Source organism: Alteromonas sp. McT4-15 (assembly GCF_020515205.1).
Taxonomy (GTDB): Bacteria; Pseudomonadota; Gammaproteobacteria; order Enterobacterales; family Alteromonadaceae; genus Alteromonas.
Window position 1 is genome coordinate 1 of the sequence record NZ_JAJALG010000009.1, and the last position, 115,343, is coordinate 115,343.

The following is a 115,343-nucleotide window of genomic DNA, read 5'->3' on the forward strand; positions in this document are numbered from 1 at the left end:
CATAAAAAAATCCGATGGCAAATGCTCATCGGATTTTTACATCTATAAAAGATCGGTCAACCGATCGCTAAAACTTTTCTTAACTGATCGGCATTAGGCCTTCGCCTCCTTTTCTAGTCGTTAACTAGAGCGTGTCAGTCCCACACTCCATCTTCAGACTTGCCCTGTATTTCACAGTCACCCGCTTTGTATTCCACTTTCTCGCCACTGTCTTTTTTCTTGAAGTAGTCTTTACTGATAGAAACAATTGTCGGCGTCATCCACACGATAGCGATAATGTTAATCACCGTCATTAAGCCTAACGCCATATCTGCCATTGCCCACACTTGTGGCAGTGCTGCCTGCGCACCCCAGTAAATCATTCCTAGATACCCAATGGTATAAGCCGCGCGCCCAGCACGGTTATCTAGCTTAAACATGTGCAGGTTACTTTCGCCATAGGCGTAGTTTGCTACCACAGAAGTAAAGGCGAATAAGCTGATAGCGGCGGCAACAAAGTCTGTTCCCCCTTCACCCAAATGGCTGCTCATAGCATCTTGCGTTAGGCGAATACCTTCCATTTGCTCTGAGCTAGAACCGCCAGCAAGTAAAATAATGAATGCGGTGGCAGTACACAGCACCATGGTGTCCAAAAATACACCTAGCATTTGAATATAACCCTGTGAAACGGGGTGGTTAGGGTTGGGTACTGCACTGGCTGCTGCATGAGGTACAGAGCCGCTTCCGGCTTCATTTGAGTACAAACCGCGCTGAATACCGTTTTTAATCGCAGCGCCAAGTGCACCTGCGCCGGCTTCTTGTAAACCAAAAGCTGATTTTACGATATCGAGAAGCATAGCGGGCAGCTCTGAAATATTGATAAACGTAATAGCAAGTGCCACTAATACGTAACCTATACCCATGAACGGCACAACGTATTCAGCAAAGCGCGCGATACCGCGTAAACCACCTACAACGATAAGTGCTGCCAAGGCAATAATAGCAACACCTACGTATTCACTGGGAAATGCATAGGCATTGTTAAGTGCATCTGTAATGGTATTGGCCTGTACAGCGCTAAATACAAATCCATAGCCGAAGAAAAGACACAAAGAAAATGCGACAGCAAGCCAGGTTTTGTTTAAGCCTTGCTTGATGTAATAAGCAGGGCCGCCACGAAATTCGCCGTTTTCATCGCGCACTTTGTAAAGCTGGCCTAGCACGCTCTCGGCAAAGCCTGTTGCCATACCCAAAAGTGCGATCATCCACATCCAGAATATGGCGCCAGAGCCACCTAAAGAAATGGCAACAGCAACACCCGCTAAGTTACCGGTTCCAACCCGAGCGGATAAACTTGTACAGAGTGCCTGAAACGAGCTTATGCCGTCTTTCGTTGCGGTATTACTGCCTTTTAGCAGGGAAAACATATGGCCAAAGTGTCGCAGCTGTACGCCGCCAAGCTTTACCGTAAACCAAATACCACATGCCAGAAGCATGATAATAAGTACTTGGCCATCTCCCCACAACACGTTGTTTACAATAGAAACGAGTTCGTTGATCACGCACTTTCCTTCGTTATTGTTATTAGGACTCAGATACTATTCGATGGCGCTTTCGTAACACTTTTCCTTTACGAAGAATGTATTTAGAAAGTGTTTACCATAGACTTAGTATGGAAAAGAGAAGGTCCATTAGTCATAAAAACTCAATACTAGCATGACAAAATGCAAAATGGGGGAAGAAAAAAGCGAGTGGCTATTAAGTTTTGAACTTGTTTATAGCAAAAAATAAAAAACCGCTCAAAAGAGCGGCTTTTCAAGAATATGGCTGGGGTAACAGGACTCGAACCTATGAATGGCGGGATCAAAACCCGCTGCCTTACCAACTTGGCTATACCCCAATATTGGTGCGGAAGGAGAGACTTGAACTCTCACGCCGTGAAGCACTGGAACCTAAATCCAGCGTGTCTACCAATTCCACCACTTCCGCGTATGTAGACTTTCCAATTAAGGAAGTATAAAAGTTGGTGGCTACGGCGAGATTCGAACTTGCGACCCCATCATTATGAGTGATGTGCTCTAACCAACTGAGCTACGTAGCCTAAAACTTTTATTTTCAATAAAAAGCCGCTCACAGAGCGGCTTCTCAAGAATTTGGCTGGGGTAACAGGACTCGAACCTATGAATGGCGGGATCAAAACCCGCTGCCTTACCAACTTGGCTATACCCCAATTGGTGCGGAAGGAGAGACTTGAACTCTCACGCCGTGAAGCACTGGAACCTAAATCCAGCGTGTCTACCAATTCCACCACTTCCGCGTAGACGTTAGCTGTAATATTCTTTTAAAAAAGAATGGCTGGGGTAACAGGACTCGAACCTATGAATGGCGGGATCAAAACCCGCTGCCTTACCAACTTGGCTATACCCCAGTTGTGGTGCGGAAGGAGAGACTTGAACTCTCACGCCGTGAAGCACTGGAACCTAAATCCAGCGTGTCTACCAATTCCACCACTTCCGCGCAGCTAAACTTTCCTAAGAAATAATAGAGAAGTGGTGGCTACGGCGAGATTCGAACTTGCGACCCCATCATTATGAGTGATGTGCTCTAACCAACTGAGCTACGTAGCCTCTTTACTTCTCTTCCCTCTCAGGAAGTGGCGCGTATTATGCGTATATGACTGGCAACCGTCAACCCCTTTTTTACTAACTTTTTCTAAATGCTTATTAAGTGTTCGTTGGGGTATGAATATCACTCAAAAAGTGGCGAATTTGAACAACTTGAGAGATTCGTACTGCAAAATATTACAGTTCGTGAAGTGCCAAAAGCGCAGTGGCTGGCATAACCAATGAAGCATCTTGGCTGAGTTTTATACAGTATTTACGTGCTAAACCGCTACGCAAAATGCGACCTCGTATTATTGAAGCCGTATTTTTAATCTCATGCTAGTCAAAATAATTGAATTTATGGTGTCGTCGTCGCTTTGGTTTGGTGATAGCACACGTCAATTGGCCGAGGGCCGTAACTGTTATCGTGAAAAAACGGGTTGTCGAGCGTTTTACCTACGTGAATGCGCTGTTTAAACTCTTCATTGTTTGTGGTCTGTAAAAAGTAAGGCTTATCCTGTGGCCTATGTACTTTTGCGCTAAGGATAGTGCTGTCTTCGACTAATGTATCGAGTACACCGCCGTTTGCAAGATTTCCTCTCGGCAGTTTTTGTAATACATCCATGCCTTTCACAACGCGTCCCACCACAGACATATTTCGGTCTAAATGTCGTGGCGCTTGACCAATCACAATATAAAACTCAGTACTCGCGGTATCCTTTTCGCTGTTACGCGCAAATGCAACAACTCCAGGACAGTGTAGCCCCCACATTTGTTGCTTGTCTTTGTCGATGCCAACAGCAAACCCGTCTAAAAATCCGGTTTCAGGGGCAAACATATCTTTGTTTTCAATCGATACTACATTCCCAGAAAGGGGCTGCGTAAATTCAGCGTCTATATTGGACAAAAGTGCAGGCTCGAATTTGTTAGCATCATGGCTGTCATTGCTTCCTGCTTGTGCGACAAAGCCATCAACAACGCGGTAAAAATGTTGATTGTCGTAAAACTTTGCGTTAATCAGTGCTTTAAACCTAGCGACATGTTTAGGAGCAAGGGCAGGGTGTAGCGCGATAACCACATCACCTAATGGTGTAGTAAACGTGACAGTTTGTTGTTGAGCTACTTCAAACCACTTACCGGTGTTACTGTTCACAGTGGATTGGCTTGTTTTTGCCAACTTCTCGCTAGGTTCAGAAGCAAGCGCTGGTAGCGTTGCTATTGACACGCCCAACGACATCAGAATAAGTGTTTTTAGCGTAAAACGCTTAATAGTGGCTGCGTTTTTGTCAGTTACGGTGTTTCTACTCATTTTGCTTCCGTTGATGAGACGTGAAAACACTTTTATATCAGGGTGTTTAGCTTTGCTCAAACTTAAAACAAAAAAGCCACCTAAACAGGTGGCTTTAAAAATAGTGCTTTATTGATGTTCACACATCAAGATAACGCTTTTATACATTAAAGCGGAAGTGAATTACATCGCCGTCTTTAACAATATAATCTTTACCTTCTAGACGCCATTTACCCGCGTCTTTGGCTCCTTGCTCACCGTTAAATTCTACGAAGTGGTCGTAGCTTACGATTTCCGCACGAATAAAGCCTTTTTCGAAATCGGTGTGAATTTTACCTGCTGCCTGTGGTGCAGTTGAGCCTTCAGGGAAGGTCCATGCGCGCACTTCTTTTACACCAGCAGTAAAGTAAGTTTGTAGCGTAAGTAGGCTGTAACCTGCGCGAATAACACGGTTAAGACCTGGCTCTTCTAGGCCCATGTCCTGCATGAATTCTTCGCGCTCGTCATCTTCAAGCTCGGCAATATCCGATTCGATAGCGGCACAAACCGCCACTACAGTTGCGTTTTCACCTGCCGCAATTTCACGAACTTGATCAAGATATGGGTTGTTTTCAAAACCGTCTTCGTTCACGTTAGCAACATACATGGTAGGCTTAAGTGTCAGCATGTTCATGTAGCTAATAGCGGCAAGCTCTTCTTTTGAAAGCTCAAGTGAACGAAGCAATAAGCCTTCGTCAAGATGCGGCTTAATCTTCTCAAGTACTTTCATTTCGTACTTGGCGTCTGCGTCACCACCTTTAGCACGTTTTGCTACACGGTGAAGCGCTTTTTCAGTTGTTTCAAGGTCAGCAAGTGCTAACTCGGTATTGATAACGTCAATGTCGTCCTTCGGACTAACGCGACCAGCAACGTGCACGATGTTTTCATCGTCAAAGCAGCGAACTACATGGCCAATGGCGTCAGTTTCACGAATGTTAGCCAAGAACTTGTTACCAAGACCTTCACCTTTAGACGCGCCTTCAACTAACCCTGCAATGTCTACGAATTCCATCGTGGTAGGAATAACGCGCTGAGGATTTACAATTTCAGCTAGCTTGTCCAAACGAAGGTCTGGTACAGGTACTACACCAGTGTTCGGTTCGATGGTACAGAAGGGAAAGTTAGCCGCTTCAATACCCGCTTTAGTTAATGCATTGAAAAGTGTTGATTTACCTACGTTCGGTAGGCCAACAATACCGCATTTAAAACCCATGGTATGGATCCTTGTCTGGAAAAGTAATCACTGTTAATCGGTTACGCTTTATGCGAGTGTAACCTGTTCTGCGCTTGCTTTAGGTCTTCTTTAAGCAGAATTTCGGTGCAGCGAACCGCTTCATCAATGGCGCTGTCAATGGCTGCTTTCTCATCTGCTGGCGGCTTACCTAGCACGTGGCCTGTAACTCGGCTTTTATGTCCTGGGTGACCAATACCAATACGCAAGCGTAAAAAATTCTTGTTGTTACCCATTTTAGCCACAATGTCACGCACGCCATTTTGACTAGAGCTACCACCTACTTTGTACTTTGCTACACCGGGTGGTAAATCGAGTTCGTCAAACGCTACTAGTATTTGTTCTGGTTCTATTCGGTAAAAGTTTGCAAGTGCTGCAACCGCCTGTCCACTTTTATTCATAAAGGTAGTGGGGTAGAGCAAACGAATATCTTTGCCAGCAATCGTAATACGAGCTGTTTTACCGAAGAATTTTGTTTCTGGTTTTAGCGGGGCGTTATAGGTGTCGGCAAGTTGGTTTAGAAACCATTCACCGGCATTGTGTCGGGTATTGTCGTATTCGGGGCCTGGATTACCCAGACCCACGATAAGGCGAATATCAGCCAAGAGGATTATTCCTCAGTAGCTTCTTCTTCGCTGTCTTCAGCTGCTGCGCCTTTAGCAGGCTTAACAGTTACAACCGCTAGGTCGTGAGCTTCGTCGTTCTTAGCAAGTTCAACAGAAGATACGCCAGCTGGAAGTGTAAGGTCAGACAAGTGTAGTGTTTGACCCATTTCAACGCCTGCCATGTCTACTTCGATGAACTCTGGTAGATCTTTAGGCTGACAAGTCACTTCGATTTCTGTTAGGTGATGCTCAGCAACACCGCCAGCTTTAACCGCTGCAGATTTCTCTTCGTTGATGAAGTGAACTGGAACGTTAGTGTGTACAGCTTGACCAGCGATTACACGTTGGAAATCGATGTGAGTGATCTTAGGCTTGTACGGGTGGCGTTGCATATCTTTAACAAGAACTTCAACTGCTTTACCGTCTACATTCAAAGTAAGAACGTGTGAGTAAAACGCTTCAAATTCAGAAGCTTGAAATACTTTGTTGTGTGCAAGCGTGATAGAAACTGGCGCTTCTTCACCACCGTAAATGATACCTGGAAGCTTATCTTCGCGACGTAGGCGGCGGCTCGCACCTTTCCCTAGGTCTGTACGAACAGATGCGTCTAGGTTAAAAATTGCTTCAGACATTGTCTGTCTCCAATTATAAAGTCTAATGGTGTAGGTTTTTGCGACCAAAACCTACTGTTAAATTGTGTTTATCCGTACTCAAAAAGCACGTCATTACACCACCTCGAATTTCAAGGGCGGCGAATTCTAACACCACAACTACAAACATACAATTGCTAGCAAACAAAAAGCGCCCGCTAAGGCGCTTGTAATCACACTATTTATGCGGATGCAACTTATATAGTGTGTTTATTGTGTTTGAATGTTATCAATCACCTTACTGGTATCAAGTACCTTGATAGTGTTTACTTGCAATACGGTACCGAATTGAGTGAATGTCATTACATCGGGTTTTGTAACACCATTAACTTCGACAATTAACCCATTCTTTTGATAGGTTTCGTCTAGCCCATGTAGGGTATAGCGGTCGCCATTTTCGGCAATAAAGGCATAAAAACCGCCTTCCAGCTCTTTATATATAATAGAGCCTGTGAGTGTGACAGATTGCGTTTTTGACGACTCTATTGCCGCACTTTGCTTGACGGGTTCTGCTTCTAGCGCTTTAGGTTTGGCGCTTTCGGCATTACTCTGCATCTCTTTTTTATCAGCCACAGTAGCGTCTCCATTCTCTTCTTTATTATTGCAACCAGACAGTAGCAGAGTTGATGTCGCTACAGTAATTAGACATAGCGAGGATATTTTCATTTCTCTTCCTTTTGTAAATAGAATTACGGCTGTACACATTAACAACCGAGCTGGTAGGTGTTTACCTACTATTTGGCTATAGTGTTAGCAGAAAGTGAAGGTGGAGGCAAAATATGTTTAGCGCGATAAGCATTGAGTAAAACGCCATTCCTTCTTTTTCAGCTTGAGTAATTTCTACATTTATTAACACCATATTATACAGTTGTTACCTTAACCATTTCTTAACAGCCGGTTTAAATCACTTCAAATCACACCTGTATTATCTTGTCACTAGCCTCTATTTGCCTGATACATGTCACAAAATAAAGTCTGCATTATTGTGTCTTTTGTAACGTTGATGTCGTCACTATCTAATTGAAGGGGAAAGGGTTTAAACAAAATTTAATCAGTGGGTTAGCGTTTTGATACACGCGAATAACACATAGCAAAAGGATCCTTCTTTATCACTTTTTTCAATGCAAATTTTTTAGCAGGCGAGATTCGTTTGAATCTTATAAGAATCGAGACGAAATTCACTTTGGTATAATGACTGCAACAATCGCTTTGTCAAAGAAAGGTAGGGTGTCTTTAAGGTCGCACAAGCGTGGTAAACCCAAAATATGTTTTTGGGTTCAAGGGCTATTTAGCACAATACCTTATTTTCTGTGCATGGATGTATAAGCGCAGCGAAACAATACGTTAAGGAGAAAATGATGAAACATTTAGGTAAAATTCTAGCAATCTCAAGTTTTGCGCTTACTCTGGGCGCGTGCGATGTAAATAAAACGAAAGATGGTGAGATGCCAGATGTTGACGTTGATGCAGGCGAAATTCCTGAGTATGAAGTCGTTAAAACAGAGGACGGAGAAATGCCAACGGTCGATGTCGATGGTGGTGAACTTCCCGAGTACGAAGTAGAAACAGCGGATGTTGAAGTGCGTACTGTTACTAAAGAAGTGGAAGTTCCGGTAGTTGATGTTGAAATGCCCGAAGAAGATGACGATACCGACGATAACTAATGGGCTGCAATCTCGGGAATGTAATTAAAAAAGGCGAGCCATGCTCGCCTTTTTGCTGTTTGCTTACATCAAGTGCAATTAGTACTCAAACATCGCAGAAATAGATTCTTCGTTGCTGATACGTCGAATCGTTTCTGCAAGCATCTCAGACAATGTAAGTTGCTTAACTTTACCCATTTTCTGCATTTCTGCACTTAGTGGGATAGAGTCAGTCACAATAATTTCGTCGATCACAGACTCTTTAAGATTGTTTACTGCATTTCCAGAGAAGATCGCGTGAGTAGCATAAGCATATACTTTTCGAGCACCATGCGCTTTCAACGCTTCTGCTGCTTTTGCCAGCGTACCGCCTGTGTCAATCATGTCGTCGACAATAATACAGTCGCGGTCTTTCACATCACCAATGATGTTCATTACCTGAGCGACGTTCGCTTTAGGACGACGCTTATCAATAATGGCAAGATCAGTATCGTTAAGCAGCTTAGCCGTTGCACGAGCGCGCACAACACCACCAATGTCAGGTGATACAACAACCGGGTCTACAAAATCTCTTCTTACCATATCAGCAAGAAGGATAGGTGTACCGAACGCATTATCTACAGGAACGTCAAAGAACCCTTGAATCTGCTCGGCGTGGAGGTCGATAGTAAGAACGCGGTCAACACCAACATTAGACAGGAAGTCAGCCACTACTTTCGCAGTGATTGGTACCCTAGCTGAACGAACACGACGGTCTTGGCGTGCATAACCAAAATAAGGGATCACTGCCGTGATACGACCAGCTGATGCGCGACGCAATGCGTCGATCATCACGATCAATTCCATCAGGTTATCGTTAGTAGGCGCACAGGTAGACTGAATAATAAAAACGTCCGAGCCACGGACGTTTTCATGAATTTCTACGCTGATTTCACCGTCACTGAAACGGCCAACTTTGGCATTTCCAAGTTTGGTATAGAGGCGATCGGCAACTTTCTGGGCAAGTTCTGGTACGGCATTACCTGCAAAGAGCTTCATATCTGGCACAAGTGGTTCCTCAGTGCGTTGATAAAAGAGGTTTGGCTGGGGTAGCAGGACTCGAACCTACGAATGGCGGGATCAAAACCCGCTGCCTTACCAACTTGGCTATACCCCAATTTTTAAGTTCTTGTCCGATGTGGCGTACACGCTATTTTTGTTGTTCTAATTTATCTAATAGTGGTGAGCGGTTCACACCTTTTGCGACAAAGCTCTGCCAATTATCAGGCATTTCTGCTTGAACTTGCTCGGCTAAAGCGCGGTCAGAAAAAGTGGCAAACACGCAGGCACCTGTGCCCGTCATTCGCGACGGTGCGTAGTGTACCAACCACTGTAATAATTTTGCAACTTCAGGATAGCGATTCTCGACTAATTGCTGACAATCATTGTGAGTTTTTTCGAATTTATAATCTTGCCATTGTATTGCAGGGGTATTTCTTGGCAATTCAGGTGCTGTGAACACTTGTGCCGTACTCACATGCACATTAGGGTTGGCAACTAAATAATACATCTCAGGTTGTGGTGCAGGTGTAATATGCTCTCCAACACCGCCAGCAAATGCTGTTAACCCTCTTACAAAAATAGGTACATCGGCACCAAGTGATAATCCCAGAGCTGCCAGCTCATCTTCACTTAAACCCGTGTTCCACAAGTGGTTAAGTGCAACTAAGGTGGTCGCCGCATTTGATGAACCACCTCCAATGCCACCGCCCATTGGGAGACATTTATCAAGTGTTATTGTTGCGCCCAGCTTGCATTGAGTTGTTTCTGCCAATAAACGCGCTGCTTTTATAATAAGGTTTTCGTCATCTGCAACGCCTTGTAACGGCGTGGCCATTTTTATGGTTGAATTTTGAGCGATAGTAAAGGCCAGCTTGTCACCGTAGTCGAGCATTTGAAATAAGCTTTGTAGCTGATGATAGCCATTTTCGTAGCGACCAAGAATATGAAGAAAAAGATTGAGCTTGGCAGGTGAAGGCCACCAGTCTTTTGTGTTTACTTGTGTTTTCAATTGAGCGTCCACTCGTAAATTTTTATTTTAAGTTGTGTTTTCGGTATGTTTTCCGTTTGTTCTTGTGTAAGTGTAATACTATGTGGAAGCCAAACGTTGTCACTGACTGCTGTTTTAACGCTTCCATAGTTGCCATAACTTACTTTCCAGTTTCGGCATAAGGTGCACGTGCTTTCTAAAGTATCAACTAAACCTTTTTCAGTAAGCGTGTAAGAATCGTTTTCAAGAGGAAGGCCTTTGACCCAAGAGAGAAGAGATTCTACAGGAATGATCATGCCAGTAATATTATATATAAGCGGCTCTGGCTTAGCGTCTATATAAGTTTCACCATCGGCCTCTAAAACGGATTTATTATTGGTAACATTAAGGTCGACCATGGTGACGCCAAGAAAATTGGCTAATCGAAATTCGAAATTACCAGAATCGTTTTTCCAAACTAGATTTAAACTCGCCGCTTCTTTACCCTGACGAAATGCAATTTTGCCACGCATTTGCCATTTGTTAACGTCGGCAACTTTTTGTAGTTGTGCAGTAAGGTTTACCGTGTTCTGTGGCCCTTTTGGTGCAGTGGTACACGCACTTAGCATAATAACCGTGCTGATACATAAAAATAAAATGCGAATCATTTCAGTAAATGCGCCTGATTAATATTAATACAAATAGTAGTAACAATATGGGAACACAGTTTCACCAACACTTTCAATCATTTTGGCTTTTTCGTACAATGCCGCTCCGACGTTGCCAGCACAGATTTTAATGACTTTACTCGCCCTCGGTATTAACCACAAAACAGCCCCAGTCGCATTACGTGAAAAAGTGGCCTTTACACCTGACTCATTGGTGGAAGCACTTGCGAGCTTAAAAAAGCTTGAAGGTGTAGACGAGTCAGTGATTGTGTCTACGTGTAATCGCACAGAACTGTATGTGAATACCCAAGATGAAAGTGGCCAGAAACTGCTGCAATGGCTCAGTGATTTTCATCATTTAGATGTACAGGAAATTTCAAACAACAGTTATGTGTTAGCGCAGGATGAAGCGGTAAAGCATATCATGCGTGTGGCAAGCGGCTTAGATTCACTAATACTGGGTGAGCCGCAAATTCTTGGACAAGTAAAACAAGCTTTCGGTGACGCAAAACACTCAGGAATGATCAACAGCGAGTTTGATAAGTTATTTCAACATACATTCTCTGTTGCAAAACGCGTGAGAAGCGAAACCGATATTGGTGCTAACGCAGTAAGCGTTGCCTATGCAGCTGTTCAGCTGGCCAAGCATATATTCGCCGAGCTACCCAAGCGTTCAGTGCTGCTGGTAGGGGCCGGCGAGACGATTGAATTGGTCGCGCAGCATTTAAAAGAGCAGGGTGTAAGCAAGATAGCGGTTGCGAATAGAACCGTAGCGCGCGCCGAAGCATTGGCTGAAACCCTCGGAGCTAGTGTTTATACCCTTTCTCAGGTGCCAGAACACTTAAAAGATTTCGATATAGTGATCAGTTCTACGGCCAGTCAACTACCTTTAATAGGTAAAGGCATGGTCGAAAAAGCTTTAAAGCAGCGAAAGAACATGCCTATGTTTCTTGTAGACCTCGCAGTTCCAAGAGATATAGAGTCAGAAGTTAATGACTTAGGTGATGCTTACCTTTATACGGTTGACGATTTACAGCATATTGTTCAAAAGAATTTAGAAAACCGAGAACAGGCAGCAATCGAAGCTGAAAAGCTTATAGATAAGCAAGCTGGCGACTACATGACATGGAAACAGTCGCAGCAATCAATCGATTTAGTGAGACAGTATCGCCAAAAAGGCATGGCGCAGCGTGACGATATTGTTGAAAAAGCCAAAGCACAATTGGCAGAAGGAAAAGAAGCTGAAGCGGTATTAGAAGAAATGGCGTATAAGTTAACCAATGCGCTATTGCATCCTACCACATTGGCGTTACGCGAAGCCGCCATGCACGATGATCCAGCGTTAAGTCGTTGGCTAGGGCAAGCATTAGCATTGTCTGACTATACGTCAGAAGAGAATAAATAAGGTAATAAGAAGCATATGAAAGAGTCGGTAGTTAGGAAGCTCGAGCATCTTGTTGAGCGTTTCGAAGAAGTTCAGGCCCTGTTAGGTGACCCTGATGTTATCGGCGATCAAGAGAAGTTTCGCAATCTATCAAAAGAGTTTAGCCAGCTTGAAGACGTTGTTGCTGGCTTTAATGCCTATCAGCAAGCCCAAGAAAATCTTGCGTCTGCGTTAGAAATGCTAAACGAAGATGATGCAGAAATGCGTGAAATGGCGCAAGAAGAGATGAAAGAAGCGAAAGCGGACATTGAACGCTTAGAAACAGAGCTTCAAGTGCTGTTACTGCCTAAAGATCCTAACGACGACAATAACTGTTTCTTAGAGATTCGAGCAGGCGCTGGTGGTGATGAAGCTGCCATTTTCGCTGGCGACTTATTCCGTATGTACAGTCGTTATGCAGAGAGCAGAGGCTGGCGTGTTGAATTGGTCAATGCCAATGAAGGCGAACATGGTGGTTATAAAGAAGTTATTGCTAATATTAGCGGTGACGGGGTTTATGGCGTTATGAAATTCGAGTCAGGCGGTCACCGCGTTCAGCGAGTGCCTGAAACGGAATCGCAAGGACGTATCCACACTTCTGCATGTACTGTTGCGGTATTACCGGAAATTCCTGAGTCAGAAGCCATTGAGATTAATCCAGCTGAACTTCGAATTGATACGTTCCGCGCATCAGGTGCGGGTGGTCAGCACGTTAACAAAACTGATTCTGCTATTCGTATAACGCACTTGCCATCAGGCTTAGTGGTTGAATGTCAGGACGAGCGCTCACAGCATAAAAACAGAGCGAAAGCGATGTCTGTATTGCAAGCGCGTTTGAATCAGATCGAAGAAGAAAAACGTGCCGCCGAAGAGGCCTCAACCCGTAAAAGCTTGGTGGGTAGTGGCGATCGCTCAGAGCGTATTCGCACATACAACTTCCCGCAAGGTCGCGTTACTGATCACCGTATCAACCTGACAATCTATCGACTCGATGAAGTTGTAGAGGGTGATTTAAAGCAGCTAATTGACCCTATATTGCAAGAGCACCAAGCTGACTTATTGGCGTCGCTTTCTGACGAATAACGATGCGAATTGACACCGCCCTCAATTGGGCAATAAAACAACTTGAGGGCGGTGAATCGCCCTCGGTTGATGCCAAAGTATTATTGGCTCATGTGTTAAATAAAACACAAACCTACTTATTCACTTGGCCGGATAAAACAATAAGTCCAATTGAGCAATCGCAGTACGAGGTTGCAGTGAAAAGAAGGCTCTCTGGTGAGCCTGTCGCTTACATTATTGGGCAGCGAGACTTTTGGACGCTTTCGCTTAAAACGTCACCGCACACGTTAATACCTCGCCCTGATACCGAAATACTGGTAGAGCAAGTACTGCACTGGGCTCATCAACGCCTAAAGACCGCGCCCGACATTCCGCTTGATATTTGTGACCTTGGTACGGGGACCGGCGCAATTGCGTTGGCTGTCGCTTCAGAGCTCAAAGATAGCCAGGTTATTGGTGTCGACTTTCTTTTAGAAGCGGTGACCTTGGCTACGTCGAATGCCAAGTCAAATGCCATTTCAAATGCGACCTTCAAACAAAGCGACTGGTTTAGCGACCTTGGCGACATGAGGTTTGACGTTATTGTGTCAAACCCACCCTATATCGAAGATACCAGCCCTTATTTAGCTCAAGGTGATGTGCGTTTTGAACCTAAGTCAGCCCTTATTTCAGGTCAAGACGGTCTAGATGATATCAAGTATATCATCAAACATGCACCTCATTACTTAAAGGCACAGGGACTATTGGCCTTTGAACACGGGTTTGATCAAGCTTCTCGTATACAAGCATTGCTGCTTGAAGCTGGATTTAGCGATGTTAAATCGGTTAAAGATTACGGAGGAAACGACAGAGTGACATTTGGTGTAATTAGTGGTTGAAAAACGTGCAAGTTTGCTTATATTCTGTTTTGCATTAGTATCTTTGTGACGCACTATAAAAATAAAAAGTGTAAAGCTTAACAATCTTTTACCTTACAGGATGTACCAGATGAATGACGACTTTCTATTCGCAGAAGACGATGACGAAAATGAATATGACGATCTGGGTAGTTGGAAAGTACTTATTGTTGACGATGAACCTGAAGTACATGCCGTTACCAAACTTGCACTGAACGACTTTAGCTTAAATGGTAAAACCCTTGAATTTGTCAGTGCTTACAGCGGTGAGGAAGCCAAAAATTGCTTTAGAGACCACGACGATATTGCAGTAGTTTTACTTGATGTCGTAATGGAAACGGATGACGCTGGGTTAAAAGTGGCCGAGTATATTCGCAACGAACTCGATAACCACTTCACCCGCATTATTCTGCGCACAGGGCAGCCCGGTCAAGCCCCAGAGAAAGACGTTATTATCAATTACGATATAAACGACTATAAATCGAAAACCGAATTAACCGCTCAAAAACTGTTTACCGTTATCATCGCTGCGTTACGCTCCTACAGAGACATTATCGTTATCGAAGAAAACCGACGCGGTTTAGAAAAGATAATTGACGCCTCGGTCGACTTGTTTTCGTCTCGTTCCCTTGAAAAATTTATGCAGGGTATCATCCAGCAGTTAGCCTCAATATTAGGGTGCTCTAAAGATGCAGCCTACATAACGACCGCGGTAGCGACAACGTCACGAACGTTAAACACGGTTAATTCACCAAGCAATGTCAAATCCTCAATGGGTAAAGACGAGCTCTATGTTTTTGCTGGCAACGGCGAGTATGCAAGTAAGGAAGGTGTAGCGCTAAAAGAAGCAATTAGCCCCCAAGAATACGCTTTGTGCGCCAAAGCTATGCGCGAAAAACAAATAGTTTACGCTGAAGACCATGTCGTAGCCTATTGTAATAGCAAGTCGCATAAAGGGGCGTTGTTATATCTTTCTGGTTTACCTAGAAGAATTGGCGAGAGCGATAGACACCTTGTAAAGCGCTTTTCTGATAGTGTGCAACTCGCGTTTGATAATGTACTTAAAACGGTAGATGTCGAAGCAACTCAGCGTGAAATTATTGAGCGACTTGGTAAGGTGCTTGAGCACGAAAACGAGTCATCAAATCACATCAAGCGCATGATTGAGATGTCAGTACTGCTTGCGCAAAAAGCAGGGCTAAAAGAAAAAGATGTTAACGCGCTTAAACTCGCCATTCCTCTTCATGATATCGGTACCTCTTTTGTGCCAAAATCGATTTTGCACAAATCTACGCCACTCACTGAAGATGAGATTTTTGAAATTCGCAAACACGCCGAGTTCGGTTACCAAATACTGAAGAATTCAAGTCGACCCACTATTCAGTTAGCTGCAACATTGGCCAAAGAGCATCATGAGCGCTGGGATGGACGCGGTTATCCTGATGGTAAAGCGCAAGATGGCATTCAAATCGAAAGCCGCATAGCAACGCTTGTCGACGTGTTTGATGCATTGATTAACGAACGTCCGTACAAGCCAGCATGGACTATCGATAAAGTGGAAGCGGTGATCCGCGAAGAAAGTGGGAAGCATTTCGACCCTGAGTTAGTGTCTTTGCTTTTAAGCGACTTACCTGCATTTTTAGCGATTCAGGCGCAATACCCTGATGAGACAAAATAATTCAGCGAAGCTGTTGTGATTGATATTTGGGCATTTAGTATGAATATCACATAAAAGCGTAACACTTTTCGAATTAAATCAACGATAATTACAGGTGCTTTTGCACCTGTATTTTTTTACAACCATAACAACAATAAGCGAGACATTGACCATGTACATGATGGCAAAACATCTTCATTTGACGGCTATTGCACTAAGTATCCTTTTTTTCGTTTTTAGATTTATTTGGTCACAGTTTGATGCAAATGCGCTCACCAAAAAATGGGTGAAAATTCTGCCCCACATTATCGATACAGTATTACTTGCAAGTGCAATTTGGCTTTGTGTTATTCTATCTCAATACCCCTTGGTTAATGCATGGCTAACATTCAAAGTCATAGGCGTTGTTCTTTATATTGTGTTCGGCCTATTTGCGCTAAAGAAAGCCAAGACCTCTGTCGCACGTTGGGGCTTTTTTGTTGCTGCGTTAGCTGTGCTTATGGCGACAGCGATGGTGGCAGTTACCAAGCAACCACTCTTTTAGTTAATATTGGATATAAACATGTCTGAATCTCAACAGATTATTCGCGTTGGTGACGTTGAAGTCGCGAACCATCTTCCTTTTGTATTGTTTGGCGGAATGAATGTTTTAGAGTCGAGAGACTTAGCAATGCGTATTGCAGAACATTATGTTGAAGTTACGCAGAAGCTTAATATTCCTTATGTATTTAAAGCGTCTTTCGACAAAGCGAATCGTTCTTCGGTAACTTCTTATCGCGGACCAGGAATGGAAGAAGGCTTGCGCATTTTCGAAGAAATTAAGTCGACGTTTAACGTCCCGTTAATTACTGACGTTCATGAGCCCCATCAAGCAGCCCCTGTGGCAGAAGTGGTAGACGTTATTCAGCTTCCGGCTTTCTTAGCACGTCAAACAGACTTGGTGGTAGCTATGGCGAAAACCGGTAATGTAATTAATGTTAAGAAACCTCAGTTTTTAGCCCCTCATGAGATGCGACATATAATGGGCAAGCTAAGCGAAGCGGGTAACGACAATGTTATTTTATGCGAGCGCGGTAGTTGCTTTGGGTATAACAACCTTGTGGTAGACATGCTGGGCATGGACGCGATGAAGGAATATGCGCCAGTTATATTTGATGCAACTCACGCATTACAAATGCCTGGTGGGCGTGCAACATCAGCTGACGGACGTCGAGCACAGGCTGCGCAATTAGCTAGAAGTGGCATGGCACTTGGCCTTGCAGGTTTGTTTATTGAAGCACATCCAAATCCAGACGAGGCAAAATGCGATGGACCGTGTGCATTGCCGTTGGCTAAGCTAGAGCCTTATTTACAGCAAATGAAAGCGTTAGATGAACTTGTAAAAGGCTTTGATGCGTTAGATACCAGTAATACCTAAGCGATAAGTGACGTTAGTTATCTTGTAAGGTTGATGGCGTATGCCGGTGTGTGCACCGGCATGCGTATCAGGTGTGAGAGTGGCTTATTCGCTTTCTGCGACGGTCACGCGCTCTTCACGTTTGCTCATAGCAATTAGATTTTCATGCAGTTTTATCTGCACAGCTTCTGCCAAAATTGCTTTTGACTGCTTTCTTACAAGAATGTGTGCGTCATTTTCAGGCAGTACATCTGCCATTTTAACGCTGGTCATTGCAGTGTTAATTAATGATTGAAGATTGATCTTTTCTGGTTGTGCGTTAGCATTTGCAGCGGCACTTGCGAATGCCATTACAGACACGCTAGCTAGTAGTAGTTTTTTCATTTTCACACCTAATAAAAATAATTAAAAATATGTTGCCTTTTGTTAAAATGATTAACAAATAGGCTGTATAAAACGCTGAAATTCAAAGTTCTTTTTAAATTTCGGGTAAATAGTAGTCAGTATTGGGTTAAAAATAAAACGAGTTAAAGTATGGGTGGTCATTAGAAAAACTAATGCTTTTGTCATGCTTTGGTCACACTGGGTTGAAAAGTTTATATGCATCGACGTTTACCCCCCTTAAATGCGCTCAAGGCCTTTGAGGCAGCAGCGAGACACTTGAGTTTTACAAAAGCCGCCGATGAGCTTTTTGTGACTCAAGCTGCGGTGAGTCACCAGATAAAAGCGTTAGAAGATTTTTTATCGATGAAGTTGTTTCTTCGTCGAAATCGAACTTTGCTGCTGACTGAAGAAGGACAGGCGTATTTTTTGGAGCTTAAAGATATATTTAAGCATCTCCAAGAAGCGACAGAGCGGTTATTAGCAAAGGGGAGCAAAGGCGCAATTACCGTGGCGATGCCACCGAGCTTTGCAAGCCAATGGCTGGTACCTCGTATTCATAAATTTAGTCTTGCGCACCCAGATATCGATGTTCGAATTAAAGCGGTCGATTTTGACGAAGGCTTTTTAGAAGACGACGTGGATGTTGCCATTTATTACGGAAAAGGGCGATGGGCGGGGTTGCAAGCCGACCAGTTACATCGAGAGTTTCTTACGCCTTTGTGCTCGCCTTTGTTGTTCCAAGGACCAAAACCGCTAAATGATTTATCTGATTTACGTCATCATGTATTGCTTCACGATCTTAGTCGGGCAGCGTGGAAAAACTGGCTTAAAACGGTCGGCGTTGTGGGCGTGAATGTAAATCAGGGGCCGGTATTTAGTCACTCAATGTTAGTGCTTCAAGCTGCCGCACTGGGGCAGGGTATTGCCTTGGGCAACACTGTGCTTGCGCGTCCTGAGATTGAAGCAGGGCGACTCGTGATGCCATTTGAGGAGCGTGTAGAAAGTAGAGATGCTTTCTATTTAGTGTGCGAGGAATCACAAGCAGAGTTAGGTAAAATTGCTGCCTTTAGAGATTGGATATTAGCGTTAGTCGAGGAAGAGCAAGACGATGTTTGATATTGAAGTGCACAGTGGCTCCAACCCAGTGGCTAGGCTTATATTGGCTCATGGTGCAGGTGCGGGCAAAGAGCATGAGTTTATGCAAACAGTGGTACAAGCGTTAAATGCACTTAGTATCGAGGTTGTTTTGTTTAACTTCCCCTATATGCAAGTTATTAAAGAAACAGGGAAACGCCGCCCGCCGGACAAAGCTGAAAAGCTGCTCGCGCATTTTTCAGAAGTTATTGATCACGTTTCTCAGTCGCGTCAATCACTGCCTACTTTTATCGGTGGCAAGTCGATGGGTGGGAGAATGGCGACAATGTTGATAGACAACATAGAGAGCGTAAAAGGTGCGACAATTCTTGGTTATCCTTTTCATCCGCCAGGAAAACCTGAAAAGACAAGAACAGAGCACCTCGAAACAATCACCAAACCCATACTGATTGTGCAAGGAGAGCGCGACACATTTGGTACACAAAACGAAGTAGAAGCGTATACGCTTTCATCATCGATTCATTGTGAGTTTCTTGTTGACGGCGACCATAGTCTAAAACCGCGAAAGGCCAGTGGAAAAACACATCAAGAACACATTGAGCGTGCTTCAACGCTGATAGAAGCCTTTATCAAAAATACGATTTAACATTAACGCTGTCATCGCCTTACAACATTAATCGCTACCGAGTAAACGTTAGCATTTAGCGCTAAAAGAGTGTCAAATGAGTTCAACAAATTACAATACATCGTCCATGGCTCCCATGCTGCTTGCAGCTGGCGCTATATTTGCCGGAACAAGTGTTATGCTTGGCGCATTTGGGGCTCACGGACTAAAAAGCCTTTTATCTGCTCAGATGCTAAATACTTTTGAGATTGGCGTTCGTTATCAAATGTATCATGGCCTTGCTATCCTAATACTGCCAGTTTTATCCACGTATGCAGAAGTTAAATGGCTTAACCGCGCAGCGATGTGTTTCGTGGTGGGCTGCATTTTGTTTTCGGGAAGTTTATATGCGTTGGCACTCACTGGCATAAAATGGTTTGGGCCGGTAACACCTTTGGGCGGCCTGTTCTTCATTGTTGGGTGGGCAGTGCTTGCTTTTTCTCTAATACGTGGCCAGCGCGCCATTAAGGTAAGTAATGACAACTAGTATTTTAGCGTATTGTAGGCCGGGTTATGAAAATGACACCGCCAACGAATTAACAACGCGTTATGGTGAAGCTGGATGCTTTGGATACCCAGTATCGAAAAAAAATAGTGGCTTTGTTCATTATCATTTATACGATGCCGCCCAGCTAGAGGACACAGTGAGTCAGTTCGCGGTTAGCGAAAGCATTTTTCCCCGACAACTTGTTGCAGTGTTTGCCAGTATGGCAGACATTGAAAAAGAAGACCGTGTAGGGCAGGTATTAGAGACGCTAAACAATATAGAAAAACCGTTTCCACTGTTTGGCGCAGTCGATGTTGAATATCCTGATACCGAAGAAGGTAAGACCCTGGCAAAGTTCTGTCGAAAGTTTACCGTTCCATTGCGACAGGCGCTTAGAAAAGCTAATTGGCTTAGCGCGAAAGAAAACGCAGGAAAGCCCAAACTACATATTTTCTTTGAGTCATTTGAAATTTGCCATATTGGCTATACATTGCCCAATTACGCAAGTGCCGATCATTTGGGGATTTGTCGTCTAAAATTCCCAAGCGATGCGCCAAGTCGTTCGACGCTAAAACTCGAAGACGCATTAGTGAATATGCTAAGCGCAAAACAGCAGGAGCAAGTGCTTCGAACGGGCGGTCGAGCGGTTGATTTAGGAGCATGCCCGGGCGGGTGGACATATCAACTCGTTAAGCGTGGAATGTATGTAGAGGCCATTGATAATGGCCTTGTAGCAGACAGTTTAATGAGTACAGGGTTAGTTGAGCATCATGCCGCAGACGGATTTACATATCGACCACAATTTGGTCGTGTAGATTTGCTTGTATGTGATATGATAGAGCAACCCGATAGGGTAGCAAAGTTGATGGGTGACTGGCTGGTTAAACACTGGGCAACGCATGCGATTTTCAACTTAAAGCTACCTATGAAACAACGTTATGAAACTGTGGTTGAAGCCATGACGTTGCTAAAAAGCCGTTTAAATGCGTTAGAAGATGCATTTGCGGTAAAGGTGAGGCATCTCTACCACGACAGAGATGAAGTTACAGTAACAATTGTTCGCACTTCAAAAGATGAGGTGTGATTTTGTTATTTTTCAAAAAGTGTCATAATATTTTTAAGTTATTGATACTTATAGAAAAGAATTGATGGTGGTGCGGATTTTGGCAAACGAATTTGAGGTTTATGCTAAAAAAGGTGTAAATCTGGTACAAAAATCCTTTATAATCCGGCCGTTTTTTTACTCTGAACCAATGAAAGTGAACTAATGTCAGACTTATCTCATTACAGAAACATTGGTATTTTCGCCCACGTAGACGCGGGTAAAACTACCACAACAGAACGTATCTTGAAGCTTACTGGTAAAATCCATAAAACTGGTGAGGTTCACGATGGTGAATCAACTACTGACTTCATGGAGCAGGAAGCTGAGCGTGGTATTACTATCCAGTCAGCGGCTACTACCTGTTTCTGGAAAGATCATCGCATGAACATCATCGATACTCCGGGACACGTTGACTTTACAGTTGAAGTATATCGTTCACTGAAAGTACTAGACGGCGGTATCGGTGTATTCTGTGGTTCTGGCGGTGTTGAACCTCAGTCAGAAACTAACTGGCGTTATGCTAACGAATCAGAAGTTGCACGTGTAATCTTCGTAAACAAACTAGACCGTATGGGTGCAGACTTCTACCGTGTTGTTGGCCAAGTTAAGAAAGTACTTGCTGCTAACCCACTAGTAATGACACTTCCAATCGGTATCGAAGACGACTTCAAAGGTGTTGTTAACCTTCTAGACATGAAAGCGTACATTTGGGACGATTCAGGTCTTCCTGAGAACTACGAAGTTGTAGATATTCCAGCAGATATGGTTGAAAAGGCTAACGAGTACCGTGAGCAACTAATCGAAACTGCTGTTGAGCAAGACGACGACCTAATGATGGCTTACATGGATGGTGAAGAGCCGTCTCTAGAAGACATCAAGCGTTGTATCCGTAAAGGTACTCGCGATATGTCTTTCTTCCCAACATACTGTGGTTCTGCATTTAAGAACAAAGGTATTCAGCTAGTACTTGATGCGGTTGTAGATTTCCTACCTTCTCCAACAGAAGTTGACCCACAAGAGTTAACTGACGAAGAAACTGGTGAGCCTACAGGTGAAGTTGCAACAGTATCTGTTGACGAGCCGTTCCGTGCACTTGCGTTCAAAATCATGGACGACCGTTTCGGTGCCCTAACGTTTATCCGTATTTACTCTGGTAAACTTAACAAAGGCGACACTATTCTTAACAGTGCAACTGGTAAGACTGAGCGTATCGGCCGTATGGTTGAGATGCACGCTGACGAACGTACTGAACTTACTTCAGCACAAGCAGGTGACATCCTAGCTGTTGTTGGTATGAAGAACGTTCAAACTGGTCACACACTATGTGATCCTAAGCACCCTTGTACACTAGAGCCAATGATCTTCCCTGAGCCAGTAATCTCGATTGCTGTTAAGCCAAAAGACAAAGGCGCTAACGAAAAGATGTCTATCGCTATCGGTAAACTAGTAGCAGAAGATCCATCTTTCCAAGTTGAAACTGACGAAGATTCAGGCGAAACCATCCTTAAAGGTATGGGTGAGCTTCACCTAGACATCAAAGTTGATATCTTGAAGCGTACATACGGCGTTGAGCTAGAAGTTGGTCAGCCTCAGGTTGCTTACCGTGAAACTATCACGCAGGCGGTTGAAGACAGCTACACGCACAAGAAGCAGTCTGGTGGTTCTGGTCAGTTCGGTAAGATTGACTACCGCATCCGTCCGGGCGAAACTAACTCTGGCTTCAAGTTCACATCTACTGTTGTGGGCGGTAACGTACCTAAAGAATTCTTCCCTGCAATCGAAAAAGGTTTCGCAGGTATGATGGAAGTAGGTCCTCTAGCTGGTTACCCAGTACTAGACGTTGAAGTTGAACTATTCGACGGTGGTTTCCACGCAGTGGACTCATCAGCAATCGCGTTCGAAATTGCAGCGAAAGGTGCATTCCGTCAGTCAATGCCAAAAGCGGGCCCTCAAATTCTTGAGCCTGTAATGAAAGTTGACGTGTTCAGCCCAGAAGACAACGTTGGTGACGTAATCGGTGACCTTAACCGTCGTCGTGGTATGATCAAAGACCAAGAAGCTGGCGCTACTGGCGTTCGCATCAAGGCTGACGTACCTCTATCTGAGATGTTTGGTTACATCGGTCACTTACGTACTATTACATCTGGTCGTGGTCAGTTCTCTATGGAATTCAGCCACTACTCAGCATGTCCTCAGAACGTAGCTGACAAAGTAATTGAAGAAGCAAAAGCACGTAAAGCAGCTAAGTAATTGACGCTTGCGTGACTGTTAGTTAACTAACAGCTTCGAAATTTAAAAGCCGGTCTTAATGACCGGCTTTTTTGTGCCTGTCACAACAATACGTTGTGCCATTAAGAGCAAATGCTCAGGTGTTAATCGTTTTAGTCTACAATGAAAGAGTATTGGCGAACGTTAAACAGAGGAAGCACATCGATGCCTAAGAAAGTTTTGTTGATTGGACTGCGGTCTGACAGTGTGAACTATGAAAAATGGCCTCAGTTATCCAAGGAAAAACTCGACGTGGCTTTCGAGCAAGTGGTGAGCGAACTGAATAATAATGGCTATGACTCATTGTGGTGTTTAACCGACCAAGGTGAGACCGCTGTGCAGCAGGTGGAAGAGGCATTAGCAAAGGAAAAGCCTGATATCGTTTTAATTGGCGCAGGTGTTAGGACGGACCCAGACCATTTCCTATTGTTTGAACAGGTAATAAACATTGTGCATGCCAAGGCGCCTGACGCTAAAATTGCCTTTAATTCCCTACCTTATGATTCACTTGATGCAATCAAGCGTTGGGGTTAAAGCGCCACTTTATGAAGATGGTACACAAAGCGGCGATATAGCAGACATTACTTAGTTAAGCAAATGCGTCGCGGCAGTTTCGATACCTAAATCAACACCTTGTTCGCGCTGTTCACGCGTAAAGAATGGGACCTCGATATCAACCGGAATGCCCGTTCCTTCGTACCATACGCCGTCAGCTGTAAGGTAAAACTCATTTGACATACCGATACTGAAACCGTTGGGAAGCGTCCACTCCAATACGTTTGAAAATGCACCATGTGTCGCTTCACCAATAAGTGTAACGTTTGGCATTTCGTCCATAATCATCGTAAACGTTTCTGCTGCCGATACCGTACTAGCACTGGTTAAAACAACAATAGGTCCAAGGTAACTAATCTCTGAGCGGGGCGCTATATTGATGTCCAATAGTTCAGTCCTATTATTGCCATCACGAGCTTGTTTGCTAAATGCGTGAAACTCTTCTTGAGCAAAACGACTGGCGATAGCCATGCTAACATAATCGAATCCACCGTCATTGGTTCTCACATCAATGATTAGACCTTCAACATCTTTGAGATCGGTTAGGGCTTCATCTAATGCCGCATCTACAGCTGCAAGTGTATTGCGATTAAAGGTGAGCTCGTCATCGGTACTTTCAGAAAATCCGTGCATAGAGCCAATAAAAAGATACCCTAATCCTTCGTTTTGAAACCATCGGATGGCATCGTTTTCAGTAGACTTAACATCACTTGAGTCTTGTGCGTAGTTAGCCACAATTTGCCACTGCAGTGTTAAATTATTCAAAATGTAGCTTTCAAGCTGTGCCAATAGTGCAGTGGTAACGTCATCGCCAGAAATGGGATAGCTTAAGCTATTGTCATTTGCGAACTCTTCAACAAGACGTTCAAGCATAGTTTGCTTGGTGGTAACTTTGTATTCTAACCCTTGTGGCGAAATCACATAGTTATGACCGTCGGCTAGTGGTTCAAGGGCGTAAGCCATTGCCGCGAACAGCGCTTCACTATTTGAATTTGTTGTTAACTCAGCACCTGTCGTTTGAACAACATCGGACCAATTAACACCCATACGTTCGAAATCTACGTAATATTCTTCAAAGATCTGGGTGTACATAGCAAATAGCTCTACGCTATCGAAACTACTTTCGTAATTCTCATCAATGGTGATTGGGCCTGTTTCACATGCTTGCGGCAATGCGTCGGCTTTATTAAACCGATAGCCAGGAGGGCCAAAAGTATCCGTCCCGGTACCTGAATACCATTCAAGTGTATTTGCACTGTCCGTTTTTCTCAAAAGTCGCTCAAGAGACAGGGTGTCAACTTCAGTTTCTATGCCCATAACAAAACAGTAGTCGCTGGTATATTGATAAATTGCCGTTGAATCGTTACCTATTGCAATGCTAAGACCATAGCCAGGTGCAATCCAATTCCCCTGATATTCCTCAGAAATGGGATCTTCGAGCGATGCTGTAGGATTGGTGTTAATTGGATCGTTGCTTGAACCACAACCTGTAATGACTGATGCGGCTAATAGTGACAATCCAAGTCGCGATAATATTGTCTTGTTCATATATCCCTCTCTTACGTAAAGTTAAAAAACGAACTGTGTATGCGAGAAAGGGTAAAGTGGGTAAGGTGAATGGAAGGTGAAGGTTTATCATTAGTGGTCGGTAAGTTATTTACCGACCATCTGAAATACGATTAATACATTTTGTAGGGCAAAAACTTACCTGACATAACAACGCTAACTCTGTCGCCTTTAGGGTCGTTTTCACGTTGTAAGTCCATAGAAAAGTCGATGGCGCTCATAATGCCATCACCAAATTCCTCATGGATGAGTTCTTTAAGTGTTGTACCGTACACACTTACCAACTCATACCAACGGTAAATAAGTGGGTCGGTTGGTACTTCAGTCGGGAGTGAGCCTTTGTAGGGGACAATTTGCAACCATGCAATGGCTTCATCACTGAGTTCGAGTAGTGAACCGACGTTTTCAGCTTGTTGTTTGGTCATGGCCATTTGGCCCAAACATGCTGCGGTACTCCACTCTTTAGATTGGCCAATAACTTCAGCGATTTGTCGCCATGAAATACCTTTTAAAATTTTTGACGACTGGATCATGTCTGTAACTTGAGTGCGAGATGTAATCATGTTGATTCCTCTGTTAAGTTGAATAAATAAGAACAAGCGTAATTAAGTTGCTTATTACAAGTGCAAGTGAAAGGGCCTGATAAAACGCTAATGGGCTACGCCTTACTAATGGCACAGGTTGAGACTGTTGATTAACGGTGGGGTAGCGAAGGGCATGAACAAATTCTGATAGTGCAGCAAAGCGTTTCGTAGGGTTGATGTGCAACGCGCGGCGAAGTGTCATATCGACCCAATTAGGAATAGGGCGCTGTGCGTCTAGCACACTTTGGTACTTCAATTTGTATTGGGCTGCATAGGTATTGCCATGGGCAACCTTGTTATTGTACGGATAGCGGCCACAAAGCATTACGTAGCAAAGCACCGCGAGTGAATATTGATCAGACTGTACTGAGCCCGCTTCACCCAAAAAATACTCGGGAGCAGCATAGAGTGCTGTGCCAGGAATGCCTTGCCTATGATAAAGAGACGGGGCTTGTAATAGGCAGGCTGCACCGAGGTCGATAAGTGTGCAATGGCCTTCTGGGTTGATAATAATATTCTCTGGACGAATATCACGGTGCACAATGCCTTGTCGATGCATGGACTGAAGGCCTGTAGCAACTTGCTCGATTATACTTCTCACCTGTTCAAGGCTTGGCGCCTCATTATCCATCATCCATTGCGCAAGCGTTTGGCCTTCTACGTACTGACTTAGACAATATTGCTTAGATGGAGGATTAGAAAAGCCCAGTTCAACATACAGCGGATGCTTAATGATATGAGGGCAATCTATCCGTCTGGCAAACCAACTTTCGATATTAGGAAGTAGTGTACAGTCTAACGTTGTGGGTTTGTCAGTAGTAATGAAGTCTGTCGCAAGTGTTTTTAGCACGAGCTGGTGGCGACCAGAGGTTTCATTTTCCTTATTACCTAGCGCTGATGTCGCCAGATAAACGTGGCTGCGAGCCGATGTATAAAGCTGCCTTTTTACTATAAGCCCGTCAACGCTATCGCCAATAGTGAGGTGTAAGGCTTGGTCACTTTGAGGCGCGAATAAAGTGTCCGGCGTAGATACAAAATTGGGAGTGACGGTAATTACCAATAACGTTGCATTGTCATCACTACCACTATCAAGCGCGCGATTTACATGTTGCTTGGCGAATTCGTCGGGCAATGATTGAAAGGTTTGCGCCTCTCTTAACGCATCTGAAATACTTGTAAATTCAAAGACACCATCACTACTTAGTGCAATGCTACTGCGTTCCGATAACGTCAACTTACTATAGTCAATCGCAATCTGCGAAGAAATGCCCAGCGCGTTTGCTAGATAACTATGGTCAGGCGACTCTGTACTAGGCTGTCGATGCCCTCGAGTAAGGGTTTTGCAGACTAACGATGTAGCGATTTGCACTTCACAATCACCAACGTGAAAAATGTGAAGCGTATTGTCAACAATGACTACAGCAGAAAAAGTGCACACATAACCTTTTTCCGGGGTGTAACAAAACGCACTTTGTTGGTTTCTCGCCCAGAGCAATGCGTTTATTTCGATAATGAGTGCTTTTGCTGTTTGTTCAATGTCCCAAACTTCAGGGGCAAGATTGAACATTTTGGTGAAATGTGAAGTGGCGAAGTCACTGGCAACTTGACTCACTGTACTACTGCTTATGCCATCGGCAATGAGAAAAAAACTGGCTCGCTCATGACGAAAATTAGATGAACGGCTATGCGGTTTTGCTATGCAGTAACTGAATGCATCTTGATTAACGCGCTTTATTCCTTTGGTAGAATATGCGCTTAGCTCAATGTGCGTCGATGCTCTTGAATGACTAGGTTGATTCAGTGGTGCATTCATATCGCTAAGCTCTCACAGTAAAACAATAACCCCAATTGCTTTAAGCTGCGCGACTTCTGTTGAATTAAATCATTCATAAAAGCCGCGCATGCGCATTGTTAAATGGGCAGTGTTTCAGATGCAGCTGCGCTATTTACAGGAATTTTGCGTTTGGGCAACGTTTTTACGTGAGTGGTATACAGTGTTAGACCCGTGAAGGCTAAACCACCTACTAGGTTACCTAGCGCCGTTGGGATTTCGTTCCAGATGAAATAATCCATAATAGAGAAATCACCACCCATAATGAGGCCAAAGGGGAATAAGAACATATTAACCACTGAGTGTTCGAACCCCATGAAAAAGAACAGCATGATTGGCATCCACATTGCCAACACTTTGCCACTTACATGGGTTGAAATCATCGCGCCGACCACGCCAAGAGACACCATCCAATTACACAGCATGCCGCGGATGAAAATGGTGATCCAACCTGCGGCGCCGTGTTCTGCGTAACCGAGAGTTCTCGCTTCTCCAATGCTCGCTACCTTTGTTGCAATGGCACCTCCATCAACGTTGTATCCCATAGTAAAGATAAACGACATCATAAAGGCTACGGTAAGCGCACCACCAAAATTACCTAAAAATACTAATCCCCAGTTACGCAAGATCTGCTTTGGCGTAACGCCTGGTCTGTTAGCCAGCCATGCTAAAGGTGTCAGCACAAAAACACCGGTTAACAGGTCAAAACCCATTAGGTATAGCATGCAAAAGCCAACAGGGAAGAGTACGGCGCCTAGCAGGAAAACACCAGTTTGCACTGCGATAGTGACTGCAAAGACCGCCGCCAACGCCAATATAGCACCCGCCATATAGGCACGAATTAATGTGTCACGAGTGGACATATATATTTTAGCTTCGCCGGCATCTACCATCTTGGTAGCAAATTCAGCAGGTAATAGATAAGCCATGGGTTCACCTTTTGTTTAAGTAATTAAATTAAGAGGCCAAAGGGTTTAAATGATCAAAAAAAGGCGTCCGCAATTCTCTTTCGCAAAAGAATTGGGGACGCCTTTGTCCAAATCATTTAAATTGTTATGGCACGTTCGATAGCATCTTAGAGCTTAAAAAGTACCGCGCTATCACTGTGTAACTGTAAATCTAATCCGCTCGATAACGTTATCGCAAGAAGTGTAAAGCGAGAAGAGTGCCAGTCTGAAATGACTTTCCGTATCGCTCTGAATATTCAGCAATATTTCTGTTTTTATGTTACTTCTGAATGCGCAGAAATGAGAAATAGTTTGGTTCAGATGCACCAAAATTGGATAGTGCCGCACTATTTATGTGAGAACTTTATCTATGTGAAAACCTTAGTTGAGTGAGCGCTTTAGTCGTTTATATCCTTGCTTCATTTTAATGCTGGTCATTTTTTCATCGGCCTGCTCTTGATAGCACAGTTGGGTATACAACCTATGTAAGTCATTAATAATACTGTTTGCGGTTGTATTAAGCTGAGCGGCTACTTTTTGTGTGTAGTGGCTTGGACTATCGTTGCCTCGTTTGGTGTTGGTGTGCTTTTCAATTAATGCTAATGACTTAACGTAATAGCGCTGGTATGGCGCAAGTGAGGGCACAAGGGTAACAGGGAAAAAATACACCAGTAAAATGACGCCAATTATGCCAATCAGGCTTAAAAATACTATGGTCATTTTCTTTGTACTAAGCTCCCCGAGCAGCCTTTCTAACATATCGCTTTGTGAAGTGGCATCAAAGCCCAAAATCCATTTGCTCCACGTGTAGTCTAACTGCCGCAACCACCCTTGGATCTGGGAAAATAATTCAGCCTGCCCCAAATTACCTAGCAGCCCTTTCTCACGCTGCTCACCAAAATCGAGTAAAGCTTGTTCTAGTCCATAAGCTAAACGAGACGGTGCCACCATACTGGTAGGATCGAAGCGAACCCATTGTTCACCCACCAAAGCTTCAACCCACGCATGGGCGTCATATTGGCGAATTTGGAGTACGTTGTCATTAAGTGCCTCGCCGCCGTGGTAACCTGTAACCATGCGTGCTGGAATGCCGGCTGCGCGGAGGGCGTAGGTCATTGCACCTGCATAGTGAGCGCAAAAACCCGATTTTTCGTCAAACAAAAAAGTGTCAATGGGGTCATCTGGCATAGCATTAGGTTCAAGGGTGTAACGAAACGATTGGTTGGCGAAGTGCTGCATAATGGCTTGCGCAACTTCTTGCGGCGTTTCAAACTTCGCTACAAGGTTTTTTGCCCATGCTTGAGTACGTGGGTTATTCGTGGTTTCAAGTGCGAGGTTGAGATTTCTCTCAAAGCCAGCAATGCTATTTATCACTGGTTGATCTGGCAAATAACGTAAATGAAATACTTTTTTGCTCGCCACGGGGACAGTTGCTCTTAAGGTATGGTCAAACAGTTCGCGTACTTCAACTGCGTTAAGTGCATTGTTGGGCACTGATACTTCTAAACCAAAAAGCCACGTTTGGTGCGTAGGCTCAACAATCATTTCATACGAAATACTATTTTCACCGTTTTGCGTCTGCATAAGGGTTAGCGGCGAAGGTTTATTCATTAAATAGAGTTGTCTTTCCGCCAAGCGCCGTTTATTGCTGATAGACCAGGTTTTCCCATCAAAGTCTTCCATTACCATGGCGCGCCAGTAACGAGTAGCCATCAAAGGGACATCTGACGTCGATTCAAAGGTTGCTGTAAATGCGAGATCGGATGATTTTGCTAAAGAGGCGATATCACCAGGCGTTACCGATTCAGACAGGCCTGTTTGTGATGACTTTGACGTAGGCATTTGCCACAAAGGAGGCAACTGAGGTAAAACCAAGAACAGTAAAAATGCAATTGGCAAGCCCTGCAAAACTAACGTTATGATAAATTTAGTGGTGTGTTTTACCGAAACATTTGGGCCGTGGTATAGGGCGGTTGCTAAAAGCAATAGTATTAGAATGCCCAAATACCCTAACCACGCTAATATACTTAGCGCAGAAATAAAACCGCAGCCAATAAGAAATAAACATGTACAAATAAGTAGATGAAAGTCTCTTTTTTTCTCGACCAACATAAGCTTGAGTGCACAGGCAATGACCAATAAATTGATCATGCTATCAAGTAGTCCTATTGATAGACCAAACCAGGCTAGCGCAAAAACAGCAAGAACCGCCAGCAAATTTACGGTTCGCACTTTGGGTAAGCTATGTGGCTGCTTAAGTGCAACAATACGTACTATACAGGCACATACACCTAGCACTAAAACCCACAGCATCAACGCACCTTTTAGGGTGAAAAGTAGTACGCCGTACGCTACACACAATAGTATTATGGGGTTATGAGTAGGTGAGAACGAAAAGGCGTTTAGCACTGTTTTCATGAAGCGGCCTTTTTAGCGTGTTTTACTTTTTGGGGTACTGTAGGCGCGGTATCAGTTATCTTATTTACCGTTGTATCACTTTTAAATGTCAGTTTGTTATCTACAACAGCAAGTGCTTCTAAACATTTTATAAGATGAGATTGACCTGCATCGGGTGAGATATCTATGCCGCGATAAGATAGTCCATAAACGGCTTGTTGGTTATACAATGCCAGAACGTGCCACGTTAAAATGGAAACCGCTTCTTCTGTATTAAAACTTGGCGGTATCGTTATTACCTGAATCTGACTGTCCGATGTACTAAATTGCTTCACGACCCAATTGCCATTCTTGGCAACTTGTTTCCACGCTACCCGATTAAGAGGTTGTCCTAGCTCGTAATCTGTCAACGCGTAGAAGTCATCAGCGCTTGTGTTTGAGCGAGTTGTAGCATTGTATTCATTACTGTCGTTTAAGCCTAATAAGTTGACGCGCCCCTCTATTGGTTTTGGGTAAACCATGCACCACTTGTTGAGGTCAATGTGCGTCCAACATTTATAGAGCCCCAAAGGAAAGTCACAGGCAATAGTCAAGCGTGGTAGCTTATGTCTTCCTCTGCTGCGAATTGAAATAGGGACGCGCAAGGTATCAATGACCTGAGAAGGATGTTCATATTCATTATCTAACGCATATTCGATTAACTTCGTGTCAGAGGCGAATTGTTTTTGTTGCCCCTTTCTTACTGGGCTCAACCACGATAGTCTCACAACCCCACTGGCACGTTTGTTTTTACGCGTTGGGTGAGTGACTACGTGCAGCACAACTTCACCTGTTTCATTACAATGAAATCCGTCAATACGCTTCGCTTTAAATGCAAGCCTTGCGAAGTTTTGATGACTGTAGAAGAGTGTTAACAGCATGATGGCCAACATTAAATAACACAGGATTAACATGAGGTTATTTTGATAATTGGTGCCAAGTAAAAATAGGCAACATGCCATTATGATAAATGACCAACCAAAACCGGTAGGTAGGACGAATATGGTGTCCAAGGTCATATGCACAGTGTCATTGGCTGGTATCCGAGTGTCCAACCACCGCAGCCAACGTTCTCTATAACGCTGTGTTAACCAATGTAAAATAGTGCTTTTTAACACAAGACGTTCTCTATCAATGAAATGGTATTGTTTGTCGGTCCTTAAGCTGCAAGGGGGTCAACGCTGTCTAGCAATTGTTGGCTCAACGCTTCACCCGTGGCATGTTGGTTTTGCATTGTACTGGCGCTTTGATGAGGATCTGAAGCAGTCAATCGATGTGCAGTGATGGCGATGAATACCGCTTGAACGTCTTCAGGTGTAACAAAATCTCTTGCGTTAATAAATGCCCAAGCGCGCGCACCCTGTAAAAGAGCGCGACTGGCTCGTGGCGAGAGCGGGTTGGGGTAAGTTCCACTGTTTCTACTCTCGCTGACCAAACTCAAAATATAGTGAATTACAGCTTCACTTGTGTGTACTTTACTAACAGCGTTTTGCATATCCAGCAAAGCATGCTCAGATATGATTTGAGGGAGCTGTGCATTCATGTCCTTTTGCAGCAACATGGCCTTTTCAGCTTCCCACGCAGGATAGCCAAGCGAAATGCGCATAAAAAAGCGGTCAAGCTGTGACTCTGGAAGTGGATAGGTACCAGACTGGTAGCTGGGGTTTTGTGTGGCAATGACAAAAAAGGGAGAGGGTAAAGCATGGGTTACCCCATCGATACTGACTTGTCGCTCTTCCATGGCCTCAAGTAGTGCACTTTGAGTTTTAGGGCTCGCTCTGTTTAATTCGTCCGCTAACACTACTTGACTAAATATAGGGCCATGACGAAAGCTGAATTGTTTATCGTTGTCGCTTTCGTGGCTATGGAAAATGTTGACGCCTAGCATGTCCGAAGGGAGTAGGTCAGAGGTAAATTGTATACGAGAATAGTGAAGGCCAAACACTTGTGAGAGTGCGTGAGACAAAGTCGTTTTACCCATGCCAGGTAAATCTTCAATTAATAAATGACCATTAGCAAGCAGGCATGCAACGGCAAGTTGCAATTGGTGCGGTTTGCCAATGATTTTTTCGCCAAGTGCACTTTGTATCTTTAAAATGTCAGGCCGCATAACTGTTCACTATTTTTTTGTTTCTCGGTTCGATTACTACACATACATATAGCGCATAACGTGTCGAATGCGAGCTATCCCAAAAGGTTCATATCACTTGATACTAGCAAGTCGTGTAAATGGCTTTCTTTTTTGCATCTATACAAAGGTATGTCTGACACTACCTTCGATTTTATGGGCTTTTGGTTGAAAGGGAGATCAGGCGTGCGCAATGCCATCATTTAGCATTAAAAAACACCAAAACAACAGAGATTAAGTGCTGCGTAGTCTATCGGTGTTGTCTATAATGGTGGCTCTTAAAAAGGAAGTAGTTATGAAAAGCATTGAGATAGATGACGATTTATATGCCTTCATCGCCAGCCAGACTAAGCATATTGGTGAAAGTGCATCACAAATTTTAAGACGCCTACTGTTACCTGAAGATGGTGCAGCGTCTAATGTAAATACGGCCGAGTCAGCAACAACAATTCAAACGAAAAGCACAGCTGCTGAAAAAGTAAGCGCAGCGCCAGAAAGTGGCCTAGCGCAAGAAAGTAACAAAGCCGTAGAGAGTGCTTCTTTAGATGAGACTGCTGCTAAACAGCCAATCGCGACGAATAGTAACGCCGCTACTGAGGTAAAGGCGACTAAACCTGCGCTTAAGTCGACAGCAAAAACAACGGCTAAGAAACCGATTGCAAAGAAACCATCAACGGCCCGTGCAACGGCTACTAACAAGAAAGCGGCTACGGCAACAAATGATGTTCAGACAACAGAGCAGCATGACAAGCGCGACATCCTCGATACCGTCTCAAAAGATGCGTTGGGAACATTTACCAAGCGTGTTGATCAATTTCTGTTCGTTTTAAGTGCAGCGCACAAGCTTAATGCAGACTCTTTCTCGAAAGTGGAGAGTATAAAAGGCAAAAACCGTACGTATTTTGCGACAACTAAAGCCGCGCTATTGGAAAATGGTAGCAGCACTAACCCGAAGGCTATTCCAGATAGCCCATACTGGGTTGTGACTAACAACAATACGGCAAAGAAAACGAATATGCTGGAACAGGTTTTGCGTAACTTAGGTTATCGACCTGATGTAGTAGAAACAGTAGTAGCGCGTTTTTCTTCTGAAGGTAAATAAATCAGACTTCTAAAATAAGGATTTTTTCATGGCATTACATCCGCAAGCGGGTCAGAGCGCGGCGAAAGAGCAACTGATTAATGTAGCGCAATTAGTCAGTCAGTATTACAGTTTTAAACCTGACATCAGTGATCCGGGACAAGCCGTATCTTTTGGTACATCGGGTCACAGAGGGACTGCGTCAAATTATACGTTTACTGATATGCACATTAGTGCGATTTGCCAAGCGCTTGTAGAGTATCGCCAACAGGAAGGGATTACAGGCCCGCTGTTTGTTGGAAAGGATACGCATGCCTTGTCTGAACCTGCCATGATAACTGCCATAGAAGTACTTTGTGCAAATGGTGTAGATGTTGTCATTCAGCGCAGTGACAATGAAAGCATGGGTTATACACCAACGCCTGTTATTTCGCGTACTATTATTCGTCATAATCGCAACAGCGACATTAAAGCAGATGGTGTTGTCATCACACCATCACATAACCCACCATCAGACGGCGGCTTTAAATACAATCCTCCGCATGGTGGTCCAGCTGATAGCGATGTTACCAAGCAAATCCAAGACCGTGCGAATGCGCTAATTGCAGAAGGTAATGTAGCGGTCAAACGCGTAGACATTCGTCAAGCAACAGAACGAGGTTTAGTGCGTGAAGAAGACTTCATGGTGCCCTACATCGACGATTTAGCGAACGTTATCGATATGGATGCCATTGCAAAGGCGAACTTGACGTTAGGCACAGATCCTCTTGGTGGTGCTGGGGTAGGCTACTGGTCAGTCATTGCAAAAAAATACGGCTTAAATATTACAGTAGTTAATGATGCAGTAGACCCTCAGTTTGGTTTTATGCGTCGCGACAAAGACGGTAAATTGCGCATGGATTGTTCATCGGCCTATGCGATGGCAGGCCTAATTGAGCTTAAGGACAATTTTGACTTAGCGTGGGGTAACGACCCAGACTTTGACCGTCACGGTATTGTGTGCAAAAGCGCAGGTTTGATGAACCCTAACCATTATCTTGCGGTAGCAATTAACTACTTATATACGCATCGTCCACAGTGGCCTACGAATTTAAAGATAGGTAAAACGCTTGTATCGAGCAGTATGATTGACCGAGTAGCCAAAAGCTTAAATAAACCACTTGCGGAAATGCCTGTAGGTTTTAAGTGGTTTGTAGAAGGTTTGTCAACCAGCACAATTGGTTTTGCTGGTGAAGAAAGTGCAGGTGGTATATTCCTTGAACGCGACGGCAGTACTTGGGCTACCGATAAAGATGGTTTTATCTTGTGTTTATTGGCTGCTGAGATTCTTGCAGTAACGAGGAAAGATCCCGGTGAGCATTATCAAGCGCTAACAGAACAATTTGACGCGCCGGTATACAACCGTGTGGATGTTGTAGCTACGCTTGAGCAAAAGCAAAAACTTTCAGCAATGGATGCGTCGGTAGTGACCAGTGATACGTTAGCGGGTGAATCTATTACGGCAGTTCAAACTCACGCGCCGGGCAATAATGCGGCTATCGGTGGAGTAAAAGTATCTACTGAAAATGGGTGGTTCGCGGCACGTCCTTCAGGTACCGAACAAATTTATAAAATCTACGCTGAGAGCTTTAAAGGTGAAAGTCACTTACAAGAGCTTATTGGTGAAGCTGAATTGCTTGTAGGAAAAATTATCAAATAAGCACAAAAAACAATCTATTTTAAAATTAATTTGTAAATATAATGTTAAAAATCGCATGAATGCATACGAATTCATGCGATTTTTTGTTATTTTAACAAAATATTTACAACATAATCGTTTAAGTACTGCTATATTGCTGTCATATTCTTAAGATATTCTGTAATTAAATTACTTTTTTCCGGTGGAAAGACACCCATTAATTAAGAGTGAGACGCAAAATGAACGCAAAAGCGACCAAGACGCAACCCTCTCCAGCTATCGACAAGGCAGCATTTAAAGCTGCTGTTATCAAGCATCTGCACTGCACACTAGGCACCGACGAAAACAAAGCAAACAATCACGCTTGGTGGAAAGCAACCTGTGCCGCTATTCAAGAACAAGTACTAGAAGGCCTTCGTAAGACACAGAAGAGTCACTATTTAAACGACACTCGTGCCGTGCATTATTTTTCTGCTGAATTCTTGATGGGGCGTTTACTTTCAAACAACCTTCAAAATTTCGGTTTATTTGATGTCGCAAGTGGCGCATTGAAAGAACTAGGTGTGGAAATTTCAGATATTCTAGAAGAAGAGCCTGATATGGCGCTAGGTAATGGTGGCCTTGGGCGCCTTGCTGCTTGCTTTATCGACTCTCTTGCTACTATGGAATTGCCAGCCATTGGGTATGGTATTCACTACGAACATGGCTTGTTCCGTCAGGAAATAAAGAGTGGTGCTCAAATAGAGCGTCCAGACAGCTGGCGTGATTATGGCAACCCATGGGAAATTTGCCGCCCTGAATCAATTCAAGAAGTATCGCTTTACGGCTACGTTGAAACTAAGTACGGCGAAAATGGCCGAGTACTTAAAGAGTGGCACCCAGGTTCTATTGTAAAAGGCGTACCGTGGGATATCCCAGTTGTAGGTTACGAAGGTAAAACCGTAAACGTATTGCGTTTGTGGCAGTCAGAAGCGTCCGACTACTTTAACTGGGATGTATTTAATGCAGGTGGTTATGTTGACGCCCAACGTGAAAACGTATCGGCAGAAACAATTTCTAAAGTCCTTTATCCGAACGATGAAACCGAAGCGGGTAAAGAGCTGCGTCTTATTCAGCAATACTTCTTCTGTTCTTGTTCACTTAAAGACATTATTCGTCGTTATAAGCGTGCACACGGAGATGATTGGAGCCGTTTTGCTGATCAGGTAGTCATTCAGCTAAACGATACTCACCCTGCCATTGCGGTTCCAGAGTTAATGCGTATTCTTGTTGACCGCGCAGAGCTAGGCTGGGATGAAGCATGGGCTATCAGCACTAAAGTGTTTGCTTATACCAACCATACATTATTGCCAGAAGCACTAGAAAAATGGCCTGCACGAATGATTGAGAAAATCTTACCTCGTCATTTGGAGATCATTTACGAAATCAATCATCGCTTTATGGCTGAAGTTGATAAGAAGTGGCCTGGTGACAATGCGATGAAAGCGAAGCTTTCTATCATTGAAGAAGGCAACGAGAAGATGGTTCGCATGGGCCACTTATCTGTAATTGGTTCTTTTGCCGTAAACGGTGTTGCAGAAATGCACTCTCGCTTGGTGAAGTCTTCATTATTCCCTGAGTTTGACGAGCTATATCCAGGCAAACTAACGAACGTGACAAATGGTATTACGCCACGTCGCTGGTTGAAGGCATGTAACCCTGCGCTGTCTAAGCTCATCGATAAGAAAATTGGTGATGACTGGCCTAAAGATCTTGATAAGCTGCAAGGTCTTGCAAAGTTTGCTAATAACAAAACGTTCCAGAAGCAATTCATGAAAGTGAAGCTAGAGAACAAAGAATTGTTAGCGGAAGAAATTCGCAAGTCGCTTGATTTAGAGGTGGACGTTAACGCCATATTTGATGTTCAAATTAAGCGTCTTCACGAGTACAAGCGTCAGCATCTTGCTCTTTTACACATTATGGCGCTGTATCGTCGTATTCTTGAAAACCCAGACTATGACATGCACCCTCGTGTATTCGTATTTGGCGCGAAAGCGGCACCGGGCTATAAACTAGCCAAAGATATTATCTACGCAATTAATAAAGTAGCAGATAAGATCAATAACGACCCGCGTGTGAACAACAAGATTAAAGTTGCGTTCCTGCCGAACTACCGCGTTTCTCTTGCTGAGAAGATGATTCCTGCGGCGGATGTGTCTGAGCAAATCAGTACTGCGGGTAAAGAAGCATCGGGCACCGGTAACATGAAGCTAGCGCTTAACGGTGCGGTGACAATCGGTACACTAGATGGTGCTAACGTCGAAATTGCTGAAGAAGTAGGCGACGACAACATCTTTATTTTTGGTCTAACAGTAGAAGAAGTTAACGAGCTTAAAGCAAACGGCTACAACCCTTATGACTACTACTACAAAGATGCAGAAATTAAAGCTGTTCTCGATTGGTTAGAAACTGATTACTTTACACCAGGCAAGCCAGGCGCATTAGTATCTATTAAGCAAAGTCTTCTGGACAATGGCGACCCGTACATGGTGCTTGCGGATTTCCGCGCATACTCTGACGCACAAATTGCTGTTGATGCAGCATATCGTGATAAAGAGCGTTGGGCTGAAATGGCCATTATCAACACGGCAAAAATGGGCAAGTTCACCTCTGACCGTTCAATTCGAGATTACGTTGAACGCGTATGGAAACTTTCACCCTGTAAGATTGAAAGCTAGAGACATACTATAAAAACTAAAAGCCCAGCGATGTAAGTATCTCTGGGCTTTTTTGTTTGCCCTGAGTAAAAAAAGGCTTAATCGTTTAATCTAGCTTAAAGTTGAATGTATTTTTCCTCATTAATGAGAGTATAGTTACTCAATCATCTTTTTATGTCAGTGTGCGCTACTCAAAAAGGTGTTGATAAGAATAATAGGGTATGCAAAATCATACTTTGCCGTCGTTGCACCTCTCTATGCACCATGGTTTTATATAAGAAGTTGTTTATTCGTACCTAGCAGCGTTAACGCTGAAGGAAAACATAATGAGCCAAGTACATACATCGCTGGCAACTATTCCTAATCGATATGCATTTATCGATAGCATTTCACGAGAGGCTTCTCAGAGTCACTCATTATCATTAATGCTAGTGGATGTGGTTCGTTTTTCAGATGTGACAACAAGCCTTGGCATTCACATTGGCGACCGTTTTCTGCTTGAAATCGCGAACAGAATTCAGGGCTTGTTTGGTTCTCAAGTTGCACTAGGCCGCATAAGCGGTGACATTTTTGGCATCGTATTCCCTAACGAAAATAATGAAATAGTAATGCGCGAAATGTTCGAGCGCTTAGTCGAACATTTCAAGTCACCCATGCATTATGAAGACACAGCCTTTATTGCCGACTTCAATGTGGGCGTGGTCTGCACAAGTAAGCACAGTCATAAACAGTTTGATATCACTACCTTTGTGTCTAGAGCTGAAACCGCGCTGAAGCAAGCCAAAGAAAACAAATACGAAAACTACTTTGCACTGTCTACATTTGATAAAACAGACACAGGAAGAAGCCTAGCTTTAAAAGCTGATCTTAAGCGGGCTATTGCGAATAATGAACTTGAACTCTACTTTCAACCAAAAGTGGATTTAAACACCTTAACTATAGTAGGTGGAGAGTGTCTTTTACGGTGGAATCATCCGCTTGATGGTGTGCTGTTCCCCGGACCGCTTATTGAGGCAGCTGAGTCTTATAATATGATGAATGAGCTTGGCTATTGGACGCTCGAGCAAGCTTTTAGGGCGCTTAATGAATTTGACGCACTAAAGCTTCCTTTGTCATTGTCAGTGAATATTTCGCCAACACAGCTTTATGATAGTCAATTAATTCCGACCCTTGTAACGCTAAGTGAAACCTATTCGATGCCCCTTAACCGTATTGAACTGGAATTGACAGAAGACGTTGCACTATCAAATTCATTAATGGTTAAAAAGCAACTTGATCAACTGCGAAGTTTGGGGATCGCTATTTCTGTCGACGATTTCGGAAAAGGCTATTCGAATTTAGCTTATATTCGTGATTTGGATTTAGACGCTATTAAAATAGATAAATCGTTTGTGATGGAGTTAGAAGCGCATCCGGTAAACCGCGCGATTATTGAGGCTGCAAAGGTTATTGGGAAAGCAAAAGAGTGCGCTGTGGTCGCTGAAGGTGTAGAAACGTTAGAGCAGTTGCATATCTTACGCGAAGTTGGCGTTACAGAAGGGCAGGGGTACTTGTTCTCTCGCGCTGTACCGCTTGAGCACTTCATTGCGTTGACTCAACGAGAAATCATTGTTGGGGTTTCTCCCCGTCGGGCTTTGGCTTAGTAAGGTCATTTACACTTCACCCACAATATTAATGTCCATCAGATGATTTTGTGCGGCGCTATCGTTACACTATAGCCATTCACGATTAGACTGGTTATGACATGCAACAACTTATTGATAGCGGCGACTTTTTATCATTATCGCGTCGCTCCCCAGAACGCTTTGACGATCCTATACATTTCACACTCAATAACGGTACACAAGTAAGCGTAAGCGCGCCCGGTATCATTAGCTTTTTTCCTCAGTCTATTGCCACACCAAAAAAACAAATTGTTTTATCTTGCGGCGTGCACGGTAATGAAACCGCTCCTATTGAGATTTGTGATGAATTAGTAATGCGAATTCTCAAAAGTGAACTCACACTTTCGCACAACGTGCTGTTCCTGTTTGGTAATTTACCAGCAATGGATATTGCACAGCGATTTGTTGAAGAGAACATGAACCGTTTATTTAGTGGCGCTCATTCAGAAGGCGAAGGATTGGTTAATCAGGAACGCGTTAGAGCTAAAGCCCTCGAAGACGCTGTTGCAACATTTTTTGAAAAGAACGAAGGGCCGCGTTATCACTACGATTTACACACGGCCATACGTGCATCTAAGAACGAAAAATTTGCAGTTTATCCTTACTTGCACGAGCGAAAACACAGTAAAGGGCAACTTGCATTTTTGGCAGCGTGCGGTGTTAAGACTATCTTGCTTTCTGAAAGCGCAACAACAACGTTTAGTTATTTTTCATCATACCAATTCAACGCCCATGCATTTACGGTTGAATTAGGCAAAGTGAGACCATTTGGTGAGAATGATATGACCCGTTTTGAGGATGCGAAACAGGCCATTACGTCGCTCATCACCCAAGATGATTTTGCACCTGATGTGGACGTGGCCGAATTAGATATCTATCGAGTGAATCAAGTCATCAACAAACATTACGACGACTTTACCCTTCATTTTGATGATGATACGCCTAACTTTATGGATTATGCCAAAGGGACAGTGTTGGCTAGCGAGAAGGGGAAAGACTATATTGCAGAGCACGAAGGCGAAGCGATAGTGTTTCCTAATGCCAACGTTGCAATTGGACAACGCGCGCTGCTAACGGTAGTACCAACAACTCTGGAAGACCTCGATGTTTGAGTTAGATAGCCGTTTACACAATGAAACATTTTTTGTCTGCGATCTTACGTTGTGTCGTGTACTGTTGATGAACGACAGTCAGTTTCCCTGGCTTATTCTTGTGCCTAGAAAAAATGACATAGCGGAAATTATCGATTTAACTGAGTACGAGCAAATATTGCTACTTCAAGAGTCGGCGACGGTTTCAAAGGTTTTACAAGCGGTTTTCACGCCCTTTAAGTTAAATATAGCAGCATTAGGGAATGTGGTTAGGCAGCTACATGTTCACCATGTTGCGCGATTTGAAGGTGATGTGGCATGGCCAAAGCCAGTGTGGGGTAACCAAGCTGCGGTGCCTTATAAAGGAGAAAGTGCGAAATTGCTAATTGCTCAAATAAAACAGCATCTTGAAAGAGAAAATGCAAAGTAAGGTTGTGGCTGATTGCGACAACATTAATTAAAAAAGGAGTGACACATGATTGTTTCTACAACCCCGACATTAGAGGGACATAAGATTGAGGCATACTATGGCATCGTGGTTGGCGAAGCGGTGATGGGAGCCAATGTTTTTAAGGACCTTTTTGCCTCAATAAGAGATATCGTAGGTGGGCGTTCTGGATCTTATGAAGAGGAACTAACCACAGCGCGTAAATTAGCATTTACTGAACTGGAGCACGAAGCGCGGAGCATGGGCGCAAATGCTGTAGTAGGTATCGATTTAGACTATCAAGTTATCGGCGACAAAGGCAGCATGCTGATGGTAAGCATAAGTGGAACGGCTGTTAAAACGACGCCGCTTTAATCCAAGTTCCTTTCCTAGGGCATAGCAAGACTATGCCTTTTTTATTTAGTCTACCTTTTAGAGTAGGTAAGCGCCTATGCGCTTTTGTACTAATAGGCCCAATAAAAGAAGGCGTTGAAATGTTCACCTCTATTAATGGGCTTATGGTCTACTTTTTCGACGGAAATGTAGACAGTGGTTTATACTCAAGCGAAGGGAGGCGACACTATGGATAAAAATAAATTCGATGCTCATGGAGAGGTTAAGGCTAGGTTTAACAGTAGCCAACATATTCTCTATATCGACTTGATAGGGCCTTTTAATTTAGAGTTTATGCACAAATACGAAGTGGTTGTTGGTGCACAAAGAGCAAAAATTGATGTGCCTTGTTGGGGGAGTGTGGTTAACGTAAATGGTTTAGCATTAGCTCCCATGGCCGCAACGAATAGCGGTCAGCTTATTGTTGATAAGGCGGTTGCTCAGGGCCTCGTTGCGACAGCCATAGTTTTTCACGAAGCAGAAGGGGCTGAGTTACAAAGAAAATTCTGGTCTCGCGTTTACGAGACATCGTCATTGCCCTTTGCGTTTTTTCCTACTACAAAAGAAGCCACTGACTGGTTGTCTGAAAAAATTCTTAGCTGTTTGCAAACAAAGAGACTCGATCATTCGATGAGAGTAAATTAATGAATTTAGCCTTGCCCCAAAGTAAACGTTATTCATTGTAAAGTGTATGCAATTTCCGTATAACTAATTGAATATAAAAACTAAGGGATTAAAAGGAATAAGCATGCTAAAGACAATGTTCAAAAGGAAAGCACAAGCAACTAAGTTCAGAGGTGTATTACTGGCTACCGTAGCAACAGCTGCTGTAGCGACGGCGTCTACCGCTTTGGTACTCACAAGTAACCCTGCTAGCGCGGCTGATAGTGTGAATGCAGCTGAAGCTAATACGGCATCAGTAATAAAGCGTGCGCTACCTAAGTACCCTAAATATGCGGTTAAAAATGGCATTGAGGGTTCAGTGTTAGTTAACTTCAGTATTGAAAGCGACGGCAACGTTTCTGACATCGAAGTTGTTGCTTCAGATCATGATGGCCTGTTTGATGCGACCGCAATTTTGGGCGTTCAAAAATGGCTCTACACAAAACCTGCTCATAAAATTCGCAATAACTATGTCGCCATTGAGTTCGCACTTACCGACAATCCAAAAACATCACAATTTAGCAATGTAGAAAAAATTCAGGTTCGAGCAGACTAAAAAGGTAAGGGGGCTCACTTACCAATCATCTTCATCGTCAAAACCATTTTTCTTCTTATCTTGGCTGCGGTGTGCTGAACTGTCAGCCTCTTCATTATCAGAGTCAAATGGTTTTGAAGGTGTTGGGAACTTAAATTTGGCGCTGTATTTAAGCAGTGTGATGTTACCCACCACTACACCTAGTACCAACACAATAATCACTAATAGCCAGGTTAAATCCATTGTGTTTACCCTTTTCGTTTTAAACTGCAATAGTGCAGTTTACACGGCACTTGTATTGCCCTTGTTTAACACATAACGATTATACAGCGAAGGAAGCAAGGCAAGAATTGTTGCTTTGCCTTCTATTTCACTTTCACTTAATGCGTTTTCTAGTGCCTGAATATTTCTCGCTTTTTCAAAACGTTTAGAAACAGCACTATGGCTTAAGTGCCAAGGTTCCCTTGCGACACCACCGGTACTTTCACTGAATGGACGGAAAAAACCAAATCTGGCCATGTGCTGCTCTAGCCAACACGCAAGCAAATAGCATGGTCCGCCGCGTTCATACTCACTTTCAACAAGATCAAAACGTCCATTGAGTTTCTCGACAGACGTTTTGTCGTAAACATCGAAATCTGTTCCCCAATGGTGACGGCTGCCACCGGGTAGCGCTGACCACATTAAAATGGCGTGAAGTTTCTCTTCATCGCTTAGTGTGTCTGGCCGTAAGGGTTGACTATTTTTGTCGAGGATGGCGGTCTCGCCCCGCCATTTTCGATTAAAAATAGCAGTTTGGCGAGCAAAGTCTCGGTAACTGCTAACAAGTTGTAAGTCGAGTCCATCTTGCGCTGCTGCCTGTTGCATTGCCGTAAAGTCATCAACAACGTCACGGTGAAGTCTATGGTTAGTGCCAACATCAACCAAATAGTTGTTGTGTAGGCCTAACCATTGATTATCAGAAACAGGAGACATTAGTGAGCAAGTAGCCGTTCTAAAATGCCAAAGTACATATCTGCGAGTTGTTCGAGATCTGCCATCTTAACGCACTCGTCAATCTTGTGAATCGTTGCATTGACCGGCCCAAGTTCGATAACTTGCGCCCCCGTTGGAGCAATAAAACGTCCATCAGACGTACCGCCCGCTGTAGACAGGACTGTAGGCTTTCCCTTAACTGCTTCAATAGCGCCTTGCGTGGCGTCTAGTAACGCGCCTGTATCGGTCAAGAAAGGTTGGCCATTGAACGTCCACTTAATGTCGTAATCAAGCTCATGTTTGTCCAAAATAGTGGTCACACGTTCAATAAGAAGCTGGTCAGTCACTTGCGTTGAAAAGCGAAAGTTAAAACAAACGTGAAGTTCACCAGGAATAACGTTGCCTGCGCCTGTACCACCGTGAATATTAGATATTTGAAAACTAGTCGGTGGGAAGAATTCATTGCCATCATCCCAGTGCGATTTTGCGAGTTCATCGAGCGCAGCGGCAGCAAGATGCACTGGGTTTTTGGCTAGGTGAGGATAAGCAACATGTCCTTGAACACCTTTTACTACTAAATCGCCTGTAAGCGAGCCTCTACGGCCGTTTTTAACGATATCTCCCACTTCATCAGTTGACGAGGGTTCACCCACTACACACCATGTTATTTTTTCATTGCGAGCTTCTAGGGTGTCTATGACACGGGTTGTGCCGTTAATAAAAGGGCCTTCTTCATCGCTGGTAATAAGATAAGCGATACTGCCTTTATGGTCGGGATACTTGTTAACGAATTCTCTTGTTGCAACCAGCATTGCAGCTAAGCTGCCTTTCATGTCAGCTGCACCTCTGCCATGTAGATATCCATCTACTTCTGTGGCTACGAATGGAGGCGTCTTCCATGCGTCTTCGGGACCACTAGGCACTACATCAGTGTGGCCGGCAAAACAAAATACAGGGCCTTCTTTGCCTCTGCGCGACCAAAGGTTTGTGGTGTCGTCAAATACCATGGTTTCATTTGCAAACCCCAGCGCCCCTAAAAAGTCTTTCATTGCTTTCTGGCAACCCGCATCCTCAGGCGTTACTGAACGCCGATTTATTAGATTTTTAGCAATTTCAATAACGGAATCGTTTAACAAAATATGCCCTCGTATTGTGCGGGTTTAAAGCCAATATAAAAGCTGTTGTTATGCAACAGGATAGGGCGCTTAACCATAGCTGGATGAAGCTCAAGTAGCGCCAATGCTTTGTCTTTATCTATCGACGCTTTTTCAGTCTCGTCTAACTGTCGATAGGTTGTACCGCGTTTATTTAGCATGGCTTCCCAGCCTAGCGCGGCTTCTGCTAGTTGCAGAAAGTCTGCATCTATTCCGTCTTTGCGATAGTCGTGAAAAGTAAATTCGACATTATTGTCAGTAAGCCATTTTTTAGCTTTTTTAATGGTGTCACAGTTGGGAATACCGTAAAGCACTGTACTCATAAAAAATTCCATACTACTTGTTGTTGTTTCGTTAAATATTCTTGCGCACTTTTAGTCATTACACATAAAGGCATTCGACAGCTGGCCGATTTAAATATAGAGCGATAAAAGCGTATCTTCGTTGGCCTCTACGTATCTGTGGTTAGCGGCCAGAACACCCAATAAGGCGTGAGCATTTAATACTGTCATTATACAAATATTTGCAACACCTTGTTGTTTTAACCACACTGAATTCACCGTAAAAAGCGGTGTTTTTATAGAAAAACGGTCGCCTTTTTTTAAGCCGCAATTGAACTGAGCACCGTGTAAGTGATGTGCGTCAAAGCCGTACTTAATTCGGCATTTTAAACCCACTGACGACTTTACCTCAATGGCATAGTCGATAGGTTCAACTTTGAGCACCGTGCCGCTAAAAGGGGCGTAAACAGTATTCGCGGTTGAGCTTATCGCCGCACCGGGTCCATAAAAACCTTTCTTAAACAGTGTGTCTTCTAAATCGGTTAGCGGTAAAAGCTGCCCAGAAAAAGGGCTTGGAATATCGACACGCTTTGCAAATACTTCAGGAGGATAACTGAGTAATTTCCCTTGCACGGTTAACCTTCCTCATGAACGGTATAACCTGCCTTTTTCAATGCGGTAACAGCGTCATTTAGTTTATTGTCTTTTACTAAAAAGAAATCAGTATCAAAGGTTGAAACAACGAAGATTGATACTTTTGCCGCTGCGAGAACTTGTCCAATTTGAGCCATTATGCCGATTAGTGAAAGGTGAAGTGGTCCTAGTAACTCGAGCGCTCGCCAGCCTTCATCACAATCTAACGATGAGACTTCTACCGTGTTAGGTACAACAATCGACAGCTCTTCTTCTGTTTTTCCAAGAAAAAAGAGGGGGCTCTGTAGAACAGTGGCCGGTATGTCGCTATCTGGATCCAAACTGTGAATTGTAAATAAAGACTCACGAACTAAGAGTGTTTGTTTTGGCATGAGAAACCGAAAAAATGAAAACTTCGAAGATACTCACATTAAACCACTAACTGTGGTTAAGTGCTACGTGTTATCCACTTAATCTGTGGATAAGTTTGTTGAGTAGTTTGGGGTCTTGTTGTAAGTTTATGATAATAAAGAAATAAATAAACTGTACAAACAATGTGCAGTGGATAACATTCTCGATTTTGCAAGCATTTTCCACAGGCGATGTCTACAGTGAAAATAAAAAATGTTTAGATTTTTTGCAATTTCTTGGCTTGACTTTAATGTAGGTTTTTAGCGGTTAGTCACAAAAGTGTGTCGCCAAAGCGCTACATAAAAAAGCGTTAAAAGTATCCTTGTGTCATCAATTGATCTACATTTGTTAACGCGAACGCCTATTTTTTGCCTAAAGATTAATTAAGGAACCTAGCTATGTCAGAAGCTTCTTGGTGTGACATAACAACTGAAGATGCCGAATCGCTCGTTGCGTTTTATGAATTGGTCATGGGATGGAAAAAGGAGCCTGTTGATATGGGCGGCTATAACGATTACGTAATGATGAGAAACGATGGCACACCCGTAGGTGGCATATGTCACAAAAAAGGCGTAAATGCATCGTTGCCAGGTGGCTGGATAAACTATTTCACTGTTGAGAGTTTAAGCGAGGCGTTAGCAAACGCGATCAAAATGGGCGGGGAGCAAGTGGGTGATATTCGACATCACGGAAGTGACAGTTTTTGTATCATTATCGATCCGTCAGGCGCACCTTTTGCTTTATATGAAAAAGGTGAAAAAGGTGAAAAAGGCAGCGATTAAGCTGCCTTTCACCAGATTCGAAGCGTTGTTATTTGTTGATTACGCCGCGATTCACCTGGTCGCGTTCAATCGACTCAAACAGCGCCTTAAAGTTACCTTCACCGAACCCTTCATCTTGTTTTCGTTGAATAAACTCAAAAAACACTGGGCCAAATACCGTTTCTGAGAAGATTTGCAGTAATAGGCGTGGCTCACCATTTTCTGTAGTACCATCAAGCAGAATACCGCGCTTTTGTAATTCGTCTACGTTTTCGCCATGGCCTGGTAAACGCTCTTCTAGCATTTCATAGTAAGTATTTGGAGGTGGGGTCATGAACTTCATACCACGCGCCTTCAATTGATCAAGACAGGTAACTAAATCGTCACAAGCAAATGCAATGTGTTGGATACCTTCACCGTTATATTTCATCAAGAATTCTTCGATTTGGCCGCCGCCGCCCACCGCTTCTTCATTTAACGGAATTCGAATTTTACCATCAGGCGCTGTCATTGCTTTAGACAGTAGACCTGTGTATTCACCTTTAATATCGAAGTAACGAATTTCGCGGAAATTAAATAGCTTCTCGTAGAAATTTGCCCAAAAATCCATTCGACCGCGATATACGTTGTGAGTAAGGTGGTCGAGTGTATGGAAGCCACAGCCTTTCGGATTGCGATCAACACCTTCAATCCAATTAAAGTCGATGTCGTAAATAGTGTTGTCGCCTTTATAACGGTCGATCAAGTAAAGCATTGCACCACCAATACCTTTAATGGCAGGCAGTTTTAGCTCCATTGGACCTGTGTGCGTGTCCATTGGTTGTGCACCGCGTGCAAGTACTTCTTTGTAGGCCTTTTGCGAGTCTTTAACACGAAAAGCCATTCCGCAAGCGGATGGACCATGCTCTTCTGCATAGTACGAGGCATGACAGTTTTTCTCGTAGTTACTTAATAAGTTAATGTCACCTTGGCGCCAGAGTTCTACATCTTTCGACTTGTGACGTGCTACTCGGGTAAAACCCATAGCTTCAAATATTGGCTCTAACATGCCTTTTTCAGGCGCTGTGAATTCTAGGAACTCAAAGCCATCTAAGCCAATTGGATTTTCAAATAAATCTGCCATGGAAATACTTCCTCAACGTAATACTGATTTTGTAATTGTGAGTGGATTGTAAGCGCGAGGTAAAAATGCAGGCAATAGCATACCGATATACAAGTACAGTGGCTTGGAAAGCCTAGGTGTAACGATTTGTTTTCGCTTTATCTATGTGAGTTTATTTTAAGCACGCCAATTTCTAGTATGTTATTGTTTTTGAATGTTTATATTGTTTTTGTCTACTGTTTCTATGTGTTCATAAAAACGTACAGCGCAATTAGGCAGTGCACAAGCATATACACACCGGATGAACCTTTCAGGCAGCAATTGTTTAGCATTTATACTGCGTCTGCGCACACTTATGTAGATGGCTACACGACGTGTACACTTTCTTGTCTAAATGCTAAACACTTTGCTGCAAAAACGTACGGCAAAGGTCAACACGCTCTAATTACTTTTTACCGTCGTAGTACTTTTTCAATCCATCCCAGCATGATAAATAGTTACGCTGGCGTATCTCTGAGTTTAAGGCAAACTCAGTAGGAGCGATGGCGTAACGTGACTCAAACATAAAGGCCAGTGTATTTTCGTAACGCTGCGGCTTGAGTTCAGCGTTAGACGCCTTTTCAAATACTTCAGCTTCCGGTCCGTGAGGCGTCATGCAATTGTGTAAACTCATTCCGCCAGGCACAAATCCATGCTCCTTTGCGTCATATGTACCTTCAATAAGCCCCATAAACTCACTCATAATATTGCGATGGTAATAGGGAGGACGAAAGGTGTTGTCTGCGACCATCCAACGTGGTGGGAATATGACAAAATCGACGTTTGCGGTGCCTTCTAGATCGGATGGTGATGTTAAAACGGTAAATATGGAAGGGTCGGGATGGTCAAAACTGACCGTGTTCATCACATTGAACAACGATAAATCGTACTTGTACGGTGCAGAATTACCTACCCACGCGACAACATCAAACGGAGAGTGCCCAAGTATTGCTTCAAACAGGTTGCCGCAAAACTTATTAACCATGACATGTGGTGTTTCATTATCCTCAAACCACGCTGTTGGGTATTGAAAATCGCGCTGGTTTGCATAGCCGTTTGCGCCAACTGGGCCGCGCTCTGGCAGCACAAAAGGATGACCATAGTTTTCACAAATATATCCGCGAATAGCGTTACTTGTAGGGGTAATAGCAAAGCGTACACCTCTAGGAATAACAAGAATTTCCCCAGGCGATACTGACAACTTACCAAACTCTGTGGTCACGAGCATATCTCCGTGTTGGGGAACAAATAGCATTTCACCGTCTGATGAGTAAAAAACTTTGTTGTCCATTGGCGCATTAGCAGCGTAACAATGTATTCCCATGCCAGTTTGCGCTTGCGCATCGCCATTGGTTGCGACCGTTACCAGGCCTTCTACGAAGTCAGTTTTTTTATCTGGAAGTGGCACAGGATCCCAACGCAAAACGTTAGGTGGGCAGGGAATACCGGTTTGCGGTGCAGTGCGAATAAGGCCGTTACCCACTGGAGTAAAGTCACCCATGGCAATGGAAGGTCGCAAGCGGTATGTCCAGCTTCGGCGGTTGTGCGCGCGTGGTGCTGTAAATGCAGTACTGCTGAATTGTTCTGCATAGAGTTTATAGTTAACCTTTTGTGGACTAAATTGCCCTTTGGGTAAAGCGCCCGGCAACGCTTCTGTTTCGTGCTCGTTATTAAACCCAGACAAATATGTGACGTTTTCCATAAACCCATTCCAATAATAAAAAGGTAAAAACAGTGAATATCAAACTAGTTGCAAATGAAACTAGTTTGAGTAGGCTAGTGCTAATCAACGTGTAAATCAATTGTGAACAGCATGAGTGCTTCATAGGCGAGTGCAAGAATTGTTTTATTAAGTTTACACTCATAATTTACAGGTTAGTGCATTTGCGACGGCAGGGGTGTTATTACTGCTGATAATAGAATAGCTAATCAATCTAACTGGTTTTAGTAGGAGAATGTGGTGACACTCGATGAAATGCTGGCTTACAGGGTGGCGATGCTCTCTGGACATCTAAGTGAATCCTTATATTCAGTGTATGCCCCTTATGACCTTACTATGCCGCAATGGCGCATTATGGCAACGCTAGGAACTTTGCATAGTGAAGTAAGCAATAAAGAAAGCAAGAAAGACAGCATCGTTAGTATGACAGCTAAGCAACTTGTAAAAGCCACTCGCCTTGACAAAGTGACAGTAACCCGTGCCCTGCAGCAAATGGAGCGTCACCGTTTGATTGATAAGCGTCAAGACACATCTGATGGTCGTGCGGTTAACGTGAGTTTGTCGACAACAGGGCAGAACGTGTATTTAAAGATATTGCCCAATGTAATTAGGTGGCAGGAAGAAAAGCTAGCTAGCATCACTGATTCTGAGTATCAAATATTTCTAAAAGTGATAGATAAGTTGATGTCATAAAATATGGGCCTGTGCCTTTAATTACGTGGTCTGACAAGCTTGGTGATAGATTGTGTAAGGGTTACTTTTGCGTGTTTAACTGTTAAATTGCCACGAAATCGTTAATTAAGGATATTGAGTGGCTCCTCTTGAAGTGTATGCAGGGCAAACTGCACGTGAAACTATTCTCAAAAATGGTTTTACCCCCGAACTGTTTAGTTATTTTCTAGGGGCATCGGGTGGCCCAAAATGGTTTTCTTTAGCAGGCCTTGACCGCGTTTTATTTCCAGAATGGTTTGCCAATGTATCGCACCAAATCCACGTTATCGGGTCGTCCGCAGGGGCATTTAGAACTATTTGCGCCGTGCAAGATGACCCGCTTGCAGCAATTAATCGATTGGCAGAATCTTATTCTACAACAACCTATAGCAGCGACAAGCCTACACCCAAAGAAATAACCGAAAAAGCGATCGACTTACTAAAAGTCATGGTAGACGAAGAGGGAAAGCAACAAGTGCTGTCGAATGAGCGTTTTAAAGCACACCTTATCGTAGCAAAATGCTTAGGCGCAACCCGGTTTGAAAGTAAGTTTAGGCAGCTTTCTGGTTTGGCAATGAGTGCGGCAGCAAATACAGTTAGCCGCAAGAACTTGTCCCGTCTGTATACGCGCTATGTTTTTTCTACGCCAGGTAGTGACTTTACTATTAATGATCCCTACCACTTACCTACGCAATATCACGAACTGACTCAAGGTAATATTCACGATGCATTACTGGCATCTGGCTCTATTCCTGTGGTTATTGAAGGCGTAACAAACATAGAAGGGGCACCGCGAGGTATGTATCGCGATGGCGGTATTATTGATTATCATTTTGATCTGTCGTTTGGGCCTGACAAAGGGCTAGTGTTATATCCACATTTTTACAATAAGCCCATTCCCGGATGGTTCGACAAAGGGCTGAAAGGTCGTGTGCCTCATCGTTCTAGCTATGACAATGTAGTGATGCTTGTGCCCTCAAGTACGTTTGTCGCGAATTTGCCCTATAGTAAAATTCCCGACAGAAAGGATTTTGAAGTACTCGATGCCAATACACGCATTAAGTACTGGCAGACTGTGTTGAAAGAAACTGATAGGCTAGGGGAATATTTTATGAATTCAGTGGCTGACGGTTCGTTAGTCAATAATATTAAGCCATTGCCTTTTAAACAGGTGTAAAGGTGGGCAGGCCTTTTGTTAACTCGACTAAATTTTGAGTCTATATTTCAAACATTGCTGACTTATTAGTCACTTAACCTGTCGAAGGTTAACTTTTTCTTGCAGGCAAGCCGAAGCCTAAGTATTATACGCGCCGTTGTTGAGACATTCTTCTGCACTTAGCAACGTCGATTATGCGTCTATAGCTCAGTTGGTTAGAGCGCTACCTTGACATGGTAGAGGTCCCCTGTTCGAATCAGGGTAGACGCACCATCTATTCCTTTTCAAAATTTTCATAAATCGTCGCCTTAGCACTAGTCCAGTTTCATAACGAGTTGACCAAGAAAATAGCTTCGTAAACAGCAATTCGCTCTACATTGTGTTGAACAGCAAAGACGCTCATGACAAGGAGTCGTTTAGTTTTGAAGTAACTGCATCTTAACCTTGCATACGGTTGACAATTCTATGCGTCACTTTTTGCCGTATAGTTGTTTCATGCTTGCCAAACGTAAACTTTCGAAAGTAAGCACATGCAAAACATTCAAACTGAACAAATTAATATTCACGTTATTGGTGTAGGCGGCTGTGGCGGTAATGCAGTGAACAACATGGCCAGCCTTTGTGCGCATGACAATATTAGATTTAGCTCTGTTAACACCGATGTCGCTGCGTTGCATCGATGCTCAAATCATGAAGTGTTATTGATAGGGGAGGCGACAACAAAAGGGTATGGAGCTGGGGCTAACCCAGATGTCGCAAGCGACGCCGCCATTCAGAGCAAAGATGCCTTAGCGACGTTAATTAAAGATGCTGACCTTATTATCATTATCGCAGGCCTGGGAGGCGGCACGGGAAGCGGTGCAACGCCAATTCTTATTGAATTAGCCAAAGAGAGCGACATCGATGTGATGTGTTTTGTTACGCTCCCTTTCAAGGCTGAGGGAGGCAAGCGAGATGACATTGCTAGAAACGCGCTTGAGACAATACGAAGCAAAGCAAATGCTACGCTAGTTATGTCTAATGATTCATTACTTTCTGCACTAGATGAAACCGTTGGGCTTCTTTCTGCATTTCGTCATTGTGACATTCAAATGCATAAAATTGTCGAAGCCATTATCGTAATGCTTACAAACACGGGTTATATCAACGTCGATATCAATGACTTCAGTCATATTCTCTCTCTTGAGGGAGATACTGCGCTAGGCGTGGGTATTGCTGAAGATGACAGTTCATTAAGCGCAGCATTAAAGCACGCCTTAGAAAACCCATTAGTCGACAAACAGAGTATAATAGGGGCGCAAGGCGTTATTGCGCAGCTAACGTGCAAAGAAGAGCCCAGCTTAGCAATGTATGAAGAAATGCTAGCGACCCTCCAATCTTTAGTTAATGGCCCTCAAACTCTGATCATTACTGGCGTAACGTTATCGCCAGAACTACCACATTTTGGTGAAGTCTTAGTTATCGCCACGGGTGTGCCTTCAATTGAACAAAGCTTTGAAGAAGAGAAAAATGTGATACCTATGAAGCAAGCATCTGTTCCAGCATCATCCAAAAAGGACGCTGCGTATTTGGATATACCTGCTTTTGTGAGGTTGCAGGGTAGGGATTTAAATTAGTCAGAGAACAACGATTTATTTTGCACGGCTTCTTCTTGATAAGCGAAGTACAACCTTTCAGAAAGTTTAATAAAATACTGCCGCAGTTTTTGAGGGGCGATGACCTCGATGTTATCGCCCAAGCCTCTTAAAAAGGCGCGCAGTTTGTTGGTGTCTTTCACCGTCGCGGTCAATACGGATTTATCTAATTGAAGAGATGAGGTTATTACTTGATCATCACTGAGTTTATAGCCGTGAAGCAAAAATAACGCGTTATTTTTAACCAATAACTTAAGCTCAATGTCTTCTTTTTTGTTAGCCGACAACGTTTGAACACTTTCTAGCTCACCAAATGCTTGTTGGCAGTCTTCATCGGTAACGGTAACGTTTCTAACAAATTGTAACGGCAACGCATAGCGTCTTTTGTGCAGCGAACCAAAAGTACATACAAAAAGTTGTCGACCATCTTGTTTAACCAGTCCCATAGGGTTAACTCGGTCGTAGTGCTTCCAAACCATTTCATTGCCGCCGCTAAAAATACGCTTAATATCGGCAGAGATTTGTTTTTTAAAAAAGATTGCACTTTTTAACCGTTCGAACGACGCTGCATCTATTTCGGGGGGAATGAGCGGCTGAGAAACTTGCGAATCGGCTACCGATCTGAGCCAATGTGTAAGTAAAGAATCACTATTTTGGTCTAAGACTTGGCTGGCTTTTGCAAAGTAAGGCTGCATTTCTTTTAACGTGGAATTTGGCAGTGTGGCACCTGACTTTTCAAGCACCTTAAACGCAAGCGCAGTATTGCCGTCCATTAAGCTTAAATTGAGTTTCTTAAAATTCGCGTTTATAAACCAGCCGTAGGGTTTTGAACGCTTATCAACGTCTAACCCAAATAGCCCAATGTTTTCTAGGCTGACTAAGTCCCGCTGCACCGTGCGCATATCGATATTGTGATGACCGCAGTTTTGTAGATTTTCAAAAATTTGTCGGGTAGAAACCTTTCTAGGCGCAGAAGGCACAAATTGAAGAATGTCGAGCTTGCGTTGAAATGCACTCATTGTGGCGAACTGGCTTTTGCAATTATAACTTCACCATAGCATAGAGACCGCATGCGACAAAAATTGTCGCATGCTAAATTGTTACAGTGAATAACGCCGCAAATATCGTGTTTTATCGCACTTACACCTGTGTTTGTGGTGCATTAATGTTTGATAATTCACATAGAACGTCGATAAACGCTTTAACAGACGCTTGTGGAGCAGTCTCTTGCATGGTGTGATATCCTGAACTTGGTACTTGCAACGTGGTGCCATCTACCAGCCCCTGTGATGCGGCGACGATTCGACCTAATTCGGTTGAGCCTAGTGAATGTTCACTTTCACTGTTGGCAATGCGCTCTTTATTTAATTCTCGAACGTAGTCGTCCTTGTATAAATAGCGATAACCCAGCGTTTCACACGTTGTAGCAAGCTTGGCAGTTAGCGCTTCATTGAATTTTGCGTTTGCGTCTTCGTGGCGTAGCACCAAATGATGTGCAGAAGCTGCTGCAAAATCTGGCATAGGGCTGGTGTCTAGCACAAATAACTGATTGGTTGAGCCACCAAATCGTCGAAACCACTCAAGCAGGTAGCGCCAGCTTTTTCCGGCCTCTTCCTGAGCTGTAAAAAACGCGGTGCCCGTAAAGCCGAGTTCAAATAAATAGATCATTACTGCTGCCGATAGGACATTATCGAGCTGGCCCACAAGCGCGTCTTCGGTTACTTTGAGCTTGTCTACCATGGCTATGGGGGTGCCTGCTACCACATGTTCAAGGCCTTCAAGTTCAAAAATAAGATTGTTTCGAAATTCGCAGATCTCAGAGCCCTTGATATGCCCTCGGCCGCGGTATGCGCCTGTCCAAGGCTCATAGGCAAACACGGGAGCATTGACAAATCGCCCTTCAATTTTTTTCATTAGCTGTTCACTAACAGAATTTCCGAGTAAGTCCGAGCGTGCTCCGGCAACAAATGCAGCATATTGAAATTCGTTAGGACCTGTACAAATAAGTCCGTGGCGGTCGATATGGGCTGAAAGCATGATACTGTGAGGGTCGCTTCCTTGAGCAACTAGCAGGCCTTCGTACCATGTTACCTTTGCACCGCGTTCTTCCAACTCTCGTTGCAATACTCGAAAGAAGGTGTGCTCTGCACCAACTACACTGGGTTCGCGCATCAGCAAGGAGAGTAATTCGACAAACGATGATGGCAATAGACTATTCATTAAGGTACCAATATAAGAGAGTAAAAAAACGTAATAGACTGTTATTTATAAAAGGTCAAAGACTATTTTGCGTTAGTAATTTACTGACTACTCACTTCTTCAACTATTACGCCAGCGTGCTCGGCAAGCCGCTTGATTAACTTGTCGTTAAGCAGTGATGCAGGCGTCCAAAATCCGCCCTGTGTGTCCACACTATCATTTGCAAGGCAAAGTCCTGCTTGTGTAATCATTTTGGCCGTAGAGCCATACCCCGGATCTCTATCGCCCAAGACTTTAACTTCAATCTTTTCACCGTTGGCAAGCGTGCCATAAAAGCGCATATCATAAATTCCATTAAGCTGCTCTTCTTTACTTGGTCCTTCTCCCGGTTTGGGTAACACAAATTTTTCGAGAAGTATTCTTAATGGCGATATATTCGCCGCCACCATAAATGCACCTAGGCCAAGTGTCGTCTTTTTGGCAATACTCTTGTTTTTGGCAGACATGGCCTCGTCGTATCTGAAGTTTTCACCGTACATATTCCCTAATAGAGCATTACTGCGGTGAACAACACGTTCGTTGATAGATGCCATCACAAATGGCATGGTCCACATATTTAACTCATCGTCATACTCTGCACTTTTGTGATTTTTCTGCCGCACTGAATACGGATGCCCCTCAGGACAAAGTACATAAGGGTTCACTAAAGCTTTACGTAAGCCGGGATCTTTTTTTGCTTCTTTTAAAACGTTAAGCAAGCTTGCAACTGTTCCGCCTGACGCTCCACCACGTATTCGGTGCACACGCATTTTTATTTGTGTAGCTGGTTTGCCTGTCTTCTCGATGGCCAACCTTTGTAGGTGATAGACGCCTAAATCAGAGGGAATAGAATCAAAGCCTGTGCAGTTAACCAGCCGGGCTCCACTTTGTTGTGCCGCACTTTGGTACTTGTCCACCATGCGTTTTATCCACTGAGGTTCGCCAGTTAAGTCGCAATAAGCAGTGCCTGTGTTTACGCACGCTTTTACAACGCTCTCGCCATAGAGCGCATAGGGGCCCACCGTGGTGAGCACTACCTTGGTTTGTTCGCACATAGCGCGTAAACCATCTTCATCGTCAGCGTTAACGACAACATGGGGCACGTCTATACCAACTCTTTGCTTCACTTCAATGAGTTTTTGTTCACTGCGACCTGCCATCGCCCACGTTACTTGTTCATCCTTATAAGCGGCAAGGTACTCACAAATAATTTGCCCAACAAAAGAGGTTGCGCCATACAACACAAGGTCATAACCGTTTTTTTCGTTTGCCATAACGGCTCCAAATTGTTCTTTTTTAACAGGTTGCATGTTTAAATGAAATTGCGCAACGCATAGGGTATTTTATTTTTAAATAAGAACGTATAAGCCGTTTGAAGCCAAGAGCAAGTATTTTGAACAGTGCCGTTGTGGGCTTTCCTTACTCATGTGGTGCGGTTAAGAGTATTAAAAACAGCAGTGCGATTTCTTCCATCTGATTTTGCTTTGTACAGCGCTTCATCTGCTTCGGTAAATAGCGTCTCAAAACTGTCGGGCTTAAGTTTAGTGCAGATACCAATAGATGCTGTAACGCTAATGCTGTTGCCGTCTACCTCGGTCACACTTTGTGCTAGTGAACTGCGAATGCGCTCAGCAACTTCAAAGGCCACGTTAAGGTCCGCCTCAGACATAAACACCGCAAATTCTTCCCCGCCCAATCTACCCACAATATCGTACTGACGGATAGATTGACGCAAAATGGCAGCAGTGTGCTTTAGCACATGATCGCCTGCTAGGTGACCGTAAGTATCATTAATACACTTAAAATGGTCTAGGTCTATGACTAACATTGTGGCCGACGCTTGGTTTCGCTTAACGCGTGCTAGCTCAGTTTCAACGGCATCTACGAAAGAGCGGCGGTTAGCTAATTGGGTGAGCTCATCGGTAAGCGCAAGTTTCTTAAGCTGAACTAAGGAGCGTTGTAGTGTACTTTCCGTCACTTTCTGTTTTGAAATGTCTTTCGCTTGTACCAGCAACTCGCCTGAATCGAGAAGCTGTTCTGAAAAAAGCATCCAGCGTCCATTGACTAAGTCGACCTCAAACATGCGGTGTGGGCGTTTTCGTCTCACACTTCTTACATATTCAAGCCAGCTCTCTATGTGGTCGGTTTCAATATTTATACCGCGCTTTTGGCCGTATGCATGGCGAACAAGTTGCTCAAAGCTCCAGTATTCAACATTGCAGTTTGTTGCGCAGAATATGTCCAAGAATACATAGTTGGCGTATAGGAGTTTATCGTCAGGACAAAAAATGGCGTAGCCGTCCTTACTCGATTCTATAAATGTTTGTATGAGTTGATTAAAATTACAACCAGGCGCAATCACAACCACGTGCCTTACGGATTACTGTTTACTTAAAAGTAGTTTATTTTTTGAAAAATGTCCCTGATTACAGGGGAATTTGTTTGCAAACATACACTGCTTTTTCGTACCACTGACAGTTTGTGCAGTCGATTACTTGAGCAGTTTAGAAAACTGAATCTATACTTGGTATAGAGTGGTTGCCAGAAACGCTTGTGATGTGTTTACAAGTGCGAAGGAGTGCTATGAATCTTGAACCAGGAAGTGATAATCAATTCACTAGTTTGTACGATGAAGGGGAACAGCGGTTCCTTGATCTTATCAATGCGCTGCCCAAAATATCAGTACAGGGCTATGACAAGGAAAGGCGGGTAATTTATTGGAATCATTCTAGTGAAGACATTTACGGTTATTCAAGGCAAGACGCTATAGGTAGAAAACTAGAAGACCTCATTATTCCTGCTGAAATGAAGGAAGCGGTCATAGCGTTACATCAACAATGGCTGCAAGACGGAGTAGCTATTCCCTCAGAACGACTTCAATTGAAACGAAAAGATGGTTCGTTAGTTCATGTCTTTTCCTCTCATGTGATGCTGAAGGAAGAAACCGACAACCCAGAAATGTTCTGTATTGATGTAGACTTGTCTAAAGAAAATAACGCACTACAAGAACTTGAGAGAATGGCGTCTACCGATTTGCTCACTGGGCTGCCAAACAGACGTTTCCTTTACACCGAGTTACAGTCAAGAATTGCCGAGGCCAAAAGTAATAACAGCCAATTTGCAGTTCTTTTCATAGACCTTGATATGTTTAAAGAGGTCAATGATACCTTGGGCCACACCTGGGGGGATGAGTTGTTGCGAAGCGTTGCTAAGCGCCTTGAAAAATGTTTAAGCAATGATGGAAAGTTAACTCGGTTTGGCGGCGATGAATTTGTGATAGTGCTAAATAACGATCTTTCACACGATGAGGTTGCGCGCATAGCTTCAAAACTTACTGACTGTTTTGGCTGTACTTTTGAACTGGGTTCTGAAAATGCGCACATGACGGTAAGTACTGGCGTAAGTCACTATCCCCAAGACGGGAGCAAACCTGATGATCTATTGAAAAAAGCGGATGTTGCCATGTACCAAGCAAAGGCAGAAGGGCGCAATCAATTTCAACTCTTTAGTGCTGAGCTATTTGAAAAGGTTAATCGGCAACGGACTATCACGGCACAACTTCACGAGTCGTTAAAGAAAGATGAATTTATGTTGGTATATCAACCGCAGTTTGATTTGCGTGATCAGCACATTGCGGCATGTGAAGCATTACTGCGCTGGTGTCCTGCCGACGCGAGTCGAAGCACTCCTCCAAATATTTTCATAGGCATTGCCGAGCGTACTGATCTTATCGTCAAAATTGGTCAGTGGGTGTTAGAACAAGCATGTAAGCAGGTTAAGGCTTGGAAAGAAAAGGGGATTACGTTGCGGGTAGACATCAATATTTCGGGAAAGGAGTTAATTCAACCGAATTTCTTTTCATATTTTGAGTCTACGATACGTAGGTTCGAACTTTTACCCAGCAATTTGGGAATAGAGTTGACCGAAAATATACTCATTCAATCAGATTATCGTGTGCTTGAAGGGTTAAGAGCGCTAAGAGCCAAGGGAGTAGAAATTGCCATTGATGATTTTGGTGTGGGTTATTCTTCACTCAGTTATCTTAGGCAATTCCCGATTAGCCATCTAAAAATTGATCGCTCTTTTTTAAAGCATGCCCCTGAGGACCCTTACGATGGTGCTTTGTTAGAAGCAATTATAAATATGGGCCACAAACTTGAACTCAATATTGTGGCAGAAGGCATTGAGACTCAGGAGCAATCTAATTATTGTAAGCACTTAAACGTTGAATATGCACAAGGGTTTCTGTTTTCAAAACCCTTGGCTCCAAAAGAAATCGAAAAACTCCTTATGAAGAAGTAGGAGGACTCCTACTTTTATTCTTCCCACCATACTTTGTTAGGTGCTTGGGCTGCGTTTGCGATCGGAATAATCTCACCAAAAATTGGCGTACTCACAGGCACTCGTTGCTTTTCAGCAAGGGCTGTTATTTTAATCAGAGGTTCATTCCAATTGTGCAAAGCCAAGTCAAACGTACTGTTATGTACTGGCATCATTACGTTGGCTTGCACATCGATATGGGCTTTAAGGCTCTGGCGCGGAAGCATATGAATATCTGACCACAGCTCGTTGTATGCTCCGGTTTCAATGAGCGATAAATTAAATGGCCCATACTTATCACCAATGTCTTTGAATCCATCAAAATAACCAGAATCTCCGCTATAAAACACGTTCGTGGTGGTACTACGGATTACCCAACTAGCCCAAAGTGTTTCATCCCTATCAGACAAACCGCGTCCAGAGAAGTGCTGAGACGGCGTTGCCACTATCTCGATGCCACTCAATTTTGTTTTTTGCCACCAGTCCAACTCGATTATTTTACTGTTCTTTACGCCCCAGTCTCGCAAGTGATTTCCAACTTTAAGTGGCATAACAAACTGTCTCGTTTTGTGTTTAAGGATGTCTATGCTGACCTTATCTAAGTGGTCGTAGTGATCATGACTAATAATAACCGCCGCCAACTCGGGCAGAGCCTCTACACTAATGGGCGATGCATGAAATCGCTTTGGTCCCATCCACTGCACAGGCGAGGCGCGTTCACTGAAAACAGGATCAATAAGAATGTACTCGCCGTTAACTTTGAGCAGTGTAGTAGAGTGTCCAATGGAAATGATAGAAAAAATGATTAATTAAAAAATTTAATATATTCAGCTGTTTATGTTTTTCTATGGGGAGTTACTAAAAAAACACTGATTGTTTTGTGCCACTAAAGACCTGACTCTAGAGTATAGATGCTAAGACCAGTGGAGAAAACAAATGTCAGTTAAATTAAATGCAGGTGATGCATTTCCGTCTATTGAAGTAACAGATAGCGAAGGTAACCAAGTTACCTTAGGTGAACCACGTGAAGGCTTTACGTGGCAAGCGGTTTTTGTATATCGCGGTCGTCACTGCCCGCTGTGTACACGTTATTTAAATCAGCTTGCAGAATACAAAGAACAGTTTGCGCAGGCCGGCGTTGACATTATTGCCGTGTCGGCTGATTCTGAAGCGCAAATGCGTCAGCAGTTAACCCAAGTATCGGTAAATTTCCCTGTCGCCTACGGCTTAACAGAAGCGCAAATGAAGGCGCTAGGAGTCTACATTTCAATTCCGCGTTCTGAGCAAGAAACCGATCATAATTTTGCTGAACCAGGCTTGTTTGTAGTGAACGAGCAAGGCAACCTGCATGTTGTCGATATTTCTAATAACCCATTTGTCAGACCCGAACTTGGCGCTTTGGCAAATGGGTTAAATTGGATTCGAGACCCAAAAAATAACTATCCAATTAGAGGTACATTTGCTTATTAAAAAGTGTGCCGTAAAAGTCAACGTTTAGAACGTCTAGTCGGCGTTAAGCCAAAGCGCGATAGGCATAGCCTGAAATTCGCTTTGGTCTGCTATTTATTGCAGTGACGATAACACATCCTTTATCTCTACACGTTTTTCGTCAATGGCTGCGACAGTAAAAAGCCAGCTTACGCTGGCTTTATTGGCTTATAGTATGGCACTTTGCTTTTCGAGGCTAGTGCTCCTTCTTGTACATATTTAGTTGAAATCGGCGCTTATTTGTCTGCCTTAATACCATGGAAGGTGCAGTGCAACACAGGCAAAATAAGCAGCGTGAGTACCGTTGCAACCGTTAAGCCAAACACTATTACTACCGCCATAGACGCAAAGAATGCATCGGAAAACAGCGGGATCATCCCCAAGATGGTGGTAATTGCTGCCATAGACACTGGTCGTACCCGTGAAACAGAAGCGTTGATAACAGCAGTAAAGGCATCACCATCACCCCTTGATTGCACGTTTATTTCTTCCATCAGTACGATGCCATTTTTAAGCACCATTCCAATTAGGCTTAAACTGCCTAACAGAGCCATGAAGGTAAATGGCGCGCCAACAAGCACTAAACCGCCAATAATACCGATGGTGGTAAGGGGAATAACCCCCCAAATGGCCAGTGCTTGTCGCAACTTACCAAACAGTAATACGGTAATGATAAACATGCCGATAATGCCAATTGGCATGCTAGCGAAAAGCGCTTGTTGTGCATCGCGAGACGTTTCATATTCGCCGCCCCATTCAATGCTATAACCGTCTGGTAGCGTTAGTTTATCTACCAATGGGCGTACTTTGGCTTGCACGCTAGCGGCCGTTTCACCCGATAAAGGCAAAGGTTCGGCATAGACCGCTAACATCCTTACTCTATTTCGGCGTTTAATAATGGGATTGTCTAGGCTTACGTCAACATTACTGATTACATCGGCCATGCTGATGTATTTACCTTGTTCTTGGCTCCACACATTAAGCGACGCAAGGTTGTCTATGTCGTAGCGCTGGTTAGGGTCGTTACGCATGACAATGGGTATTAAGTCGCTGCCTTCGCGATATAAGCCAACGCTTTGTCCCTCATTGTTGAGTAAGAATGCCGTGTGAACTGCATCTCTGGTAACACCAATTCGGCGAGCTTGCTCTTCAAGAAAAACGGGTTCCACGAAAGGAACCTTGTTGCTCCAAGATAGCCGTACGCTGTCCATAGTTTGCTCAGCGTTAAAAATGGCTTCGATATCGCTGCTTATTTCCCGCAGAACCTCTGGCTCTGGGCCATAAATGCGCGCTTCTATTGCTGCTTTGGCAGAAGGTCCAACTTGTAATGCTTTTACTTTGTATTGCACGTTAGGGAAATCTTCTCTAACGAGTTCAATAATTTCACGCATGCGCGCGTCACGTGATTCAACCGTATTGGTTTCAACAATTAGCTGGCCGTAACTGGCGTATCTGTCTTCCGGGGCATAGGTAAGGGTTAGTCTCTGAGCTCCACCTCCAATTACGCTGGTAACATTAGCAATGTCTTCCATCTGCATAACGCGGTTTTCTAAACGACGTATCGACTGCTCAGTGGTAAGAACATCGCTACCCTCAGGTAGCCACAAATCAACAAAGAAAAGCGGGGTTGAGGAGTCGGGGAAGAAGGCATTTTTAACGAATTTGCTAGAGGCAACACCTCCCACCAATGCTAGAAGTACAATGACAATAGTGACGTACCTAAAATTAATGGCCGCCGTCAAAAAACGCTTGTAAACGGTAAATATGAACCCCTTGTAAGGGTCGTCATCTTCACTGCTTCCTTGTTCTTTCTCAGTTTTGAATAGCAAATCGAAAAAGAAAGGCGTAATAGTGAGTGCTGTTATCCAGCTTAAAAATAGTGAGAAGCAAAGCACCCAGAATAGCGATCCGACAAATTCACCAGTGGCGTCAGGTGAAAGACCTATAGGCGCAAAAGCGGTGATGGCTATAACGGTTGCACCTAAAAGGGGTAGCCCGTTTTGCGATACAACATCTTTCGCTGCTTGCAGCTTGGTTTGTCCCTTGCGAACGCCAATAAGCATTCCTTCTGTAACCACAATCGCGTTATCAACTAACATACCCAACGCAATAATAAGGGCACCAAGGGAGATTTTTTGAAGCTCAATGCCTTTTATGGACATCAGAATAAAGGTACCTAGGATGGTAAGTACCAAAATGAGCCCCATCAATACGCCGCTTCGCCAGCCCATAAACAAGAGCAATACAAATATAACAATGGCGACAGCTTCAACTAGGTTGATGAGAAACCCTGTGACAGAGTCTTCGACTACAGTGGGTTGGTTGTAAACTGTCGTTAATTCCATGCCAAGAGGCATGCGCGCTTCTAGTTCTGCAATTTTTGCCTCAAGGCGTTTACCAACATCTACTACATTGACCGCTGACGCAAAAGATACACCAATGGAAAGGGCAGGTGCGCCACCACTGTGATACAAAATAGAGGGGGTATCATTAAGTGTACGCTCAATGGAGGCAATATCAGTGAGCCTAATCAATCCGCTTGCGGGCGAGCCAATCACCACTTGACCAAGGGCGTCTAAGTTGTCGAATTCGCCGGTGGGCTGAATAGAAAGTCGTTTGCCTTGAACTTTAATAGAGCCAGCATTTCCCACGATATTTTGTGCTGTCAAAAGCCCTGCGATGGCTTCGGTTGATACATTTAAAGCTTTCATCTTGTCGTGGTCTAGTGAAACAATAATTTGCTCGTTCACCGTACCGGCAATAGAAATCTTTTTCACCCCTTCTACAAGCTGAATTTCTCGCTGCATTAAATCAGCAAAGTCTTCCATTTGCTTCAGCGTATAGTCTTCGCTTCTTAGGGTCATCAACAGACCAAATACATCGCCAAAATCATCGTTTACGATAGATGTGCTGGTGCCTGGGGGGAGGGATGCTTGGGCATCACCTATTTTTCGTCGTAGATTATCCCAATATTGTTCTAGATCTTTTTCTTGAACACTGCTTTTAAGTTCAACGGTTATTTGAGAGGAGCCAACCATGTTGACCGAGCTTACGCGTTTAACGTTGGGTATTCGCTGAATGGCTTTCTCTAATTGAAGGGTAACTTCTTCTTCAACTTGCTCAGGCGTTGCCCCGGGGTATTGCGTGATAACCAATGCGTTTCTAATGGTGAATTCAGGAAACTCTAACTGCCCCAAGCCAAGGAAAGTGACAATGCCACCCAGTCCAAGGATGATAGCCACCATCCAGCTAATAACTTTTTGGCGAAAGAAATACTCGACCATGGCTACAGGCCTCCTTCTTTCGTCCACTCCGTAACTTGCTGTCCGTCTTTTACAAGATGGGCACCGGCTGCGACAATTCTGTCATCATCGTTTAACGGCCCCTCAACTAATAAGCCGTTAGAGATACCTCGCGTGATCATGACTTCAACTGGCTCCACAGTGCCTTTTTGGCCATTATCACCCTCTGATTTGAAGCGCCACACAATGGCTTTGTCAGGTTCAGCATTGTCGGTAACCACCGCGCCAAAAGGCACTAACCACAATTTCGCGTCTGACTCGATGAGCTTTGACATATCAAGTAGGACGGTAGCACTCATCCCCGCCAGAACATTGATATCGTCTGGTTCCGGTAGCGTAAGAGTAACTTCATAGCTAAGTTCGCCTTGGCGAGTGGTACTTTCATGATCTTTGTACATCGCGCCATAGCGCTTTTCTGGCATACCAGAGAACGTCACCCAGGCAATTTCAGAACTACGGTTTGCTTTTGCTCTTGAGCGGTCAATCATACGCATTTTTTGTTCAGGCAATTGAAATGTCACATCAATTGCCCCTGGCATATGAAGTTCAGCAATGGTTTGCTGCGGCACAACTACTTGGTAGTTTTCAACGGGGACAGATGCAATAAGCCCTGCAAACGGAGCGCGAAGCTCGGTATAGCTAAGCTGATCTTCTGCGTTGGTTAGACTGGCTTTGGCGGATAAAAAATTGGCTTTTGCTTCATCGAAGGTAGAGCGACTTACTGCGCCTTTTTCCACCGATGCCTCCATGCGTTTAAACATGGCAGATGTCACATCGAATTGAGATTGAGCAGTTGCAAGTTGTGCTTTTGCATCGCGGTCGTCTAAGCGCGCAATAAGTTGATTTTCTTTGACTTCTTCACCCGCTTTGACCAGCAGTTCTTGCAGCTTTCCACCAACTCGAAAAGATAAGTTTGAGTATTCAGCCGCTTCAACCTGACCGGGGAACTTAGCAATAGTTTGATCTGAATGCTGCACCTTGTACAAAGTAACCGGTGTTGAAGATACGGCCTTGGGTGGAGCAGGTGCATCCTCACAAGCACTTAAGCCACAAAGAACAAAAATGGCAAGACCTATGGATGATGCGGCATTTTGGAAACTACCCTTAAAAAGCGGCATGATAACTCTCCGTATTGGGGATGTGTGATTGCTGAAAAGCAACACGCAAACGCATAATGTAATTACAGTTATAGCGTTTAGCCGTGATTTCGATCAGCTTTTTATATGCAAACCTCAAAATATGTGCGTTACCTTATTTATTGTCAGGCATTTCATCGTGCTCAAGTTTTTCAGCATAGCCTTTCGGAGGTGGCGTCCAACCGCGCATTTTTGAGTGTTTGTCATGCAAATCTGCTTTCAGTGCATTTTCAATTAACGACTCGAGTTCAATAAATAATTTAAGGTAGTTATTGTCGATACGTTCACCACTGGCATCGTCAATCCACGCGTGATAAAGCATATCGTTTTGTTGGTCTTCAATATTCTTATACGCCATTTTTTGGCGTTCAACATGAAAGGGATGAATATTCAGTGAACGCAGTGCTTCTGCACCCATCTCCAGTGCTGAATGATATGTTTCTGACACAACATAGTCAGCACCCAGCTGACGCAATCGATATCCGTGACCGCGGTCGAACGCGCGAGCAAGTACCTTTACATTGGGGTAGGCATGCTTGGCGTATTTTACCATTTCGGCAGCAGTGTCTTTATCATCGATGGCGATAACCAATAAAGAGGCGTCGTGAGCACCTGCTGTGTGCAAAATATCCGGCTTAGATGCATCACCAAAATAGGCTTTTGTACCAACACGCCTAATGAGATCAATTTGTTCTGAGCGAATATCAAGGACCACGGTTTTTACATCATTGGCCACCAGTAAGCGGTTAATAATTTGACCAAAGCGCCCTATACCAGCAATGACAACCGAGCCTTGTTCTTCTATGGTGTCTTGCTGACGCTCTGTTTTACTGCCTTTATAGCGAGGCATAATGGCCTTGTCGAACAAAATGAAAAGCCCAGGGGTTAAGAACATAGAAATGGCGACAACCAAAGACAGAACAGAAATAATATCACTGGGTAGTACATAGTTTTGCGATGCGAAACTTAATAATACAAAGCCAAATTCACCCGCCTGTGCCAAACTAAGCGTAAATAGCCATTTATTGCTATCGCGCAACTTAAATAGAACGGCAATCACATATAGCACTATGGCTTTTACTAGCATTACCGCAATAGTAAGGCCAGCTATCAATGCTGCGTTGTCCGACAGTACCCCAAAATTAATGCCTGCACCGACGGTGATAAAAAAGAGCCCGAGTAGCAGTCCTTTGAAAGGCTCAATATTTGCCTCTAACTCGTGCCTAAACTCGCTATTGGCAAGGACAACGCCCGCTAAGAAGGCCCCAAGGGCAGGGGAGAGGCCTACTAAACCCATCAGTGCGGCAATACCGATAATCAGCATCAGTGCCGTTGCTGTGAAAATTTCACGTAAATTTGATGAAGCGACAAATTTGAATAAGGGGCGGCTTAGGTAGTGACCGCCTACGGTGACAAAGGCGACAGAGCCAATGATGACTAAGCCGTAGCCCCACGGCGGAAGCCCCTCTACTAAGCTCAAGCTATCGTGGCTTTCGCCGCTAGCTCCGTGCTCTGCTGCACTCGATGCCAGTTCAGGAATAGCCAGCAGCGGAATTAGTGCTAGCATAGGGATGACGGCGATATCTTGAAACAGCAGCACTGAAAACGCGCTTTTGCCTCCCTCTGTTTGCTGTAATCCCTTTTCTTGAAAGGTTTGCAGTACTATAGCGGTGGAGGATAGAGCAAAAATGAGCCCTATTGTCAGGGATATCCCAAAGGGCTGACCTAGCGCAATTGCGGCGGCGGTTATTAGCGCCGCAGTCAGTCCAAGCTGTAACCCACCTAGGCCTAGAAGCTTTGACTTCATGGCCCACAAAGACCGGGGTTCAAGTTCTAAACCGACCAAAAATAGCATCATCACCACACCAAATTCGGCGAAGTGTTGAATGGTTGTAGTTTCGTCACCCACAAGTCCGAATACAGGGCCAATTATTAGACCTGCAATTAAATAGCCTAGAACTGAGCCAAGTCCTAGTCGCTTAGCGATGGGAACGGCAATAACAGCAGCTACGAGATAAATAAATGCATAAAGAAAATAGCCTGTCATCTTACTCTCCTGGCTGCGTGCACAAATCGGCTAGGTTTTCGATGTTCATTGCTTTTTCCATATCTAGCTCGCCTTTGACGAGTCTATTAAGCAATGTCGTCCATTTTTTACGGTGATCGCTAATACGATGCTCTTCCTGTGCGGTGCGAGAACCAAACAACGCAAAAGGCGCGAGGTAGGTCATATGGGTAATACTTGCCATTTGTTCGAGTGGTTGGAGAAGTTGACGGATAGTGAAGTGATTAAAACCGTCAGTTTGATACGCTTCTTCTTTTCCGCCAGCGCTTATAGCACATAAAAACTGTTTACCTTTAAGTGCCGTACCTTCGTGTCCGTAGGCAAAGCCATATTCAAGAACGAGATCTTGCCATTCTTTTAAAATTGACGGCGTTGAGTACCAATATAATGGGTACAGAAAAATGATGATGTCGTGATCGATAAGCCGCTGTTGTTCGCGCTCTATATCAATATTGAAATCGGGATATTCGGCATACAAGTCTACCGCGGTGACATGCTTGTTAGTTTGTGCATCTGAAAAAAGTGGAACGTTAACTTCAGAGCGGGTTTGCGCAGGGTGAGCAAAAAGCACCAAAACTTTTTTACTGTTCTTATTTTCATCAATGTCGCTATTTTTATCGCTATTCATACACGTTTTCCAAGCAAGCTTTGTGCTGCTTTTGTTTTTATTTCAGAAGTTTAGTTGATGTTAAATCAATTTCGAATTTCTATTTCTTCAAAGTTATAAGGTTACCAAAGTTTATTAGGTTGAAAAAAGTTACTTGATTACCATTATTCACCAACGGACGAAAATAATGGATTTGACGGAACGTTATTTCAACACTTTGCTAAGAACAGTATAACTATGAAAACACACCTAAAAACACTTGCAGTTGCACTATCAGCAGTTTCTTCTTTAATGACATTCTCCGCGTCTGCACTTCCACAAGGCAGCGAACTTAAAGTTGGCGGTGCGGTATGGAACGTATTTGACGAAGCCGATCGTTACGCCCTGCATACTGCTTATATCCATAAACCATTACAAAATTACTACGGTTTGCGCCCTACTGTGTTACTTGTTACCGCAGACGAAGGTCAGCATTACTTTGCTGCTGGTGTTGCTAAAGATGTTTACCAGCAGGGAGACTTCACTGTGCGTGTTGCATTTCACGCCGGCATAGTAGATGAATCAGAAGAGTTAGGTGACTCTATCGAGTTTTACTCTTCGCTGTCTGGCCTCTATCGATTAAATGAACGCGTTTCACTTGAAGCTGAAATTGGCCATATTTCAAATGGTGGCCTTGGCGACATTAATCCTGGTTCTGAATCATTTGTATTAAGTGCACACTATCATTTTTAATCATCATTACGCTTCGGCATTGTTTAAAAACCGCGCAAATGCGCGGTTTTTATTTGGCCACTGTTTAATTATGATTGGCTGGGGCAGGGGGCTCCTGCGTCAATCCAAACTGTCATGGCATTGCCAAAATCTTCGTGGGTGCCCGGTGCTGGCGTGCGCCCTGGACCTGGCGCCCAAGCCCAACGTACGAGTGGGTCGTCTTTAACGTGATGTTCAAACTCTTTTTTGAAAGTTTTCATATCATTACGTCCACCCCGTTGCGCCAAAAATGAATTAAGCTGCGGATTTAACCAGTTATTGCACAGCTGCACGGGCGTTACGTCTCGCGCAATAATCATGGTGGGTGGCGGCATATGCCACACGAAACCAGGCATCAGGTCGTTTGCCGCGCCGGGTGGGCGACCTGGTTCGTCCGCATTTTCATCTTGGTGACAACCACGGCAATTAACAGGGTTAGTTTCACCTACCTGAACAAATTTTCCATCTTGGACTGCCATCTTAAGATTATTAATGGAAGTGATGTTCATTGGGTGATGCGTACGGTCGTCACCAACCGTTGGGCGATGTGCGCCGTTTTCAACCACACCATGACAGTTTACACACCGTGGGCTGGTGGCCACATCAAACAGGTATGCAAATGCTGTCTCGGCATTCGGTTGTGATTTGTAAGCCGTATAGGCCGTGGTTACTGTTGCTACATCCTTTGGCAGCGGTTCGCTACTAGCGTTTGTCACGCTAGTGTTATTTGTGCATCCTGTTACTGACAGTGCTAATAGTGCCACAACGCTCGTTAGGTTTATCATTAGCCCAGACTTAAATGCTATTTTCATATTGAACACTCCTTATACTTTTAGCGCATCGGTAACATGCGAGGCCAGCATTGGCAGGTGACGAAGTCGTACGCCAACGGCATCAAATACGGCGTTACCCACCGCGGGCGCAACACCAATAACGCCGGGTTCACCAAGCCCAACCGGAAACTCGTCACTCTCAACAAACTCAATATCCATTTCAGGTACGTCGTTCATACGAAGTGGTAAGTAGGTATGCAAGTTTTTCTTGGATACATAGCCGTCTTTTATTTCGTTTTGCTCAAACAGTGCAAGGCTGGTACCCCAAAGCAGCGAGCCTTCCATTTGTGCCATTGCACCATCGGGATGAACGACAATGCCCGCATCGGCCACTACCCACAGTTTTTTCAATGTGATTTTGCCAGAGCGCTTATCAACGTGAACGTGAGCAGCAGTTGCTATCCATGCCGGCATGGTTCGTTCCTGTCCCGCCGTTACGCTGTAGCCAATACCTTCATTGTCACCAAGCGTCACATCAGCTGTTTTTTTCTTGAGTATTTCAAGAGTATTGGCAAGTCGCTTAGCGCCGCCTACACTTTCTGGCGCTTTACCTGCTTGTTTACCCTTGCCATCTAACATAGCAAGACGGAAGTCCACAGGGTTCTGTTTTGTTTCATGAGCAATTTCGTCGATAAAGCTCTCTAAGCCCCAAACTATCCATCCTTGGCCGACAGAGCGCAACCAACCCGGAGTGAAGGTGTTTTGCGCGACTTTGTTGTTAATAACGCGCGCTCTGTGATGCTCCATGGTGTACCAGTGATCGGCACCTGATGCTGAAAATGGGTCAACCTTGCCTTTGCCATCAACACCGTCAGGCATAAAGCCTGGCGCCATTGCCAAGGTCGGCCAACCAGCCGCTAGCGCATGCTCCATACCTGTAAATTTGCCCGACCCATCAAATGAGGCATTAAATAGTGATGTTGATGCTGAGCGAGGTTGATCAAACATGGTATCGTCAGGGCGCATAAACAACAGTTTCACTGGCTGGCCTGCAGCCTTGGCAGTCAATAGTGCCGGAATTATCCAGTCGCCAAATAAGCGACGTCCAAAACCACCCCCCAAATAGTACTGATGAATAACTACATCGGCCTCTGGCACTTCAGCGGCTTTTGCTACAGTAGGAAGGGTAAGGCTTTGCCACTGATTGCCCGTATGAATGTGCCACTTGCCTTCTTTAAATTCAGCAATGGCATTTAGTGGTTCTAATTGAAAGTGGCTCGCTGTAGCCGTGGTATACATAGCTTCAATACTGCTAGCAGCATTTTTCTGTGCTTGTGTAATATTGCCTTCATCAACAAAAAGCGTCCCTTCACTACGGTCGCGACAAATGCGCTCGCCTTCTTTTTGAATATCGGCTTCGCTAATATTAACTGTCTTACCTGCGTTGTAACTTACTTTAATTTTATCAACCGCTTTTATGGCAGTTGGATAGTCGCTGGCAAGAACGGCAACCCATCCTTCAATAGTACCTGAAGGGTCGGTCAATATTTTAAAACCCTTATAACCCGGAAGTGATTTGGCTTGGCTGTCGTCAACGTTGGTGACTGTGCTTCCATAGCGTGTTGGTGGCAAGATAGGGCGCGCGTACAACATGTTTTCGACTTCAACATCAATTCCGTATACGGCGCTACCGTTAGTCTTAGGCGGTATGTCTAACGCTTTATAATCGTTGCCTATACCGATGAGGTGGCGTTTGTTGCCAGGCTTAATAGCGAGTGCACCTAATTCATCGGCGGAATAGGTTTTATCCACATTTCCTTTTGCAACAATATCCCCGTAACTAATTTTTTGGTTACCAGAAACAATGAAGCCTTGTTGTGCTTTACAGCTTGATGGATCGACACCAAGCAGTGTTGCGCCAGCGTTTATAAGCACTTGGCGACCAGCGGCGCCAGCCTGAGACATAGGCTTATACGTTTGGAAAATGGACCATGATCCTCCTGTGACCATGTAGCCCCATTTGGGGTCGGTATCTACATGCACTATAGACACTTTGTCCCAGTCACATTCCAGTTCGTCTGCCAAAATACGAGCAATAGCCGTACCGACATGTTGCCCCATTTCGGCTTTGGCAATGTTCACCACAACATTTCCTGCAGTGTCCATTTCAAACCACACATTGGGCGAGAACGTCTTGCTTGATAACGCCTCTTTGGCTGACAAAACTGAAGGGATGGCTGACGCGCCAAACGCCATCAACAAGCTTGTGTTTACTGTACCCACCATAAACGAACGACGAGAAAGGTTTATATTGTCTTTTTTCGCTTGGTTTAATGATTTTATACTCATGCGTTCTCTCCCTCAGACGCGGCACGTGGGTCAAAGATTTCTACCGTATTGGTAGAAGCGCGTTTAATCGCCTTTTTAATGCGTACATATGCCATACAGCGACAGTAGTTTGTGCTCATATGATTCACGATATCTTGGTCACTCGGACTAGGGTTTCTATCAAGAAGCGTTGCCGCTTGCATGATTTGACCTGACTGACAGTAGCCACATTGAGGCACCTGTTCTTCTACCCATGCTTTTTGCAGAGGGTGTTCATTGTTAAAGCTTTCAATGGTATTGACGACTTTTCCCTTGACCAAAGAAACAGGATAGGAGCATGAGCGAACGGCATTGCCTTCCACGTGAACGGTACAGGCGCCACACATGGCGACGCCACAGCCAAATTTCGTGCCTTTTAAACCGAATTCGTCTCTTATCACCCAAACGAGAGGGGTATCCTGTGCGGCATCAGTGCGCACTGTTTTTCCGTTTAACGTAAATTCAATCATGGTATTATTCACCGTGTGATTAAGTGGTTAGTGATGCGCTCGCCGGCCATTTGAAGGGATATGTTTGTTTGTATCAGCCTATCAAATTGACCTTGCGATGCCCCTTTGAACTTGTAGCCATTGAATATAGACGAATGAATTAATGCCTATATCTGTAGCTCGAATACGACATGTGGTATAGTTTAGTTACCTTGTTCAGCAAAGCAATTAGTATACTTTTAGTTACTACTGCTTTTTCCAGAGGACAATAATGAAAAGTGAAATAAAAACAGACGCTAAGGGTAGAAAAACAGTTTTAAATACGTGCAATGAGCCGTGTGCTATTGAACGTGGAATGCGCTTAATCGGTGGGAAATGGACGGGGTCCATCATCTATCATTTGAAAGATGAGCCGGTGCGCTTTAATGACCTGTGTCGCATGTTAGGTGGAGCAAGCAGAAAAATGGTCGACCAGCGTTTGAAAGAGCTAGAGAATAACGGCATGGTGGTACGCAATGTTATTGAAACGCGGCCTATTGCGGTAGCCTATAGCCTGACAGATTTTGGGCGTTCGGCGCTCGATATCCTTGAACGGTTACGCATATGGTCAGAAAGTCACAGCGAGGATAGTGCTGCCTAGAAATGTTGTCCAGAAAAACGCGTAACCACAAACCGCTGGCTACGCGTATCTTTGCGTTAAATAACGTGCGTTAGAATGTGTTTTTGATATGTGCTTCAAAGCGTTTGAAGTCGTTTTCCACATCAGCATTTTTCATTACGTCAAAAGCAGCGAATGTAGGTAGGGCCTCCATGCCGAAGAACCTAAAGTTCGCATGCATAGGGAACAAGAGGTCATCTACGCTCTTACCTTGAAACAAATATTCACTGTCATCATTAAATGATTCTTCAGGTGCGTTAAAAGTGACTGACATCATGTATTTTTTGCCTTTTAGCGTGCCACCTGTGCCATAGCCTTTTTTAGGCTCATCAGCAGAGCGACCGTCACCGTTACAGAGTGCTCCTCCCATTCCCGCTGTGTAGACTTCATCCATATATTTCTTAAAAGACCAAGGTACTCCCATCCAATTTATGGGCGATTGCAAAAGAATGATGTCTGCCCATTGGTGCAGTTCTAGCTGCTGCTGAACATCTACCTCATCAAGCATGTTCACATGGCAAGTATCGTAGCCCTTTTGAGTTAAAAGTGAGGTTGCTTGATCAACTAAGCTACTGTTAAGACGACCTTCAGAAAAAGGGTAATATTGATGCGCATTAATAATTAAAACGTTTTTCATAAAAACTCCACATTGGTATTTATGGTGGTTTATTTTAGTGACTTAGTTAATATAATCAATTAGTGTATTTTTAGTAACTACTGTGTTTTTATTTAAACGCGCATAAAAAGATGAATGAACGACGCTCTAATCCTTTTTCCTATTTTTACGCCTTATTGTAGGTTTATGCTTACGCTGTACTAATATATAGACTAGAGTGTAAATGCAACCTCTGCGGGATTCTTATCTTTCCCTAATTCGCACGCTGAGCGTGTGATTCAATAAACAACATATGAGGCGACGGAATGCAGTTGTTACATTGGGCGGTGTCCCATGTTTGAAAAGACTTTTCATTATTGTGCTGTCGGCTTAGCGCATGTTGGCTTAGACGGCGCGTTTATTCGTGTAAATAAAAAGCTATGCGAGTTTCTTGGGTATCCAAAAGAAAAGCTTACTCAATTAACCTTTCAAGAGTTAACCGCTCCTCAATACTTGCAGGAAGATTTGATTTATCTTGAACGCTTGCTAAAGGGGGAAATTGAAAACTACGCCATAGAGAAACAATATGTCCGCAGTGACGGTCAATTGGTGTGGGGTAAACTTACTGTCTCACTTGTACGTGATTTGCAAGACAATCCAGAATATTTTATTTCTGTAGTTGAAGATATTGATGATAAAAAGCGAATTGAAACTGAATTATTCAAGGTAGATGCGCTTTTCAGTAAAATTGTCAGTGCGTTTTCTGAGCGCACTTTTATTTGGGTTGCTACGCCCGATTTAGATAAATTGCACTACGTCAACGATGGCTATAACAATATTTATGGGAGAAATGAGTACGAATTGTACTGCAGCCCAGTTTCATTTATTGATCACGTTCACGAAGATGATCGAGCGCGTGTAGCGAAGGTATTTAATAAGCGACCATTGCAAAATTGGGATCTTCAATATCGTATTATCGATGCTTCTGGAAACGTTAAGCATTTGCACGACAGAGGCAGCCTCATCTACGACGCCAGTGAACAGCAAACACTGATTTTGGGCACGGCTGACGATATAACCAAAGAAAAGGCACAGCAGCATGCACTGATGAGTGCAGTGGCGAAGCTTGAAATGCTGTCTAAAACAGACTCGTTGACAGGGTTAGCAAATCGCCGTGAAATTTTCAGCCAGTTATCGAAAGAGATAAGCCGCATGGAGCGCGGGCAAAAGATTTCAACATTGGTCTTTGTTGACCTCAATAACTTTAAAACCATCAACGACGACTATGGTCACAAAGTGGGTGACATGGCATTGTCGCACTTTTCAAAAACGATGGAGTTGCTGTTACGTGATAGTGATAGGTTTGGGCGAATTGGTGGAGATGAGTTTGTCATTTTACTCTACGGTAGCGATGAAGCTGAAACGCAAGCATTCTTTGAAAGACTGGAGCACAGCGAGTTCACACTCAGCCTAGGCGATGGAATATCTTTACCTATTGCTTTTAGTTTGGGCTGGGTTGAATGGAACTCTTCAATATCCTCCGTGCAGGAATGGTTGGACCTTGCCGACGAGGCAATGTATCAGCAAAAAAGGGAGCACGGCTGTTCAGGAGAAATGGAGAGTGCCGGATAAACACTTAAGATTAGTATCGCGTCGCACGCACATGTGAGCGCGACGCGATACTTTTGCACTAATTTTGTCTTGCCGCAAACCAATCTGCTAGCAACTGTCTTTCATCCTCTGTCATGCCTGTCTTATTTAAAAAGGGCATGTCTTTTGTCACTGAGGCTCGACGCACTATCTGCGGCGCAAAACGCTCAATATCTTCCCAAGAATCTAGCACAACCCCTACAGGAGCAACGCTAAAAATATGGTCAGTTGGGGTGCGAGAGTGGCAGCTTACACAATGGCTTTCAATAATGTTTGCTACTTGAGCATCAGTGATGGGCACCGATTCTTTACTACCAACGGAGTGTGGATCTTTAGCGCTCACGCCAACCAATTCTTCGCTAGGTTGTATATCACTTACTGTGCTTTGCGGAATCGAAACCCAAAAGGTAATCGCTAGCATAGCAATAGCCCCAGTGACTAAAATACTCGGCTTTGTTTTACCAATATGCTTTAAATTAAAGAAATGTCGTATCCACGCAGCCGCTGCCATAATGGCAATTAACACTAGCCAGCTATGAGGATGCTGATAAGTCATAGGGTAGTGGTTTGAAATCATGATAAACAATAACGGCAGCGTAAAGTAGTTATTGTGCACAGAGCGCAACTTAGCACTCGCCCCCCATTTTGGGTCGATATCTTGCTTATTGGCGACAGCGGCTACCATTTTGCGTTGATTGGGCATGATATTGAAAAATACGTTACCTGCCATGATGGTCCCGATAAGAGCACCCACGTGAATGTAAGCGCCTCTTCCACTAAACCATTGCGTCGAAAGGTAGCTCGCTATGCAAACTAGTGCTATCAGGCACACCCCAAACGCAATAGGGTAGTTCGCCAATTTACTACGACAAGCAATTTCGTACAGCGTAAGGCCGCCAAAAATTACGCCTAGTCCCAGTGCAATAGCCATTGATGGTGTTATTGGGTTTATTGAAGGGTCAATGAGGTATGCCGAGGCACCGAAGTAGTAAACTATGATTAACAGAGCGAAACCTGACAGCCATGTTGTATACGCTTCCCACTTAAACCAATGCAGCGTTTGAGGCATCTGTTCAGGGCCGTATGTATATTTAGCCACTTCGTAAAAACCGCCACCATGTATGGCCCACAGATCACCCTTGATGCCTTTGTCCTGCTTCCATTTTGGCGGTGTGCGCAGGTTGTTATCCAGCCAGATAAAATAGAAAGAAGCGCCAATCCATGCAACGCCTGCAACTACGTGAAACCAACGAACAAAAAGACTTAACCAATCGAGCCACGGCATTATTATTCTCCTTCTTTACTGCAGCATTTTGTTGTCATAGCAACAGCGACCACTTACCCATGTTTGGGCAATTGCGCGGTCGTCGCCTAGAATACTTAAGGCAAAAAATACATCGTCGAACTCAGCATTATCTTGAATTCGAAGCATTGTTAATTCGTCAAACCTTGGCTCTACAATAATGAAATCAGCCGCTGAACCCGCATTAAGGTTTCCAATCTCATGATCAAGGTTGTGAGCGATTGCTGCCCCTTGAGTCATTAAATAAAACCCTTCTAGTGGGCTGATTGGCGCGTTCCGTAATTGGCTTACTTTATAGGCGTCACCATAGGTTTTAAACATATTAAACGTAGTGCCCGCGCCTACGTCTGTGGCTAGAGCTACATGCACATTATTGGCACGTGCTGCACTCATATCAAAAAGCCCGCTACCTAAAAATAAATTGGAAGTAGGGCAAAACGCGATACTTGCATTGGCTTCACCTAAACGCGCCCATTCATTAGGCGTCAGGTGTATACCATGACCAAAAACAGCTCTTTCGCGTACAAGATTAAACTTATCATATACGTCGAGATAACCTTCGGCCTTAGGAAACAAACTTTTAACCCACGCAATTTCATCAAGGTTTTCAGACAAGTGCGTTTGAATAAAAACATCGTCAAACTGTTGAGCTAGCTCACCTAATGCTGCAAGTTGTGCTTCAGTGCTCGTGGGCGCAAATCGTGGTGTGAGTGCATATCGATTACGGCCGTTGTTGTGCCATTTTTCAATCAGCGCGGCACATTCTTTTTGCGCTAAAACGGCCGTATCCTGTAGTGGAGCAGGACAGTTTCTGTCCATGCACACTTTACCTGCGATCATTGCCATGTCGATACGACTGGCTTCATTGAATAAGGCATCACAGCTATCCTTGTGCACAGTGCTAAATACAAGGCCTGTCGTGGTACCATTTTTAAGCAGCTGGTTAATAAATACTTTTGCAATAGCGCTAGAATGAGCGCTATCAGCAAACTGCATTTCTGTTGGGAAAGTATAGTTTTCTAGCCAACTCAAAAGCTGTTCACCGTAATGGGCAATGCTTTGGGTTTGTGGATAGTGTAAATGGCTGTCGATAAGTCCAGGTAATATCCACTTTCCCGATAAATCAACAATACTTGCGCCGGGGTAACGCTTATTGATGGCATCAAAATGGCCCACATCAACAATGTGTTTTCCGTCTATCAATAAGCCACCGTCGTGATAAACAGCGATGTCATTTGTAAATTCTGAAGTGTGCTTAGGAAAGTGCGCAATGCTTGCACGAAATAGCTGCATGTGTGTTAGCTGCCTCTGTAGCTGCTGTAACCAAAGGGAGAAATCAACAAGGGTACATGGTAGTGCCCACCGTTATTCTCAAGTTCAAATGTAATATCAATATGCGGATAAAAACTCTTACCGTGATGTGTTTCCAAATAGTCCTTACAATGAAAACGTAACGTGTAAATACCTGCTACAAAACCTTCTTTACTGTTCATGGCCCATTGATTAAATCGACCATCGCTGTCGGTTATGCCCTCAAATGATTCGCCGTTTGGTGTGGTTAGCGTAAGCACAATTCCCTGTGCAGGTTTGCCTAAGGTTGTATCTAATACATGGCTAGAGAGTGTGTTCATCATCTCGTCCTTACTTATTCACGCGAGCGCTTTGTTAATTCGTAAAAGCGTTATTTTTATTTGTTCAGCTGCCGCATTTGTTATTTCTTGCGCAGTAGAGTTGGGAAGTCGCTTTTGTAGCTCGCTTAACATTACATCGGCTGAAAGACCCGTAGCGCAAATAATGAAAATAAAGCCGTGTTTATCCAAATACGCTTGGTTGGCTTCTTTAAGCTGATTGAGCGTAGCCTCAGATGCGACAGCTGTACCTGACTGCTCGTTGGCTGCTATTGCTTTTGTGTTGGCAAATTTTTCGCGCAGCGTATTCATATCACCAATCATAGGATGGGCTTTAAATGCTTCTAAATAGTCTTGTTCTGCGCATTTCGCCCATGCTGTTTTTGCTGTTTCCTCAATATCCTTTAAATCGGAAAAAGGGCGCGCGTTGGTCATACTGTAAATCCAAGTTCTAGACGCACAGCATTGTTCAAACCATTTGCTAGCCTGCTGGTTATCTAAATTGTTGAGTTCATTCAACGTCATGGGAATGTTCCTTCTCTTCACATTCGTGGTGCGGCAATGGCGCCAAATCCGAGTGGTTTTTTTGGTGTAGTCGCGCGATTATTTGAGCAGATATGGAAACGGCCACTTCAATGGGTAACTTACCAGGTATGTCGGTATTGCCGATAGGCGTATGAAGTCTCGATAGCGCTGCTTTATCGAATCCGCGGTTTGTTAGCTTTGTAATAAAGCGTTTTGCTTTTGTTTGAGAACCAATTAACCCAACAAATGGCAGGGAAGGGTACGCAAGTGCTTTCTCGGCAATGCGATAATCGAGCTGGTGGTCATGTGTTAATACAATTAACCAGCTCTTATCTGGCAGGCTAGTAACTTCTGATTCAGGCTCATCTTCAACGACTTGTGTCACGTTAGCTGGCAGGTTATCTGGGAACTGTGCATCTCTGCTATCTATCCACGAAATTCTCACAGGAAGCTGCGCTAAGATAGGGATTAATGCTTTTGCTACGTGACCTGCACCAAATACAGCAATATGTTGCTGGTGAACATTACAAACATCAAACAATACTTTTACTGCGCCACCACAGCATTGCCCTAGCGAACTACTTAAAGGGTAACTGTGAAGCTCTGTGCAAGGCTTTCCTGCCGCAAGGTAGTTTCTTGCGCGCTTAATTGCGTCGAACTCTAAATGTCCACCGCCAATTGTATCAATTGACGCACTTGCGGTTACCACCATTTTACTGCCTTGCTCGCGGGGGGTTGACCCCGCCGCGGTGACAACGGTTACCAGCACATACGATTCGTTTTGCTGTTGGCAACGAGCAATGCCCTCGTACCATGTTTGAGGTCGATAGGAGTTACTACTCATCGCGCTTTTCTCACCCCTTCGCTACATTGCAAACTTTGCACCTTGCCAAGAGCGTCGAGTATCCGCTCTGGTGTGGCTGGCGTATCAAGCTGGGGGTCTTGTGTGTATCCCGACAAACTTGAGATGGCATCTTTTAACGCGCACCACACAGAAATTGCTAACATAAATGGCGGCTCACCCACAGCTTTAGAGTGATAAATACTGTCTTCCTCATTTTTTCGCCCAAAAAGAGACACATTAAAATGCGGTGGTGTATCGCCAATGGCAGGGATCTTATAAGTCGCCATGTTTTCACTAATTAATTTGCCATCTTTGTTCCACTTCAAGTCCTCAGTGGTTAACCATCCCATGCCTTGAATAAACGCGCCTTCAATTTGGCCAATATCAATGGCAGGGTTAAGACTCTTTCCAACATCATGAATAATGTCGACTTTATCGACGGTGTATTCTCCTGTAAGGGTATCAATTGAGACTTCGCTCATTGAAACACCGTAAGCGAAATAAAAGAAAGGACGTCCTTCGCCAGTATCGCGGTTATATTGAAGTTTTGGCGTTTTGTAAAAACCACTCGCAGAAAGCGATACGCGTTCAAAATAGGCAGTCTGTACTAAATCTGCAAATGCGATACAGTGCTCTCCTAGTACTAATTGCCCATCGACAAATACTACGCTATCCGCATTTTCAGGTTGGCCAACTGATTTCGCAAAGCATGATGCGAGACGGTTTTTTAGTATCAAACACGCATTTTGTACCGCTTTACCATTAAGATCCGTACCACTTGATGCCGCTGTGGGTGACGTATTGGGTACTTTATCAGTACGGGTGGATGTCACTTCAATCATATCAAGGCCCACACCAAACTCGTTCGCTGCAATTTGGCCAATTTTGGTATGTAGTCCCTGACCCATTTCAGTACCACCGTGGTTTACCTGAATACTGCCATCAGTATAAATATGAACAAGAGCACCGGCTTGGTTTAGGTGTTTTGCCGTGAACGAAATTCCAAATTTAACAGGCGTTAACGCCAGTCCTTTCTTAATGATGGGGCTCGTACGATTGAACTGAGTAATTGCCTCACGGCGCTGCCAGTACTGCGCCTTAGTTTCGAGTTCGTCGATCATATCAGGCAGTAAGTTGTGCTCTACTTCCATGCCATAAGGTGTGGTAGTACCTGTGCTTGGTCCGTAAAGGTTGCGCTTTCTCACTGATAGGGGGTCAACACCTAACGCACGTGCTACTTTATCCATCATGGCTTCTGCCATTATCATGCCCTGTGGGCCGCCAAAGCCTCGATAGGCGGTGTGCGATACCATATTGGTCTGTAGCCGGTGACCAACAATGTCGCTAACACCTAAAAAATAACCGTTATCGGCATGAAACATCGCTCTATCGACAATGGCATCAGAAAGATCAGGCGAGTGGCCACAAATACCGTTAATCTCCATGCGTGTCGCTTCAATTTTGCCTGTACTATCGAACGCAACTTCAAAGTGGTTTTCAAAAGGGTGTCGTTTACCTGTAACATGCATGTCGGTAAAACGAGGAAGACGTAGTTTCACGGCGCATTTGTTTCGTGATGCAAGGAGTGCTGCAATACAGGCCCATTGTGCTGCCTGGGTTTCTTTACCGCCAAAACCACCGCCCATTCGTCGCATATCAACCATAACGCGATGCAGTTTCACGTTGAGCACTTCAGCCACCAATTTTTGAACCTCACTGGGGTGCTGGCTAGAAGTGTATATTTTCATACGATCTTCTTCATCAGGAATGGCAAGACTGACCTGACCTTCTAGGTACATATGTTCTTGGCCACCAATACGAAGGGAGCCTTCTTCAGAATACGTCGAATCGTCTAGTGTTGGTTGTACCTGCGCACTATTTTGACCAAAACGGTGAGTAGGGCGCACAAACATTTGCTGCTGGTGAGCGGCATTGGCATTAAGAACAGGCGAGCTTTCCACTACATTTATTTGACCCTTCGTAGCGGCTTGTCGGGCTAATTGAACCGATGTGGCAAGTACCGCAAAAACGGGCTGGCCGAAAAATTTGATTTCTTCATTGGCAAGTAACGGATCGCCCTCAAACACAGGGCCAATATCTTTGTGACCCGGCACATCATCGATAGTTACAACATCTACTACACCTTCACTGGCGCGAACATCGTCCAAATTTAGTGATGATATCAGCCCTTTCGCACAACTACTTAACCCCACCGCCGCGTAAAGCGTACCTTGGGGTTCAACGATATCGTCAACATAGTTTGCGCTGCCTTGTACTTGTCGAACAGCACTTTCATGCCTTGATGATACATGTACAACCGCGTTATTTTCAGTTGTTGTGCTTGCAGTATCTATTAACTTACGCATGCTGCACCACCCGAGTCTCAATGTTGTTTTGCGTTTGATTTTCTAGCCAGAAGCGATGCCAAAGGTTTGCCAAAACCGTTTTACGATACTGTGCGCTGGCCCGTACGTCGTCGATAGGGGTGAATGCATCAAAAAGAATTTGCTTACCTATGCTCATGGTTTCATGACTTGAAAACTGTTTGCCCACTAACGCATTTTGCAATTCATTACATTGAACAGGCGTTGCGGCAACACCACCGAATCCACTTGTTACCGTGACAATCTTGCCATCTTCAAGAGTGAGCTTGAATACTGCGCAAACTGCAGAAATATCATCTTCAAAGCGCTTAGATATTTTATATGCTGCGACTTGTTGCCTATCTTCCAAAAGTGGTATTTCAATAGCTGAAATCCATTCGCCATGAGCAAGTTTTGTTTTTCTGTAGCCTTCAAAGAAGGTGTTAATTGGCACTGTGCGAATGTTCTCGCCATTATCAATATGTAATACTGCCTGTAATGCGAGTAGCAGAGGCGGCATATCACCTATTGGCGATGCATTTGCCACATTCCCGCCTATAGTGGCTTGATTTCGAATGGGCAAAGAAGCAAAGCGTGTGATCAACTCAGCAGCTTGTGGGAAATGTCGCAATAGCAAAGGTGCCACATCATTGATAGGCAAGGCTGCACCAATTAGAAGAGAGCGCTCTGTTGTGGTGCATTGTTTTAGGGATTCAATGTGTGACAAGCTAATTAAGGTACTAATGTTTTTTAACTGTTGAGTAAATTGCAAACTTAAATCAGTACTGCCCGCGACGAGTTGTGCACTAGGGTGTTGAGATATAGCGCTTTTTAGCGATTCGCGCGTGGTGGGCATGATGATATTAGTCGTGCCTAGATTGTCCGCTTTTAAAGCAGTCAGGCGAGTTAGTGTTTCAGCCTCGCGCTGACTAAATTGGTCATTCGCCTGTTGTTCACACACCTTAAGCGTGGCGTCAATAATGGGGCGGTAGCCTGTGCAGCGACAAAGGTTACCAGAAAGCGCATTTAGGACGTCGTCTCGGTTAGGTTTACTGTTGGTGTGATAAAGGGCAAACATAGACATTATAAAGCCCGGCGTACAGAAACCACACTGTGAACCATGATGATCAACCAATGCTTGTTGAACGGGATGCAATGTGTCGCCTGAACTTAAGTGTTCTACTAATAAAAGCTGTTTACCATGGACCGCGCTCATTAGCGTGATACAGCTATTTACCGTACGATAGTGTAAAGGCGTTGACGCGTCATTTGATGGCTCAACCAATACTACAGTGCATGCTCCGCAATCGCCAGCAGCGCACCCTTCTTTAGTACCAGTGTTTTTTCTATACTCGCGAATGTATTGCAGAAGAGTGAGATCGGCCCTCGCTTCATCTATTTCAACGATGTCTTGATTAATAAGAAAGCGAATCATACTCACACCTTCCAGTTATTCTATTTATTGTATTCATTAATATAGCTGTATTTATATCAAAAAAGTAGACCATCTGGTCAATTTATTGCTTATAAAAAATGGCCTAAGGATTAAGGCCATCATTTTCATGAATAAAAGTAAGCAAATAACGTGCGCGTTTTGACTAGGCAAGAAAATTAAAATGAGTAATAGGCGGGTCCTCCTATGCTTGGCAGTATTTGGCAAAAATTTGGCAAAATTCATGCTAACGTAGCAATAGGAGTGGCGGCGCTAGCGTTGTATACTTTTGTAATGCGCGAGTTCTTGATATAAAGAAGCATCACGCTTCAATGCGCTTGCAAAACATAATTGCAAAGGAATTTGAATAATAATGATAAAGGTAAAAAGCGCCGATGCTGGTGTAGGCGCTATGAATAGAAGAAAAATACTTCAGGCCGCGGAAAAGTGTTTTGCGCAGTTTGGCTTCAAGGGTACTGCGGTGCAAAAAATTGCAGACGAAGCTGGCTTGCCAAAAACCAATGTTTTGTATTATTTCAAAACTAAGCAAGAGCTTTATGTGGCAGTACTCGAAGAAACCCTTTCACTGTGGAACTCTCACTTCGATAAAGCAACAGTAAATGACGATCCTGCAACGGTGCTTGCGACCTACATTGCCGAGAAAATGGAAGTCTCCCGAACACATCCAATGGCATCAAAAATCTTCGCAATGGAGATTATAAACGGCGCTCAGAATTTAAGCGGTTACTTTGATGAAGAGCACGCGCTCTGGATGAAAGGGCGCCTTGCACTTATTGAGGCGTGGGTTGAAGCGGGCAAGTTGCCCCCAGTGGAAGGTGAATATTTACTTTATACCATTTGGGCAAGTACACAGCACTATGCTGACTTTTCAGCGCAAATAACTCGACTACGTGGTAAGAAAATGACAAAAGCTGATTTCGAACAAGCGACTAAGCAAGTGGTAAAGCTTGTGCTTGGCGGATGCGGTTTGTCAGTGCCTGTAGAGTATAGGGACTAATATGTCACAGGCTAGCTATCCAAGAGATCTAATTGGTTATGGTCAACATGTACCGCATGCTAAATGGCCTAGCGATGCAAAAATTGCGGTGCAATTTGTTTTAAACTACGAAGAGGGGGGTGAGAACTGTGTATTGCATGGTGATGAAGCCTCTGAGGTGTTTCTTTCTGAAATCATCAATGCACAAGCATACAAAGATAGGCACTTAAGTATGGAGTCTATCTATGAATATGGCAGCAGAGCTGGATTTTGGCGTTTACATAAACTGCTTAACAACTTCGACATTCCCGTTACCGTTTTTGGCGTGACCATGGCAATGCAACGTCACCCCGAAGCGGTAAAAGCAATGATTGATTCAGGCTGGGAAATTACCAGCCACGCGATGCGCTGGGTGCACTACCAAGACATGGATGAAGCAGAAGAGCGCAAACAAATTGATGAAGCTATTATACTGCACGAACAACTCACTGGTAGTAAGCCTGTAGGGTGGTATACGGGGAGAACCAGCCCGAATACGTTAAAGCTAATTGCCGAGCGGGACGACATACTTTATTGCGCTGATTCCTATGCAGACGACTTGCCTTACTACGATTGCCACTACAGTAAGCCGCTACTGATGGTGCCTTACACTCTAGATACTAACGATATGCGTTTTGCGACGCCACAAGGGTTTAACAGTGGTGAGCAATTCTTTACTTATTTGAAAGATGCGTTTGATGTGCTGTATGAGGAAGGGGACACTTCACCTAAAATGTTGTCGATAGGTCTACATAATCGAATTATTGGTCGTCCTGCTAGAATAGCGGCATTGAAGCGTTTTATTGAGTATGTAAAGTCTCACGATAAAGTATGGCTTGCAACACGAGAAGATATTGCCCGCCACTGGCTGAGTACTCATCCTAAAGACGATAGTGACAATATGTCGGCTTAGGATGTAGTCTAAGAAAAAACAAAGGACACCATTATGAAAACTAAAATTATTGCCATTATGTTTGGCGCACTTGCACTCACGGCTTGTTCTAAGTTGACCAAAGAAAACTATGACAAGCTTGAAATGGGGATGACTCAAGAAGAAGTGGAAGCCGTATTAGGTACTGCAGATAACTGTGGCAAGACGATGGGAACGTTGGCGTGTACATGGGGCGATGAACAAGCAAAGCACATCAAGATAGTGTTTATGGGCGATAAAGCCGTAACATTTAATTATGATGGCCTAGAGTAGCAATTGATAATCAATAAAAAGGTGGCCAAGGCCACCTTTTTTCGTTTAACTAACTGTTTTTTATTTTAAATCTAGTATGTAGCGAAGTAAGAACACAAGCGCCAAGGCGTATGTTAAAGGTGTAACTTCTTTAAATTTTCCTGTGCCAACTTTTATGCCTACATAAGTAATAAAGCCCAGTGCTATTCCTTCACTAATGCTAAACGTTAATGGCATTGCAATCAGTGCAACAGACGCCGTCGCAAGCGCGCCTAAGTCGTCAAAATCAACTTGGCGAATCGATTCCATCATTAAAATACCCACCATTAGTAGAGCGGGCGTTGTCGCCATAAGGGGAATAACCTTCATCAGCGGCGTAAGAAATAACGACAGTAAAAAGCAAACGGAAACAACAATTGCCGTAAGGCCCGTGCGACCGCCAGCGGATACACCCGTTGCAGACTCTACATAACTTGTTACTGGCGATGTTCCCACAGCTGCACCCACCACGCTGGCAGCGGCATCAGCTGTCATTGCAGGGCCTATTTTAGGAAGTTTCCCTTCTTCGTTAAGCAGGTTCGCTTTGCGAGAAACACCAATCAGCGTGCCGATAGTATCGAACATGTTCACAAACATTAAAGCAAAGATGAGGTCCCACGTTTCGGCCAAATGATCAATTGGATACCAAAAATCCATTGCCATGAAAGTTGATGAAACTGACTCGGGCATACCAACAATAGCATCGGGGGTAGCAGTAAGCGTCCCATTTTCAGTAGGAATAAAAGCCCCGATAATCGTAAGCGTAACAATAGAAATCAAAATGGCACCAGTCACACGCTTTACCATTAATACAATAGTAAAGATAATGCCTAATAGCGCTAGCAACACCGCTGGTTCTGATAGATCGCCAAGTTGAACGAAGGTGGCAGGGTTATCAACAATTAGTCCTGCATTCTTAAGGCCTATAAATGCAATAAATAATCCTATCCCACATTGCACACCTACTTTTAGCGAGGGAGGAATAGATTCAGCTATCTTGGTTCGTACACCAGTTAACGACAATATGAGAAAAAGAATACCATTCCAAAACACAATGCCTAACGCCGCTTCCCAAGGAATTTCTCGTCCAAGGCAAATGGTAAAGGCAAAAAAAGCATTGAGACCCATCCCAGGGGCAAGTGCGATAGGGTAATTCGTCATAAGCGCCATTAACAACGTGCCTAAACACGCAGCAAGTGCGGTGACGGTAATTAGCCCTTCGACGGGCATACCGCTTAACCCTAATATTCCTGGATTAACGACGAGAATATAAGACATGGCCGCGAATGTAGTAAGGCCGGCAATCACTTCGGTCTTAATCGTTGTACCATGGCTTTGTAGTTTGAAGAGCCGTTCAATAAGGTTGTTGGACATCAATTTATCTCTTGGTGTTTTCGAGTTTATGTGCTGAGTAGGAACCAGTTAAAGCAATAAGCTGACCAAATAGTCAACTTGTTGGTGCGTTTTGTGCTACCTTTTAGTAGCTAGACAACACAAAGTCAGCAAAACGGTGAATTAACAACAAAAATAGATGCTAAAAAACCGCCAGTTAAACCTCAATGAGCGTTTAATACTCGTTAACAGATAGCATTAGAGATAAACTATAGCGCACCAATTAAATGCATTGCATCAACGTGGTGCGAAATAAGTGAGGGGCCATGTCGTTATCTTCCATTATAAAAAATACTCCAAAGGCCGAGCTACACCTGCATATAGAAGGTAGCTTAACGCCAAAACTTATGTGGCGCCTAGCAGAAAAGCACAGTATAACACTTCCGTATGCAAGCGTGGAAGAGATAGAAGCGGCATATAATTTCAAAGACTTACAAAGCTTCTTAGATATTTATTACGCTGGTGCAGGTGTACTTATTGATGAAGATGATTTCTTTGACCTAATGTGGGAGTACCTTACCCGATGTCACGAAGAAAACATTGTGCATACCGAAATTATGTTTGATCCCCAAACCCATACTGAGCGAGAGATCGGTTTTGATGTTTTTATGCCGGGCTTTCTGCGAGCCATGCAAAAGGCACAAGACGAGTATGGTATCAGCAGCTTTTTAATCATGTCTTTCCTAAGACATTTACCAGAAAGTTCGGCATTCGAAACACTAGAAGCAGCCAAGCCGTATTATCGAAAAATCAAAGCCGTTGGGCTAGACAGTTCAGAGTTGGGCCATCCACCCTCAAAGTTTGAGCGAGTTTTTAAAAAGGCGAAAGACCTCGGGTTCAAAATAGTCGCTCATGCTGGGGAAGAGGGGCCAGCAGACTATATTTGGGAGGCAATAAAGCTTCTTGATGTGGATAGAATTGACCACGGTGTAAGGTGTCAAGAAGACGAGTCGCTTATGGCCTACCTTAAAGAAAAGCAGATCCCGCTTACTGTTTGCCCTTTGAGCAATTTAAAACTCTGTGTTATTGACGACATGAAGCAGCATAATATCTTGGCATTACTTGATGCAGGCTTATTGGTTACCGTTAACTCGGATGACCCTACCTACTTCGGGGGATTTTTAAATGCGAACTTTGAGGCCCTCGCAAATTCACTTGACGTGAACCAAGAAACCATTAAATCGTTGGCAATTAATAGTTTTAAAGCGAGCTTTTTGAGCGACGGGGACAAAGCGAAGTATATACAGCAGGTTAAAAACGTCTAACTGAGTAGAAACCAACGAAGCGAGATAAAAAATCATTTTACTCGCTTCAGTTTCTTATTTTTTTTCCATCAACATTATTGTTGCGCGAATTAGCACAGAGAGTTGCAACATGTGCTCGGACATATCTTCCAATACGCCTAGCTTAGCTAATTGCTCCATTTCCGCTGACTTCTGTCTCACTGCATCTGCACCAACATCGCCAGAGACGCCCTTAATCGAGTGACTCTCAAACCTTATTGCTTCTGCATCCTCGGCGTCTACAGCCGACTGGAGCTGGCTTTGCTTTTGCTCGATTTGTGCAATAAACATGTCGGCTATTCGATTTAATAGGGTTTCGTTACCTGCTAGTCGTCCTAGTGCAGCGTTGCGGTTCCATAACTCGCTGTTAGTGTATTGATTGGCTAGCGTATCTGGGTTCACGAAAGCACCTTTTTTAGATGTGGGTAGTTAGATTTTTTTGCTATGCCTTTAAATTAAAAAGCTTTTTAACCATATTTGCAACGTAAATATAGCAGCTTTATCTATACTAAAGATTAATTTTATTTTTGTATCTAAGCACGATACTTACTTTTGTGTCCAAGATTATCAGTGGTTTTTCTCATGGAACCGAGAAGCAGACAGTTGTTATAATAGACGACGAGCCCAGTACGCTTTTGCTACTTGAGCATGCAGTATCAGCTATCGCCAATACGATTACCTGCTCAAACAGTTCGCAGGCCTTAGATATAATAGTAGCTCAACAGCCTGACTTAATTATACTTGATATCAGCATGCCTGAGTTATCGGGTTTTGAGCTGTGCGAAAGAGTTAAGGCGCGCCATACTTCTGCAAATATACCGGTAATTTTCGTAACCTCAAACAGTGATGCCAGTAATGAAAGAAGGGCGCTTACTTTGGGCGCTATAGACTTCATTTCAAAACCAATTGATATAGAGTTGTGTCGCTTGAGGGTAAGTAACCATCTATTGATGTCCCACCAAAAACGCATGCTAGCACAAGTCAATCAAGCGCTCGAGACCGAAAAGCAGCAGCTTTCTGTAACCCTACGCTCTATAGCCGATGGCGTGATTTCAACCGATGAAAATGGTCTTATAACCTTTATCAATCCAGTAGCAGAGCGATTAACTGGCTATCTGGAGAAAGAAGCGTTAGGAAAACCCGTCCACGAAGTAATGAATTTACGTGATGTTCAAACCTCTGAAGCAATGCTCAATCCTGCGCTATATGCACTTGAGGTAAAGCGTCCCGTGGCGATGGCGTACAATACAACGTTAATGAGCCGACATGGTGATGCATTTCGGGTAGAAGATACTGCTTCTCCTATTATTGATGACAAAGGCAATTTGCTTGGGGCCGTTATTGTGTTCCAGGATGTATCTGAAACAGTAGAGATGGCGGTGAGGATGACGCATATCACCAATCATGACCAGCTAACGGGCCTACCAAATCGCGTATTACTGCACGATAGAATTGTCCAAGCCATATCTCGAAGCAAAATGTTACAACAAAGTATTGCATTGCTTATTATTGATATCGACAACTTCAAATATCTAAATGATAGTCTTGGTCATAAAGTTGGAGACACAATAATCCAATCTATTGCAGAGCGCTTAGCATCCATTGTTGGTAATAATGCCACTTTGGCGCGAGTTGGCGGTGACGAATTTGCCTGTCTACTAACTGATATTGGCTCTGGGTTCAGCGCTGATAGTATAGCAATGGCCTGTCTGCAGGCCGGCAGAGTACCTATAGATCTTAATGGCAAATTGCATCAACTGAGCTTGAGTATAGGCATTAGTTTGTTCCCACAAGATGCATCAAATGCTGAAGAAATGATGCGCCATGCCGATACAGCCATGTATCGCTCGAAAACCAAGGGGAAAGATGCTTTTAGCTTTTTTTCAAAAGATTTACAACTCGCCATGCATAGACGGGTAGAGCTAGATATTCTATTGCGCAACGCCATTGAAAATAACCAACTGGCAATATTTTTGCAGCCCAAATACAGCTTTGCTGATAGAAGCGTGGTTGGTGCAGAGAGTTTAGTTCGGCTTTACGATGAAAATGGCAAGGTAATAGGCCCTGATGAATTTATACCGCTTGCTGAAGAAAACGGACTTATTCATCAGCTAGGGTGTCAGGTGCTTAAAAAAAGCTGTGTATTGGTGGCCGAGTGCCATAAACGCGGTCAGGCGCTCAAACTTGCGGTTAACGTAGCTGCAAAGCAGCTGGCAAACCCAAGGTTTGCTAAAGAGGTTGAGCAAATCATAACGGCGACAGGGATAGATGCCAGTATGATTGAACTGGAAGTGACAGAGTCGGCGTTAATGCATGATTTTGAGCAAACGAAAGAGATGCTAAACGCGTTAGCGAGTCTTGGGGTTAGTATTGCATTGGATGATTTTGGGACAGGTTACTCAAGTTTATCCTACTTGCGACAGTTTCCTCTTGATGTGCTCAAAATTGACCGTTCTTTTGTTATCGACATGGACCAAGAACAGCAGGCATTTGATATTGTAAGTGCTATTGTCCAGTTAGCGCTAAGTTTAGATTTAAAGATAGTTGCAGAAGGTATAGAAAACGAAGCTCAATTTGAAGCATTAGAGAAGCTGGGTTGTCATCTTGGACAAGGGTACTTGTTGTGCAAGCCGGTAGCGGTGGATGAGTTCCTAGTTTGTTTTGCGAATACACAGCCCATGGAAAAGGTCTTTTATTAATCAAAAGACTACAAAATTCGCAAGTCAACCCACAGTAAGATATTGAATTACAAGAACGCGTATAAATATTATTGCGAATTATACGTGTATTTCCTTATTGAGGGTTGCTAGACTCGTATAATGTAGTCACGTGAAAACCTTCTTGGTTGCAAATTTTGACCAAATGCATGCAAGTCGTTTCCTAATGCTGTAAATAAGTAAATATATCGAGATTACACTCGGCTGAAAGTTATTGAGAATTAATAATTAATGAATCGAACAGAGTTAAAACCGTTTTCTGAATGTCGCGTGCTAATTGTCGATGACGAACCGATGAGTCGTATGTTGCTTGAGTCGATTCTAATGCCTGTTTTTCAATGTGATACGGCCCAATCTGGCAAAGACGCTATTTTATATTGCGCAGATAAATTACCTGATCTTGTCTTACTAGACATGAATATGCCCGATACTGACGGGCTTGATGTTTGCAGAGCGTTAAAAGCGAATAGTGCAACAGCCGACATTCCTGTTATCTTTGTTACATCTACCCTCGATATTGAAAGTGAGAATGCATGTTGGGAAGTGGGTGCATCTGACTTCGTTATGAAACCTGTTAATGCCTCCACGCTTACTCATAGAATTAAAACGCATGTGCTTAATAAACTAAGAACTGAGTTCTTAGAAACAATGACCTATCACGACCAACTAACGGGTCAGTACAATCGGATGTACCTCACCAAGGAAATCCCGTTACTTATCAAACAGGTTGCTCGGGACAATGGCAGTGTTGGCGCAATTATGATTGACATTGATTTCTTCAAGTTGTTCAACGACACCTATGGTCACTTAGAAGGTGATCAGTGTCTAAGTCGTGTCGCTCAGTTAGTTTCAAGTGTCATGAAACGTCCTAAAGATGCGGTTATCCGCTTCGGTGGCGAAGAGTTTTTGGTCATACTTCCGTACATCGACAGCGCGGGTGCCAAATTGTTAGCTCAGGAACTTGTCGAAGTTGTACAAAAAGCTGAAATTCCTCACGCCCATGGCATTGGGAATAAGGTTTCTATCAGTGTGGGGTACGCAGTTTGGCAAGCAAATAAAGTCGCTCAAGCTGGCTTAGAAGCGCTGATAGAAGAGGCTGATGTCAAATTGTTTGAGGCGAAAGAACAGGGAAGAAATCAGGTAATGGGCTAAAACGTCTATTAGTTAGCCTATGGTTTAATTTTTTCTCTACCAATCTGCGTCTACACTATGCGTGACTTAATTGATTACAACGCGCAAGTGATCAAAACCTTTCTCATTTATAACGCGCTGTTAGGGCAACGTATGGCTTTTTTTGACGAGCAGTCGAGCTTAACTGTAAAGCTTGATAACCAACTTAACCATTCACTTGACGCCATTGTTAAACGTGGGGCTGAATCGCTCAATTTATTTCAGTGTGTTTTGTTACACGTCGACGCTGAAAATATCAATGTGCTATCGAAAGCCTCTAACGCTTATGCGCCGAGTTTCCAATCTATTCCGTCGTTTGTCCATAGTCACAACGCAGAGCATAGTTTTCCCCAATCTAGCGATGAATGTTCGCTTACCTTTAAGCAATGGTTTTCTACTTACTTTCAAGCTGAAAAATTTATACGGGGGCGCTTTCACCAGTTATTTGGGAAAATGGCGTGTCTAGTTTATGTCAATGCTTGCCCTAATGAGCGTTCAGTTACTAATAACATAGCGCTTATTGACGAATGGTTAGCGGTAACAGTTGAAAAACACTCACAAGAAAAAATAGATAGAAAGCAGCAAACGCTGTTTGAGAAACTGCAAAGTGTTGCGAATATCGGCACATGGGAAGTTGACCTTCTCAACAATACGCTTCATTGGTCATCCCAGACTAAACGCATCCACGAAGTTGCCGACGATTATGTGCCTAATCTTGACACTGCGATTAATTTCTATAAAGCAGGGCGAGATCGTGAGGAAATCAAGAATATAGTCGAACACGCTTTAAAGACTGGGGTGCCTTGGACAGCAACGCTTCAAATAATTACCGCAAAAGGCACAGAAGTGTGGATTGAAACCCACGGAATGGTTGAGATGCACAGTGGACAGTGTGTACGCTTGTTTGGAACGTTTCAAAATGTGGATCGCGCCGTGCGTACACGGCTCGAAATTGAAGAAAAGCGGAAAGAAGCCGAACTAGCATCAAAAGAAAGTTCCATGTTGCTATCGCGTATAAGCCATGAATTAAAGACACCGCTAAACGGCATTACTGGCATGTTGCAAGCGATCAAATTTGAAACGAAGGACAATGTAAGAGTACGCAAAGCGGATATTGCTTTACACAGTGCGGATAGGCTGCGATCGCTTATCAATGATGTGTTGGATTACTCTGCGATAGTGAACGGTGAACTTACGTTTCAATTAAATGACTTTTGTATCCGTTCGTTAATTGAAGACATTGTCGACGAATTTAAAACCAAATGCGCGGCAAAAGGGCTAAGGCTGTTCGCAGTGCTTTCTTTTAATGAGAACACGAATGTACATGGCGACAGTGCCCGCGTTAGCCAGATATTGCACAACCTTTTATCCAATGCGGTAAAATTTACTGACTCGGGCTATGTCTCCATTCACGTCACCTTAAAGCATCACGGTAATATTCCAGTATTACTCGCATCATTAGAAGACACCGGCGTGGGGATGAATGAACAAATTCTTTCGCGCATTTTCAGGCCATTTCAGAACGACACTCAACACGCTAATGAAGAGCTAAATGGCAATGGTTTGGGTCTTTCTATTGTTAGTCAACTAGTTGCAAAAATGAATGGCGAGTTAGAAGTGCGCTCTAAAGTAGGCCAAGGGAGTAGTTTCGATATTGTACTTCCTATTGAAATGGCTTCCGAAGAAAAAATAGCGCGCGAAGACATTGAGATTTCTTCTGAACTATTGAGTCAGCCTTTAAATGTATTAGTGGTTGATGACAATGACATTAACCGCTTTGTTCTTGCCTCTATGCTTGAAAAATTTAACTTCACACCAGATGAAGCAGAGAATGGTGAAGTTGCGGTCAACAAAGCGAGGGCAAAAAAGTACGATATTATTTTTATGGATTGTGCGATGCCTGTGCTTGACGGAACGAGTGCTACACGCATCATTGTGGGTGAAAAACTGTTAGCGCCAAATGGCATTGTTGTAGCGGTAACGGCGAATACCACTCCTGAAGATAAAGCGTCGTGTAGCGAGGCGGGTATGGCGGACTTTTTGTCAAAGCCTGTTGTTCACAATGATGTGGCTGTGCAACTAAAAAGAGTGCTATCCGCAAAACGCGCAAAGGTATAACCTTTAGCGCGTTACCTCGCAATTTAGTATTCCCACCAAACTGTGCATTAATGCGCTGACGGCGGTTTATTTTTTACTACTTCCCAATGCTCAATAAGGTAAGAAACTACCTGTGATCCTACCTTATAAGCGGCTTCAATAGATGCATTCATCGCAGCGTAGCCCTGTGAACGCTCTAGTCGTAGGTTGTCTGCCGCGGTGAGTGAGTGCGGTTGCATAGTGAAGTTGCTTGCAGTCCTTAAAATCAAAACCCTTTCTTTATTTACACGGCCTGCGTTCGCAAGATAAGTCAAACTCTGTAGGGTTGCCGAGTCTTCCATTCCAGAGGTGACAAAATTGCCTTGGCTATTAGTCCAGTGGTCAACCCATTCATTAGCCCATTGATTTAACAGCTTTCCATGCCAAAATGTTGAGGCTGATAGGTGCGCGCCTTTCACTACAGACGGTTTGGCACGTGCGTTAGGAAAGTGTTTGTACTTTGCTCTTAAGTTATCCATTGCCGGGGTATTGAAAAGCTCAGTATCCTTTGTGTGCTCATAAGCCCACTGCGTGAGCGAATGATTTAACGCATAAACCTCGCCATTTGGGCTTTGAGATACATCTGTCAATGGAGGGGGATTATTGGGGCTATCGGTAAATAGTGGAAAGTAACCGGTATTCCAATCTTCGGGAATTTCTCTTGCATCAATGTGATGGGCAAGATCGCCATCGACTACATAATCAGTCCAAACTGCACTGCCTATGGTGCTATCATTGGGGTCAATTCCTGCAATACCTGCAACAAGCCAATAAGCATCAGTTAAGTCAAAACGTTCATCTAACCCCAACGCCATTATCGCTGCAGACGCACGAGCAATGCCCATTCCTGTTACTATGCCCACTACACCAGTTTCGGTATTGGCATAGATATCGTGAAAAGCGTGAGGCTGGGCGTAACGAGTGGTTAAGTGCTGTCTTGTTTTCCAAAGCTGAAATTCACCGGGAGTATCACCCTCGTCCTCGCCAATCTCAAACATACTGACAATCACAACTTTTACTTTGAGTGGAGTTTCGTCGGCGTAAGATGGGAATGACAGGCCTAGGCACATTAAAAGCGGCAATAAGGCGCTTTGGTACAACCGTTGTATTTGCATAATCTGTCCTTATAAAAAAAGGGTAAACCCGTATTCGAATTTACCCTTTCTTAATTTTACATACTAACTATTAGAACTTGTATGTGAACTTAGCATTCCAGTGACGTGGTAATTCAGGTAACACGATTTGGCTACCGAATAGGTCAGGGAAGTTAGAGCGGAAATAGCGCTCGTCTGTTAGGTTTTTAACAGTAAGGTTAAACGACCAGTCTTCTGCTTCGTATGACATTCCCGCGTTTACCAGTGTATAAGAAGGCAAGGTTACTGACGCAGAGAAACCTGATGCTACTTCATCAACATCAACAACACTAACGTTAGCCGCATAGCCGTTCTGGAAGTCGTACGTTGCTGTTAGCGTATAGATGTTTTCAGGAATACCTGCTTTACGACCGTCTGTGTTGTTGAAGCCCTCACCAATAAGGTTTAAACCAATTACGTTGCCACCAAATACGAGTGATGGGTCGGTAAGGTTAACAAGATCTTCAGCACCTAAGAAACCAAATTGATTGCCATTTTCAAGGGCAGTTAAGTTGATTACTTTAATGTTAGTGTAGCCAGCCGACACAACGAGGTTTTCATTCACTACCCAACGTAGTTCAAACTCCGTGCCTTTGTTGTTGGTCGTGTTGTTAGTCACTACGTTTTGCGTGTTGAAGTCAGTACGTTCTTGCTCAAATGCAGAAAGTGCAAAGTAAAGAGTATCGTCTAGTAATGACCCTTTAACACCGTATTCAATAAGCTCAGAGGTATCAAACGCACCACTTGAACCTGGTTGATTTAGCTGACCAACACCAATTTCAGCACCTTGACCAGCAACCAAAGTGGCTTGTTCAGCAGCGGTGATATAAGGAATAAGTCCAAACTCAAACTCATACGAGATACTGGCATTCCACGACCAACCGTCTACGGTTTCATCAGCAGAAATCGGGGTTTCATCGCCAGTAGCGCCTAGCAGTAGATCAGTACGAGAAGTACTTTCAATATCGATAGTATCGTAGCGCACGCCCAATACTAAGTTTAAACCCCAATCCCACGTTAAGTCGGTCATGGCTGCAATACCTAAATCTAGGTAATTACCCACATCATAGTTATCGTAGTTTTTGCCTGAACGAGTAGACAGCAAGCGGCGGTCTAGTGCTGATGAAGGCATGGTCAAGTCACGACGGTTGAAATATTCAAATGTGAAATCGTCACCATGTTCAAAGTCAGTATAGCGGATTGAAGGAGAAAACTGGAATTGTGCAAGTAAGCTATCTTGTTCAATTTCAGTTGCAAAAATAACTTTATCTTCAATTACCCAGCTGTCGTGAAATTGAGAGAACCCATACGCGTTTTCATTAATGTTCTCATAGGCATCATAGAAAAACTGATTGCGAATTTCCCAGTTGTCTGAGTAATAAATAGTATCAAAATAAAGCGTAATCGCTTCGTTACCTAACTGATCGTCAGGCGCAACAAGTACTTGGTTGGCATTAAGGGTTGTAGTGCCTACGTTCTGCAACTGCATCAATTCGGTTGCTTCGTCATCAGTAAATGCGCTTGCAGGTACATAGAAGAAACTATTACCTGCAATATTAACGGCACCGTATTCTTCATGACTGATTTGACCGTCACCATCTGTATCAAGTGGAAGTGCAGTACCTGTGATGTAAGTACCGTTGTCAACTAAGTCTTGAGTAAGTCGGTTCCAACCCGCAACTTGGTTACCATCGTAATCGTGGTACATACCACCAAACTCAAAGCGCAGGCTGTCTGTAACATCAATATTAAACGACGCTTGCAAGATAGTTTGGTCGGTTTGGGTATTGTCGTAGAAGCTATCAGAATTTTCTAACTCGCCATATAAGTAGTAACCCATTTCTTTTCCGCCAATGGTAGATGGACCACCAACTTCAGCAGTAAGAATACTCTTATCCCAAGAGCCTGTTGTATAGGAAAGTGCACCTGTAGGTGCTTCTAAATACTGTCCTGACGAGGCACGAGCTGATTTAGGGTTAAAGTTTAGATAGCCACCAATTTTCGATGGACCGTAAATTGGAGATGCTGGGCCGCGAACAATATCAATTCGGCTTGAAGCGCCAATAGGGGTTGGGTAGTTACCTGGGTTATCAAGGCGTTTTACACCGCGGAAGTATGTTTCACCAGGCGTACCGCGTACATCCAGTGAGCCTGCAACACCGAAGAAAGACTGCGTAAAGGTACCTGGGGCAAACGCAACAAGTTCATCAATGTCTGATACGTTAAAACGCTCCATCTGCTCTTGTGAGATGGTTGATGCTGAACGTGGAGTTTCAAGAATGGACTTGCCAAAACCGAACACGGACTCAACATCTTGACCAGGCAAGCTGCCCAGTGAACCCGTAACTTCAATTTTTTCAACATCAGCGTCTTTAACGTCGGTCTCTTCTTGAGCGATAGCGTGAGTTGATAATGCCACTGCTGTGCTAATGGCGAGTGCTTTCGCTAGAGGAGATAGTTTGAATGTAGTGTTTTTCATGGTTTCCTCGGTGTTTTTAGTTGCCCTTTTTTAGGGCTTTATGTACGCAAATTTTGCCTTGCGCCTTGCTTATAGCAGGATAGATGCCAACGTCTTGTCCAGTTGGTCAACTTTTAACCTGCTCTTAAGTTGCTGAATTATAGGCATTAAAAAATATTTTGCTGTTCGATTTTTGTTATTTTTGTGTTAATGCTTAAGTTTGTTTCAAACTCTGCACTATTTAAGTGATTTTTAAGGGCTTTTTGCACCAATAACGTTTGATGAAGTTAAAGGCGTTTTACTTCTTTGCTTTGTTTTGGTATCAAATTCTGTTTCCGACAATTGTTTGGGCAGCGTTAAGTCAAGAAAAACAGCAGTGATACCTGCTGATGTTACCGGCGACAGAAGAATGTTCTCTAACCAACTTGGTAATTGTGACAGTGCTTCAGGCACCATCATTACGCCAATTGCCATGCCTAGCGAGCAAGCAGTAACAAGGCTGCTTCGTCTGTCTAGCGCATAATGAGCTAACAGTTTTAATCCGCCCACAGCAACCATGGCAAACATCACAAGGGTCGCGCCGCCAAGCACAGGCTTTGGAATGGTTTGCAGCATACCGCCAACGCTAGGAAATAGGCCTATAAAGAAGAATAATGCCGCAACAACCAGTCCTACTTTTCGACTTGCTATACCTGTTAATTGGATCACGCCGTTGTTTTGGCCAAAAGTGGTGTTGGGAAATGTGTTTAACGTTCCTGCAATAAACGAATTTACTCCATCACCTAAAATACCGCCTTGTACGCGCCTAAAAAACACAGGCCCAGATACAGGCTCCTTGCAAAAAAGACTATTTGCTGTGAGATCGCCAGCGGTTTCTATCGCACTGAATAGATAGATAAGTGCAATGGGTAAGAACAAACTGATATCAAAGTCGAGCCCAAACCTAAAAGGGGTGGGAAGCGCAAATACGGGTAAATCCGACAGGTGGCTGAAGTCTATGCCTGAGGTCAAAAAGACATACAGCGTACCGCAGGCCATGCCGATAAAAATTGCACTTAACCGAAGCCAGTGATTAGTACTGGCGTTGAGAAATACAATCACCAACAAAACACCAAGTCCAACAAGTAAATTATCGGTATTAGCAAAGTCTTTGGCATGAAAGCCGCCCGCAAGATCAGTCATCCCCACGTTGATAAGTGAAAGGCCTATTGCAGTAATTACAATTCCTGTTGTCAATGGCGTAATGATGCGCTTTAGTCTGTTGATAAACAGGCTAAAAACCACTTCAATCATGGCACCAGCCATAGTCAACCCGAAAAGCAGCGCTAAAATATCCTCTGCCGATCCTCCTTCTGCCTTCACTTTGCTACCTGCAAAAATGAGAGCACTGATGAACGCAAAGCTTGTCCCTTGAATGGCTACCAGCCCGCTGCCAACAGGGCCGATACGTTTTGTTTGAATCGCGGTACCAATACCACTTGCAAACAATGCCATGCTAATTAGAAATGGTGTGTATTGTTCAAGTTCAAGTGTAGATGCGATAACCAAAGTGGGCGTAATAATGCCAACAAAGCTTGCGAGAAGGTGCTGAATTGCAGCTGTTATAGTCGGCAATGCAGAAGGGCTGTCGTTGAGTCCGTAGAGTAAGTCACTACTTTGCATAACGGTGTTTACCAGTATTTTTATGCGGCGGGCGCAAGTAGAATGATAGTGACGTTAATGCAAAAAAACTGACCGAGTGGTCATGCTGACTTTTTGATTTTATCTATTTGAAAAATATAGCGAAAATGTTTTTTTTGAATTCGGTTGGTTATAGGGTTTGAAGTGACTTGCACCTTCAGTGGGCGTCGTGTCTTCCTTTAGTGCGTTGTCAGGACGTGATAAACCATTAAAAACGTTAACTAACCATGGTGATTGGCTTGAAACAAAATGAGCGCAATAGCAGTGATGCTATCGATGTGGTGCGCTCGTTTTGCGTATGAAAGATAAGTAGCGACTATTCACAATTATAGCTGTGTATCGTTATCGAGCGTTACGAAAATAGAGTGCCTAACTTCGTTGTACATGGCCTTGGAGCAGTGACCTTCACCTTCAGTATCTTCAAGTAGCAGCACATCGCCTGCACCGAAAACATGTCGTTCACCGTTAGACACAGTAAACTCTGCGCGCCCTTTGATAATGAAAAGCAATTGGCGTGCAGGGGCAGGGTGCCACTTAAAATCGTAATCAGCGGGAGTTTCTCTAAAAATGATTTTATCAGCGCCAAACTTCTCTGAAAGCATGCCAATCGGGCCGCCATCTTTTAACGCTATTTCAACTTCGCCAAAGTGACTTTTTCCTTCGGCATCGTTGTAAATCCTTGTTATTTTCATCCGGTTATCTAATCCTCTAATTGTGTTTTAAACCGCTGATGGTTTTGTGTAATACGCTAAGGCTTGCTGCAACATCTTCCAAGGTAATCGACTCTAAAGGGTGATGGCTAATGCCGCCTTTACAGCGTGTGAATAACATGGCTACAGGACAAATTTCTGCCATCGCCATTGCGTCATGCCCCGCGCCTGAAGCGAGTACACGAGGTGAAATACCGCTGGCTTGAACACCGTCAACTAGCGCTTGTTTGAGATTTTGATCGCAGTGTACCGCGGGAGCGCTATGTGTTTGCTCGACAGCTAACCCTACCTTTCTCTTATGCGCAATATGATCAAAACTCTGCAAGATTTCAGTCAGTACAGTGTCACGCAAGCTGTCATCTTCACTTCTAATATCTAATGAAAAGGTTGTTCTGCCTGAAATAACGTTAACACCGTTGGGGCCGTTAACTATCTTGCCTACTGTCGCCACCACTCCCGGGCGATGCTGGCTAATGTGCTCAACAGATAGAATCATTTCGGCAGCAGCACTTAGTGCATCGACACGCATCGACATAGGTACTGTACCTGCGTGGCCGGCCATGCCTTCAACACTTAGGTTGAAACGCTTTGCACCAGCAATAGCGCTCACAACGCCTACCGGCAGGTTTTCCTGCTCAAGTACCGGGCCTTGTTCTATGTGTAGCTCTAAGTAACCGAGAATATCGGTGCGCGAGATAGCGGCGCTTGCTATCGCGTCGAAGTTCAAACCGAAGTTTGTCATAGCTTGTTCAAGGCTGATGCCGTCGACATCTTTTAAGTAACGCCAGCTGTCTTGCCATTGGCCAGTGAGCGCTCGGCTGCCTAACAACGTAGTACCAAAACGGGTACCTTCTTCATCGCAAAACCCTACAATGTCAATATGGAAAGGGAATCGCGATTGGGTGCCATCAAACATGGCGACAAGTGAGATAGCAGCAACAACGCCCAACATACCGTCATACTTGCCGCCGTTTGGTACAGTATCAAGGTGACTTCCAATAATCAGGCGTGGTGCGTTGGGCACACTTGATGTATAGCGCCCCCAAATGTTGCCTACGGCATCTTGCCAGGTCGTCATGCCAGCTTCTATCATCCAACCAGAGGCTAACTGGTTGGCAAGTTTGTGCTCATCCGTTAGGTATCGTCTATCGAGACATTGTGGGTCTTGACTCAGGTCTCCTAGCGTTTCACAGCGTGCCATAACCTGTGTTGCAAGTTCAGTGAACTCACCCATTCATGGCTCCCGCGGCATTAGCGTCTTCAAAGACTTTAAGCGCAGCATCGACGCCGCTTCCGGCAGGCAAGGCAAAGCCTTGCATTCTTAGTACAGTTTCTAACGACTGAAGTGTGTGCAGCACCGCATCTTCTCTTGCGTTATAACCCATAGTACCAATGCGCCAAATCTTGCCTTTAAGCGGGCCAAAACTGGTGCCAATTTCGATATTAAAACGAAGGAGAAGTGTTTTCCTGACTTGTTCGCCTTCAACGCCTTCTGGAATATAAACACCCACCACGTTGAACATTTTATGTTTAAGGTCGCCAAAAGGTTGCAAACCCATTGCTTGAACACCTGCTAACATGGCATCGCCAGCTACTTTGTGTCTTGCAATAACCTTATCTTGTCCCTCTTCTAGGTGCACCCGCGCACACTCTCTGGCACAAAACAACATGCTGGCTGCTTCTGTGTGGTGGTTTAAACGCTCTTCACCCCAGTAATCCATGATCATGGGTAAATCGAAATAGTTAGAACGTATTTTGGGGCCACGAGCGGCCTCGTGATGGGCATCACGAATACCCGCTTCTACGTGATGACGGGTTCGCACTTGCTTTACAAATTTATCGCTTAATGTAACAGGAGCGGAGCCTGATGGACCGCCCAAACACTTTTGCAAGCCAACAGAAACCGCATCGAGTTTCCACGCATCGACCTCTAGCGGGTTACCGCCAATTGATGCCGTTGCATCGCAATAGAAGAGTACATCGTGTTTTTCACAAATACTGCCGATATCCGCCAGTGGCTGAAGCATGGTGGTTGAGGTATCACCTTGTACGATAGCAAGCAATTTAGGCTGTACGTCTTTTATCGCCGCTTCAATTTGCTCAGGCGTAAAGACCTCTCCCCATGGAACTTCGATAGTATGCACTTCAGCGTCAGCGCGTTCCGCAATTTCTGCCAATAAATGACCGAAACGACCAAAAATAGGAACAAGTACTTTGTCACCAGGCTCAATAGCAGAGACCAACACTGCTTCGATACCAGCGCGAGATGTGCCATCGACCAAAAAGGTCTGCTGATTATTGGTATTAAATACGTCGCGATAAAGTGCCATCGTTTCATTCATATACCCTGTCATAACCGGATCATATTGCCCGACTAGCTGCGTTGCCATGGCTGAGAGTACCCGTGGATAGCAGTTAATGGGGCCCGGGCCCATAAGTAAACGAGGTGGTGGAGACAACGGTGAAAAATGTTGCATGAATGAACTCCTAGATAAGAACCTGCGCAAGCATGCGCACGCCTGTGATGATGAGGACAACAGCGAAGATCTTCTTTAGAAGTCCCGCGTCTAGTTTATTGGCAATACCTGCACCGACGGGCGCGAATAGCACCGTTAGCGGCACAATACACGCAAACCCTAGTAGATTTACGTAGCCGAAGGTGGCAAATGGTGCATCGCTTGGCGTTGCTCCAACGAATAACAACGTTAATGCGGCGGGTAGGGATATAATGAGTCCCACAGCGGCCGCCGTGCCCACTGCTTTGTGAGCGGGATAGTTGCAAAAGGTGAGGGTAGGTACGGTTAGTGTGCCGCCACCAATGCCAACCATTGAACTAAACAAGCCAATACAGCTGGCCATAATCGATTGGCCTATTCGCCCAGGAAGGCCGTTAAACAGCGCATCTTTTTTGCCGATTAGCATATTGAGTGCTGACAAGGTCGCGATCGTGCCGAATAGCAATGTTAAATAGGTAGGGTTAACCACTGTAACTAAATAACTACCTATCAGAACACCCGCAAGAATAAATACTGCCCAGGCTTTTAGCAGAGCAAAATCAACGTTACCTTTTGCGTGGTGGGCACGAATTGAACTTACCGACGTGGGCACGATTGTCGCCAATGACGTTGCAGTGGCAATAACCATGGCACTTTCTGGTGATACGCCCAGTGCTTGAAACAAGAAAAATAACACCGGCACGATCACAATACCGCCACCTACACCTAACATGCCTGCTAGTAGTCCGGCAAAAACGCCCGTGCCAATTAACGATAAAATGACCGTTAGGTTATCTAGTAAAAACTGCATCTACGATTCTTCTCTTTTAATTATGTGTATGAGTAGCGAATGCTGACATTCCGCGTTCAAATAGGCTTATTTCTTACGCCCCGTATAAGCTTTACCGTCGCTACGAGGGTCACTCGCACCACTTACTGCACCATCGGTTTCACGTATAATGGCACCCGCATGACCCATGAGTTCATTGCACGGGTCTACGGTGACCATGTCGTGTCCTCGCGCTACCAAGCTTTCGCCTACATATTCAACAAGGTCGCGCTCAGCCTTTAAGTTGTGGCTTTCATCACCCCACGTGCGACCCAGTAGCCACCTTCCAAGTGAGATAGCCTTATCTATGGGCTGGTTGTGATAAACGTGGCGTGCAAAAAGAGCTGCTTGAGTTTGCGGTTGACCTTCGCCTCCCATAGTGCCGTAACTCATGCGGCGGCCGTCGGCAAGTTCAACAAACGCGGGGTTTAGGGTATGAAAGGGCTTCATGCCTGGTGACAAATATTGATTGCTGTTAGGGTCAAGCGAAAATGACGTGCCCCTGTTGTTCCAAACAATACCGGTTTGCGGGCTGACCACGCCAGAGCCAAACTCCCAATAGAGCGATTGAATGTAGCTCACCATGCGCCCTTCACTGTCACAGCATCCCATCCAAATGGTATCGCCAGGCTTCGCAACATGCGGCCATGGCTGTGCAGTATCGAGTTTGATGTGCTTGGTCATATCATCTAGCACGTCGTCACTTAGCAAACTTTGCAAGTCGGTTTGTGTGCGAGAAGGGTCGGTCACATAGGCGTTACGCGCAATAAAGGCTTGTTTGGTGCACTCAATAAGCAAATGCACCATATCGGCATCACTTGTACCAAGATGTTGAACGCGGTCATAGAGTGCAAGAATAATTAGCGACGCTACACCTTGAGTAGGCGCTGGAAGGTTGTAAATTTTTCCTTTGCTCGTGTCTACCGAGAGCGGCGTTACAATTTTAGCCTCGTAATTATGGAAATCTTCAAGGCGAATAGGAGAGCCCGCAGCTTCTAAATCGTGTGAAAGTTTTTGCGCTAGTTCACCGTGGTAAAAATCGTTCAACCCCTTTTCGGCAAGATGGGCAAGTGTTTTTGATAACGTAGTTAACTTAACGATCTTCCCTTTTTTCAGCGCCTGACCCTTTATCAGAAACTGTGAAAAGTGCTCATCACTTGCTAGATCATTAAAGGTTTTGTTACTGGCATCGGTAAGACTTTGCGTAACCTCAATGCCCCAATTAGCTTGGCTTATGGCCGTATCAAGTAATGTGCGAAGTGGCAGTGGCGCTTGCCATTCTTTACTGATTTCAAGTGCTGCTTGCCAGCCTGCAACTGCACCAGCCATGGTGAGTGCGGCTTTACCTCCACGACTCGGAATAGCCGTTTCACCCGCGTAAAAATCAGGTGTTGCTCCTTGTGCAGCAACCCCTGATGCATCAATACCTACTGGTGCTTTACCTGGTTCGCTAATAAGCCAAAAGCCATCGCCACCCAGGCCATTCATATGGGGATACTCTACCGCTATTGATGCTGCTGCCGCGACCATAGCTTCTATGGCAGTACCGCCTTTCTCTAAAATATCTAAACCAACTTGAGAGGCGGCAAAGTGGGGCGCAGTAAACGCGATATTGTGTTTTTCACTCATCAAACTTTCCTTCGGTTTATAGGTAGCTAAAGCGTTAGTTTTTCTTAATTGCGCTTGTTGTAACGCTATTTCTTGTGCTTTGCTGTCGTTGCTTGAATTGCTTTCGCTAGCGAAAGTAAAGCAAGATCACTACCTTTTTTGCCCACCAGCGATAGTCCGCATGGGGCATTGTGTAGGGTAAACAAGGGCATATGTAATTGAGGCAAGCCTGCAAGTCCTGCTATTGCAGTAAGTGCTAGCAGTGCGTTTCTATCATTTGCCAATGTTGCGTCGTCGGCATCACAACGAGGTGCTATGCCTGGTGTCGTAGGGATTACCAAAACGTCTATCGTAGAAAATAGACCATTGAGGTGTTTAATCACTACGTCTTGTTGTTTTTTGGCTTGGAGAGCTTCGTCTTGTGTAATGGCGCTACACCAGTTCAAGCGCAACATAATGTCATCAGCAATATCTGGCTGATGTGCTGTGATCCAGTCACCGTGTTGTTGCCAAATTTCACTGCCCTGTAAGGTTCTAAACGTTGCTGCAGTTTGCAATTCAGCCAAGTCTAGCTCACTGTTTGATAGCGCTTTACAAGGACTGACTTTTTCTAGTTCTTCCAACCACGCAAGACAATTTTTGCTGTGCGCTACGCTTGAAAATAGCGCCGTTGCGATGCCAAAGTGAGTATCATCAAGCGACTTACTTTGAAAGGTCTGCTGTTTGCGAACAATGACCTCGTTGCTAACTGCAATCAGTGTATCTAAGTCTCGGGTCATCCAGCCAATTGTGTCAAACGATGGTGCAAGAGGCACCATGTTGTCGCAAGGTACCAATCCATGAGTTGTTCTTAATCCCCATAAGCCTTGATAGCTGGCTGGTACCCTGATAGACCCACCCGTGTCAGTACCAAGCCCGATATCAGCAAGGTGTGCACTGACAGCTACTGCGGAACCTGATGAAGAGCCACCAGGAATATGTGCGGGTGCAGCTGGGTTAATTAAAGCGTCATAATGTTTATTCTGACCATGAAGACTGTAGGCCAACTCATCAGTGATTGTTTTGCCTTTAAATTCTGCCCCAGCATCGAGCAACACCCTTACGGTGCTATTGGTTTCAATGGGCAATGCGTGAGTTGCAAGCCAATCTGGATTACCTGCTGCTGTGGGTAATCCTTTCATATGAAATAAATCCTTTACCGCTAACTTCAAGTTGTGCAAAGGTTTTTGCTGATGTTCACTCGATAAAGAAGAGACTGATTTTTCGGTAGCCTTCGATGGCGTTAAAACAAAAGGTGTGCTCACAGCGTTTGTAATTGTTGTTGTTCTTGTCTTTAATGAAACATCTGTTTCATTGTAATGTCAAGAGAAACGTTTGTTGCTTGGTGGCATTTCATCGATTGCCAAGCAATATTCAATATATGAGCAACAGCCTTTTGGTTCTTTTCGTGAAATGTAGGGCAAAAGGCCTTTGCGTAAAGTGTTAAAAGCCGTTTGGGTGGGTTTTTAGAAAAGAGAGTTCCTCGAAGGTAGACTCTCGCCCCAGCACGATATTTCTATGTGGATATCGCCCGAAGGTTTCAATGACCTCTTGATGGCGTTTGGCAAACGTGAACTGTTGTTCAAGGCCTTCTTGAGAGAATAATTCTAGCGCGATGTCATGAATAGATAATGATTCGCTGTGCATGAAGGGCATATAAAGAAAAGCGCGTTGTTGAGGAGTTAACATTTTATCAGCTTCAACACTCACTGCTTCTTGAGCGAGCACGAGTGCAATGCCGTCTGCACTAAATGCATGGGCGCTTTCTCGAAATATATTGCGAGAAAACTGGTCTAGCACAATGATTTCAGCCAGTCTTCCAGTCGCTGTTGCTCGCCAAGGCCATAGTTCGCCCCTAACTGCAGCGTTTCGCAGTTTTGAAAATCGTGATGTAATTGTCTGGTCTACGTGGTCATCTTGAGCAAACCATTGCTCAGATGACAACTCACTAAACCAAAATTCCAATACAGCATTCGCCTCTTCCATGACAAATTGCGTCTTATCCATGCCTACTCCATTGTTGTGCGAACATTTCACACGCTTCTCTACCGCTTACTCTTTTACTCTAAAAACAACTAGATAGTTTTATTGTTGTTTTCAACAGCATCATTTTACATACAGTTTCACTAAAATATCGGCGCAGCATTGCGCAAACTTTAGACGATGGACGCAGGTTATCGCTTGGGACTTTCTAATTCGTCCATTTGAATATAGATATCGGTAATAGCCTCGACGCGATCTGCGGCAATGCTGCCTAATTCTTCATAAGTCAAGTTACACAGCGATGCCACTAAGCTCATAGGAGCCGCATAACTATCAAAGGGGGATTCGCTGCCAATATGCGCCACAAGAAGGTGATCAACATCTTGTCGGTATTGTTGTCCCGAAGGGTCCGTGATAAGTACCGTAGTACAGTGCTTTATGTTCTGTAACACATATTTAAATTGACGTGTGCGACGCCTGAAACCAAACAACACAACCACGTCTTTTTCACTAAGGTCGATGATGTCTTCACTGAGTGTTTGTCCAGGCTGAGGCAATACGCGAACAGAACCGCGTATTTGTTTTAATTGTTGCCTGAAATGCAGTGCAATAGGGTAGGCATTTCGAAAGCCTATGAGGGTTACCTGCTGTGCTTGTGCGAGCAGTTGTGCTACTGCTTTAAGCGCGTCTAATGTCACACCTTCAAAAGTCAACGATAGGTTTTTAACTTCACTTTCATGCTGTTGCACGTTGCTCAGTGAATTGACAACGGGCACACCTTGTTCTCTGAGTTGAGCGAGTGCGTCTTTTGCCTGTTGATGGGAGTCGAAGCCAAGTTGACGAAAAAAGCGGCTGACCGTTGCTTTAGACGTTCCTGTCTTTTCAGCAATTAGCGATGTAGATTGGCTTAATACAGCTATTGGGTTTTGTTGCAGGTAATGCGCTATTGCTTTTCCTGATGGAGAGAGAGCCATATAGTGCTTCTCAATTTGTTCTAAAACGTCATTAGGGCTATTGTTGGCCATGTGTACCGCCTTGTACCCATTCACTAAATGCATCGCGAATTGGGTTTATTCATATAGCGCAATTATTTCATGACTTTTGTGAAATATACAAATACAACCGAATCGCGACCACAATACACGCTGCGTCATGCCCGTAAACAAGTGCAAAATAAACCAAATGTTGAGCGATAAATCATTTTTAATTCATTTGAAAATCAACACTTTTTAATCAGTGGTATCTCAGTTTCGGCTAAAGTAGTAAGCATGACGCCTCTCGCTTTTCTCAAATTGGCACTACACTTTCATAAAAGTGTCATCACAAAGTAAAAAAGAGGTGGGTCGTGGTTAAGTTGTGGTCGGAATTGATCATGCTTTTTGTTGTATTTCCTTTTGCGGTTTTGTATTGGATAAAACACTTCGCAGACTACTTAATGCCTATCCTCGGGCTTATTGGTTTGTTTTGTTTAGCAGTGCTTCTAGCAGATAAACAGTTTAAACGTATCAAGCTATGGCATTGGGAAGACTATAGAACGCATTTCGCAAGTACGTTAAAGCTTTTTATTCCTTGGGCGTGTTTACTTGCCTTGGTGGTGTATTTTCTCAAGCCTGAGTTGTTTTTGCATTTGCCGATGAATGAACCTTGGATGTGGGTAGCCACATTGCTTGTTTATCCCATAGTGTCTGTCATTCCTCAGGAAATAATCTTTAGAACGTATTTTTTTCATCGCTATAAAAAAATACTGCCTTCGAAATATGCGCGGTGGGCATTGAGTACTTTTGTGTTTGGTCTCGCTCATTTGGTATATGGCAATTGGATTGCTGTGGTGATTTCTTGGTTCGGGGGGGCGATATTCGGATATCGGTATATGCAAACAAATTCAACGCCAGTTGTGGTGATTGAACATGCCATTTGGGGAAGTTTCTTGTTTACTATCGGACTGGGATCTTATTTGGTTATTGCTCAGTAGTTACTAGAGCGTTCTCGTGTAATGATGTATTACACACAGACAAACTTCTTATTAAACACAGGCAGTGCAATTGTTAACAAGTACAATCACCAAGGAATGAGGTTATGCAAGAACAATTATTTCCGCGTTCGATGCTAGGCAATGCCGAAGAGATGGTTAACGCTATCACTTCGCTTCCGTTTGATATTGTTGTTCAAGCAAACGAAATCGACGTAAATCAAAACAGTTTGTCAAACGCACAGTCGTTACTTGCTGAGTTATGGAACAATTTCATTTATCGACTACCTGGATTGGCTGTGGGAATTTTGGTGATGGTGATATTTATTACTCTAGCTACACCATTGTCGCGACTGTTAGTGAAACCCTTGACTCGAGCAACGACCTCTCCGTTACTCCGCTCTGTTATTCAGCGCAGTATCAGTACTGTGGTGGTTTTATTAGGCATTTATTTGTTTCTGTTTCTCGCTGGTTTAACGGGCTTTGCCATTGCGGTGGTCAGTGGCACAGGTGTCGTTGGCCTGATCTTGGGTTTCGCATTTAGAGACATTGCGGAAAACTTCATCTCTAGCTTGCTACTTACTGTTCAACGTCCCTTTCGTATTGGTGATATCGTTCAGATAAATGAATTTACTGGCATTATTCAAAAGGTCACTGCAAGGGCAACAACCTTGGTGGATTTCGACGGTAACCATATACAAATACCTAACGCCACAATTTATAAAGGCGTTATCAAGAATCTAACGGCAAACCCCCTGATGCGTGGCAATTTTATTGTTGGGGTTGGATACGATGCTAATGTGCAGCAAGCACAGCAAATCGCACAGTCTGTCATTGCGTCGCAAAGTAACGTTTTAATTGACCCAGAGCCCCAAGTACTTATCGATAACTTAGGGTCGTCTACATACAATATAAAAGTATATTTTTGGGTGGATGTTGAGAAAACAAGCGTTCTTAAAATGGCGTCTTTATTGATGAGAAATATTGTGGCAGCGTATACAGACGCAGGAATAAGTATGCCTGACGACGCAAGAGAGCGAATATTCCCAGAAGGGCTTCAGGTGATAAATGGGCCAAAACAAGGCAACGCGCCCAATGTCGAGAAACAGACAGCATCTACCCAAAAGAATGTTGAAGTAAACGCTAGCGAAGACGACGTTGCCACCGAAGCGCATGATATTCGAGAGCAAGCACGGCGCTCGAGAGATCCTGAAGCTGGCGAAAATATTCTTTAGCGAGAGGCTGGTGCCACTGGTGAAAGATTACAGCGCTTCAGAAACCCTTGCCACAACACAACATGTGCTTGCATCGCTTTTTCGTATGCCGAAAAGTTGTTGTTACCTTGTGTGGCAATGTAATGTTTAAAAGCAGGGTGTAAGATGTCGTCCTCTTCCCACGACTGCCACAGTGGCAACAATTTATAGTGGTATTGATTAATCATACTCCCAACGGGCTGAATTTCTTCTATAAAAAAAAGGTAGAAGACATTTCGCAGTATTTTTGCTTTGTCGCTTGCTCGGCCATTTGGGCACGAAATTGTCTCAAGCGCTGGCGTTAACGCTCGAGTTAAAATATTTAGGTTGTGACTCAGTGCTTGTTGTGTGCGCCACAATGACGCAGGCAGCCTTGCAGAGCGAACAATTTGAAGCTGGGTTTCAATTTCTGCACTGTCTATAGGCGCTATTTCGTCTTCGAATATGCGATTTTTCAAGCTATCAAGAAAGAAAAGGCTATTAACGCTAGCAAAGGCGTCTTTATTGTTATCAATACCTAGTAGTCGCTCTGGCGTGTTCAGTGCAAGTCGCATCTCTTGACTCGTTTGTATGAGATTCGCCCAATGCTTTGCAAAGTCATTACGTTTTCGTTCTTGCCATTGGTTTAAGCTGTCAGCCAGTGCTGTATTTTTTGATCTAATGGCTGTCTCGCAATTATTAAGTGCAGATAATAATTCACTTTCATAGACAATTCGCTGCGAAGGTAACTGGCTTTTCCCTAAACTCGTGTTTCGCTCAGCCACAACCCGGCCAACTTCGCAGTCTTGAAGCGCAAAAAATTCCCTCAAGTTAATGTTAAGGCCTTCGATGTTGTAGTTAAGGGTTGATGAGTCGGTTAATCGAGAAAGTGGTGGCGTTTCTAATTCGGGCAAAGGTACATCGAGCACATAAGACAAACGATCGCTATAGTCTTCTAGGCTGTCTTGAACCGAGCGAGCGCTAAAGCAGCCGGTAACGAATACACTAATACAGAACAGCAAAAGCGTAGCCCGTAGCATGCTAAAGAACTGATATAGGGGCACACGTCGGGCGTAATCGGCTAGGGGGCGGCAATACATATCGTTATGTCACGCACAAGCACTGCTATAAAGGCTACGACCGCCGTCTACATACAAGATTTGACCCGTAATGTATGGCGCATTTACTAAAAACCAGAGCGTATCTGAAATATCTTGCTCACGACCAAGGTCACCTAGTGGAATGGTATCAATTAAGGCTTGTTTCTCTTCATCACTCAGTGCTCGATCTGGCCATAGTATGGCGCCCGGGCCTATCCCGTTAACGCGTACATGTGGTGCTAGTTCTGTTGCAAGTGAGCGAGTTAACGAGGCCAGCCCACTTTTAGCCAAGAGATACACACTGTGTTTTGGCAGCGGGCGGTCTATATGCATATCAATCATATTGATGATGGCGCCTTTTCGCTGAATTAGCGTTTGCGCCAATGCTTGAGACAAGAATAGTGGCCCTTTAAGATTACTTCCTACTAAAGAAGACCAATCGTCCTCGTTTATTTCACCTACTGGTGTAGGGTAGAAACTTGAAGCGTTATTAACAAGTACATCGATGTAACCCCATACAGTCTGTGCTTTATCGGCTAACTGTTGTACTTCACTAACGCGACAAAGGTCGGCACTGAGGCTCTCGGCTGAATCAGGTCGTATGGTATTTAAGCTTTCGACTAGTGCTTCGGCTTCTAATCGCGATTGACCATAGTGAATAATGACATTGAATCCCTGTGCGTGAAGTTTTGTCGCTATTGCCGCACCAATGCGCTTGGCTGCACCTGTAATAAGCGCAACGGGAGCAGTCGTTCCCATAATAATTCTCTTAATGTGCTAATTTTGATGTTTATGTCTAGCACTACATCTGTCTTTGAATCTCGCTAATTGTTTGTTTAGCTTGAGCAATGTAATGCGCGCCGAATAATAACCCGTGATTTAAAATATGGTAAAGCTGGTAAATCGGTTTTCTTTGCTCATAATTTTTTTCGATAGATGAGATGGTCTTATAACCATCAAAGAATGCACTAGGAAATCCTCCGAACAGTTCAGCCATCGCTAGGTCAGTCTCGCTATCACCTACATAGACGGCTGGATCAAAGAGTACAGGGCCTTTTTTGCTAAAGCCGGCGTTGCCTGCCCATAGGTCGCCGTGCAGCAATGCAGGATGTGGTTGATGTAAACTCAGCAAGTTACGCGTTAAGCTAACAATATTATCAATATCTCCATCATTTTTGTGCCATGCGCCAGTGGAAGCTAACCGCTCTAACATGCTTCCTATGCGCTTTTCTGCGTAAAAGTCGGCCCAAGACGCTATTCTTCCATTTGTTTGAACGTTCGCGCCAATATAGTTGTCATGGGGCCAACCATAACTGGTATATGCATTCACCTGATGTAAAGAAGCTAATTGTTGACCTAATAGAAAATAGTCATCTTGCGTTGGCTCGACAAAGCGTACGTGAGAGAGCACAAGATATTCCATGTTGGGCGAGCTGTCTTTAGTAATCCCATGGCAGATTACCGCGGGAGTAATTACTGTTTGGGTATCGGAAATAGCTTGTAAACCTTCTGCTTCATGAGAAAGTTGCTGGGTGTCGTCATAAATACGCGTTTTGACAAAATAGCGTCGCGTTGAGTCTTTAATAATATAACTGGCATGCGTGTCACCCCCGCTGACTGGGTCTGCACGCTGACAACTGAAAAATGTGTCTGTCTGTTCTGATATGTGTTCGCTAATAAAATGCCACATATTTATCGCTCCGTTTTTTGACTATGCCTTAACGAAACAGTGCAGCGGTTAAAATGAATAACTCGTCCTTACATTTGCACAATTGTTGATACACCTATTACTTCTTTTAATCACGTCTCTGTGATGCTCAACAGGCTCTGGTTAGAGTATGGAGTAAATTTAAGCAATTGCACAATTTGCGACGGTAAAATTAATGCCTTAATTGGCTATTAAAGTGACTAATTGTAGATAATGCGCGTTTGATTATTGAAGTTGCACATACACTCGTTATAATCGCCCATTCGCTGTTAGAGATAGTCAATTTTCTTTGCTTTTTCGCGCTCTAACATGTAACTCGATTATGGCGTGATTGTTCTCACGCTTATACTTATTTAAAGATGCAAGTGGCGCAGAGTAGGCGTCACCACTGTAAAGGAATTAAAATGCCTGTAATTACCCTTCCTGATGGAAGCCAGCGCGCTTTCGATAATCCAGTTTCTGTACTTGACGTTGCAAACGACATTGGCCCTGGTTTAGCCAAAGCAACCATCGCAGGAAAAATCAACGGTGAATTAGTTGATGCCGTAGATATGATTGAAGCTGACGCGCAACTTCAAATTATTACTGCAAAAGACGAAGAGGGTTTAGAAATTCTCCGCCACAGTTGTGCGCACTTGTTAGGGCACGCAATCAAACAGCTCTGGCCGAATACCAAAATGGCCATTGGCCCTGTTATCGACAACGGCTTTTACTATGATGTCGATATGGAAGAGAGTCTTACTCAGGAAGATTTAGCAAAGCTTGAAAAACGTATGCTTGAGCTGGCTAAAACGAATTACGATGTAGTTAAAAATAAAGTTAGCTGGCAAGAAGCGCGTGATGCTTTTGAGGCGCGTGGCGAAAGCTACAAAATGGAAATCCTTGACGAAAACATCAGCAAGGACGACCGCCCTGCGTTGTATCATCACGAAGAATATACTGACATG

The 115,343-nt window shown here is 44.0% G+C and carries 102 protein-coding genes and 10 tRNA genes (1 of these 112 running past the window's edge); 42 read left to right on the forward strand and 70 right to left on the reverse strand.

The genetic code is table 11. From position 1 onward, the window contains the following. Positions 1-134: 134 nt before the first annotated feature. From LHL20_RS08845 to LHL20_RS08910, 14 genes are all read right to left on the reverse strand, one after another. The gene (locus LHL20_RS08845) at positions 135-1,541 is read right to left on the reverse strand and encodes an alanine/glycine:cation symporter family protein (RefSeq protein ID WP_202264898.1); all 1,407 of its coding nucleotides are present in this window, start codon (positions 1,539-1,541) and stop codon (positions 135-137) included. Between the two features lie 262 nt (positions 1,542-1,803). After that, positions 1,804-1,879 (reverse strand) — tRNA-Gln (locus LHL20_RS08850). 4 nt (positions 1,880-1,883) lie between these two features. After that, positions 1,884-1,968: transfer RNA gene (locus LHL20_RS08855), tRNA-Leu, on the reverse strand. 35 nt (positions 1,969-2,003) lie between these two features. Further along, positions 2,004-2,080 (reverse strand) — tRNA-Met (locus LHL20_RS08860). 53 nt (positions 2,081-2,133) lie between these two features. Then, a tRNA-Gln gene (locus LHL20_RS08865) sits at positions 2,134-2,209 on the reverse strand. Positions 2,210-2,211: 2 nt separating this feature from the next. Then, positions 2,212-2,296: transfer RNA gene (locus LHL20_RS08870), tRNA-Leu, on the reverse strand. 35 nt (positions 2,297-2,331) lie between these two features. Next, positions 2,332-2,407, reverse strand: a tRNA-Gln gene (locus LHL20_RS08875). Positions 2,408-2,411: 4 nt separating this feature from the next. Next, positions 2,412-2,496: transfer RNA gene (locus tag LHL20_RS08880), tRNA-Leu, on the reverse strand. 33 nt (positions 2,497-2,529) lie between these two features. Next, positions 2,530-2,606 (reverse strand) — tRNA-Met (locus tag LHL20_RS08885). 334 nt (positions 2,607-2,940) lie between these two features. After that, positions 2,941-3,891, reverse strand: coding sequence for a peptidylprolyl isomerase (locus LHL20_RS08890; RefSeq protein ID WP_226433042.1), 951 nt, complete (start codon positions 3,889-3,891; stop codon positions 2,941-2,943). A 139-nt stretch (positions 3,892-4,030) separates the two neighbouring features. After that, positions 4,031-5,122, reverse strand: a complete 1,092-nt coding sequence (gene ychF / locus LHL20_RS08895) for a redox-regulated ATPase YchF (protein WP_226433043.1) — start codon at positions 5,120-5,122, stop codon at positions 4,031-4,033. A 41-nt stretch (positions 5,123-5,163) separates the two neighbouring features. Continuing rightward, positions 5,164-5,745 (reverse strand): aminoacyl-tRNA hydrolase, encoded by a 582-nt coding sequence (gene pth, locus LHL20_RS08900; RefSeq protein ID WP_159625350.1) that lies wholly within the window; start codon positions 5,743-5,745, stop codon positions 5,164-5,166. A gap of 5 nt (positions 5,746-5,750) precedes the next feature. Then, positions 5,751-6,377, reverse strand: coding sequence for a 50S ribosomal protein L25/general stress protein Ctc (locus LHL20_RS08905; protein ID WP_159625348.1), 627 nt, complete (start codon positions 6,375-6,377; stop codon positions 5,751-5,753). Between the two features lie 228 nt (positions 6,378-6,605). Further along, positions 6,606-7,061, reverse strand: coding sequence for a ribose-phosphate pyrophosphokinase (locus LHL20_RS08910; RefSeq protein ID WP_226433044.1), 456 nt, complete (start codon positions 7,059-7,061; stop codon positions 6,606-6,608). A 689-nt stretch (positions 7,062-7,750) separates the two neighbouring features. On the opposite strand from LHL20_RS08910, the gene LHL20_RS08915 reads away from it, so the two are divergent. Then, positions 7,751-8,059 carry a hypothetical protein gene (locus tag LHL20_RS08915; RefSeq protein ID WP_201283861.1) on the forward strand — a complete coding sequence of 103 codons (309 nt, stop codon included), beginning with the start codon at positions 7,751-7,753 and terminating at the stop codon, positions 8,057-8,059. Positions 8,060-8,137: 78 nt separating this feature from the next. Here LHL20_RS08915 and LHL20_RS08920 read toward each other — a convergent pair whose 3' ends face one another. From LHL20_RS08920 to lolB, 4 genes are all read right to left on the reverse strand, one after another. Then, positions 8,138-9,085, reverse strand: coding sequence for a ribose-phosphate pyrophosphokinase (locus tag LHL20_RS08920; protein ID WP_159625344.1), 948 nt, complete (start codon positions 9,083-9,085; stop codon positions 8,138-8,140). Between the two features lie 33 nt (positions 9,086-9,118). Next, positions 9,119-9,194: transfer RNA gene (locus tag LHL20_RS08925), tRNA-Gln, on the reverse strand. Positions 9,195-9,227: 33 nt separating this feature from the next. Next, positions 9,228-10,088 (reverse strand): 4-(cytidine 5'-diphospho)-2-C-methyl-D-erythritol kinase, encoded by an 861-nt coding sequence (gene ispE / locus LHL20_RS08930; protein ID WP_226433045.1) that lies wholly within the window; start codon positions 10,086-10,088, stop codon positions 9,228-9,230. After that, entirely contained in the window at positions 10,085-10,714 is a 630-nt protein-coding gene (gene lolB / locus LHL20_RS08935) for a lipoprotein insertase outer membrane protein LolB (protein ID WP_226433046.1), read from the reverse strand. The genes ispE and lolB overlap by 4 nt, the downstream gene beginning before the upstream one ends. A gap of 130 nt (positions 10,715-10,844) precedes the next feature. Here lolB and hemA point away from each other — a divergent pair, with 130 nt between their 5' ends. From hemA to kdsA, 6 genes are all read left to right on the forward strand, one after another. Next, positions 10,845-12,119 (forward strand): glutamyl-tRNA reductase, encoded by a 1,275-nt coding sequence (hemA, locus tag LHL20_RS08940; RefSeq protein WP_226433047.1) that lies wholly within the window; start codon positions 10,845-10,847, stop codon positions 12,117-12,119. Between the two features lie 15 nt (positions 12,120-12,134). Then, positions 12,135-13,220 carry a peptide chain release factor 1 gene (gene prfA / locus LHL20_RS08945; RefSeq protein WP_226433048.1) on the forward strand — a complete coding sequence of 362 codons (1,086 nt, stop codon included), beginning with the start codon at positions 12,135-12,137 and terminating at the stop codon, positions 13,218-13,220. Positions 13,221-13,222: 2 nt separating this feature from the next. Continuing rightward, a complete protein-coding gene (gene prmC / locus LHL20_RS08950) occupies positions 13,223-14,077 on the forward strand; it encodes a peptide chain release factor N(5)-glutamine methyltransferase (protein WP_226433049.1) in 855 nt (284 codons plus the stop codon). Positions 14,078-14,186: 109 nt separating this feature from the next. After that, positions 14,187-15,773: a DUF3369 domain-containing protein gene (locus LHL20_RS08955; protein WP_226433050.1), complete on the forward strand. Its 1,587-nt coding sequence runs from the start codon at positions 14,187-14,189 to the stop codon at positions 15,771-15,773. Between the two features lie 151 nt (positions 15,774-15,924). Then, positions 15,925-16,296, forward strand: coding sequence for a SirB2 family protein (locus LHL20_RS08960; RefSeq protein ID WP_226433051.1), 372 nt, complete (start codon positions 15,925-15,927; stop codon positions 16,294-16,296). Between the two features lie 18 nt (positions 16,297-16,314). Further along, the gene (gene kdsA, locus LHL20_RS08965; RefSeq protein ID WP_159625328.1) at positions 16,315-17,169 is read left to right on the forward strand and encodes a 3-deoxy-8-phosphooctulonate synthase; all 855 of its coding nucleotides are present in this window, start codon (positions 16,315-16,317) and stop codon (positions 17,167-17,169) included. Positions 17,170-17,253: 84 nt separating this feature from the next. On the opposite strand, the gene LHL20_RS08970 is transcribed toward kdsA, so the two are convergent. Further along, positions 17,254-17,532, reverse strand: a complete 279-nt coding sequence (locus LHL20_RS08970; protein ID WP_159625326.1) for a hypothetical protein — start codon at positions 17,530-17,532, stop codon at positions 17,254-17,256. A gap of 216 nt (positions 17,533-17,748) precedes the next feature. Between LHL20_RS08970 and LHL20_RS08975 the strand changes: the two genes are divergently transcribed. From LHL20_RS08975 to LHL20_RS09000, 6 genes are all read left to right on the forward strand, one after another. Then, complete coding sequence (locus tag LHL20_RS08975; RefSeq protein ID WP_202264921.1) at positions 17,749-18,648, forward strand: transcriptional regulator GcvA; 900 nt, start codon at positions 17,749-17,751, stop codon at positions 18,646-18,648. Continuing rightward, positions 18,641-19,273 carry an alpha/beta family hydrolase gene (locus LHL20_RS08980; RefSeq protein WP_226433052.1) on the forward strand — a complete coding sequence of 211 codons (633 nt, stop codon included), beginning with the start codon at positions 18,641-18,643 and terminating at the stop codon, positions 19,271-19,273. The genes LHL20_RS08975 and LHL20_RS08980 overlap by 8 nt, the downstream gene beginning before the upstream one ends. Before the next feature lie 76 nt (positions 19,274-19,349). Beyond that, positions 19,350-19,778: a DUF423 domain-containing protein gene (locus tag LHL20_RS08985; protein ID WP_226433053.1), complete on the forward strand. Its 429-nt coding sequence runs from the start codon at positions 19,350-19,352 to the stop codon at positions 19,776-19,778. Then, complete coding sequence (gene rlmM, locus LHL20_RS08990) at positions 19,768-20,862, forward strand: 23S rRNA (cytidine(2498)-2'-O)-methyltransferase RlmM (RefSeq protein ID WP_226433054.1); 1,095 nt, start codon at positions 19,768-19,770, stop codon at positions 20,860-20,862. The genes LHL20_RS08985 and rlmM overlap by 11 nt, the downstream gene beginning before the upstream one ends. Before the next feature lie 183 nt (positions 20,863-21,045). Beyond that, on the forward strand, positions 21,046-23,133 hold the full coding sequence (gene fusA / locus LHL20_RS08995; protein WP_226433055.1) for an elongation factor G: 2,088 nt from the start codon (positions 21,046-21,048) through the stop codon (positions 23,131-23,133). Between the two features lie 183 nt (positions 23,134-23,316). Then, complete coding sequence (locus LHL20_RS09000) at positions 23,317-23,685, forward strand: SGNH/GDSL hydrolase family protein (RefSeq protein WP_226433056.1); 369 nt, start codon at positions 23,317-23,319, stop codon at positions 23,683-23,685. A gap of 51 nt (positions 23,686-23,736) precedes the next feature. On the opposite strand, the gene LHL20_RS09005 is transcribed toward LHL20_RS09000, so the two are convergent. The 7 genes from LHL20_RS09005 to LHL20_RS09035 form a co-directional block, all read right to left on the reverse strand. Further along, on the reverse strand, positions 23,737-25,254 hold the full coding sequence (locus LHL20_RS09005; protein WP_226433057.1) for a S41 family peptidase: 1,518 nt from the start codon (positions 25,252-25,254) through the stop codon (positions 23,737-23,739). 131 nt (positions 25,255-25,385) lie between these two features. After that, positions 25,386-25,835 carry a cyanase gene (gene cynS / locus LHL20_RS09010; RefSeq protein WP_202264933.1) on the reverse strand — a complete coding sequence of 150 codons (450 nt, stop codon included), beginning with the start codon at positions 25,833-25,835 and terminating at the stop codon, positions 25,386-25,388. Between the two features lie 13 nt (positions 25,836-25,848). Beyond that, positions 25,849-27,669: a bifunctional protein-serine/threonine kinase/phosphatase gene (locus LHL20_RS09015; protein WP_226433058.1), complete on the reverse strand. Its 1,821-nt coding sequence runs from the start codon at positions 27,667-27,669 to the stop codon at positions 25,849-25,851. A 98-nt stretch (positions 27,670-27,767) separates the two neighbouring features. Beyond that, a complete protein-coding gene (locus LHL20_RS09020; protein WP_202264937.1) occupies positions 27,768-28,616 on the reverse strand; it encodes a formate/nitrite transporter family protein in 849 nt (282 codons plus the stop codon). Positions 28,617-29,015: 399 nt separating this feature from the next. Beyond that, entirely contained in the window at positions 29,016-31,052 is a 2,037-nt protein-coding gene (locus tag LHL20_RS09025) for a transglutaminase family protein (RefSeq protein WP_226433059.1), read from the reverse strand. Beyond that, on the reverse strand, positions 31,049-31,951 hold the full coding sequence (locus LHL20_RS09030; RefSeq protein WP_226433060.1) for a DUF58 domain-containing protein: 903 nt from the start codon (positions 31,949-31,951) through the stop codon (positions 31,049-31,051). The genes LHL20_RS09025 and LHL20_RS09030 overlap by 4 nt, the downstream gene beginning before the upstream one ends. A gap of 278 nt (positions 31,952-32,229) precedes the next feature. Further along, positions 32,230-33,180: an AAA family ATPase gene (locus tag LHL20_RS09035; RefSeq protein ID WP_202264941.1), complete on the reverse strand. Its 951-nt coding sequence runs from the start codon at positions 33,178-33,180 to the stop codon at positions 32,230-32,232. Between the two features lie 313 nt (positions 33,181-33,493). On the opposite strand from LHL20_RS09035, the gene LHL20_RS09040 reads away from it, so the two are divergent. The 9 genes from LHL20_RS09040 to LHL20_RS09080 all read left to right on the forward strand — a co-directional run bounded on the left by LHL20_RS09040 (position 33,494) and on the right by LHL20_RS09080 (position 43,447). Next, positions 33,494-34,300 (forward strand): SeqA protein, encoded by an 807-nt coding sequence (locus tag LHL20_RS09040; protein ID WP_226433061.1) that lies wholly within the window; start codon positions 33,494-33,496, stop codon positions 34,298-34,300. A 28-nt stretch (positions 34,301-34,328) separates the two neighbouring features. Beyond that, positions 34,329-35,978, forward strand: coding sequence for a phosphoglucomutase (alpha-D-glucose-1,6-bisphosphate-dependent) (gene pgm, locus LHL20_RS09045; protein ID WP_226433062.1), 1,650 nt, complete (start codon positions 34,329-34,331; stop codon positions 35,976-35,978). A gap of 218 nt (positions 35,979-36,196) precedes the next feature. Beyond that, positions 36,197-38,674 (forward strand): glycogen/starch/alpha-glucan phosphorylase, encoded by a 2,478-nt coding sequence (locus LHL20_RS09050; RefSeq protein WP_226433063.1) that lies wholly within the window; start codon positions 36,197-36,199, stop codon positions 38,672-38,674. Between the two features lie 305 nt (positions 38,675-38,979). Beyond that, complete coding sequence (locus LHL20_RS09055; protein ID WP_226433064.1) at positions 38,980-40,296, forward strand: putative bifunctional diguanylate cyclase/phosphodiesterase; 1,317 nt, start codon at positions 38,980-38,982, stop codon at positions 40,294-40,296. 101 nt (positions 40,297-40,397) lie between these two features. Then, entirely contained in the window at positions 40,398-41,429 is a 1,032-nt protein-coding gene (gene astE, locus LHL20_RS09060; protein ID WP_202264951.1) for a succinylglutamate desuccinylase, read from the forward strand. After that, complete coding sequence (locus tag LHL20_RS09065) at positions 41,422-41,838, forward strand: HIT domain-containing protein (protein WP_226433065.1); 417 nt, start codon at positions 41,422-41,424, stop codon at positions 41,836-41,838. Before astE ends, LHL20_RS09065 begins: the two co-directional genes overlap by 8 nt. A gap of 45 nt (positions 41,839-41,883) precedes the next feature. Next, the gene (locus tag LHL20_RS09070) at positions 41,884-42,210 is read left to right on the forward strand and encodes a heavy metal-binding domain-containing protein (protein WP_014949040.1); all 327 of its coding nucleotides are present in this window, start codon (positions 41,884-41,886) and stop codon (positions 42,208-42,210) included. Between the two features lie 207 nt (positions 42,211-42,417). Further along, positions 42,418-42,873, forward strand: a complete 456-nt coding sequence (locus LHL20_RS09075; protein WP_159625290.1) for a hypothetical protein — start codon at positions 42,418-42,420, stop codon at positions 42,871-42,873. 103 nt (positions 42,874-42,976) lie between these two features. Next, on the forward strand, positions 42,977-43,447 hold the full coding sequence (locus LHL20_RS09080; protein ID WP_159625288.1) for an energy transducer TonB: 471 nt from the start codon (positions 42,977-42,979) through the stop codon (positions 43,445-43,447). A gap of 18 nt (positions 43,448-43,465) precedes the next feature. On the opposite strand, the gene LHL20_RS09085 is transcribed toward LHL20_RS09080, so the two are convergent. From LHL20_RS09085 to LHL20_RS09110, 6 genes are all read right to left on the reverse strand, one after another. Continuing rightward, positions 43,466-43,669, reverse strand: a complete 204-nt coding sequence (locus tag LHL20_RS09085; protein ID WP_159625286.1) for a DUF2897 family protein — start codon at positions 43,667-43,669, stop codon at positions 43,466-43,468. A gap of 39 nt (positions 43,670-43,708) precedes the next feature. Continuing rightward, positions 43,709-44,401: a M15 family metallopeptidase gene (locus LHL20_RS09090; protein WP_226433066.1), complete on the reverse strand. Its 693-nt coding sequence runs from the start codon at positions 44,399-44,401 to the stop codon at positions 43,709-43,711. Then, positions 44,401-45,537, reverse strand: a complete 1,137-nt coding sequence (gene dapE / locus LHL20_RS09095) for a succinyl-diaminopimelate desuccinylase (RefSeq protein ID WP_159625282.1) — start codon at positions 45,535-45,537, stop codon at positions 44,401-44,403. The genes LHL20_RS09090 and dapE overlap by 1 nt, the downstream gene beginning before the upstream one ends. Next, positions 45,531-45,878 (reverse strand): ArsC family reductase, encoded by a 348-nt coding sequence (locus LHL20_RS09100; RefSeq protein WP_159625280.1) that lies wholly within the window; start codon positions 45,876-45,878, stop codon positions 45,531-45,533. The genes dapE and LHL20_RS09100 overlap by 7 nt, the downstream gene beginning before the upstream one ends. A gap of 90 nt (positions 45,879-45,968) precedes the next feature. Continuing rightward, the gene (locus LHL20_RS09105) at positions 45,969-46,469 is read right to left on the reverse strand and encodes a PTS sugar transporter subunit IIA (protein ID WP_159625278.1); all 501 of its coding nucleotides are present in this window, start codon (positions 46,467-46,469) and stop codon (positions 45,969-45,971) included. Positions 46,470-46,471: 2 nt separating this feature from the next. Continuing rightward, complete coding sequence (locus tag LHL20_RS09110; protein WP_159625276.1) at positions 46,472-46,861, reverse strand: ACT domain-containing protein; 390 nt, start codon at positions 46,859-46,861, stop codon at positions 46,472-46,474. A 417-nt stretch (positions 46,862-47,278) separates the two neighbouring features. Here LHL20_RS09110 and LHL20_RS09115 point away from each other — a divergent pair, with 417 nt between their 5' ends. Then, a complete protein-coding gene (locus LHL20_RS09115) occupies positions 47,279-47,662 on the forward strand; it encodes a VOC family protein (RefSeq protein WP_226433067.1) in 384 nt (127 codons plus the stop codon). Between the two features lie 28 nt (positions 47,663-47,690). On the opposite strand, the gene hppD is transcribed toward LHL20_RS09115, so the two are convergent. Next, positions 47,691-48,764, reverse strand: a complete 1,074-nt coding sequence (gene hppD, locus LHL20_RS09120; RefSeq protein ID WP_159625272.1) for a 4-hydroxyphenylpyruvate dioxygenase — start codon at positions 48,762-48,764, stop codon at positions 47,691-47,693. Between the two features lie 424 nt (positions 48,765-49,188). Continuing rightward, complete coding sequence (gene hmgA / locus LHL20_RS09125; RefSeq protein ID WP_226433068.1) at positions 49,189-50,484, reverse strand: homogentisate 1,2-dioxygenase; 1,296 nt, start codon at positions 50,482-50,484, stop codon at positions 49,189-49,191. Positions 50,485-50,742: 258 nt separating this feature from the next. Between hmgA and LHL20_RS09130 the strand changes: the two genes are divergently transcribed. The 4 genes from LHL20_RS09130 (at position 50,743) to LHL20_RS09145 (ending at position 53,985) form a co-directional block, all read left to right on the forward strand. Beyond that, the gene (locus tag LHL20_RS09130) at positions 50,743-51,195 is read left to right on the forward strand and encodes a MarR family winged helix-turn-helix transcriptional regulator (RefSeq protein ID WP_159625242.1); all 453 of its coding nucleotides are present in this window, start codon (positions 50,743-50,745) and stop codon (positions 51,193-51,195) included. A gap of 118 nt (positions 51,196-51,313) precedes the next feature. Beyond that, entirely contained in the window at positions 51,314-52,390 is a 1,077-nt protein-coding gene (locus LHL20_RS09135; RefSeq protein ID WP_226433069.1) for a patatin-like phospholipase family protein, read from the forward strand. Between the two features lie 175 nt (positions 52,391-52,565). Continuing rightward, positions 52,566-52,642: transfer RNA gene (locus LHL20_RS09140), tRNA-Val, on the forward strand. Positions 52,643-52,899: 257 nt separating this feature from the next. Next, positions 52,900-53,985 carry a cell division protein FtsZ gene (locus LHL20_RS09145; RefSeq protein WP_226433070.1) on the forward strand — a complete coding sequence of 362 codons (1,086 nt, stop codon included), beginning with the start codon at positions 52,900-52,902 and terminating at the stop codon, positions 53,983-53,985. Here LHL20_RS09145 and LHL20_RS09150 read toward each other — a convergent pair. From LHL20_RS09150 to LHL20_RS09165, 4 genes are all read right to left on the reverse strand, one after another. Continuing rightward, positions 53,982-55,022, reverse strand: coding sequence for a helix-turn-helix transcriptional regulator (locus tag LHL20_RS09150; RefSeq protein WP_226433071.1), 1,041 nt, complete (start codon positions 55,020-55,022; stop codon positions 53,982-53,984). The two genes, LHL20_RS09145 and LHL20_RS09150, sit on opposite strands and share 4 nt — an antisense overlap. 121 nt (positions 55,023-55,143) lie before the next feature. Further along, entirely contained in the window at positions 55,144-56,223 is a 1,080-nt protein-coding gene (locus LHL20_RS09155; protein WP_226433072.1) for a peptidase M42, read from the reverse strand. A gap of 80 nt (positions 56,224-56,303) precedes the next feature. Beyond that, positions 56,304-57,515, reverse strand: a complete 1,212-nt coding sequence (locus LHL20_RS09160) for a saccharopine dehydrogenase family protein (protein WP_226433073.1) — start codon at positions 57,513-57,515, stop codon at positions 56,304-56,306. 149 nt (positions 57,516-57,664) lie between these two features. Beyond that, the gene (locus LHL20_RS09165) at positions 57,665-58,603 is read right to left on the reverse strand and encodes a GGDEF domain-containing protein (RefSeq protein ID WP_226433074.1); all 939 of its coding nucleotides are present in this window, start codon (positions 58,601-58,603) and stop codon (positions 57,665-57,667) included. A gap of 221 nt (positions 58,604-58,824) precedes the next feature. On the opposite strand from LHL20_RS09165, the gene LHL20_RS09170 reads away from it, so the two are divergent. After that, positions 58,825-60,543, forward strand: a complete 1,719-nt coding sequence (locus tag LHL20_RS09170) for a putative bifunctional diguanylate cyclase/phosphodiesterase (RefSeq protein WP_226433075.1) — start codon at positions 58,825-58,827, stop codon at positions 60,541-60,543. A gap of 14 nt (positions 60,544-60,557) precedes the next feature. On the opposite strand, the gene LHL20_RS09175 is transcribed toward LHL20_RS09170, so the two are convergent. After that, a complete protein-coding gene (locus LHL20_RS09175) occupies positions 60,558-61,367 on the reverse strand; it encodes an MBL fold metallo-hydrolase (protein WP_319003221.1) in 810 nt (269 codons plus the stop codon). A gap of 130 nt (positions 61,368-61,497) precedes the next feature. Between LHL20_RS09175 and LHL20_RS09180 the strand changes: the two genes are divergently transcribed. Continuing rightward, complete coding sequence (locus tag LHL20_RS09180) at positions 61,498-62,031, forward strand: peroxiredoxin family protein (RefSeq protein ID WP_226433076.1); 534 nt, start codon at positions 61,498-61,500, stop codon at positions 62,029-62,031. A 254-nt stretch (positions 62,032-62,285) separates the two neighbouring features. On the opposite strand, the gene LHL20_RS09185 is transcribed toward LHL20_RS09180, so the two are convergent. The 4 genes from LHL20_RS09185 to LHL20_RS09200 all read right to left on the reverse strand — a co-directional run bounded on the left by LHL20_RS09185 (position 62,286) and on the right by LHL20_RS09200 (position 69,180). Then, complete coding sequence (locus LHL20_RS09185; RefSeq protein WP_226433077.1) at positions 62,286-65,333, reverse strand: efflux RND transporter permease subunit; 3,048 nt, start codon at positions 65,331-65,333, stop codon at positions 62,286-62,288. A 2-nt stretch (positions 65,334-65,335) separates the two neighbouring features. Continuing rightward, on the reverse strand, positions 65,336-66,469 hold the full coding sequence (locus tag LHL20_RS09190; RefSeq protein ID WP_226433078.1) for an efflux RND transporter periplasmic adaptor subunit: 1,134 nt from the start codon (positions 66,467-66,469) through the stop codon (positions 65,336-65,338). Between the two features lie 133 nt (positions 66,470-66,602). Beyond that, positions 66,603-68,534, reverse strand: coding sequence for a monovalent cation:proton antiporter-2 (CPA2) family protein (locus tag LHL20_RS09195; protein ID WP_226433079.1), 1,932 nt, complete (start codon positions 68,532-68,534; stop codon positions 66,603-66,605). Position 68,535: 1 nt separating this feature from the next. After that, a complete protein-coding gene (locus LHL20_RS09200) occupies positions 68,536-69,180 on the reverse strand; it encodes an NAD(P)H-dependent oxidoreductase (RefSeq protein ID WP_226433080.1) in 645 nt (214 codons plus the stop codon). Between the two features lie 216 nt (positions 69,181-69,396). Here LHL20_RS09200 and LHL20_RS09205 point away from each other — a divergent pair, with 216 nt between their 5' ends. Continuing rightward, entirely contained in the window at positions 69,397-69,891 is a 495-nt protein-coding gene (locus LHL20_RS09205; protein WP_226433081.1) for an acyloxyacyl hydrolase, read from the forward strand. A 68-nt stretch (positions 69,892-69,959) separates the two neighbouring features. Here the strand turns inward: LHL20_RS09205 and LHL20_RS09210 are convergent, their stop codons facing one another. The 3 genes from LHL20_RS09210 to LHL20_RS09220 are packed head-to-tail and all read right to left on the reverse strand — an operon-like array spanning position 69,960 to position 73,519. Next, on the reverse strand, positions 69,960-70,721 hold the full coding sequence (locus LHL20_RS09210; RefSeq protein WP_226433082.1) for a hypothetical protein: 762 nt from the start codon (positions 70,719-70,721) through the stop codon (positions 69,960-69,962). A gap of 12 nt (positions 70,722-70,733) precedes the next feature. Further along, positions 70,734-73,031 carry a xanthine dehydrogenase family protein molybdopterin-binding subunit gene (locus LHL20_RS09215; protein WP_226433083.1) on the reverse strand — a complete coding sequence of 766 codons (2,298 nt, stop codon included), beginning with the start codon at positions 73,029-73,031 and terminating at the stop codon, positions 70,734-70,736. Next, positions 73,028-73,519: a (2Fe-2S)-binding protein gene (locus tag LHL20_RS09220; RefSeq protein ID WP_159625210.1), complete on the reverse strand. Its 492-nt coding sequence runs from the start codon at positions 73,517-73,519 to the stop codon at positions 73,028-73,030. The genes LHL20_RS09215 and LHL20_RS09220 overlap by 4 nt, the downstream gene beginning before the upstream one ends. Positions 73,520-73,769: 250 nt before the next feature. Here LHL20_RS09220 and LHL20_RS09225 point away from each other — a divergent pair, with 250 nt between their 5' ends. Beyond that, complete coding sequence (locus LHL20_RS09225) at positions 73,770-74,138, forward strand: winged helix-turn-helix transcriptional regulator (protein ID WP_226433084.1); 369 nt, start codon at positions 73,770-73,772, stop codon at positions 74,136-74,138. Between the two features lie 70 nt (positions 74,139-74,208). Here LHL20_RS09225 and LHL20_RS09230 read toward each other — a convergent pair whose 3' ends face one another. Next, complete coding sequence (locus tag LHL20_RS09230; protein ID WP_226433085.1) at positions 74,209-74,793, reverse strand: NAD(P)H-dependent oxidoreductase; 585 nt, start codon at positions 74,791-74,793, stop codon at positions 74,209-74,211. A gap of 312 nt (positions 74,794-75,105) precedes the next feature. Here LHL20_RS09230 and LHL20_RS09235 point away from each other — a divergent pair, with 312 nt between their 5' ends. After that, the gene (locus tag LHL20_RS09235) at positions 75,106-76,383 is read left to right on the forward strand and encodes a diguanylate cyclase (protein ID WP_226433086.1); all 1,278 of its coding nucleotides are present in this window, start codon (positions 75,106-75,108) and stop codon (positions 76,381-76,383) included. Between the two features lie 58 nt (positions 76,384-76,441). Here the strand turns inward: LHL20_RS09235 and LHL20_RS09240 are convergent, their stop codons facing one another. Genes LHL20_RS09240 through xdhA form a run of 7 tightly spaced genes read right to left on the reverse strand, consistent with a single transcriptional unit; the run spans position 76,442 to position 84,499 of the window. Next, positions 76,442-77,686, reverse strand: a complete 1,245-nt coding sequence (locus tag LHL20_RS09240) for a urate hydroxylase PuuD (RefSeq protein WP_226433087.1) — start codon at positions 77,684-77,686, stop codon at positions 76,442-76,444. Positions 77,687-77,701: 15 nt separating this feature from the next. Next, positions 77,702-78,997 (reverse strand): guanine deaminase, encoded by a 1,296-nt coding sequence (gene guaD, locus LHL20_RS09245; RefSeq protein WP_226433088.1) that lies wholly within the window; start codon positions 78,995-78,997, stop codon positions 77,702-77,704. Positions 78,998-79,002: 5 nt separating this feature from the next. After that, positions 79,003-79,335 carry a hydroxyisourate hydrolase gene (gene uraH, locus LHL20_RS09250; protein ID WP_159625268.1) on the reverse strand — a complete coding sequence of 111 codons (333 nt, stop codon included), beginning with the start codon at positions 79,333-79,335 and terminating at the stop codon, positions 79,003-79,005. 18 nt (positions 79,336-79,353) lie between these two features. Beyond that, complete coding sequence (gene uraD / locus LHL20_RS09255) at positions 79,354-79,857, reverse strand: 2-oxo-4-hydroxy-4-carboxy-5-ureidoimidazoline decarboxylase (protein WP_226433089.1); 504 nt, start codon at positions 79,855-79,857, stop codon at positions 79,354-79,356. Then, on the reverse strand, positions 79,844-80,701 hold the full coding sequence (gene xdhC / locus LHL20_RS09260) for a xanthine dehydrogenase accessory protein XdhC (RefSeq protein WP_226433090.1): 858 nt from the start codon (positions 80,699-80,701) through the stop codon (positions 79,844-79,846). The genes uraD and xdhC overlap by 14 nt, the downstream gene beginning before the upstream one ends. Next, a complete protein-coding gene (xdhB, locus tag LHL20_RS09265; RefSeq protein ID WP_226433091.1) occupies positions 80,698-83,067 on the reverse strand; it encodes a xanthine dehydrogenase molybdopterin binding subunit in 2,370 nt (789 codons plus the stop codon). Before xdhB ends, xdhC begins: the two co-directional genes overlap by 4 nt. Next, positions 83,060-84,499 carry a xanthine dehydrogenase small subunit gene (gene xdhA / locus LHL20_RS09270; RefSeq protein ID WP_226433092.1) on the reverse strand — a complete coding sequence of 480 codons (1,440 nt, stop codon included), beginning with the start codon at positions 84,497-84,499 and terminating at the stop codon, positions 83,060-83,062. Before xdhA ends, xdhB begins: the two co-directional genes overlap by 8 nt. A 370-nt stretch (positions 84,500-84,869) precedes the next feature. Here xdhA and LHL20_RS09275 point away from each other — a divergent pair, with 370 nt between their 5' ends. Genes LHL20_RS09275 through LHL20_RS09285 form a run of 3 tightly spaced genes read left to right on the forward strand, consistent with a single transcriptional unit; the run spans position 84,870 to position 86,736 of the window. Continuing rightward, complete coding sequence (locus LHL20_RS09275) at positions 84,870-85,514, forward strand: TetR/AcrR family transcriptional regulator (RefSeq protein ID WP_159625191.1); 645 nt, start codon at positions 84,870-84,872, stop codon at positions 85,512-85,514. A 1-nt stretch (position 85,515) separates the two neighbouring features. Next, positions 85,516-86,445: an allantoinase PuuE gene (puuE, locus tag LHL20_RS09280; protein WP_226433093.1), complete on the forward strand. Its 930-nt coding sequence runs from the start codon at positions 85,516-85,518 to the stop codon at positions 86,443-86,445. A 33-nt stretch (positions 86,446-86,478) separates the two neighbouring features. After that, entirely contained in the window at positions 86,479-86,736 is a 258-nt protein-coding gene (locus LHL20_RS09285) for a DUF3862 domain-containing protein (RefSeq protein ID WP_226433094.1), read from the forward strand. Positions 86,737-86,796: 60 nt separating this feature from the next. Here LHL20_RS09285 and LHL20_RS09290 read toward each other — a convergent pair whose 3' ends face one another. Then, entirely contained in the window at positions 86,797-88,128 is a 1,332-nt protein-coding gene (locus LHL20_RS09290; protein ID WP_202265065.1) for an NCS2 family permease, read from the reverse strand. A gap of 284 nt (positions 88,129-88,412) precedes the next feature. Here LHL20_RS09290 and LHL20_RS09295 point away from each other — a divergent pair, with 284 nt between their 5' ends. After that, on the forward strand, positions 88,413-89,411 hold the full coding sequence (locus LHL20_RS09295) for an adenosine deaminase (protein WP_159625183.1): 999 nt from the start codon (positions 88,413-88,415) through the stop codon (positions 89,409-89,411). A 54-nt stretch (positions 89,412-89,465) separates the two neighbouring features. On the opposite strand, the gene LHL20_RS09300 is transcribed toward LHL20_RS09295, so the two are convergent. Beyond that, a complete protein-coding gene (locus tag LHL20_RS09300) occupies positions 89,466-89,831 on the reverse strand; it encodes an Hpt domain-containing protein (protein ID WP_201283854.1) in 366 nt (121 codons plus the stop codon). Between the two features lie 152 nt (positions 89,832-89,983). On the opposite strand from LHL20_RS09300, the gene LHL20_RS09305 reads away from it, so the two are divergent. The 3 genes from LHL20_RS09305 (at position 89,984) to LHL20_RS09315 (ending at position 95,434) form a co-directional block, all read left to right on the forward strand. Continuing rightward, complete coding sequence (locus tag LHL20_RS09305; RefSeq protein WP_226433095.1) at positions 89,984-92,128, forward strand: two-component system response regulator; 2,145 nt, start codon at positions 89,984-89,986, stop codon at positions 92,126-92,128. Positions 92,129-92,377: 249 nt separating this feature from the next. Further along, positions 92,378-93,298 (forward strand): diguanylate cyclase, encoded by a 921-nt coding sequence (locus LHL20_RS09310; protein ID WP_226433096.1) that lies wholly within the window; start codon positions 92,378-92,380, stop codon positions 93,296-93,298. A gap of 57 nt (positions 93,299-93,355) precedes the next feature. Continuing rightward, a complete protein-coding gene (locus tag LHL20_RS09315) occupies positions 93,356-95,434 on the forward strand; it encodes a PAS domain-containing hybrid sensor histidine kinase/response regulator (protein ID WP_226433097.1) in 2,079 nt (692 codons plus the stop codon). A gap of 47 nt (positions 95,435-95,481) precedes the next feature. Here the strand turns inward: LHL20_RS09315 and LHL20_RS09320 are convergent, their stop codons facing one another. The 11 genes from LHL20_RS09320 to LHL20_RS09370 form a co-directional block, all read right to left on the reverse strand. Then, positions 95,482-96,567, reverse strand: coding sequence for a purine nucleoside permease (locus LHL20_RS09320; protein WP_226433098.1), 1,086 nt, complete (start codon positions 96,565-96,567; stop codon positions 95,482-95,484). Positions 96,568-96,637: 70 nt separating this feature from the next. Next, the gene (locus LHL20_RS09325; protein WP_159625178.1) at positions 96,638-99,064 is read right to left on the reverse strand and encodes a TonB-dependent siderophore receptor; all 2,427 of its coding nucleotides are present in this window, start codon (positions 99,062-99,064) and stop codon (positions 96,638-96,640) included. Positions 99,065-99,295: 231 nt separating this feature from the next. Then, on the reverse strand, positions 99,296-100,705 hold the full coding sequence (locus tag LHL20_RS09330; RefSeq protein WP_226433099.1) for a uracil-xanthine permease family protein: 1,410 nt from the start codon (positions 100,703-100,705) through the stop codon (positions 99,296-99,298). A gap of 344 nt (positions 100,706-101,049) precedes the next feature. After that, the gene (locus LHL20_RS09335) at positions 101,050-101,415 is read right to left on the reverse strand and encodes an AraC family ligand binding domain-containing protein (protein WP_159625174.1); all 366 of its coding nucleotides are present in this window, start codon (positions 101,413-101,415) and stop codon (positions 101,050-101,052) included. Positions 101,416-101,431: 16 nt separating this feature from the next. Then, entirely contained in the window at positions 101,432-102,667 is a 1,236-nt protein-coding gene (locus LHL20_RS09340) for an allantoate amidohydrolase (protein ID WP_226433100.1), read from the reverse strand. Further along, positions 102,660-103,910 (reverse strand): pyridoxal-phosphate-dependent aminotransferase family protein, encoded by a 1,251-nt coding sequence (locus tag LHL20_RS09345; protein ID WP_226433101.1) that lies wholly within the window; start codon positions 103,908-103,910, stop codon positions 102,660-102,662. The genes LHL20_RS09340 and LHL20_RS09345 overlap by 8 nt, the downstream gene beginning before the upstream one ends. Before the next feature lie 10 nt (positions 103,911-103,920). After that, a complete protein-coding gene (locus LHL20_RS09350) occupies positions 103,921-104,739 on the reverse strand; it encodes a sulfite exporter TauE/SafE family protein (RefSeq protein ID WP_226433102.1) in 819 nt (272 codons plus the stop codon). Between the two features lie 66 nt (positions 104,740-104,805). Further along, positions 104,806-106,386 (reverse strand): gamma-glutamyltransferase family protein, encoded by a 1,581-nt coding sequence (locus tag LHL20_RS09355; RefSeq protein WP_226433103.1) that lies wholly within the window; start codon positions 106,384-106,386, stop codon positions 104,806-104,808. Positions 106,387-106,451: 65 nt separating this feature from the next. Beyond that, positions 106,452-107,669: an amidase gene (locus LHL20_RS09360; RefSeq protein WP_226433104.1), complete on the reverse strand. Its 1,218-nt coding sequence runs from the start codon at positions 107,667-107,669 to the stop codon at positions 106,452-106,454. 178 nt (positions 107,670-107,847) lie between these two features. Beyond that, on the reverse strand, positions 107,848-108,411 hold the full coding sequence (locus LHL20_RS09365) for a DUF924 family protein (RefSeq protein ID WP_226433105.1): 564 nt from the start codon (positions 108,409-108,411) through the stop codon (positions 107,848-107,850). A gap of 167 nt (positions 108,412-108,578) precedes the next feature. Beyond that, positions 108,579-109,412: a MurR/RpiR family transcriptional regulator gene (locus tag LHL20_RS09370; RefSeq protein WP_226433106.1), complete on the reverse strand. Its 834-nt coding sequence runs from the start codon at positions 109,410-109,412 to the stop codon at positions 108,579-108,581. Between the two features lie 320 nt (positions 109,413-109,732). On the opposite strand from LHL20_RS09370, the gene LHL20_RS09375 reads away from it, so the two are divergent. Then, positions 109,733-110,359, forward strand: a complete 627-nt coding sequence (locus LHL20_RS09375) for a CPBP family intramembrane glutamic endopeptidase (protein WP_226433107.1) — start codon at positions 109,733-109,735, stop codon at positions 110,357-110,359. 104 nt (positions 110,360-110,463) lie between these two features. Continuing rightward, positions 110,464-111,591, forward strand: a complete 1,128-nt coding sequence (locus LHL20_RS09380; RefSeq protein WP_226433108.1) for a mechanosensitive ion channel family protein — start codon at positions 110,464-110,466, stop codon at positions 111,589-111,591. Here the strand turns inward: LHL20_RS09380 and LHL20_RS09385 are convergent. The 3 genes from LHL20_RS09385 to LHL20_RS09395 form a co-directional block, all read right to left on the reverse strand. Next, a complete protein-coding gene (locus LHL20_RS09385; RefSeq protein ID WP_226433109.1) occupies positions 111,588-112,628 on the reverse strand; it encodes a DUF3080 family protein in 1,041 nt (346 codons plus the stop codon). The two genes, LHL20_RS09380 and LHL20_RS09385, sit on opposite strands and share 4 nt — an antisense overlap. A 69-nt stretch (positions 112,629-112,697) precedes the next feature. Next, on the reverse strand, positions 112,698-113,447 hold the full coding sequence (locus LHL20_RS09390) for a pteridine reductase (protein ID WP_226433110.1): 750 nt from the start codon (positions 113,445-113,447) through the stop codon (positions 112,698-112,700). Positions 113,448-113,490: 43 nt separating this feature from the next. Next, a complete protein-coding gene (locus tag LHL20_RS09395) occupies positions 113,491-114,378 on the reverse strand; it encodes a fructosamine kinase family protein (protein ID WP_226433111.1) in 888 nt (295 codons plus the stop codon). 422 nt (positions 114,379-114,800) lie between these two features. Here LHL20_RS09395 and thrS point away from each other — a divergent pair, with 422 nt between their 5' ends. Beyond that, positions 114,801-115,343 carry the beginning of a threonine--tRNA ligase gene (thrS, locus tag LHL20_RS09400; protein WP_226433112.1) on the forward strand. 1,374 nt of this gene lie beyond the right edge of the window, so only the first 543 of its 1,917 coding nucleotides appear in the window; it begins with the start codon at positions 114,801-114,803; the stop codon falls past the right edge of the window.

Excerpts from the sequence above, each read along its gene's own strand:
- LHL20_RS09150 (WP_226433071.1), bottom strand. The coding sequence starts at position 55,022 with ATGAGTGCATTTCAACGCAAGCTCGACATTCTTCAATTTGTGCCTTCT.
- LHL20_RS08915 (WP_201283861.1), top strand. The coding sequence starts at position 7,751 with ATGATGAAACATTTAGGTAAAATTCTAGCAATCTCAAGTTTTGCGCTT.
- LHL20_RS09220 (WP_159625210.1), bottom strand. The coding sequence starts at position 73,519 with ATGATTGAATTTACGTTAAACGGAAAAACAGTGCGCACTGATGCCGCA.
- LHL20_RS09290 (WP_202265065.1), bottom strand. The coding sequence starts at position 88,128 with ATGTCCAACAACCTTATTGAACGGCTCTTCAAACTACAAAGCCATGGT.
- LHL20_RS09180 (WP_226433076.1), top strand. The coding sequence starts at position 61,498 with ATGTCAGTTAAATTAAATGCAGGTGATGCATTTCCGTCTATTGAAGTA.
- LHL20_RS09205 (WP_226433081.1), top strand. The coding sequence starts at position 69,397 with ATGAAAACACACCTAAAAACACTTGCAGTTGCACTATCAGCAGTTTCT.
- LHL20_RS09110 (WP_159625276.1), bottom strand. The coding sequence starts at position 46,861 with ATGCCAAAACAAACACTCTTAGTTCGTGAGTCTTTATTTACAATTCAC.
- LHL20_RS09185 (WP_226433077.1), bottom strand. The coding sequence starts at position 65,333 with ATGGTCGAGTATTTCTTTCGCCAAAAAGTTATTAGCTGGATGGTGGCT.
- LHL20_RS09230 (WP_226433085.1), bottom strand. The coding sequence starts at position 74,793 with ATGAAAAACGTTTTAATTATTAATGCGCATCAATATTACCCTTTTTCT.
- hemA (WP_226433047.1), top strand. The coding sequence starts at position 10,845 with ATGACTTTACTCGCCCTCGGTATTAACCACAAAACAGCCCCAGTCGCA.
- LHL20_RS09040 (WP_226433061.1), top strand. The coding sequence starts at position 33,494 with ATGAAAAGCATTGAGATAGATGACGATTTATATGCCTTCATCGCCAGC.
- LHL20_RS09030 (WP_226433060.1), bottom strand. The coding sequence starts at position 31,951 with ATGCTGTTAACACTCTTCTACAGTCATCAAAACTTCGCAAGGCTTGCA.
- LHL20_RS09075 (WP_159625290.1), top strand. The coding sequence starts at position 42,418 with ATGGATAAAAATAAATTCGATGCTCATGGAGAGGTTAAGGCTAGGTTT.
- LHL20_RS09350 (WP_226433102.1), bottom strand. The coding sequence starts at position 104,739 with ATGCAGTTTTTACTAGATAACCTAACGGTCATTTTATCGTTAATTGGC.
- LHL20_RS09015 (WP_226433058.1), bottom strand. The coding sequence starts at position 27,669 with ATGAATGCACCACTGAATCAACCTAGTCATTCAAGAGCATCGACGCAC.
- LHL20_RS09050 (WP_226433063.1), top strand. The coding sequence starts at position 36,197 with ATGAACGCAAAAGCGACCAAGACGCAACCCTCTCCAGCTATCGACAAG.
- ychF (WP_226433043.1), bottom strand. The coding sequence starts at position 5,122 with ATGGGTTTTAAATGCGGTATTGTTGGCCTACCGAACGTAGGTAAATCA.
- LHL20_RS09195 (WP_226433079.1), bottom strand. The coding sequence starts at position 68,534 with ATGACAGGCTATTTTCTTTATGCATTTATTTATCTCGTAGCTGCTGTT.
- LHL20_RS08910 (WP_226433044.1), bottom strand. The coding sequence starts at position 7,061 with ATGAAAATATCCTCGCTATGTCTAATTACTGTAGCGACATCAACTCTG.
- kdsA (WP_159625328.1), top strand. The coding sequence starts at position 16,315 with ATGTCTGAATCTCAACAGATTATTCGCGTTGGTGACGTTGAAGTCGCG.
- LHL20_RS09170 (WP_226433075.1), top strand. The coding sequence starts at position 58,825 with ATGAATCTTGAACCAGGAAGTGATAATCAATTCACTAGTTTGTACGAT.
- guaD (WP_226433088.1), bottom strand. The coding sequence starts at position 78,997 with ATGCAGCTATTTCGTGCAAGCATTGCGCACTTTCCTAAGCACACTTCA.
- uraH (WP_159625268.1), bottom strand. The coding sequence starts at position 79,335 with ATGAACACACTCTCTAGCCATGTATTAGATACAACCTTAGGCAAACCT.
- LHL20_RS09090 (WP_226433066.1), bottom strand. The coding sequence starts at position 44,401 with ATGTCTCCTGTTTCTGATAATCAATGGTTAGGCCTACACAACAACTAT.
- LHL20_RS09295 (WP_159625183.1), top strand. The coding sequence starts at position 88,413 with ATGTCGTTATCTTCCATTATAAAAAATACTCCAAAGGCCGAGCTACAC.
- LHL20_RS09115 (WP_226433067.1), top strand. The coding sequence starts at position 47,279 with ATGTCAGAAGCTTCTTGGTGTGACATAACAACTGAAGATGCCGAATCG.
- puuE (WP_226433093.1), top strand. The coding sequence starts at position 85,516 with ATGTCACAGGCTAGCTATCCAAGAGATCTAATTGGTTATGGTCAACAT.
- LHL20_RS09080 (WP_159625288.1), top strand. The coding sequence starts at position 42,977 with ATGCTAAAGACAATGTTCAAAAGGAAAGCACAAGCAACTAAGTTCAGA.
- LHL20_RS09370 (WP_226433106.1), bottom strand. The coding sequence starts at position 109,412 with ATGGCCAACAATAGCCCTAATGACGTTTTAGAACAAATTGAGAAGCAC.
- LHL20_RS09085 (WP_159625286.1), bottom strand. The coding sequence starts at position 43,669 with ATGGATTTAACCTGGCTATTAGTGATTATTGTGTTGGTACTAGGTGTA.
- prfA (WP_226433048.1), top strand. The coding sequence starts at position 12,135 with ATGAAAGAGTCGGTAGTTAGGAAGCTCGAGCATCTTGTTGAGCGTTTC.
- LHL20_RS09215 (WP_226433083.1), bottom strand. The coding sequence starts at position 73,031 with ATGAGTATAAAATCATTAAACCAAGCGAAAAAAGACAATATAAACCTT.
- LHL20_RS09380 (WP_226433108.1), top strand. The coding sequence starts at position 110,464 with ATGCAAGAACAATTATTTCCGCGTTCGATGCTAGGCAATGCCGAAGAG.
- LHL20_RS09005 (WP_226433057.1), bottom strand. The coding sequence starts at position 25,254 with ATGAACAAGACAATATTATCGCGACTTGGATTGTCACTATTAGCCGCA.
- xdhC (WP_226433090.1), bottom strand. The coding sequence starts at position 80,701 with ATGAGTAGTAACTCCTATCGACCTCAAACATGGTACGAGGGCATTGCT.
- LHL20_RS09320 (WP_226433098.1), bottom strand. The coding sequence starts at position 96,567 with ATGCAAATACAACGGTTGTACCAAAGCGCCTTATTGCCGCTTTTAATG.
- LHL20_RS09065 (WP_226433065.1), top strand. The coding sequence starts at position 41,422 with ATGTTTGAGTTAGATAGCCGTTTACACAATGAAACATTTTTTGTCTGC.
- LHL20_RS09315 (WP_226433097.1), top strand. The coding sequence starts at position 93,356 with ATGCGTGACTTAATTGATTACAACGCGCAAGTGATCAAAACCTTTCTC.
- cynS (WP_202264933.1), bottom strand. The coding sequence starts at position 25,835 with ATGATTACATCTCGCACTCAAGTTACAGACATGATCCAGTCGTCAAAA.
- LHL20_RS09200 (WP_226433080.1), bottom strand. The coding sequence starts at position 69,180 with ATGAATAGCGATAAAAATAGCGACATTGATGAAAATAAGAACAGTAAA.
- LHL20_RS09390 (WP_226433110.1), bottom strand. The coding sequence starts at position 113,447 with ATGGGAACGACTGCTCCCGTTGCGCTTATTACAGGTGCAGCCAAGCGC.
- LHL20_RS09055 (WP_226433064.1), top strand. The coding sequence starts at position 38,980 with ATGAGCCAAGTACATACATCGCTGGCAACTATTCCTAATCGATATGCA.
- lolB (WP_226433046.1), bottom strand. The coding sequence starts at position 10,714 with ATGATTCGCATTTTATTTTTATGTATCAGCACGGTTATTATGCTAAGT.
- LHL20_RS09325 (WP_159625178.1), bottom strand. The coding sequence starts at position 99,064 with ATGAAAAACACTACATTCAAACTATCTCCTCTAGCGAAAGCACTCGCC.
- LHL20_RS09310 (WP_226433096.1), top strand. The coding sequence starts at position 92,378 with ATGAATCGAACAGAGTTAAAACCGTTTTCTGAATGTCGCGTGCTAATT.
- LHL20_RS08890 (WP_226433042.1), bottom strand. The coding sequence starts at position 3,891 with ATGAGTAGAAACACCGTAACTGACAAAAACGCAGCCACTATTAAGCGT.
- LHL20_RS09190 (WP_226433078.1), bottom strand. The coding sequence starts at position 66,469 with ATGCCGCTTTTTAAGGGTAGTTTCCAAAATGCCGCATCATCCATAGGT.
- prmC (WP_226433049.1), top strand. The coding sequence starts at position 13,223 with ATGCGAATTGACACCGCCCTCAATTGGGCAATAAAACAACTTGAGGGC.
- pgm (WP_226433062.1), top strand. The coding sequence starts at position 34,329 with ATGGCATTACATCCGCAAGCGGGTCAGAGCGCGGCGAAAGAGCAACTG.
- xdhB (WP_226433091.1), bottom strand. The coding sequence starts at position 83,067 with ATGCGTAAGTTAATAGATACTGCAAGCACAACAACTGAAAATAACGCG.
- LHL20_RS09145 (WP_226433070.1), top strand. The coding sequence starts at position 52,900 with ATGCAAAACATTCAAACTGAACAAATTAATATTCACGTTATTGGTGTA.
- LHL20_RS09025 (WP_226433059.1), bottom strand. The coding sequence starts at position 31,052 with ATGAAAACAGTGCTAAACGCCTTTTCGTTCTCACCTACTCATAACCCC.
- LHL20_RS09235 (WP_226433086.1), top strand. The coding sequence starts at position 75,106 with ATGTTTGAAAAGACTTTTCATTATTGTGCTGTCGGCTTAGCGCATGTT.
- LHL20_RS09355 (WP_226433103.1), bottom strand. The coding sequence starts at position 106,386 with ATGAGTGAAAAACACAATATCGCGTTTACTGCGCCCCACTTTGCCGCC.
- LHL20_RS09070 (WP_014949040.1), top strand. The coding sequence starts at position 41,884 with ATGATTGTTTCTACAACCCCGACATTAGAGGGACATAAGATTGAGGCA.
- LHL20_RS09100 (WP_159625280.1), bottom strand. The coding sequence starts at position 45,878 with ATGAGTACAGTGCTTTACGGTATTCCCAACTGTGACACCATTAAAAAA.
- astE (WP_202264951.1), top strand. The coding sequence starts at position 40,398 with ATGCAACAACTTATTGATAGCGGCGACTTTTTATCATTATCGCGTCGC.
- LHL20_RS08975 (WP_202264921.1), top strand. The coding sequence starts at position 17,749 with ATGCATCGACGTTTACCCCCCTTAAATGCGCTCAAGGCCTTTGAGGCA.
- LHL20_RS09345 (WP_226433101.1), bottom strand. The coding sequence starts at position 103,910 with ATGCAACATTTTTCACCGTTGTCTCCACCACCTCGTTTACTTATGGGC.
- LHL20_RS08955 (WP_226433050.1), top strand. The coding sequence starts at position 14,187 with ATGAATGACGACTTTCTATTCGCAGAAGACGATGACGAAAATGAATAT.
- LHL20_RS08985 (WP_226433053.1), top strand. The coding sequence starts at position 19,350 with ATGAGTTCAACAAATTACAATACATCGTCCATGGCTCCCATGCTGCTT.
- fusA (WP_226433055.1), top strand. The coding sequence starts at position 21,046 with ATGTCAGACTTATCTCATTACAGAAACATTGGTATTTTCGCCCACGTA.
- LHL20_RS09275 (WP_159625191.1), top strand. The coding sequence starts at position 84,870 with ATGATAAAGGTAAAAAGCGCCGATGCTGGTGTAGGCGCTATGAATAGA.
- hppD (WP_159625272.1), bottom strand. The coding sequence starts at position 48,764 with ATGGCAGATTTATTTGAAAATCCAATTGGCTTAGATGGCTTTGAGTTC.
- LHL20_RS08970 (WP_159625326.1), bottom strand. The coding sequence starts at position 17,532 with ATGAAAAAACTACTACTAGCTAGCGTGTCTGTAATGGCATTCGCAAGT.
- LHL20_RS09385 (WP_226433109.1), bottom strand. The coding sequence starts at position 112,628 with ATGCTACGGGCTACGCTTTTGCTGTTCTGTATTAGTGTATTCGTTACC.
- LHL20_RS09160 (WP_226433073.1), bottom strand. The coding sequence starts at position 57,515 with ATGGCAAACGAAAAAAACGGTTATGACCTTGTGTTGTATGGCGCAACC.
- LHL20_RS08980 (WP_226433052.1), top strand. The coding sequence starts at position 18,641 with ATGTTTGATATTGAAGTGCACAGTGGCTCCAACCCAGTGGCTAGGCTT.
- LHL20_RS09210 (WP_226433082.1), bottom strand. The coding sequence starts at position 70,721 with ATGAAAATAGCATTTAAGTCTGGGCTAATGATAAACCTAACGAGCGTT.
- rlmM (WP_226433054.1), top strand. The coding sequence starts at position 19,768 with ATGACAACTAGTATTTTAGCGTATTGTAGGCCGGGTTATGAAAATGAC.
- LHL20_RS09240 (WP_226433087.1), bottom strand. The coding sequence starts at position 77,686 with ATGCCGTGGCTCGATTGGTTAAGTCTTTTTGTTCGTTGGTTTCACGTA.
- uraD (WP_226433089.1), bottom strand. The coding sequence starts at position 79,857 with ATGACGTTGAATGAACTCAACAATTTAGATAACCAGCAGGCTAGCAAA.
- LHL20_RS09395 (WP_226433111.1), bottom strand. The coding sequence starts at position 114,378 with ATGTGGCATTTTATTAGCGAACACATATCAGAACAGACAGACACATTT.
- LHL20_RS08905 (WP_159625348.1), bottom strand. The coding sequence starts at position 6,377 with ATGTCTGAAGCAATTTTTAACCTAGACGCATCTGTTCGTACAGACCTA.
- LHL20_RS09285 (WP_226433094.1), top strand. The coding sequence starts at position 86,479 with ATGAAAACTAAAATTATTGCCATTATGTTTGGCGCACTTGCACTCACG.
- LHL20_RS08960 (WP_226433051.1), top strand. The coding sequence starts at position 15,925 with ATGTACATGATGGCAAAACATCTTCATTTGACGGCTATTGCACTAAGT.
- LHL20_RS09155 (WP_226433072.1), bottom strand. The coding sequence starts at position 56,223 with ATGAATAGTCTATTGCCATCATCGTTTGTCGAATTACTCTCCTTGCTG.
- LHL20_RS09365 (WP_226433105.1), bottom strand. The coding sequence starts at position 108,411 with ATGGATAAGACGCAATTTGTCATGGAAGAGGCGAATGCTGTATTGGAA.
- LHL20_RS09340 (WP_226433100.1), bottom strand. The coding sequence starts at position 102,667 with ATGGGTGAGTTCACTGAACTTGCAACACAGGTTATGGCACGCTGTGAA.
- xdhA (WP_226433092.1), bottom strand. The coding sequence starts at position 84,499 with ATGATTCGCTTTCTTATTAATCAAGACATCGTTGAAATAGATGAAGCG.
- LHL20_RS09000 (WP_226433056.1), top strand. The coding sequence starts at position 23,317 with ATGCCTAAGAAAGTTTTGTTGATTGGACTGCGGTCTGACAGTGTGAAC.
- LHL20_RS09335 (WP_159625174.1), bottom strand. The coding sequence starts at position 101,415 with ATGAAAATAACAAGGATTTACAACGATGCCGAAGGAAAAAGTCACTTT.
- LHL20_RS09020 (WP_202264937.1), bottom strand. The coding sequence starts at position 28,616 with ATGGCTTATCTATTACCTGCTGAATTTGCTACCAAGATGGTAGATGCC.
- LHL20_RS09330 (WP_226433099.1), bottom strand. The coding sequence starts at position 100,705 with ATGCAAAGTAGTGACTTACTCTACGGACTCAACGACAGCCCTTCTGCA.
- LHL20_RS09035 (WP_202264941.1), bottom strand. The coding sequence starts at position 33,180 with ATGCGGCCTGACATTTTAAAGATACAAAGTGCACTTGGCGAAAAAATC.
- LHL20_RS09225 (WP_226433084.1), top strand. The coding sequence starts at position 73,770 with ATGAAAAGTGAAATAAAAACAGACGCTAAGGGTAGAAAAACAGTTTTA.
- hmgA (WP_226433068.1), bottom strand. The coding sequence starts at position 50,484 with ATGGAAAACGTCACATATTTGTCTGGGTTTAATAACGAGCACGAAACA.